This is a genomic window from Paraburkholderia sp. BR10872, from assembly GCF_040965835.1.
In the GTDB taxonomy this organism is placed as follows: Bacteria; Pseudomonadota; Gammaproteobacteria; order Burkholderiales; family Burkholderiaceae; genus Paraburkholderia; species Paraburkholderia nodosa_A.
The window spans coordinates 57021-172363 of sequence record NZ_JBFRCN010000004.1; the positions used below are offsets into that span (position 1 = coordinate 57021).

General features: G+C 66.0%; 98 protein-coding genes, 1 tRNA gene, 2 pseudogenes and 3 riboswitches (2 of these 104 cut by a window edge). Of the genes and pseudogenes, 60 read left to right on the forward strand and 41 right to left on the reverse strand.

Features of this window, described 5'->3' with window-relative positions:
* The 4 genes from atpG to AB4Y43_RS04965 all read left to right on the forward strand — a co-directional run.
* Window positions 1–36: the final stretch of a F0F1 ATP synthase subunit gamma gene (atpG, locus tag AB4Y43_RS04950; RefSeq protein ID WP_069264446.1), read on the forward strand. The gene continues 846 nt to the left of window position 1, outside the view; 36 of the gene's 882 nt are visible here — the last part of the coding sequence; its start codon lies off the left edge, out of view; it ends in the stop codon at window positions 34–36.
* A gap of 87 nt (window positions 37–123) precedes the next feature.
* A complete protein-coding gene (gene atpD / locus AB4Y43_RS04955) occupies window positions 124–1518 on the forward strand; it encodes a F0F1 ATP synthase subunit beta (RefSeq protein WP_069264444.1) in 1395 nt (464 codons plus the stop codon).
* A gap of 79 nt (window positions 1519–1597) precedes the next feature.
* Window positions 1598–2023 (forward strand): F0F1 ATP synthase subunit epsilon, encoded by a 426-nt coding sequence (locus tag AB4Y43_RS04960; RefSeq protein WP_028203314.1) that lies wholly within the window; start codon window positions 1598–1600, stop codon window positions 2021–2023.
* Between the two features lie 333 nt (window positions 2024–2356).
* Window positions 2357–4117, forward strand: a complete 1761-nt coding sequence (locus AB4Y43_RS04965; protein WP_368727149.1) for an AMP-binding protein — start codon at window positions 2357–2359, stop codon at window positions 4115–4117.
* 744 nt (window positions 4118–4861) lie between these two features.
* On the opposite strand, the gene AB4Y43_RS04970 is transcribed toward AB4Y43_RS04965, so the two are convergent.
* The gene (locus tag AB4Y43_RS04970) at window positions 4862–5674 is read right to left on the reverse strand and encodes a transporter substrate-binding domain-containing protein (protein ID WP_368727150.1); all 813 of its coding nucleotides are present in this window, start codon (window positions 5672–5674) and stop codon (window positions 4862–4864) included.
* Between the two features lie 224 nt (window positions 5675–5898).
* Between AB4Y43_RS04970 and hemE the strand changes: the two genes are divergently transcribed.
* A complete protein-coding gene (gene hemE, locus AB4Y43_RS04975; protein WP_368727151.1) occupies window positions 5899–6990 on the forward strand; it encodes a uroporphyrinogen decarboxylase in 1092 nt (363 codons plus the stop codon).
* A 417-nt stretch (window positions 6991–7407) separates the two neighbouring features.
* Window positions 7408–9663 carry a primosomal protein N' gene (locus AB4Y43_RS04980; protein ID WP_368727152.1) on the forward strand — a complete coding sequence of 752 codons (2256 nt, stop codon included), beginning with the start codon at window positions 7408–7410 and terminating at the stop codon, window positions 9661–9663.
* Window positions 9664–9736: 73 nt separating this feature from the next.
* On the opposite strand, the gene AB4Y43_RS04985 is transcribed toward AB4Y43_RS04980, so the two are convergent.
* On the reverse strand, window positions 9737–10177 hold the full coding sequence (locus AB4Y43_RS04985; RefSeq protein WP_368727153.1) for a hypothetical protein: 441 nt from the start codon (window positions 10175–10177) through the stop codon (window positions 9737–9739).
* Here AB4Y43_RS04985 and putA point away from each other — a divergent pair.
* Window positions 10176–14120 carry a trifunctional transcriptional regulator/proline dehydrogenase/L-glutamate gamma-semialdehyde dehydrogenase gene (putA, locus tag AB4Y43_RS04990; protein ID WP_368727154.1) on the forward strand — a complete coding sequence of 1315 codons (3945 nt, stop codon included), beginning with the start codon at window positions 10176–10178 and terminating at the stop codon, window positions 14118–14120. The two genes, AB4Y43_RS04985 and putA, sit on opposite strands and share 2 nt — an antisense overlap.
* 97 nt (window positions 14121–14217) lie before the next feature.
* Window positions 14218–15366, forward strand: coding sequence for a branched-chain amino acid ABC transporter substrate-binding protein (locus tag AB4Y43_RS04995; RefSeq protein WP_069264433.1), 1149 nt, complete (start codon window positions 14218–14220; stop codon window positions 15364–15366).
* Between the two features lie 123 nt (window positions 15367–15489).
* Here the strand turns inward: AB4Y43_RS04995 and AB4Y43_RS05000 are convergent, their stop codons facing one another.
* The 8 genes from AB4Y43_RS05000 to AB4Y43_RS05035 all read right to left on the reverse strand — a co-directional run bounded on the left by AB4Y43_RS05000 (window position 15490) and on the right by AB4Y43_RS05035 (window position 26918).
* Window positions 15490–17208 carry a thiamine pyrophosphate-binding protein gene (locus AB4Y43_RS05000; RefSeq protein WP_368727155.1) on the reverse strand — a complete coding sequence of 573 codons (1719 nt, stop codon included), beginning with the start codon at window positions 17206–17208 and terminating at the stop codon, window positions 15490–15492.
* A 74-nt stretch (window positions 17209–17282) separates the two neighbouring features.
* Window positions 17283–18671, reverse strand: a complete 1389-nt coding sequence (locus AB4Y43_RS05005; protein ID WP_368727156.1) for an L-serine ammonia-lyase — start codon at window positions 18669–18671, stop codon at window positions 17283–17285.
* Window positions 18672–18768: 97 nt separating this feature from the next.
* On the reverse strand, window positions 18769–19770 hold the full coding sequence (locus AB4Y43_RS05010) for an alginate lyase family protein (RefSeq protein WP_368727196.1): 1002 nt from the start codon (window positions 19768–19770) through the stop codon (window positions 18769–18771).
* A 313-nt stretch (window positions 19771–20083) separates the two neighbouring features.
* Window positions 20084–23056 carry an aminomethyl-transferring glycine dehydrogenase gene (gene gcvP, locus AB4Y43_RS05015; protein WP_368727157.1) on the reverse strand — a complete coding sequence of 991 codons (2973 nt, stop codon included), beginning with the start codon at window positions 23054–23056 and terminating at the stop codon, window positions 20084–20086.
* 72 nt (window positions 23057–23128) lie between these two features.
* Window positions 23129–23509 carry a glycine cleavage system protein GcvH gene (gcvH, locus tag AB4Y43_RS05020; protein ID WP_028203325.1) on the reverse strand — a complete coding sequence of 127 codons (381 nt, stop codon included), beginning with the start codon at window positions 23507–23509 and terminating at the stop codon, window positions 23129–23131.
* Between the two features lie 74 nt (window positions 23510–23583).
* Window positions 23584–24702, reverse strand: a complete 1119-nt coding sequence (gene gcvT / locus AB4Y43_RS05025) for a glycine cleavage system aminomethyltransferase GcvT (RefSeq protein ID WP_368727158.1) — start codon at window positions 24700–24702, stop codon at window positions 23584–23586.
* Window positions 24703–24791: 89 nt separating this feature from the next.
* Window positions 24792–24929, reverse strand: a riboswitch (glycine riboswitch).
* Between the two features lie 57 nt (window positions 24930–24986).
* Window positions 24987–25097: riboswitch (glycine riboswitch) on the reverse strand.
* 214 nt (window positions 25098–25311) lie between these two features.
* Window positions 25312–25686, reverse strand: a complete 375-nt coding sequence (locus tag AB4Y43_RS05030; RefSeq protein ID WP_368618545.1) for a hypothetical protein — start codon at window positions 25684–25686, stop codon at window positions 25312–25314.
* A gap of 176 nt (window positions 25687–25862) precedes the next feature.
* A complete protein-coding gene (locus AB4Y43_RS05035; RefSeq protein WP_368727159.1) occupies window positions 25863–26918 on the reverse strand; it encodes an oxidoreductase in 1056 nt (351 codons plus the stop codon).
* Between the two features lie 277 nt (window positions 26919–27195).
* Here AB4Y43_RS05035 and AB4Y43_RS05040 point away from each other — a divergent pair, with 277 nt between their 5' ends.
* Together AB4Y43_RS05040 and AB4Y43_RS05045 are read left to right on the forward strand one after the other, a co-directional pair.
* Window positions 27196–29286 carry a UvrD-helicase domain-containing protein gene (locus tag AB4Y43_RS05040; RefSeq protein WP_069264414.1) on the forward strand — a complete coding sequence of 697 codons (2091 nt, stop codon included), beginning with the start codon at window positions 27196–27198 and terminating at the stop codon, window positions 29284–29286.
* 84 nt (window positions 29287–29370) lie between these two features.
* Window positions 29371–29952, forward strand: a complete 582-nt coding sequence (locus AB4Y43_RS05045; protein ID WP_368727160.1) for a hypothetical protein — start codon at window positions 29371–29373, stop codon at window positions 29950–29952.
* A 94-nt stretch (window positions 29953–30046) separates the two neighbouring features.
* On the opposite strand, the gene AB4Y43_RS05050 is transcribed toward AB4Y43_RS05045, so the two are convergent.
* The gene (locus AB4Y43_RS05050; protein ID WP_342949179.1) at window positions 30047–30970 is read right to left on the reverse strand and encodes a c-type cytochrome; all 924 of its coding nucleotides are present in this window, start codon (window positions 30968–30970) and stop codon (window positions 30047–30049) included.
* Between the two features lie 326 nt (window positions 30971–31296).
* On the opposite strand from AB4Y43_RS05050, the gene AB4Y43_RS05055 reads away from it, so the two are divergent.
* Window positions 31297–31372, forward strand: a tRNA-Arg gene (locus AB4Y43_RS05055).
* Window positions 31373–31661: 289 nt separating this feature from the next.
* On the opposite strand, the gene AB4Y43_RS05060 is transcribed toward AB4Y43_RS05055, so the two are convergent.
* From AB4Y43_RS05060 to AB4Y43_RS05085, 6 genes are all read right to left on the reverse strand, one after another.
* Window positions 31662–32342 carry a CmcI family methyltransferase gene (locus AB4Y43_RS05060; protein ID WP_342949191.1) on the reverse strand — a complete coding sequence of 227 codons (681 nt, stop codon included), beginning with the start codon at window positions 32340–32342 and terminating at the stop codon, window positions 31662–31664.
* A 29-nt stretch (window positions 32343–32371) separates the two neighbouring features.
* The gene (locus AB4Y43_RS05065) at window positions 32372–33049 is read right to left on the reverse strand and encodes a class I SAM-dependent methyltransferase (RefSeq protein ID WP_368603709.1); all 678 of its coding nucleotides are present in this window, start codon (window positions 33047–33049) and stop codon (window positions 32372–32374) included.
* Window positions 33050–33142: 93 nt separating this feature from the next.
* Entirely contained in the window at window positions 33143–36253 is a 3111-nt protein-coding gene (locus AB4Y43_RS05070; protein ID WP_368727161.1) for a tetratricopeptide repeat protein, read from the reverse strand.
* A 279-nt stretch (window positions 36254–36532) separates the two neighbouring features.
* Window positions 36533–36832, reverse strand: coding sequence for a flagellar protein FliT (gene fliT / locus AB4Y43_RS05075; protein ID WP_342949194.1), 300 nt, complete (start codon window positions 36830–36832; stop codon window positions 36533–36535).
* Window positions 36833–36855: 23 nt separating this feature from the next.
* On the reverse strand, window positions 36856–38433 hold the full coding sequence (gene fliD, locus AB4Y43_RS05080; RefSeq protein WP_342949195.1) for a flagellar filament capping protein FliD: 1578 nt from the start codon (window positions 38431–38433) through the stop codon (window positions 36856–36858).
* Between the two features lie 145 nt (window positions 38434–38578).
* On the reverse strand, window positions 38579–39775 hold the full coding sequence (locus AB4Y43_RS05085; RefSeq protein WP_368727162.1) for a flagellin: 1197 nt from the start codon (window positions 39773–39775) through the stop codon (window positions 38579–38581).
* 370 nt (window positions 39776–40145) lie between these two features.
* On the opposite strand from AB4Y43_RS05085, the gene AB4Y43_RS05090 reads away from it, so the two are divergent.
* Entirely contained in the window at window positions 40146–41087 is a 942-nt protein-coding gene (locus AB4Y43_RS05090; protein WP_069264394.1) for an aldo/keto reductase, read from the forward strand.
* A 381-nt stretch (window positions 41088–41468) separates the two neighbouring features.
* The gene (gene rpsU / locus AB4Y43_RS05095) at window positions 41469–41681 is read left to right on the forward strand and encodes a 30S ribosomal protein S21 (protein WP_004198205.1); all 213 of its coding nucleotides are present in this window, start codon (window positions 41469–41471) and stop codon (window positions 41679–41681) included.
* A 137-nt stretch (window positions 41682–41818) separates the two neighbouring features.
* On the opposite strand, the gene AB4Y43_RS05100 is transcribed toward rpsU, so the two are convergent.
* Together AB4Y43_RS05100 and AB4Y43_RS05105 are read right to left on the reverse strand one after the other, a co-directional pair.
* Complete coding sequence (locus AB4Y43_RS05100) at window positions 41819–42277, reverse strand: hypothetical protein (protein ID WP_368727163.1); 459 nt, start codon at window positions 42275–42277, stop codon at window positions 41819–41821.
* A 294-nt stretch (window positions 42278–42571) separates the two neighbouring features.
* A complete protein-coding gene (locus AB4Y43_RS05105) occupies window positions 42572–43168 on the reverse strand; it encodes a DNA-3-methyladenine glycosylase I (RefSeq protein WP_368727164.1) in 597 nt (198 codons plus the stop codon).
* Window positions 43169–43347: 179 nt separating this feature from the next.
* On the opposite strand from AB4Y43_RS05105, the gene AB4Y43_RS05110 reads away from it, so the two are divergent.
* Both AB4Y43_RS05110 and AB4Y43_RS05115 read left to right on the forward strand, forming a co-directional pair.
* Window positions 43348–44244 (forward strand): BadF/BadG/BcrA/BcrD ATPase family protein, encoded by an 897-nt coding sequence (locus AB4Y43_RS05110; RefSeq protein WP_368727165.1) that lies wholly within the window; start codon window positions 43348–43350, stop codon window positions 44242–44244.
* Window positions 44245–44337: 93 nt separating this feature from the next.
* Window positions 44338–45159: a Cof-type HAD-IIB family hydrolase gene (locus tag AB4Y43_RS05115; protein ID WP_368618537.1), complete on the forward strand. Its 822-nt coding sequence runs from the start codon at window positions 44338–44340 to the stop codon at window positions 45157–45159.
* A 67-nt stretch (window positions 45160–45226) separates the two neighbouring features.
* On the opposite strand, the gene AB4Y43_RS05120 is transcribed toward AB4Y43_RS05115, so the two are convergent.
* Both AB4Y43_RS05120 and aqpZ read right to left on the reverse strand, forming a co-directional pair.
* Window positions 45227–45943 (reverse strand): histidine phosphatase family protein, encoded by a 717-nt coding sequence (locus AB4Y43_RS05120; protein WP_368618536.1) that lies wholly within the window; start codon window positions 45941–45943, stop codon window positions 45227–45229.
* A gap of 213 nt (window positions 45944–46156) precedes the next feature.
* On the reverse strand, window positions 46157–46903 hold the full coding sequence (gene aqpZ, locus AB4Y43_RS05125) for an aquaporin Z (RefSeq protein WP_069264385.1): 747 nt from the start codon (window positions 46901–46903) through the stop codon (window positions 46157–46159).
* 300 nt (window positions 46904–47203) lie between these two features.
* Here aqpZ and AB4Y43_RS05130 point away from each other — a divergent pair, with 300 nt between their 5' ends.
* The gene (locus AB4Y43_RS05130) at window positions 47204–47500 is read left to right on the forward strand and encodes an H-NS family nucleoid-associated regulatory protein (RefSeq protein WP_028203342.1); all 297 of its coding nucleotides are present in this window, start codon (window positions 47204–47206) and stop codon (window positions 47498–47500) included.
* A gap of 191 nt (window positions 47501–47691) precedes the next feature.
* Here the strand turns inward: AB4Y43_RS05130 and AB4Y43_RS05135 are convergent, their stop codons facing one another.
* On the reverse strand, window positions 47692–48756 hold the full coding sequence (locus tag AB4Y43_RS05135; RefSeq protein ID WP_368727166.1) for a glycosyltransferase family 4 protein: 1065 nt from the start codon (window positions 48754–48756) through the stop codon (window positions 47692–47694).
* 596 nt (window positions 48757–49352) lie between these two features.
* Between AB4Y43_RS05135 and flhD the strand changes: the two genes are divergently transcribed.
* The 20 genes and pseudogenes from flhD to AB4Y43_RS05235 all read left to right on the forward strand — a co-directional run bounded on the left by flhD (window position 49353) and on the right by AB4Y43_RS05235 (window position 72467).
* Window positions 49353–49670, forward strand: coding sequence for a flagellar transcriptional regulator FlhD (gene flhD, locus AB4Y43_RS05140; RefSeq protein WP_069264381.1), 318 nt, complete (start codon window positions 49353–49355; stop codon window positions 49668–49670).
* Between the two features lie 106 nt (window positions 49671–49776).
* Entirely contained in the window at window positions 49777–50319 is a 543-nt protein-coding gene (flhC, locus tag AB4Y43_RS05145; RefSeq protein ID WP_069264379.1) for a flagellar transcriptional regulator FlhC, read from the forward strand.
* A gap of 362 nt (window positions 50320–50681) precedes the next feature.
* Window positions 50682–51542: a flagellar motor stator protein MotA gene (gene motA / locus AB4Y43_RS05150; RefSeq protein ID WP_042265911.1), complete on the forward strand. Its 861-nt coding sequence runs from the start codon at window positions 50682–50684 to the stop codon at window positions 51540–51542.
* Between the two features lie 10 nt (window positions 51543–51552).
* Window positions 51553–52629, forward strand: coding sequence for a flagellar motor protein MotB (gene motB, locus AB4Y43_RS05155; RefSeq protein WP_069264376.1), 1077 nt, complete (start codon window positions 51553–51555; stop codon window positions 52627–52629).
* Between the two features lie 13 nt (window positions 52630–52642).
* On the forward strand, window positions 52643–53017 hold the full coding sequence (locus AB4Y43_RS05160; protein WP_069264375.1) for a response regulator: 375 nt from the start codon (window positions 52643–52645) through the stop codon (window positions 53015–53017).
* Window positions 53018–53074: 57 nt separating this feature from the next.
* Complete coding sequence (cheA, locus tag AB4Y43_RS05165; RefSeq protein WP_069264374.1) at window positions 53075–55351, forward strand: chemotaxis protein CheA; 2277 nt, start codon at window positions 53075–53077, stop codon at window positions 55349–55351.
* 57 nt (window positions 55352–55408) lie between these two features.
* On the forward strand, window positions 55409–55945 hold the full coding sequence (cheW, locus tag AB4Y43_RS05170) for a chemotaxis protein CheW (protein WP_028203349.1): 537 nt from the start codon (window positions 55409–55411) through the stop codon (window positions 55943–55945).
* 189 nt (window positions 55946–56134) lie between these two features.
* Window positions 56135–57997: a methyl-accepting chemotaxis protein gene (locus AB4Y43_RS05175; RefSeq protein ID WP_342949203.1), complete on the forward strand. Its 1863-nt coding sequence runs from the start codon at window positions 56135–56137 to the stop codon at window positions 57995–57997.
* A 228-nt stretch (window positions 57998–58225) separates the two neighbouring features.
* Window positions 58226–59173: a CheR family methyltransferase gene (locus AB4Y43_RS05180; RefSeq protein WP_069264370.1), complete on the forward strand. Its 948-nt coding sequence runs from the start codon at window positions 58226–58228 to the stop codon at window positions 59171–59173.
* Window positions 59170–59988: a chemoreceptor glutamine deamidase CheD gene (gene cheD, locus AB4Y43_RS05185; protein ID WP_069264368.1), complete on the forward strand. Its 819-nt coding sequence runs from the start codon at window positions 59170–59172 to the stop codon at window positions 59986–59988. The genes AB4Y43_RS05180 and cheD overlap by 4 nt, the downstream gene beginning before the upstream one ends.
* Window positions 59985–61106, forward strand: a complete 1122-nt coding sequence (locus AB4Y43_RS05190) for a chemotaxis response regulator protein-glutamate methylesterase (protein WP_141710660.1) — start codon at window positions 59985–59987, stop codon at window positions 61104–61106. Before cheD ends, AB4Y43_RS05190 begins: the two co-directional genes overlap by 4 nt.
* A 130-nt stretch (window positions 61107–61236) precedes the next feature.
* Window positions 61237–61632, forward strand: a complete 396-nt coding sequence (cheY, locus tag AB4Y43_RS05195; RefSeq protein ID WP_028203354.1) for a chemotaxis response regulator CheY — start codon at window positions 61237–61239, stop codon at window positions 61630–61632.
* Between the two features lie 130 nt (window positions 61633–61762).
* Window positions 61763–62419 (forward strand): protein phosphatase CheZ, encoded by a 657-nt coding sequence (gene cheZ, locus AB4Y43_RS05200; RefSeq protein WP_069264724.1) that lies wholly within the window; start codon window positions 61763–61765, stop codon window positions 62417–62419.
* A 312-nt stretch (window positions 62420–62731) separates the two neighbouring features.
* Window positions 62732–63232, forward strand: a complete 501-nt coding sequence (locus tag AB4Y43_RS05205) for a DUF2844 domain-containing protein (RefSeq protein ID WP_368727197.1) — start codon at window positions 62732–62734, stop codon at window positions 63230–63232.
* Between the two features lie 55 nt (window positions 63233–63287).
* Complete coding sequence (locus tag AB4Y43_RS05210) at window positions 63288–64535, forward strand: DUF3443 domain-containing protein (protein ID WP_368727198.1); 1248 nt, start codon at window positions 63288–63290, stop codon at window positions 64533–64535.
* Window positions 64536–64775: 240 nt separating this feature from the next.
* Window positions 64776–65948: pseudogene (gene flhB, locus AB4Y43_RS05215) on the forward strand (flagellar biosynthesis protein FlhB); the annotation flags it as partial.
* Window positions 65949–66103: 155 nt separating this feature from the next.
* Window positions 66104–68203, forward strand: coding sequence for a flagellar biosynthesis protein FlhA (gene flhA / locus AB4Y43_RS05220; RefSeq protein WP_368727167.1), 2100 nt, complete (start codon window positions 66104–66106; stop codon window positions 68201–68203).
* A 296-nt stretch (window positions 68204–68499) separates the two neighbouring features.
* Entirely contained in the window at window positions 68500–70605 is a 2106-nt protein-coding gene (flhF, locus tag AB4Y43_RS05225; protein ID WP_342949206.1) for a flagellar biosynthesis protein FlhF, read from the forward strand.
* A pseudogene (locus tag AB4Y43_RS05230) lies at window positions 70598–71380 on the forward strand (MinD/ParA family protein); the annotation flags it as partial. The gene flhF and the pseudogene AB4Y43_RS05230, both read left to right, overlap by 8 nt.
* Before the next feature lie 355 nt (window positions 71381–71735).
* The gene (locus AB4Y43_RS05235) at window positions 71736–72467 is read left to right on the forward strand and encodes an RNA polymerase sigma factor FliA (RefSeq protein ID WP_069264361.1); all 732 of its coding nucleotides are present in this window, start codon (window positions 71736–71738) and stop codon (window positions 72465–72467) included.
* Window positions 72468–72639: 172 nt separating this feature from the next.
* Here AB4Y43_RS05235 and AB4Y43_RS05240 read toward each other — a convergent pair whose 3' ends face one another.
* From AB4Y43_RS05240 to flgA, 3 genes are all read right to left on the reverse strand, one after another.
* Window positions 72640–73083, reverse strand: a complete 444-nt coding sequence (locus AB4Y43_RS05240) for a flagella synthesis protein FlgN (RefSeq protein WP_069264359.1) — start codon at window positions 73081–73083, stop codon at window positions 72640–72642.
* 50 nt (window positions 73084–73133) lie between these two features.
* Complete coding sequence (flgM, locus tag AB4Y43_RS05245) at window positions 73134–73478, reverse strand: flagellar biosynthesis anti-sigma factor FlgM (protein ID WP_342949207.1); 345 nt, start codon at window positions 73476–73478, stop codon at window positions 73134–73136.
* 181 nt (window positions 73479–73659) lie between these two features.
* Window positions 73660–74961 (reverse strand): flagellar basal body P-ring formation chaperone FlgA, encoded by a 1302-nt coding sequence (gene flgA, locus AB4Y43_RS05250; RefSeq protein WP_368727168.1) that lies wholly within the window; start codon window positions 74959–74961, stop codon window positions 73660–73662.
* Window positions 74962–75207: 246 nt separating this feature from the next.
* Between flgA and AB4Y43_RS05255 the strand changes: the two genes are divergently transcribed.
* The 12 genes from AB4Y43_RS05255 to flgL all read left to right on the forward strand — a co-directional run bounded on the left by AB4Y43_RS05255 (window position 75208) and on the right by flgL (window position 87445).
* Window positions 75208–75723, forward strand: coding sequence for a flagellar basal body protein (locus tag AB4Y43_RS05255; protein ID WP_069264353.1), 516 nt, complete (start codon window positions 75208–75210; stop codon window positions 75721–75723).
* Between the two features lie 93 nt (window positions 75724–75816).
* Window positions 75817–76242 (forward strand): flagellar basal body rod protein FlgC, encoded by a 426-nt coding sequence (gene flgC / locus AB4Y43_RS05260; protein ID WP_028203363.1) that lies wholly within the window; start codon window positions 75817–75819, stop codon window positions 76240–76242.
* A gap of 201 nt (window positions 76243–76443) precedes the next feature.
* Window positions 76444–77091: a flagellar hook assembly protein FlgD gene (locus AB4Y43_RS05265; protein ID WP_083245249.1), complete on the forward strand. Its 648-nt coding sequence runs from the start codon at window positions 76444–76446 to the stop codon at window positions 77089–77091.
* Between the two features lie 26 nt (window positions 77092–77117).
* Window positions 77118–78356, forward strand: coding sequence for a flagellar hook protein FlgE (gene flgE, locus AB4Y43_RS05270; protein ID WP_368618529.1), 1239 nt, complete (start codon window positions 77118–77120; stop codon window positions 78354–78356).
* 27 nt (window positions 78357–78383) lie between these two features.
* Window positions 78384–79142 carry a flagellar basal-body rod protein FlgF gene (flgF, locus tag AB4Y43_RS05275; RefSeq protein WP_069264348.1) on the forward strand — a complete coding sequence of 253 codons (759 nt, stop codon included), beginning with the start codon at window positions 78384–78386 and terminating at the stop codon, window positions 79140–79142.
* Between the two features lie 63 nt (window positions 79143–79205).
* Window positions 79206–79994 (forward strand): flagellar basal-body rod protein FlgG, encoded by a 789-nt coding sequence (gene flgG / locus AB4Y43_RS05280; protein WP_069264346.1) that lies wholly within the window; start codon window positions 79206–79208, stop codon window positions 79992–79994.
* A gap of 32 nt (window positions 79995–80026) precedes the next feature.
* A complete protein-coding gene (locus tag AB4Y43_RS05285; RefSeq protein WP_342949211.1) occupies window positions 80027–80740 on the forward strand; it encodes a flagellar basal body L-ring protein FlgH in 714 nt (237 codons plus the stop codon).
* Window positions 80734–81933, forward strand: a complete 1200-nt coding sequence (locus AB4Y43_RS05290) for a flagellar basal body P-ring protein FlgI (RefSeq protein WP_083245231.1) — start codon at window positions 80734–80736, stop codon at window positions 81931–81933. Before AB4Y43_RS05285 ends, AB4Y43_RS05290 begins: the two co-directional genes overlap by 7 nt.
* A gap of 10 nt (window positions 81934–81943) precedes the next feature.
* On the forward strand, window positions 81944–82945 hold the full coding sequence (flgJ, locus tag AB4Y43_RS05295; protein WP_069264342.1) for a flagellar assembly peptidoglycan hydrolase FlgJ: 1002 nt from the start codon (window positions 81944–81946) through the stop codon (window positions 82943–82945).
* Window positions 82946–83213: 268 nt separating this feature from the next.
* The gene (locus AB4Y43_RS05300; protein ID WP_368727169.1) at window positions 83214–83972 is read left to right on the forward strand and encodes a flagellar brake protein; all 759 of its coding nucleotides are present in this window, start codon (window positions 83214–83216) and stop codon (window positions 83970–83972) included.
* 210 nt (window positions 83973–84182) lie between these two features.
* A complete protein-coding gene (flgK, locus tag AB4Y43_RS05305) occupies window positions 84183–86189 on the forward strand; it encodes a flagellar hook-associated protein FlgK (RefSeq protein ID WP_368727170.1) in 2007 nt (668 codons plus the stop codon).
* Window positions 86190–86200: 11 nt separating this feature from the next.
* On the forward strand, window positions 86201–87445 hold the full coding sequence (gene flgL, locus AB4Y43_RS05310; protein ID WP_368727171.1) for a flagellar hook-associated protein FlgL: 1245 nt from the start codon (window positions 86201–86203) through the stop codon (window positions 87443–87445).
* Window positions 87446–87529: 84 nt separating this feature from the next.
* Here flgL and fliR read toward each other — a convergent pair whose 3' ends face one another.
* From fliR to fliF, 13 genes are all read right to left on the reverse strand, one after another.
* Window positions 87530–88321 carry a flagellar biosynthetic protein FliR gene (gene fliR / locus AB4Y43_RS05315; RefSeq protein WP_368727172.1) on the reverse strand — a complete coding sequence of 264 codons (792 nt, stop codon included), beginning with the start codon at window positions 88319–88321 and terminating at the stop codon, window positions 87530–87532.
* 52 nt (window positions 88322–88373) lie between these two features.
* The gene (fliQ, locus tag AB4Y43_RS05320) at window positions 88374–88643 is read right to left on the reverse strand and encodes a flagellar biosynthesis protein FliQ (protein ID WP_069264333.1); all 270 of its coding nucleotides are present in this window, start codon (window positions 88641–88643) and stop codon (window positions 88374–88376) included.
* 10 nt (window positions 88644–88653) lie between these two features.
* A complete protein-coding gene (gene fliP, locus AB4Y43_RS05325) occupies window positions 88654–89397 on the reverse strand; it encodes a flagellar type III secretion system pore protein FliP (protein ID WP_324155045.1) in 744 nt (247 codons plus the stop codon).
* Between the two features lie 102 nt (window positions 89398–89499).
* A complete protein-coding gene (gene fliO / locus AB4Y43_RS05330) occupies window positions 89500–90000 on the reverse strand; it encodes a flagellar biosynthetic protein FliO (protein ID WP_368610347.1) in 501 nt (166 codons plus the stop codon).
* 125 nt (window positions 90001–90125) lie between these two features.
* Window positions 90126–90584: a flagellar motor switch protein FliN gene (fliN, locus tag AB4Y43_RS05335; RefSeq protein WP_069264329.1), complete on the reverse strand. Its 459-nt coding sequence runs from the start codon at window positions 90582–90584 to the stop codon at window positions 90126–90128.
* Window positions 90577–91575, reverse strand: a complete 999-nt coding sequence (gene fliM, locus AB4Y43_RS05340; protein ID WP_069264713.1) for a flagellar motor switch protein FliM — start codon at window positions 91573–91575, stop codon at window positions 90577–90579. The genes fliN and fliM overlap by 8 nt, the downstream gene beginning before the upstream one ends.
* A gap of 46 nt (window positions 91576–91621) precedes the next feature.
* A complete protein-coding gene (fliL, locus tag AB4Y43_RS05345; protein WP_069264327.1) occupies window positions 91622–92125 on the reverse strand; it encodes a flagellar basal body-associated protein FliL in 504 nt (167 codons plus the stop codon).
* 221 nt (window positions 92126–92346) lie between these two features.
* Window positions 92347–93909 carry a flagellar hook-length control protein FliK gene (locus tag AB4Y43_RS05350; protein WP_368727173.1) on the reverse strand — a complete coding sequence of 521 codons (1563 nt, stop codon included), beginning with the start codon at window positions 93907–93909 and terminating at the stop codon, window positions 92347–92349.
* A 21-nt stretch (window positions 93910–93930) separates the two neighbouring features.
* On the reverse strand, window positions 93931–94383 hold the full coding sequence (gene fliJ / locus AB4Y43_RS05355; RefSeq protein WP_069264319.1) for a flagellar export protein FliJ: 453 nt from the start codon (window positions 94381–94383) through the stop codon (window positions 93931–93933).
* Entirely contained in the window at window positions 94380–96083 is a 1704-nt protein-coding gene (gene fliI / locus AB4Y43_RS05360; protein WP_069264317.1) for a flagellar protein export ATPase FliI, read from the reverse strand. Before fliI ends, fliJ begins: the two co-directional genes overlap by 4 nt.
* Entirely contained in the window at window positions 96077–96754 is a 678-nt protein-coding gene (gene fliH / locus AB4Y43_RS05365) for a flagellar assembly protein FliH (RefSeq protein ID WP_069264316.1), read from the reverse strand. The genes fliI and fliH overlap by 7 nt, the downstream gene beginning before the upstream one ends.
* On the reverse strand, window positions 96747–97742 hold the full coding sequence (fliG, locus tag AB4Y43_RS05370; RefSeq protein ID WP_069264314.1) for a flagellar motor switch protein FliG: 996 nt from the start codon (window positions 97740–97742) through the stop codon (window positions 96747–96749). The genes fliH and fliG overlap by 8 nt, the downstream gene beginning before the upstream one ends.
* Window positions 97732–99540 (reverse strand): flagellar basal-body MS-ring/collar protein FliF, encoded by a 1809-nt coding sequence (gene fliF, locus AB4Y43_RS05375; RefSeq protein ID WP_069264310.1) that lies wholly within the window; start codon window positions 99538–99540, stop codon window positions 97732–97734. Before fliF ends, fliG begins: the two co-directional genes overlap by 11 nt.
* 306 nt (window positions 99541–99846) lie before the next feature.
* Between fliF and fliE the strand changes: the two genes are divergently transcribed.
* The 5 genes from fliE to AB4Y43_RS05400 all read left to right on the forward strand — a co-directional run bounded on the left by fliE (window position 99847) and on the right by AB4Y43_RS05400 (window position 103129).
* The gene (gene fliE / locus AB4Y43_RS05380) at window positions 99847–100182 is read left to right on the forward strand and encodes a flagellar hook-basal body complex protein FliE (protein WP_069264308.1); all 336 of its coding nucleotides are present in this window, start codon (window positions 99847–99849) and stop codon (window positions 100180–100182) included.
* A 144-nt stretch (window positions 100183–100326) separates the two neighbouring features.
* Window positions 100327–100773, forward strand: a complete 447-nt coding sequence (fliS, locus tag AB4Y43_RS05385) for a flagellar export chaperone FliS (protein WP_069264306.1) — start codon at window positions 100327–100329, stop codon at window positions 100771–100773.
* The gene (locus tag AB4Y43_RS05390; RefSeq protein ID WP_069264304.1) at window positions 100770–101102 is read left to right on the forward strand and encodes a flagellar protein FliT; all 333 of its coding nucleotides are present in this window, start codon (window positions 100770–100772) and stop codon (window positions 101100–101102) included. The genes fliS and AB4Y43_RS05390 overlap by 4 nt, the downstream gene beginning before the upstream one ends.
* A gap of 84 nt (window positions 101103–101186) precedes the next feature.
* Complete coding sequence (locus tag AB4Y43_RS05395; RefSeq protein ID WP_368727174.1) at window positions 101187–102725, forward strand: flagellar hook-length control protein FliK; 1539 nt, start codon at window positions 101187–101189, stop codon at window positions 102723–102725.
* On the forward strand, window positions 102725–103129 hold the full coding sequence (locus AB4Y43_RS05400) for an EscU/YscU/HrcU family type III secretion system export apparatus switch protein (protein WP_368606140.1): 405 nt from the start codon (window positions 102725–102727) through the stop codon (window positions 103127–103129). Before AB4Y43_RS05395 ends, AB4Y43_RS05400 begins: the two co-directional genes overlap by 1 nt.
* Here AB4Y43_RS05400 and AB4Y43_RS05405 read toward each other — a convergent pair.
* Both AB4Y43_RS05405 and AB4Y43_RS05410 read right to left on the reverse strand, forming a co-directional pair.
* On the reverse strand, window positions 103107–104558 hold the full coding sequence (locus tag AB4Y43_RS05405; protein ID WP_368727175.1) for a coniferyl aldehyde dehydrogenase: 1452 nt from the start codon (window positions 104556–104558) through the stop codon (window positions 103107–103109). The genes AB4Y43_RS05400 and AB4Y43_RS05405 overlap by 23 nt on opposite strands.
* Window positions 104559–104640: 82 nt before the next feature.
* A complete protein-coding gene (locus tag AB4Y43_RS05410) occupies window positions 104641–106362 on the reverse strand; it encodes an isovaleryl-CoA dehydrogenase (protein WP_368727176.1) in 1722 nt (573 codons plus the stop codon).
* 378 nt (window positions 106363–106740) lie between these two features.
* Between AB4Y43_RS05410 and AB4Y43_RS05415 the strand changes: the two genes are divergently transcribed.
* Entirely contained in the window at window positions 106741–108369 is a 1629-nt protein-coding gene (locus AB4Y43_RS05415) for a GMC family oxidoreductase (RefSeq protein WP_368606137.1), read from the forward strand.
* Window positions 108370–108395: 26 nt separating this feature from the next.
* On the opposite strand, the gene AB4Y43_RS05420 is transcribed toward AB4Y43_RS05415, so the two are convergent.
* Window positions 108396–109343 (reverse strand): LysR family transcriptional regulator, encoded by a 948-nt coding sequence (locus AB4Y43_RS05420; protein ID WP_069264295.1) that lies wholly within the window; start codon window positions 109341–109343, stop codon window positions 108396–108398.
* 223 nt (window positions 109344–109566) lie between these two features.
* Here AB4Y43_RS05420 and AB4Y43_RS05425 point away from each other — a divergent pair, with 223 nt between their 5' ends.
* From AB4Y43_RS05425 to AB4Y43_RS05450, 6 genes are all read left to right on the forward strand, one after another.
* Window positions 109567–109995: a CidA/LrgA family protein gene (locus AB4Y43_RS05425; protein ID WP_035512721.1), complete on the forward strand. Its 429-nt coding sequence runs from the start codon at window positions 109567–109569 to the stop codon at window positions 109993–109995.
* A 38-nt stretch (window positions 109996–110033) separates the two neighbouring features.
* Window positions 110034–110756 carry an LrgB family protein gene (locus AB4Y43_RS05430; protein WP_368606135.1) on the forward strand — a complete coding sequence of 241 codons (723 nt, stop codon included), beginning with the start codon at window positions 110034–110036 and terminating at the stop codon, window positions 110754–110756.
* 84 nt (window positions 110757–110840) lie between these two features.
* Window positions 110841–110948: riboswitch (S-adenosyl-L-homocysteine riboswitch) on the forward strand.
* Between the two features lie 33 nt (window positions 110949–110981).
* Window positions 110982–112400: an adenosylhomocysteinase gene (gene ahcY / locus AB4Y43_RS05435; RefSeq protein WP_069264292.1), complete on the forward strand. Its 1419-nt coding sequence runs from the start codon at window positions 110982–110984 to the stop codon at window positions 112398–112400.
* A 162-nt stretch (window positions 112401–112562) separates the two neighbouring features.
* Window positions 112563–112916, forward strand: coding sequence for a phage holin family protein (locus tag AB4Y43_RS05440; protein ID WP_028203399.1), 354 nt, complete (start codon window positions 112563–112565; stop codon window positions 112914–112916).
* Between the two features lie 51 nt (window positions 112917–112967).
* Window positions 112968–113798 (forward strand): methylenetetrahydrofolate reductase [NAD(P)H], encoded by an 831-nt coding sequence (gene metF / locus AB4Y43_RS05445; protein WP_368727177.1) that lies wholly within the window; start codon window positions 112968–112970, stop codon window positions 113796–113798.
* Window positions 113799–114128: 330 nt separating this feature from the next.
* A protein-coding gene (locus AB4Y43_RS05450; protein WP_368727178.1) for an ABC transporter substrate-binding protein crosses the window boundary here: on the forward strand, window positions 114129–115343 show its 5' portion. It continues 420 nt past the right edge of the window; only the first 1215 of its 1635 coding nucleotides appear in the window; the start codon lies at window positions 114129–114131; its stop codon lies off the right edge, out of view.

The window sequence follows — 115343 nt, forward strand, 5'->3', positions numbered from 1 at the left end:
CTTTCGGAAATCGTCGGCGGCGCAGCAGCCGTTTGATCAAGCGACGAGCGCGAACCGATTGCGAAACCGCGCCGGTGTATGCCGGTGAGCGAGTGAAGAATTCAGGTATCTAAAGGAAAATCGATGAGTACAACTGCTTTGGTAGAAGGCAAGATCGTACAGTGCATCGGCGCGGTGATCGACGTGGAATTCCCGCGCGAGAGCATGCCGAAGATCTACGACGCGCTGATTCTCGAAGGGTCGGAACTGACCCTGGAAGTGCAGCAGCAGCTGGGCGACGGCGTTGTCCGCACCATCTGTCTGGGTTCTGCTGACGGCCTGCGCCGCGGCACCGTGGTCAAGAACACGGGCAACCCCATCCGCGTGCCGGTCGGCAAGCCGACCCTCGGCCGCATCATGGACGTGCTCGGCCGTCCGATCGACGAAGCTGGCCCGATCGTGAGCGAAACGACGCGCTCGATCCACCAGAAGGCTCCGGCGTTCGACGAGCTGTCGCCGTCGGCGGAACTGCTCGAAACCGGCATCAAGGTTATCGACCTGATCTGCCCGTTCGCAAAGGGCGGCAAGGTCGGTCTGTTCGGTGGTGCTGGCGTGGGCAAGACCGTCAACATGATGGAGCTCATCAACAACATCGCCAAGGAACACGGTGGTTTCTCCGTGTTTGCGGGCGTGGGCGAGCGTACCCGTGAGGGCAACGACTTCTACCACGAAATGAAGGACTCGAACGTTCTCGACAAGGTCGCGCTGGTGTACGGCCAGATGAACGAGCCGCCGGGCAACCGTCTGCGCGTCGCGCTGACCGGTCTGACGATGGCCGAGCACTTCCGCGACGAAGGCCTCGACGTGCTGTTCTTCGTCGACAACATCTACCGTTTCACGCTGGCTGGCACCGAAGTATCGGCACTGCTCGGCCGTATGCCGTCGGCAGTGGGCTATCAGCCGACGCTGGCTGAAGAAATGGGCAAGCTGCAAGAGCGCATCACGTCGACCAAGAAGGGCTCGATTACGTCGGTTCAGGCCGTGTACGTCCCTGCGGACGACTTGACCGACCCGTCGCCGGCTACGACCTTCGGCCACCTGGACGCAACCGTCGTGCTGTCGCGTGACATCGCCTCGCTGGGTATCTACCCGGCAGTCGACCCGCTCGACTCGACCTCGCGCCAGATCGACCCGAACGTGATCGGCGAAGAGCACTACTCGATCACGCGCGGCGTGCAGCAAACGCTGCAGCGCTACAAGGAACTGCGCGACATCATCGCGATTCTGGGCATGGACGAACTGTCGCCGGAAGACAAGCTGACGGTGGCCCGCGCTCGCAAGATCCAGCGTTTCCTGTCGCAGCCGTTCCACGTCGCGGAAGTCTTCACGGGCTCGCCGGGCAAGTACGTGCCGCTGAAGGAAACGATTCGCGGCTTCAAGATGATCGTTGACGGCGAATGCGATCACCTGCCGGAGCAGGCGTTCTACATGGTCGGCACGATCGACGAAGCCTTCGAAAAGGCCAAGAAGATCCAGTAAGGGTTAGTTGCCGAAGTGCGGATAAGTCGCGCGACTTATCCGCCACAGCAGCCAATTAATCCCCAAGGAGTCGACACATATGGCAGCAACCATCAAGGTAGACGTCGTCAGCGCCGAAGAGAGCATCTTCGACGGCCAGGCGAAGTTCGTCGCGCTTCCGGGCGAGGCGGGCGAGCTGGGCATTCTGCCGGGGCACACGCCGCTCATCACGCGTATTCGTCCGGGCGCAGTGCGCATCGTGGCGGAAGACGGCGGTGAAGAGTTCGTGTTCGTCGCCGGCGGCATTCTCGAAGTGCAGCCGGGCGCCGTCACGGTGCTCGCCGACACCGCGATCCGCGGCAAGGATCTCGACGAGGCAAAGGCTACGGAAGCGCGCAAGCGCGCTGAAGAGACGCTGCAGAACGCCGGCTCGAACCTCGAGTACGCCACCGCCCAGGCCGAACTGGCCTACGCGGTCGCGCAGCTCGCGGCGATCCAGCGCCTGCGCAAGATGAACCAGCACTAATGGGTTCTCGTACGCGCCCCCTCGTGGGGCCGCGTTCGAAGCAAAAAAGGGCTCCCCGGTTGGGGAGCCCTTTTTGCATGTGCGCGCCGGTGGGCGGGCACGGCCCAATGGCACCGCGATGAAAAACGCGGCATAAATGCCGTGAGCCACGGAGGTCGACCAAAACGCTCCGGCATACTTGACGTTTACGGAAAGGTAATGCCAAATCATTCGTTCGCAGCCGGCCCAGACCCTGCGGGTAAGACTTGATGCCGCCCCCAGTCAAGCCGGTGGCACAATGGTTTTCAAATTCATTTCAAACGCGGGAGTGACGCTCCCCAGGAGACAGCCATCATGGCAATCGACGCAGCAGGCGCGCGCGCCGCGCCCGGTGTACATGAGCCGCTCATCGCGCCGAAAGAAGGGCTTTCCTACGTGCGAGGCACGTCCGACGTGCCGCTCAGCGACGCGACTCTCGGCACGTTCCTGCAGGAGACCGCCAACCGCTTCCCCGAGCGGCCTGCCGTGGTGTTCCGCGAGCAGGGCATCCGCTGGAACTGGCGCGAGTTCGCCGCGGAAGTGGACGTGCTCGCGGCCGGTTTTGCCGAGCTAGGCATCGTCAAGGGAGACCGCGTCGGCATCTGGTCGCCCAATCGCGTCGAATGGCTGCTCACCCAGTTTGCGACCGCGCGTATCGGTGCGGTGCTCGTCAACATCAATCCCGCCTATCGTCTTGCCGAACTCGAATACGCGCTGAACAAGGTCGGCTGCAAGGCGATCGTCTCGGCGGAGAGCTTCAAGACCTCGAAGTATCTGGAAATGCTGCAGACGCTCGCGCCCGAGCTTGCGAGCGCCACGCCCGGCCAGCTGCAGGCCGCGCGCCTGCCCGAACTGCGCGCGGTCGTGCGCATGTGCGACACGGCCACGCCCGGCATGCTCTGCTTCAGCGAACTCGTGGAGATGGGCCGCGAGCGCATCGCGCGCGACGGCACGGCGTGGCTCGACGCGATCAACGCGACGCTATCGCCCGACGAGGCCATCAACATCCAGTTCACGAGTGGCACGACCGGTAATCCGAAGGGCGCGACGCTCACGCACCGCAACGTGCTCAACAACGGACGTTTCATCGCCCAGGCGATGCGCCTCACCGAAGAAGATTCGCTTTGCATTCCGGTGCCGCTCTATCACTGCTTTGGCATGGTGCTCGCGGTGCTCGCGTGCGTATCCGTTAGCGCGAACATGGTGTTCCCGGGTGAGGCGTTCGATCCGCGCGCGACGCTCGAAGCCGTCTCGGAAGAGGGCTGCACGGCCTTGCACGGCGTGCCCACGATGTTCATCGCGGAGCTCGATCATCCGGAGTTCGCACGCTTCGATCTTTCGAAGCTGCGCACGGGCATCATGGCCGGCTCGCCGTGCCCGATCGAGACGATGAAGCGCGTGGTCTCCAGGATGCATCTCGCCGAAATCACGATCGCCTACGGCATGACGGAAACGAGCCCGGTGTCGTTCCAGAGCTCGACCACCGACCCGCTCGACAAGCGCACGACCACCGTGGGCCGCATTCAGCCGCATCTCGAAGTGAAGATCGTCGACGCGCTCGGCAATATCGTGCCGGTGGGCGAAACGGGCGAGCTGTGCACGAAGGGCTATTCGGTGATGCAGGGCTACTGGGGCGACGCGGAGAAGACGGCCGAGTCGATCGTCGATGGCTGGATGCATACGGGCGATCTCGCGACGATCGATGCCGAAGGCTACTGCAACATCGTCGGTCGCCTCAAGGACATGCTGATCCGCGGCGGCGAGAACATCTATCCGCGAGAGATCGAAGAGTTTCTGTTCCGCCACCCGAAGGTGCAGTCCGCGCAGGTGTTCGGCGTGCCCGATGCGAAGTACGGCGAGGAAGTGTGCGCGTGGATCGTGCTCCGCCCGGGCGAAGCGGCAACGGCCGAGGAGATTCAGGCGTTCTGCCAGGGGCAGATTGCCCACTACAAGATCCCGAAGTACATCCGCTTCGTCGACGAACTGCCGATGACCGTGACAGGCAAGGTGCAGAAGTTCGTGATGCGCGCGCGCATGATCGACGAGCTCAAGATCAACGAGCAGAAGACGGCTTGATACGAGGTTCGATGCAATGCCGCGGCGGACGATTCAAGGCGTCGCTGCGGCATTGCAGAACGCGCAAAAATAGTCGGGAAACCGAACGACTATTTGACGCTGGAGGGAGTGGGGGCAGAGCGATGCCTGTTGAATAACGAAACGTACAGGCGAAAAAAAAGCGGGCCTGGAGCCCGCTAAAAACCACACGCTACGGGGTTAGCGCGAGGAGACCAAAGGAGGAGCCGGGTCATGAAACGTCTTCGACGCCGGTCACGGCTCCAACAAGGATGCCCCTCGAGAGGGCTTCGGCGTAGGGCCGACCGGCTGGTGTTTTGTGTCCGCTCACACTGGCACCGCGCCACATCCGTGTTGAAACCGTTGAAGGCATTGTGGGCGAATTAAGATAGGTTCGCGGTAACAAAGTGTTTCAGGTTGTAACGCCCGTCAGATAAGGCTCTGCGGCGCTTTTTGCCATCCTGAGCGTTTCGCGGAAGTCATTTTTACCGCTATTTTTCGAGGCTGCCTGACAGCCTTAATCGCAACTCGCGCGCGAGGATTCGAATCGCATGAAGGAAGGCCCACCGCATGGGCCTTTTTACGCATGACGCGTACGGTACAGATTTACCGGGTGCGCACATGCGCAGTGCGTCGGCATTGCGCTCGCGCGTGGAATGCAAACTTTGCGTGCCTCGTGTGACCCCATGTTCTGCAACTCATCGTAGCAATTCCAAGGGCCATAACAATGCGGCGCGATTCAACACTTCACTTCAGCCACTGGTCGGAGATTGCCTGATATTCGCCGCTCGCGCGCGCAAGGTGCAGCCACTGATCGACATACTGCTGGAACACCACGTCGCCGCGCGGCACCATCCACGCTTTTTCGCCGTACTGAAACGGCTTGTCGGGATGCACCGAACACAGCCCCGGGTTGAGCTTCTGCTGCAACATGGTCTCGGAGGCGTCGGTCACCATTACGTCGGCCTTGCTCGCGAGAATCTGTTTGAAGATCGTCACGTTGTCCGGGTACATGATGAGATTCGCATTCGGCAGGAACTGCTTCGCGAAGCGCTCGTTCGTGCCGCCCGGATTCACGATCACGCGCACCGAAGGCTGGTTGATCTGCTCAACGGTCTGATACTTCTTGACGTCCGCGCATCGCACGATCGGCGTCTTGCCGTCGACTTGATAGGCCTCGGTGAAGAACGCGCGCTTCTGGCGCTCGAGCGTCGTGGAGACGCCGCCCACTGCAACGTCGCACTTCGCGAGGAAGTCGTTCATGAGGTTCGACCACGACGTCTTCACGAACTCGGCCTTCACGCCCAGCGACTTCGCAAGCGACTGGGTCATGTCGATGTCGATGCCTTCGAACGTGCCGTCCTGCCTGTAGAACGAGTAGGGCTTGTAGTCGCCGGTCGTGCAGGCGCGCAGCGTGCCGCGCGCGATGATTTCGTCGAGGCGCGACGGGGCCGTGGCGCTCTGCGCACCGTTGGCGGGGGTACCGGCGGACTGGCCCGTGGCGCACGCGCTCAGCAAAGCGGCGCTAACGATCGTCAGGCCGAGGGCGGCTTTATTCATCGTGTCTCCAGATCTGGTTTTGGTTGATGTAATGTTTTGGAAAGCCGTCTGATGATAGTCCTCGCGTACGCGGCCGTTAAGCGCGGACTTACCTGGGTAGGCAGGCCTATACTTCAGTGGCATTGCGCTTTCTGATCCCGCCCATCAGGGGCATGACGCGACGGCCGCTCCGGTAAAATGGCCGCTTGCTTCCGAACCTTGGCGCGACTTCGCGCATCCAGCACGTGGCCCACACTCTCCTGAACGACACCTTCCTGCGCGCGCTGCTGCGCCAGCCGACCGAGTACACGCCGATCTGGCTGATGCGCCAGGCAGGCCGCTATCTGCCGGAGTACAACGCCACGCGCAGCCGCGCGGGCAGCTTCCTCGGCCTCGCGAAGAATCCCGATTACGCGACGGAGGTCACGCTCCAGCCGCTCGAGCGCTATCCGCTCGACGCCGCGATCCTGTTCTCCGACATTCTCACGATTCCGGACGCGATGGGCCTTGGCCTCTCGTTCCAGGCGGGTGAAGGGCCGAAGTTCGCGCACCCCGTGCGTACCGAAGAAGACGTGGCGCGGCTCGCCGTGCCGGATATCGGCGCGACGCTCGGCTACGTGACCGACGCCGTACGCGAAATTCGCCGCGCGCTCACCAATGCAGAAGGGCACCAGCGTGTGCCGCTGATCGGCTTCTCGGGCAGCCCTTGGACGCTCGCCTGCTACATGGTCGAAGGTGGCGGCTCGGACGACTTCCGCACGGTGAAGTCGATGCTGTACGCGCGCCCCGACCTCATGCAACGCATTCTCGAAGTGAACGCGCAGGCGGTGGCGGCCTATCTGAACGCGCAGATCGAAGCCGGCGCGCAGGCCGTGATGATCTTCGACACCTGGGGCGGCGCGCTCGCGGACGGCGCGTACCAGCGCTTCTCGCTGGCGTACATCGCGCAGGTCGTGGCGCAGCTCAAGCGCGAGCACGCCGGCGAGCGCGTGCCCGTGATCACCTTCACGAAGGGCGGCGGCCTCTGGCTCGACGAAATCGCCAATACGGGCGTGGACGCCGTTGGCCTCGACTGGACCGTCAACCTCGGGCGCGCGCGCGAGCGCGTGGGCGAGCGCGTGGCGCTGCAGGGCAACCTCGACCCCACAGTGCTGTTCGCTTCGCCGGCCGCGATTCGCGAGCAGGCGCGCGCGGTACTGGACAGCTTTGGCGCGCACCCGGGCCACGTGTTCAACCTCGGCCACGGCATTTCGCAGTTCACGCCGCCCGAAAGCGTGGCCGAACTCGTGGACGAAGTGCATCGCCACAGCCGCGCGATCCGCGCGATCGGTGCGTGACGTTTTTGATGCGCCGCACCAAGCTGGGCTCCGGGCGTCAGGGTATGACCGGGCTCAAGAGGCCATCCAGACGCCATCGCGGTCCTGTCAAGACTTGACTTATACACACTTGCCTCGTTGCGGCGCGCAAGAGGGAAAGGTTGTCGCAGGCGCCCGTTCAGGTCTGCGCAGAATCAATCAGACCCTTGACAGACAAGGCTTTCGGCGCTCCACGGCGCTGTGTGCGGTATCCCACATAACGACGACACGCGGGCGCGCTGCGGCGGCGCCCGAGAAGTTCTCAACAAAGTTATCCACAGGCGCAGATTCGGGGGCGCGATTGTTCTGCGGAATCCAAAACTTAGCGCGAAATCTCAAGTATTACTTGAGGTTTGCATGTCTGTGCGGTGGCGTACGGAACTTCCCTGGGAGTGAGGCATGACAGGGCAGTACGTGCGCGTGGCGCTGGACCATCCACTGGATGCGCTCTACGACTATCGCTATGGCTTCGACAGCGCGCCGGAGCCCGGCATGCTCGTGCGCGTGCCGTTCGGACGTCGCGACGTCGTCGGCCTGATCTGCGAAGTGACCACTCACAGCGACGTGCCCGCGAACAAACTGCGCGACGTAAGCGCGGTGTGCGCCGCCTGTCCGCCGCTTTCGGCGCAATGGCTCGCGCTGGCTGGCTTTGCCGCCGACTACTATCAGCGGGGCCTGGGCGAGGTCGCGTTGCCGGCGCTGCCCCAGGCGCTGCGCGATTCGTCGCGCTGGGCGCGCCTGCTCGCCCCCGAGGAGCGCTACCGTCTGTCGCCGCAAGGGCGCGCCGAGTTGCCCGACGCGTTGCCGGCGCGCGCCCAGGCGCTGCGCCGTCTCGCGCAGGCGCTCGTTGATGCCGGCGAACTCGACGCCGCCGCGGCCCGCGCGCTGCATCCGAAGGCGATTGCGGCGCTCGAAGCCTGGTGCGAAGCGGGCTGGGTCGAGCATGAGTCCATCGAGGTCGGCGCGGCCGCAAGTGCAGCCCACAGCGCACCGCAGACTGCGGCCATGGTGGACGTCCCGCGCCTGAGCGACGAACAGGCCGAAGCCGTGGAGGCCATCGGCGAGGCGAGCGGGTTCGCGCCCTTCCTGTTGCACGGCGTGACGGGCAGCGGCAAGACCGAGGTCTATCTGCGCGCGCTCGCGGCGCTGCTCGAGCGCGACCCCGGCGCGCAGGCGCTCGTGCTGGTCCCGGAAATCAATCTCACGCCGCAGTTCGAGGCGGCGTTTCGCACGCGCTTCGCGGCCACGCTCGCCGACGAGGCCATCGTCACGCTTCACAGCGGCCTCGCGGAAGGCGAGCGCGCCCGCAACTGGCTCGCGGCACACACGGGCCGCGCGCGCATCGTGCTCGGCACGCGGCTCGCGGTGCTGGCCTCGCTGCCGCGTCTCTCGATGCTCGTGATCGACGAGGAGCACGACCCCGCCTACAAGCAGCAGGAAGGGCTGCGCTACTCGGCGCGCGACCTCGCGGTATGGCGTGCGAAGCAGCTGGGCGTGCCGGTCGTGCTCGGCTCGGCCACGCCGTCGCTCGAAAGCTGGTGGCAGGCCGAGCAGGGCCGCTACACGCGCCTCACGCTCTCGCGCCGCGCAATTGCCGACGCGGTGCTGCCTACCGTCAAGCTGATCGATCTCGAAGAGGAGCGCCGGCGGGGCCGCGCTTCCTTCGAAGGGCTCTCCGGGCCCCTGGTCGCGGCGATGAAGGCGCGCCTCGAGCGCGGCGAGCAGAGCCTCGTGTTCCTGAACCGTCGCGGTTATGCGCCTACGCTCGCTTGCGACGCCTGCGGCTGGGTGGCGGGCTGCCCGCGCTGCAGCGCGTACGTCGTGCTGCACAAGCCCGAGCGCGCGCTGCGCTGCCATCACTGCGGCTGGGAATCGCGCATTCCGCATTCGTGCCCGGAGTGCGGCAACGTCGACATCGCGCCGATGGGGCGCGGCACACAGCGCATCGAGGAGGCGCTCGCGAGCGCGGTGCCGGGCGCGCGGGTGCTGCGCATCGACGCCGACAGCACGCGCCGCAAGGGCAGCGCGCAGGCGCTCTTTTCCGACGTGCACGCGGGCGAGGTCGACATCCTGGTGGGCACGCAGATGATCGCGAAGGGGCACGACTTCCAGCGCGTGTCGCTCGTCGGCGTGCTGAACGCCGACAATGCGCTCTTTTCGCACGATTTCCGGGCGAGCGAGCGCCTGTTCGCGCAGTTGATGCAGGTGAGCGGACGGGCGGGGCGCGCCGGCCTGGCTGGCGAGGTGCTCGTGCAGACGCGCTATCCGCGCCACGCGCTCTATCACGCGCTGGCGCGCCAGGACTACGTGGGGTTTGCGAATACGCAGGTCGCGGAGCGGCGCGACGCGCACCTGCCGCCGTTCGTCTATCAGGCGTTATTGCGCGCCGAAGGGCGCACGCTGGAAGCGGCGCTGGCGTTTCTCGCCCAGGCCGCGGAGGCGCTCACCGCGATTCCGGGCGCCGAGCGTGTCATGGCCTACGACGCGGTGCCGCTCACCATCGTGAAGGTGATGAACGTGCATCGCGCGCAACTGCTCGTGGAAAGCCAGTCGCGTGCCGCGCTGCAGGCAACGCTGCGCGCATGGCAGCCCGCGCTGCGCGCGTTGCGCGGCGTGTTGCGCTGGAATCTCGAAGTCGATCCGCTCGATATCTAGCCGCGGACAGCCGCCGCCATGGCCCCGTTGCCGCAACAGCGGGGCCACCCGGTATCAACTTCCCGTTTCTTCCTTACTGGCCGACCGTATCGGCCGCATCCCTGCGCGCCGCGCGCTTCAAACTCATGCGGCGTTCATCCGGCGCCGTCGCGCCGCGCATGAACAGCACGGCGCACGTGGCGCACAACGTCCAGATCCCTGCAATTACCAGCAGCTTTTCCATTTTTTGGTCCCTACGCATTTTCTTGTGATCAACAACCCCGCTCTGTTTGTATAACGGCACGGCCGCGGAATCGATTAGGGTTGTCCAGCGTGTTGCTGGGCCAGGGAAAATACCGAGCGCGACCCGCGCGGCCCGGTGGGCGGTCATCGGCCGCAAACCCAGGCTGCACAAGGCCTCAACCGTGGTGCAACCATTTTGCGAGAGTGGTTGCACCTTTTTATTGGTAGGGTTACGATTCGCCAACTTTTTGGTCACCGCCGGTGCGGGTCTGCCGGCATATGAAGGAAACATGGCTAGCACCACACTTGGCGTCAAAGTCGACGATCTCCTCCGCTCGCGCCTCAAGGACGCCGCCACGCGGCTCGAGCGCACGCCGCACTGGCTCATCAAGCAAGCCATCTTTGCCTACCTCGAGAAGATCGAGCACGGCCAGTTGCCTCCCGAACTCAATGGTCATGTCGGTGCGACCGATCTCGCGGAAGGTGCTACCGCTGACGACGACGAAGCGGCGTCGCACCCGTTCCTTGAATTCGCGCAAAACGTGCAACCGCAGTCGGTGCTGCGCGCGGCCATCACGGCCGCGTACCGCCGCCCTGAGCCGGAGTGCGTGCCATTCCTGATCGGTGAAGCGCGCCTGCCGGCCAACCTCACGGGCGACGTGACGAAGCTCGCCACGAAGCTCGTCGAAACGCTGCGTGCGAAGGGTACCGGCGGCGGCGTGGAAGGCCTGATCCACGAGTTTTCGCTGTCGAGCCAGGAAGGCGTGGCGCTGATGTGCCTCGCCGAAGCGCTGCTGCGCATTCCCGATCGCGCGACGCGCGACGCGCTCATTCGCGACAAGATCAGCAAGGGCGACTGGAAATCGCACGTGGGCCACGCGCCGTCGCTGTTCGTGAACGCCGCCACCTGGGGCCTCATGATCACCGGCAAGCTCGTCACGACGAACAGCGAAACCGGTCTGTCGTCGGCGCTCACGCGCATGATCGGCAAGGGCGGCGAGCCGCTGATCCGCAAGGGCGTGGATATGGCCATGCGCCTGATGGGCGAGCAGTTCGTCACGGGCGAGAACATCTCCGAGGCGCTGGCCAACAGCCGCAAGTTCGAAGCGCGCGGTTTCCGCTACTCGTACGACATGCTCGGCGAAGCCGCGACGACGGAAGCCGATGCCCAGCGCTACTACGCATCGTACGAGCAGGCGATCCACGCGATCGGCAAGGCCGCGGGCGGCCGCGGCATCTACGAGGGCCCCGGCATCTCGATCAAGCTCTCCGCGCTGCACCCGCGCTACTCGCGCGCGCAGCAGGAACGCACGATGGGCGAGCTGCTGCCGCGCGTGCGCGCACTCGCCGTGCTCGCTCGCCGCTATGACATCGGCCTCAATATCGACGCCGAAGAAGCCGACCGCCTCGAACTCTCGCTCGACCTGCTCGAAGCGCTGTGCTTCGATCCGGAACTCGCGGGCTGGAACGGCATCGGCTTCGTGGTCCAGGCTTACCAGAAGCGCTGCCCGTTCGTGATCGACTACATCGTCGATCTCGCGCGGCGCAGCCGTCACCGCATCATGGTGCGCCTCGTGAAGGGCGCGTACTGGGATACGGAAATCAAGCGCGCCCAGGTGGACGGCCTCGAAGGCTATCCCGTGTACACGCGCAAGATCTACACGGATGTCTCCTACCTCGCCTGCGCGAAGAAGCTGCTCGGCGCGCCGGATGCCGTGTATCCGCAGTTCGCCACGCACAACGCGTACACGCTCTCGGCGATCTATCACCTCGCGGGCCAGAACTACTATCCCGGCCAGTACGAATTCCAGTGCCTGCACGGCATGGGCGAGCCGCTGTACGAAGAAGTCACGGGCCCGCTCTCGCAGGGCAAGCTCAACCGTCCGTGCCGCGTCTACGCGCCGGTCGGAACGCATGAAACGCTGCTCGCGTATCTCGTGCGCCGTCTGCTCGAAAACGGCGCGAACACGTCGTTCGTGAACCGCATCGCCGATGCCTCCGTGCCGGTCGCCGAACTGGTCACGAACCCCATCGACGACGCCGCCAAGGTCGTGCCGCTCGGCGCGCCGCACGCGAAGATTCCGCTGCCGCGCGAGCTGTATGGCAACGAGCGTTTCAATTCGATGGGCCTCGATCTGTCGAACGAGCATCGTCTCGCGTCGCTCTCGTCGGCGCTGCTGGCGAGCGCGCATCATCCGTGGCGCGCCGCGCCGATGCTCGCGGACAGCGAGATCGCAGACAGCGCCGCACGCGACGTGCGCAATCCCGCCGATCATCGCGATCTCGTCGGCACCGTAGCGGAAGCGACGAGCGAGCACGTGAGCGCCGCGCTCTCGCACGCCGTGGCCGCCGCGCCGATCTGGCAGGCCACGCCCGTCGAAGCGCGCGCGGATTGCCTCGCACGCGCCGCCGATCTGCTCGAAGCGCAAATGCATACGCTGATGGGCCTGATCGTGCGTGAAGCGGGCAAGTCGCTGCCGAACGCCGTGGCCGAAATCCGCGAAGCGATCGACTTCCTGCGCTACTACTCCACGCAGATCCGCGAAGAGTTCTCGAACGACACGCATCGCCCGCTCGGCCCGGTGGTGTGTATCAGCCCGTGGAACTTCCCGCTCGCGATCTTCATGGGGCAGGTGGCCGCCGCGCTCGCAGCCGGCAACACGGTGCTCGCGAAGCCCGCGGAACAAACGCCGCTGATCGCCGCGCAAGCCGTGCGCATCCTGCGCGAAGCCGGCGTGCCGGCGGGCGCGGTGCAACTGCTGCCGGGCAACGGCGAAACCGTGGGCGCGGCGCTCGTCGCCGATCACCGCACGCGTGCCGTGATGTTCACGGGCTCGACCGAAGTCGCGCGCCTCATCAACAAGACGCTGTCCGAGCGCCTCGATTCCGAAGGCCGCCCGATTCCGCTGATCGCCGAAACCGGCGGCCAGAACGCGATGATCGTCGATTCGTCGGCACTCGCGGAGCAGGTCGTGGCCGACGTGCTGCAAAGCGCCTTCGACTCGGCCGGCCAGCGTTGTTCCGCGCTGCGCGTGCTGTGCCTGCAGGACGACGTGGCCGACCGCACGCTCGAAATGCTCACGGGCGCGATGAAGGAACTCGCGGTGGGCAATCCCGACCGCCTCTCGACCGACGTCGGCCCCGTGATCGACATCGACGCGAAGCGCGGTATCGATACGCACGTGGCAGGCATGCGCGAAAAGGGCCGCAAGGTCCAGCAGATGCCGACGCCCGACTCCTGCGCGCAAGGCACATTCGTGCCGCCTACGCTCATCGAGCTCGACAGCCTCGACGAACTCAAGCGCGAAGTGTTCGGCCCGGTGCTGCACGTGGTGCGCTATCGCCGCAGCCAGCTCGACAAGCTGCTCGAGCAGATCCGCGCGACGGGCTACGGCCTCACGCTCGGCATTCACACGCGTATCGACGAAACGATCGCGCACGTGATCGGCCGCGCGCACGTGGGCAACATCTACGTGAACCGCAACGTGATCGGCGCGGTGGTGGGGGTGCAGCCGTTCGGCGGCGAAGGTCTCTCGGGCACGGGTCCGAAGGCGGGTGGCGCACTGTATCTGTCGCGTCTGCTCGCGAAGCGTCCGGCCGGTTTGCCGAAGTCGCTCGCCAATGTGCTCGTCGTCGACGCGCCGCAAGCGGCTGACGGCAACGGCGCGCCGCAATCGGCACAGGCTGCTCTCACGACGCTGCGCGACTGGCTCATCGCCGAGCGCGAGCCCGCGCTCGCGGCACGCTGCGACGGCTACCTCGAATACGTGCTCGCGGGCGCCACGGCGGTTCTGCCGGGCCCGACGGGCGAGCGCAACACCTACACGCTTTCGGCGCGCGGCACGGTGCTGTGCGTGCCGTCGACGGCCACGGGCGCCCGCGCACAACTCGCCGTTGCGCTCGCAACGGGCAACCGCGCGCTGTTCCAGGGCGCGGCAGGCGAAGCGCTGGTGAGCGCGTTGCCGGCGGCACTGAAGGCGCACGTAGCGATCAAGAAGACGGCGGATGCCGACTTCGATGCGGTCCTCTTCGAAGGCGACAGCGACGAGCTGCTCGCACTCGTGAAGGAAGTGGCCAAACGTCCTGGCCCGATCGTCTCGGTGCAGGGCGTGGCAGCGCACGCGCTCGCCAACGGCGATGAAGATTACGCTCTCGAACGACTGCTCGCGGAACGTTCGGTCAGCGTGAATACGGCAGCAGCGGGCGGTAATGCAAACTTGATGACGATCGGTTAAGCACCAGCCATACTGTCGGTCGTCTCAAGACAAGGAAGCGGCAAGGTCCATTGAAATCCGAAGCCGCTCGTTCGATACCTGGTACCAAGGAGAAGCAATGCAACACACGATGAAGCAGCTGGCAGGCGCAACGCTTGTTGCCGCCCTGTCGCTGGCGGGGACTGCGCAGGCACAACAAGCCGAAGACGTGAAGATCGGTTTCGCCGGTCCGATGACGGGCGCGCAGGCGCACTATGGCAAGGACTTCCAGAACGGCATCACGCTCGCAGTCGAAGACATGAACGCGACGAAGCCCGTGATCGGCGGCAAGCCGGTTCACTTCGTGCTCGACTCGGCCGACGATCAGGCCGACCCGCGCACGGGCACGACGGTCGCGCAGAAGCTCGTCGACGACGGCATCAAGGGCATGCTCGGTCACTTCAACTCGGGCACGACGATCCCGGCTTCGCGCATCTACGCGAACGCAGGCATCCCGCAGATCGCCATGGCGACGGCGCCTGAGTACACGCAACAAGGCTTCAAGACGACGTTCCGCATGATGACCTCGGACACGCAGCAGGGTTCGGTCGCCGGCACGTTCGCCGTGAAGAACCTCGGCTTGAAGAAGATCGTCGTGATCGACGACCGCACGGCCTACGGCCAGGGTCTCGCCGACGAATTCTCGAAGGCTGCAAAGGCTGCCGGCGGCAACATCATCGACCGTGAATACACCAACGACAAGGCCGTCGACTTCAAGTCGGTCTTGACGAAGGCAAAGGCGATGAACCCCGACCTGGTCTACTTCGGCGGCGCGGATTCGCAAGCGGCACCGATGGTCAAGCAGATGAAGTCGCTGGGCATCAAGGCTCCGCTGATGGGCGGCGAAATGGTGCACACGCCGACCTTCCTGCAGATCGCGGGTGACGCGGCGAACGGCACGGTGGCGTCGCTCGCCGGCCTGCCGCTCGACCAGATGCCGGGTGGCAAGGACTACGTCACGAAGTACAAGAAGCGCTTCGGTGAAGACGTGCAGACGTACTCGCCGTACGCCTACGACGGCGCCATGGCGATGTTCGACGCGATGAAGAAGGCCAACTCGACGGATCCGGCGAAGTACCTGCCGTTCCTCGCGAAGACCAGCATGCCGGCAGTCACGACGTCGGACCTCGCGTACGACACGCGCGGCGACCTGAAGAACGGCGGCATCACGCTGTACAAGGTCGTCGACGGCAAGTGGACGACGCTGCAAAGCGTGGGCGGCAAGTAAGCGCCTGAGCTTTAGCTGAAGTCAAAAGCCCCGCAGAATCGAAAGATCTGCGGGGCTTTTGTTTGTGCGCTCACTGCTGCTCGTCCAGCGCGACAGGTGAGCTTGTTCAGGATTCCTTTTCAGTCATTCTCCGCGCATTTTCTTGCCCGCTTCGCGAATCTGTTCGAGCGTGGCCGCAGGCGTGCTCGCTTCCTTCGTCACACGGATCTCGATCAGCGCGGGCTTGCCTGCCGTGAGCGCACGCTCGAGCGCGGGGGCGAATTGCGCCGTGGTCGTGACGACTTCGCCGTGCGCGCCGAACGACTGCGCAAACGCCGCGAAGTCGGGGTTCGTGAGTTGCGTGCCGTGCACGCGGTTCGGATAGTGGCGCTCCTGATGCATGCGGATCGTGCCGTAGTGCGCGTTGTTCACGACGATGAACACGACATTCAGGCCGTACTGCACCGCCGTGGCGAGTTCCGAAGAGGCCATCATGAAGCAGCCGTCGCCCGCGAGCGCAACCACGGTGCGCGAGGGGTATTGCGACTTCGCGGCGATCGCGGCGGGCACGCCGTAGCCCATCGCGCCGCTCGTGGGTGCAAGTTGCGAGCGGAAGTGGCGATACGCGAAATGGCGATGCAGCCACGTTGCGTAATTGCCCGCGCCGTTCGTGACGATCGCATCGTCGGGCAGCCGTGCGCGCAGTTGCTGCATGACTTCGCCGAGCTGCACGTCGCCGGGCATCGGCAGCGGCTTGCGCCATGCGTGCCACGCCTCGTGTGCTTCTGCGGCGCTGCCGGCCCACGCGGGTTGAGCGGGTGCCGGGAGGGCTGCGAGCAGCGCCGCGAATTCCGCGAGGCCCGAAACGATTGGCAGATCGGCTGCGTAGACGCGGCCGAGCTCCTCCGCGCCCTGATGCACGTGAATGAGCGTTTGCTTCGTTTTGGGAATGTCGAAGAGCGTGTAGCCGCCCGTCGTCGATTCGCCCAGACGCGGACCGAGTGCGAGCAGCACGTCGGCTTCGCGGATGCGCTTCGCGAGTGCCGGATTGATGCCGAGGCCCACGTCGCCCGCGTAGTTCGGGTGATCGTTGTTGAGCGTGTCCTGAAAGCGGAACGCGAGGCCGACGGGCAATTGCCAGTTCTCGACGAAGCGCTGGAAGTCCGCACAAGCCTGCGGGTTCCAGCCATGGCCGCCCGCGATCACGAACGGCTTTTTCGCGCCCGCGAGCAGTTCGCGCACGCGCTCCATCTGCGCGGCGGAAGGCGACGCCTGCACGCGCTGCGCGCTCGGCGCGATGGGCTGCGCTTCGGACGCGGGAATCGCGCCGCTCAGCATGTCTTCGGGCAGCGCGAGCACGACCGGACCCGGCCGTCCCGACATCGCCACATGGAACGCGTGGCTCAGGTATTCGGGCACGCGGCGCGCGTCGTCGATCTGCGCGACCCACTTCGCCATCTGGCCGAACATGCGTCGATAGTCGATTTCCTGGAACGCCTCGCGGTCCATCTGCTCGCGGGCGACCTGGCCGATCAGGAGGATCATCGGCGTGGAGTCCTGAAACGCCGTGTGCACGCCAATCGAGGCGTGCGTGGCGCCCGGCCCGCGCGTGACGAGCGCGATGCCGGGCCTGCCCGTGAGCTTGCCGATCGCTTCCGCCATGTTCGCCGCCGCTGCCTCGTGACGGCACACCACGGTTTCGATCTTTGCGGTTTCGTCGGACAAGGAATCGAGCACCGCAAGATAGCTCTCGCCCGGTACGCAAAACACGCGCTCGACGCCATTGGCGACGAGCGCATCGACGACGAGGCGAGCTCCGGTGGTAGTGGCTTCGGTGGTGGCGGATGCGTTCGGCTGCTGCATGACGGTCAAGTCTCCTTCAATCGTTACGTGATTACGTTCGGATGCTTCAGGCAAGGCGACAGCGCTTCAACGAATCAGCACTCGACGATGTTCACGGCGAGGCCGCCGCGCGAGGTCTCCTTGTACTTCGTCTTCATGTCGGCGCCGGTCTCGCGCATCGTCTTGATCACCGAGTCGAGCGAGACGTAATGCGCGCCGTCGCCGCGCAGCGCCATGCGCGCGGCGTTCACGGCTTTCACCGAGGCCATGGCGTTGCGTTCGATGCAGGGAATCTGCACCATGCCGCCCACGGGGTCGCAGGTGAGGCCGAGGTTGTGCTCCATGCCGATTTCGGCGGCGTTTTCGACCTGCAGCGGCGTGCCGCCCAGCACCGCAGCGAGCGCGCCGGCGGCCATCGAGCAGGCCACGCCCACTTCGCCCTGGCAGCCCACTTCGGCGCCCGAAATCGACGCGTTGAGCTTGTAGAGAATGCCGATGGCGGCCGCGGTGAGCAGGAAGTCGATCACGCCCTGTTCGTTCGCGCCCGGCGTGAAGCGCACGTAGTAGTGCAGCACGGCGGGGATGATGCCCGCTGCGCCGTTGGTCGGCGCAGTCACGACGCGTCCGCCCGCGGCGTTTTCCTCGTTCACGGCGATCGCGTACAGGTTTATCCAGTCGATCATCGAGAGCGGATCTTGCAGCGCGCGCTCGGGGTTGCTGGTCAGTGCGCGATAAAGCTGCGGCGCACGGCGCTTCACCGCGAAGGGGCCGGGCAGCGTGCCGTCGGCGTCGGGATTGTTGATGCCGCAACCGCGCGATACGCACGACTGCATCACGTTCCAGATGTGCAGGAGACCTGAGCGGATCTGCTCGTCGCTGTGCCAGACGCGCTCGTTTTCGAGCATCAACTGCGCGATGCTCTTGCCCGTCGAGGCGCACAGCGCGAGCATCTCCGCGCCCGTGGTGAACGGATTCGGCCATTGCTGGGCCGCCGCGAGCACCTTCGTGTTCGGCGCGCCGGCCGTGACGACGAAGCCCCCGCCTACCGACAGATAGGTGCTTTCGCGCAGCGTGTCGCCGTTCGCATCGAGCGCGCGCAGCTTCATGCCGTTCGGGTGTTCGGGCAGCGCCTGGCGATAGAACGCCACGTGCTCCTTGGGAACGAACGCGATGGGATGGCGGCCGAGCAGCGCGAGCTGGCGCGAGGTGCGCACGGCTTCGAGACGCTCGCTGATGGTGTCGGGATCGACGGTGTCGGGCGCGTCGCCCATGAGGCCCAGCATGACGCCGCGGTCGGTGCCGTGGCCCTTGCCGGTGGCGCCGAGCGAGCCGTACAGCTCGACCTTCACGGCGGCGGTGCTCGCAAGCAGACCGTCGCGCTCGAGTCCTTCGGCGAACATCAGCGCTGCGCGCATCGGCCCGACCGTGTGCGAGCTGGAGGGCCCGATGCCGACTTTGAAGAGATCGAAAACGCTTACTGCCATGGGTACTGCTCCTGCTTGTCTGACGTTGGTTTGTAGGGATGCGGCGCGTTCGGCGGCATCGTTATTTCCCGTGCCGCCGCCGCATCCCGCGCGCGTTTTACCGCGCCGGCAACGGCAGACAGACGGCGAGCCACGCGGGCGGCGTGGGCGCGAGTTTCAGCGCGACTGGTGCAAAGCGGCCGTCGAGTCGCGCCGCGAGGTGAAACAGTTCGGCGGCGTTTTTGGGGTCCCACTGGCCGGTGTAGCCCGGCAGGCCCGCTTCGCGCCGCTTCGCGTCGAACGGTACGTTCGAATGCACGAATTCGTCGTGCGTCTTCTGGCCGAGCGCATACGGCGTGAGCCAGTCGAGCGCGCCCGCGAGCGTCGCGCCGTTGGCCGCGCGTTCGGTCAGCCAGTTGCGGTTGTGGCGGCGCGCGGCGAGCGCGGCGGTCACGAGCGGCTGCAAATCGTAGGTCACGTAGTGCAGTGCATCGCGCTCGGAGAAGTCGAGTGTCGAGCCGTCGGGCGCGACGTTGTCGCCGAGATGCTCGACGAAGAGCCGCTGCGCCGTCGCGATCATCTTGCGGTTGTCGAGCGTGAACGCGATCATCGCTATCAGTTTGACCCGATGGCTCTGCCAGTTGTTCGCAAAATTTCCCTTGAGCGGGCGCGGCTGCGCGTCGATCTGCGCGATATAGCCGGTCGCGAAGCTGTTCAGGAACTGCATGGTCGCGTTGCGCGTTTTCACGGGCAGCGCGCTCGCGGTCATGTCGTAGGCGAGTATCAGCCCCTCGAAACGCGTTTCGTCGATGGGATTGAAGCTCGGCTTGTACGTGGTGACCCAGGCGAGCAGAAAGCGGTCCACGAGCTTCAGGAAGCGCTCGTCGCTCGTCGCGCGCCACGCGAGCGCGGCGTTGCGCATGAGGTCGAGTTCCTTCGCCGCCTCGACGCTCTGGTCGTAGATGCCCTCGTGCGGCAGCGTGCCCTCGGTGTGCAGGCGCGGCAGCGGACGCGGCGTGTCGTTCACGTGCGTCAGCACCTCGGCCACGAGCGCCCTCACGCCCGGATCGGAGTTGGTGCGCTCGCTCGATTGCAGCGCGGGGGCCGCGCAGAAGTTCATGGCCGCATGGGCCGTACCGGCGAAGGTCGCGGTGAAGGTGGCGCAGGCAAGCGCCAGCGCAGCGGCAAGGCGCTGCGGGCGGCGTAACAGCGCACCGCGCGCGTGCCGGGCCTGCCGGACCGAATTCCGCGTTGCGGCATGCGGCAAGTCCCGCACCGAGTTCCGCAATGGAACCATTCGCACCTTCCGCGCCATGCGCGACTCCCTGATTCAAGGCTGACAGGTGTGTGATGTTAGCGGTTTGCGGCGGCAAATGTGAGAGGGATGACCGCCGCCGCGTGAGCCGAAGGTCACGCGGCGGCTTCACAAGGGCTTATTCGCCGGCGGTTTCGTCTGCATGTTCGCCCGCATATTCGCTAAGCGGCACGCACGAGCAGAACAGGTTGCGGTCGCCGTAAGCGTTGTCGGCGCGGCCGACCGGCGGCCAGTACTTGCGCGCGACGAGCGATGCGACCGGGTAGGCGGCCTGCTCGCGCGAGTAGGCGTGCTTCCAGTCGTCGGCGACCACCACGGCGGCCGTGTGCGGCGCGTGACGCAGCGGATTGTCTTCCTTGTCCGCGCGGCCGTCTTCCACGGCGCGGATTTCCTCGCGGATGGCAACCATCGCGTCGATGAAGCGGTCGAGCTCCTCCTTCGACTCCGACTCGGTCGGCTCGACCATCAGCGTGCCCGGCACCGGGAAGCTCATGGTCGGGGCGTGGAAGCCGTAGTCCATCAGGCGCTTGGCCACGTCGTCCACGGTGATGCCGCTTGCATCCTTGATGGGGCGCAGGTCGAGAATGCACTCGTGCGCGACGAGCCCGCCCGGGCCGCTGTAGAGCACCGGGAAGTGCGGCGCGAGCTTGTTCGCCACGTAGTTGGCGTTGAGGATCGCGTTTTCGGTCGCAGCGGTCAGGTTGGCCGCGCCCATCATGGCGATGTACATCCACGAGATCGGCAGGATCGAGGCCGAGCCGTAAGGCGCTGCGCTCACCGCGCCGATGCCGTGACCCTTATCGGTCGAGCGCTTGTAGCCCGACGAAAGCTGGTTCGGCAGGAACTGCGCGAGGTGCGCGCCCACTGCGACCGGACCGACGCCCGGGCCGCCGCCGCCGTGCGGAATGCAGAAGGTCTTGTGCAGGTTCAGGTGCGAGACGTCGCCGCCGAACTGGCCCGGCGCCGCCAGACCCACCATCGCGTTCATGTTCGCGCCGTCCACGTACACCTGGCCGCCCGCCGCGTGCACGATCTCGCAGACTTCCCGCACGTTCTCTTCGAACACGCCGTGCGTGGACGGGTACGTGATCATGATCGCCGCGAGCTTGGCCGCGTGCTGTTCGGCCTTGGCCTTGAGGTCGGCGAGATCGATGTTGCCTTGCGCGTCGCACGCGACCACGACCACCTGCATGCCGGCCATCTGCGCCGATGCGGGGTTCGTGCCGTGCGCCGAAGCGGGAATCAGGCAGACGTTGCGATGCGCTTCGCCGCGCGAGGCGTGGTACGCCTGGATGATGAGCAGACCCGCATATTCGCCCTGCGAGCCCGCGTTCGGCTGCAGCGAGACGGCGGCGTAGCCCGTTGCGGCCACGAGCATCTGTTCGAGCTGATCGACCATCTCGCGATAGCCAACCGTTTGCTCCGCAGGCGCGAACGGGTGGATGCGGCCGAACTCGGGCCACGTCACCGGCAGCATTTCCGAGGTCGCATTGAGCTTCATCGTGCACGAGCCGAGCGGGATCATCGAGCGGTCGAGCGCGAGGTCCTTGTCGGAGAGGCTGCGCAGGTAACGCAGCATTTCCGTTTCCGAATGGTGACGATTGAACACCGGATGCGTGAGGTACGCGCTTTCGCGCACCAGCGCGGCCGGGAACGTCAACGCGGCGGCTTGCGTGAGTTCGGCGTCGAGCTTGTCGACCGAAGGCGCTTCGCCGGCGAACGCGGCTTGCGCGAACACGGCGAGCAGGTCGGCCAGATCGGCGCGCGAAGTCGTTTCGTCGACGGACACGCCCACACGCGTCTCACTCACGTGGCGCAGGTTCATGCCGCGCGCAAGGGCCGCGTCGTGCAGCGCCTGGGTGCGCGGGCCGGCTTCGAACGTGAGCGTGTCGAAGAACGCTTCGTTCACGAGCGTGTAGCCCAGTTGCTTCGCGCCCGCGGCGAGGATCGCGGCGACGCGGTTCACGCGTTGCGCGATGCGCTTCAAGCCTTGCGGGCCGTGGTAGACGGCGTACATGCTCGCCATGATCGCGAGCAGCGCCTGTGCCGTGCAGACGTTCGACGTCGCTTTTTCGCGGCGGATGTGCTGTTCGCGTGTTTGCAGCGCGAGGCGCAGCGCCGGGTTGCCTTGCGCGTCGATGGTCACGCCGACGAGACGGCCCGGCATCTGGCGCTTGAATTCGTCCTTCACCGCGAGGTAGGCGGCGTGCGGGCCGCCGAAGCCCATCGGCACGCCAAAGCGCTGCGAGTTGCCCACGGCCACGTCCGCGCCCCATTCGCCCGGCGGCGTGAGGACGGTGAGTGCAAGCAGATCGGCGGCGGCGATCACCGCGCCGCCGGCTGCGTGCACGGCTTGTGCGAGCGCGCGGTAGTCGCGCACGTCGCCGTTCACGCCCGGATATTGCAGCAGCACGCCGAAGGCACCTGCATTGACTGCTTCAGCGGCCGGACCGACCTTTACCTCGATGCCGATCGGCTTGGCGCGCGTTTTCACGACTTCGATGGTCTGCGCCAGCACGTCGTCGGCGACGAAGAACACGTTCGACTTCGACTTGCCCACGCGCTGCACGAGCGTCATGGCTTCGGCGGCGGCAGTGGCTTCGTCGAGCAGCGACGCGTTCGAGATCGCGAGGCCGGTCAGGTCGGTGATCATCTGCTGGAAGTTCAAGAGGGCTTCGAGGCGGCCCTGCGAGATTTCCGGCTGGTACGGCGTGTACGCGGTGTACCACGCCGGGTTTTCGAGCACGTTGCGCAGGATGACGGCCGGCGTGTGCGTGTCGTAGTAGCCCTGCCCGATATACGAGCGGAACACCTGGTTCTTGTCCGCGAGCGCGCGCAGGGCGGCGAGCGCCTCGGCTTCCGAGCGCGGCTGCGAGAACGGCCCGAGCGGCAGCGTCTCGTTGCGGCGGATCTTCGCCGGAATCACCGCATCGATCAGCGCGTCGCGCGAGGCGAAGCCGAGCGCGTCGAGCATCGCCTGCTGGTCGGCCGTGTCGGGGCCGATGTGGCGGGCGGCGAAAGCGTCGTGCGCTTCAAGTGCAGCAAGCGAGAGCGGGGAGTTCATCAGACGATCCGGGTGTTCGAGCTTCATAGGGATTCCTGCGGGCGCGGGCGGCGTTCTGAGCGCGCCGCCGCGCCATGGCGGTTAAGGCAAGGTTGCGATTTACGCGCCGATCGCCTTTTCGTAGGCGGCGGCGTCGATCAGCGAGTCGAGCTTGGCGTCGGCGGCGGGCTTGATCTTGAAGAGCCACGACTCGTACGGCGCGCCGTTCACCTGGTCGGGCGTGTCGACGAGCGACGTGTTCGCTTCGATGATTTCGCCTGCGACCGGCGCGTAGATGTCCGAGGCGGCCTTGACCGACTCGATCACGGCAACGGCGTCGCCGGCCGTGACGGCGCGGCCCGCTTCAGGCAGTTCGAGGAAGACGATGTCGCCGAGCGCTTCCTGCGCGTGGTCGGTGATGCCGATGGTCAGCGTGCCGTCGGCTTCGGTGCGGATCCACTCGTGCGATTCGGTGTATTTCAGATCGGCCGGGATGCTCATGGTTGCTCCAGTGCGTGGTGCGGTTTTTGTTGCTCGAAAAGGGGAGGGCGTGCGCGCTGGCAGGATCTCGCGGATCAGGCGGCGAGCACCTTGCCGTTGCGCACGAACGGCAGTTTTACCACGCTTGCGGGAAGGGCTTTGTCACGGATCTGCACCTGCACGACATCGCCCGGCTGCACGCCCTGCGGCACGCGCGCGAAGGCGATGGATTCCTGCATGCTCGGCGAAAATGTGCCGCTCGTGATCTCGCCCTCGCCGTGCGGCGTGAGCACTTTCTGGTGCGCGCGCAGCACGCCGCCGGCCTTGCCGTTTTCCTTCTGCAGGATCAGGCCGACGAAGGCCGAACGCGAACCGTTCGCCTCCAGCGCGCCGCGGCCGACGAAGTCGCGCGGCTCCTTCATGTCGACGGTCCAGGCGAGGCCGGCGTCGAGCGGCGAGACGCCGTCGTCCATGTCCGGGCCGTAGAGGTTCATGCCCGCTTCGAGGCGCAGCGTGTCACGCGCGCCGAGGCCGCAGGGTTTCACGCCCTGGCGCTGCAGGGCGTCCCAAAGTTCGCAAACGGCGGCGGCGGGCACCACGATTTCGAAGCCGTCTTCGCCGGTGTAGCCCGTGCGCGCGATCATCAGCTCGCCGAACGGCGTGGCTTCGATCTTCGCGGCGTTGAAGGGTTTGAGAACTTCGGTGGCGCTGCGCGACGAGGGCGCGACCTGCCAGACCTTTTCGCGCGCGTTCGGGCCCTGCACGGCGACGATCGCGAGATCGCGGCGCGGCGTGATGGTGAGGCCGAAGCCGCCTTCGGCGTTGAGCTTCTCGAACCAGGCGATGTCTTTTTCGGCTGTGCCGGCGTTGACGACGGTGCGGAACTGGTCGTCGGCGAAGAAGTAGACGATCAAGTCGTCGATCACGCCGCCTTCGGGGTTCAGCATGCACGAATAGAGCGCCTTGCCCGGCGTGGTGAGCTTGGCGACGTTGTTGGCGAGCGCGCGGGAGAAGAACTCGCGCGCCTTCGGGCCCGAAAAGTCGACGACGCACATGTGCGAGACGTCGAACATGCCGGCGTCGGTGCGCACGGCGCGATGCTCGTCGATCTGCGAGCCGTAGTTGACGGGCATGTCCCAGCCGCCGAAGTCGACCATGCGGGCATTCAGCGCGCGGTGCGTGTCATTCAGCGGGGTGCGTTTGAGTTCGGTCATGGGGCCTCAGGCGGTCGCGAAAATTCGCGCGAAAACGAAAAAGGCCATGCAGGAAGCGCCGCAGGCACGATGCCCGTGGTCGGTTCTTGCATGGCCCCTCTGTCCTCGGTACCTGAGAGATTGCGCCCTGTTGCAGTTGGCGCGCGCCCCTTCGGTGGGCAGCCTGAACGCGTGGGGGTTACGATCCGCCGCCGCCCGTTCTACTGCCGCTCTCCAGAGTTGCGGACTGTGTGCCGCTTCGCGTCATCTCGCGCAAAAAGCGCAAAGGCAGCGAATCAGCGGTCCGGCGCGCACGGTCCTTTTGCCTGAGAGTTTGTGGGTTGCCCCTTCGGCGGCGCCGGTTGCACTTGCGAAAGCAAGCAAAGGCAAACGGCGCGCTCTCCCGGCGCGCGCAGCGATTGTGCGCGACGCCTCGGGGCTATGTCAATGCGGAAAAATTCTGCGCGCGGCGCCAGCAAAGGGGCGTGAGCCTTGCTGGCATTGGCTTGCGCAGATGCATAGCGCGCCATGCATCGCGCCGGAGAAAAACGGGGGCGATTCGGGTGGGCAGATGGATCGGCACGAGCCGCGAGCGCGCGGTCCGTGCCGACAGGCCAATGCGTGTGGCGCTTACTCGCCGATGGCGCGAGCGGCCGTGTCGAGTTCCTCGTTCAGCACGTGTTGCTCGTCGGGCGAGATGCCGCCGCCGTGCTGCGCGGCCATGTCGTGAGCTTCGCCGCGGATCGTATCGAGGCGGTGATGGAGCGCGCCGCCTTGGGGCGGCGGGTAGTAGCCCTGGCTCACGCGCATATCGATGCGATGGCCCAGGTTGTCGATGCGGCTGTCGACCTGATGCAGGCGATCGACGGCGACTTCGTGGGGATTCGGGCCGGGCGGCGGCGGTGCAGCGGCGTGGTGCGCCGGCTGGTTGACCACGCACGCGGCGAGGGTCGAAACGAGCGCGCCGGCGGCGATCAGGCGTAGAGCGTGGATGTAGCGGGTCATTCAGACTCTCCTTGGTCTTGTCGTTGCTTTTTTGGGCTTGCATGTCCACAAACGTCTGGCGATTGCAGCGTGATGACCCCACCGCGGCAACCAGATGTAACCATTTGTATGGTCCTTTCAGCGGCGTCGGCGCAATGCAAGGTCGACGCCGCAGCCGAAAGCGCGCGCCGGTGTGCTCAGGACTGGCGCACGAACCCCAGCGTGCGGCCGTCCTGCGCGCTTTGCATGGCGAGTTCGATGAGCGTCATGACGTCGATGGCGTCCTGCGGGCTTACCGGGAACGGCTTGCCTTCGCGGATCGCCGCCGCAAGCGCGCGATACAGATCGGCGTAATTGCCCGCAGCGTTGGGCACTTCGAGATCGGCTTCCTGGCCGTCGTCGCGCAGCACGTGGAGGCGGCCCGTATCGTTGCCCGCGCCGAAACCGGGCTGGCCCGGGCGCAGGCCGTCCTTGAGCTGATCTTCCTGAGTGTCGAGCCCGTTCTTCAGATAGCTGCCGCGCGTGCCATGAATCGCGAAGCGCGGCGCGTACGCGGCGAGCGCGCTGGCGTGCAGCACCGCGTCGTGGTGCGGGTAGCGCAGCACGAGGTGCGCGTAATCCGGCGCGCTCGCGTTTTCGCGGCGCGTGTGAACGAATGCGGTGATCGACTCGGGTGCGCCGAAGAGCGCGAGCGTCTGGTCGATCAGATGCGGGCCGAGATCGTAGAGCAGGCCGCCGCCGCGCGTGGCGTCTTCGCGCCAGCGCTGCTTCACTTGCGGGCGGAAGCGGTCAAAGTGCGATTCGTAGTGCGTGATGCGCCCGAGTTCGCCGCGCTCGATCAGCTCGCGCACGGTGAGGAAATCGCCGTCCCAGCGGCGGTTGTGGAACGGTGCGAACACGAGGCCGCGCTGCTTCGCGATGGCCGCGAGCGTGCGCGCTTCCTCGGAAGTGAGCGTGACCGGCTTGTCGACCAGCACGTGTTTGCCGCGCTCGAGCGTGCGGCGCGCGAGGTCGTAGTGCGTGTCGTTGGGCGTGGCGATCACGACGCATTCGATGGCATCGATCGAGAGCAGCGCGTCCAGGTCGGGCACGATCGCGGCGTCGGGATAGTCGGCCTGGGCGCGTCCGGCCTGGCTCGTGGCGATGGCGGCGAGCTGCGCGGCGCCGCTATGCGCGATCACGGGGGCGTGGAAAGTCTGGCCGGCGAAGCCGTAGCCCATCAGGCCGATTTGCAGCGGTTGCGGTGCAGTCATTTGGCGCTTCCTCTTTCCAGCGAGTGCGGGTGGCGGGAGCCCGTTATTGTGGCACGGCGCGTAGAGCGTGCGGAACGCGGCGAGGGACCGATGGGCCGTGGAACGAGGAACATCGGGGGCGCCATCGGCGTATCGCTGCATCGTGTTAACATCGCACCTCCCGCGTGAGAGGCCGCTGCGACGTACGCACGCCGCGCGCCGTGCGGCGTCACGAAAGGCTACGCGCCCCGTTCGCACGCCTCCCAGCCGTACCACCCGTTTTTCCAATCCAGCAACGATGTCCGCAGGCCTCAATTCCGCCCAAAACGAAGCGGTGCGCTATCTCGACGGTCCCTGTCTCGTGCTCGCCGGCGCGGGCAGCGGCAAGACGCGTGTCATCACGCAGAAGATCGCGCACCTCATCGAAGCGAAAGGCTTCGAGCCGCGCCATATCGCCGCCGTCACCTTCACCAACAAGGCCGCCGCCGAAATGCGCGAGCGCGTGGGCAAGCTGCTCGAAGGCAAGACGCTCACCACGCCCGGCAAGGAAGGCCGCAAGGTGCCGACCAACCAGCTGACGGTCTGCACGTTCCACTCGCTGGGGGTCCAGATCCTGCGCCAGGAGGCGGAACATCTGGGCCTGAAGCCCCAGTTCTCGATCATGGACGCCGACGACTGCTTCGCCATGATCCAGGAGCAGGTGGGCTCGACGGACAAGGGCTTCATCCGCAAGATCCAGTCGATCGTCTCGCTCTGGAAGAACGGACTCGTGATGCCCGAGCAGGCGCTGTCCACGGCCTCGAACGAGGACGAGCACCAGGCGGCCATCGTCTATCGCAATTACATGGCGACGTTGCACGCGTATCAGGCGGTGGACTTCGACGACCTGATCCGCCTGCCTGCCGAGCTGTTCGCGAAGAACGAGCAGGTGCGCGACCGCTGGCAGAACAAGCTGCGCTACCTGCTGGTCGACGAATACCAGGACACCAACGCCTGCCAGTACGAACTGCTGAAACTGCTGGCGGGCCCGCGCGCGGCGTTTACGGCCGTGGGCGACGACGATCAGGCCATCTACGGCTGGCGCGGCGCCACGCTCGAAAATCTCGCGCAGCTCGGCAAGGACTTTCCGAAGCTGCACGTCATCAAGCTCGAGCAGAACTACCGCTCGACGGTGCGCATTCTCACGGCCGCGAACAACGTCATCGCGAACAATCCGAAGCTGTTCGAGAAGAAGTTGTGGTCCGAGCACGGCATGGGCGACACCATCACCGTCACGCCCTGCAACGACGAAGAGCACGAGGCGGAGTCGGTCGTGTTCCGGCTTTCGGCGCACAAGTTCGAACGCCGCGCGCAGTTTCGCGACTACGCGATTCTGTATCGCGGCAACTTCCAGGCGCGCATCTTCGAACAGGTGCTGCGCCGCGAGCGCATCCCCTATGTGCTCTCGGGCGGCCAGTCGTTCTTCGACAAGGCCGAGATCAAGGACATCTGCGCCTATCTGCGCCTGATCGCCAATCACGACGACGATCCCGCGTTCATCCGCGCGATCACCACGCCGCGCCGCGGCGTGGGCAACACGACGCTCGAGGCGCTCGGCTCGTTCGCAGGGCAGGCGAAGGTGTCGCTGTTCGAGGCCGTGTACATGGGCGGTATCGAGGCGCGGCTTTCGGCGCGCCAGGTCGAGCCGATGCGCGTGTTCTGCGACTTCATGCAGCGCCTCGCCGAGCGCGCGCAGAAGGACCCGGCGACGGTCGTGCTCGACGACCTCATGGATGCGATTCACTACGAGGCGTATCTCTATGACGCCTTCGACGAGCGCCAGGCGCAGTCGAAGTGGCAGAACGTGCTCGAATTCCTCGAGTGGCTCAAGCGCAAGGGCACCAAGCCCGAGCAGGAGATCGGCGAAGACAGCGAAGCCACCGGATATGACAATGCCGACGGTCTCGCCGACACCGGCAAGAATCTCATGGGCCTCATTCAAACCGTCGCGCTGATGTCGATGCTCGAAGGCAAGGAAGAGGACCCGGACGCCGTGCGGCTTTCGACCGTGCATGCGTCGAAGGGACTGGAGTATCCGCACGTGTTCCTGGTTGGCGTGGAAGAGGGGATCATGCCGCACCGCGGCGGCTCGGAAGACGATGTGATCGACGAAGGACGCATCGAGGAAGAGCGGCGCCTCATGTACGTGGCGATCACGCGGGCGCAGCGCAGCCTGCATCTGAACTGGTGCAAGAAGCGCAAGCGGGCGCGCGAGACGGTGGTGTGCGAGGCGTCGCGCTTCATTCCGGAAATGGGCCTCGACGACGCGCCGCCGCCGACCGCCGAAGAAGCGCCGATGACGCCGAAGGACCGGCTGGCGAGTTTGAAGGCGTTGTTGCAGAAGGGGTGATGACCCTGGCATGCAGCGGGTGTTTGCTTTTTTGGGACGCGGGCGGCTGTAGAGTGAACGCCTCTGACCCGCTCGCTGCCGCAGATGGAAGATCCATTACTCCAGCATTACCGTCACGCGCTTGAAACGTATATCGACGCGAAGGACAACACGAAGCCCGCACGGATTCACGAAGCATTCGCGCAGGATGCGGAACTGACGTTCTCGCTGGCGACACCGAACATCGCGTTTCCGGCGCGCAGCGTCGGCGCCGAAGCGATCGCGAAGACGCTGGTCAGCGATTTTGGTGAGCGCTATTCGCGCTGCCGCACCTACTACCTTTGCGAGGCCACTGCGCTCGTTGCGCGCGAGCGCACGATCGAAGCGCTGCCCTGGCTCGTCGTGATGCGCGAGGACGCGGCGGGCGCGCTGCGCATCGGTCACGGCACGTATCGCTGGACTTTCGATGCGAACGACATCGCGCCGCGCGTATCGGCATTCCACATTCACATTGCCCGGATGGACGTGATCGACGACCCGGACGGTGCGAGGCTCGAGCGCCTGCAAGAGGGCTTGAGCTATCCCTGGCTCGCTCCCGCCGAACTGGCAGCGCGTTACGGAGCGCTGGCCGGGGATGCTTCCGGTGCGTTCGCATTTGCCCGCGAATTCGCGCGTCCCGTGCGCTGACGCGCGACCGCTGTTTCATCGACGCATATAAAAATCCCCGCCCCGTATCGTTGCGGGCAGGGATCGTTTTGCGCTTTGGCGCGCGTGTGACGGCTTACTTCGCCGCGCTGACCATGTAATCGACGGCGGCCTTCACGTCGGCGTCGGAGGCAGTCGAGCCACCCTTGGGAGGCATCTGGCCCTTGCCGTGCAGCGCGTAGTTGTAGACAGTGTCCATCGGGTCCTTCAGGCGCGGCGCCCAGTCGGCCTTGTTGCCGAATTTCGGTGCGCCCAGTACGCCCGCGGCGTGACACGCCTGGCAAACCTGCTGATAGAGTGCCTTGCCCGCCTGCGAGGCGTCGGCGCTTTGCGAGCCGCCACCTGCTGCGGGAGCGGACGAAGCCTGCGGGATGGCCGCGATCGCCGCTGCGGCGGCTTGCGCCTGGGCGGCGTTCGCATCGGCACCCGATGCGCCGGAGGCCGGTGCAGCGCCCGCCGCGCCCGAGGCCGCATTGGCTGCATTGGCAGCGCCTGGCGCGGGCTTGGGCGGATCCTGGAAGTTCGCGCCCGCGTGGTTCGCCATATAGGCGACGGCGAGGCCGATTTCGTAGTCGCTGTAGTCGTCGGGGCTCGTGCCGCCGCGCGGGGGCATCGCGCCCTTGCCGGAGAGCGCCGTTTTCCACAGCGTGTCGAAGCCCTGCGCGATGCGCGGCGCCCAGTCGCCCGAGTTGCCGAACTTCGGCGCGCCGGCGGCGCCCGAGGCGTGACACGCCGAGCAGACAGCCTGGAAGACCTGTTCGCCGGTCTTGTAGACGTGCGGCGCGTTGGCGTCGCGCACGTTGACCTGCGCGACCGGCGCGATGCGCGCGGCGACCTGCTGGGTAGAGAGCTCGTCGGTGCCCGCGCCGGTGCGCGTCGTGTTGTCGACGTAATAGACGAGCAAAATGATGATGACGATGGGGACGGCAAACCCGGCGATGACAGCGGCGATCAGCTGGCCGGGCGTTTTGATCGGGGCTCCGTGGGGTGCTTCGCTCATGCTTGTCTCGACTCCCGTTGGTTTTATGGTGAGCGGTACAGCAGGACGGCAATGGCCATGCGGCAGATCAAACACCGACGATTATAGACGGAAGGTTTTCCGGCTGGTGGCTGGGCGCGGAGGGAGTTCAGCGGGCGTTTACCCGGAGCGGGCGGGCGGTGGGACGTTGTTGCGTCTGAGTTGTGCTCGAATTGTGCCTGATGGGGATGTGACCCTTAATAATCCGCGCGGTGGACGGTTTAACCGAAACCGGTTATTCTCTCGGTCTCTCTTCGGCGCTGCCTTTCCCGTATTCTTCGGTCAATCGGCGGCGCCAGCAAGTCAACGCGCCCGTAGCTCAATGGATAGAGTACTGCCCTCCGAAGGCAGGGGTTGCTGGTTCGATCCCAGCCGGGCGCGCCAAAGTCTGTCGAAGATTTCAGCGATTTTCTACTCCGCGCGCATACGCCGTGCGGGAGTTCTCCAGCGAATTTATCCGTCCGGCTTCGGGTCGGTAGCGACCTTGCGCGACGTTGCGTAAAGCCCCCGGCAGTTCGCCGACTCTCACCGGCGGCGTGCTGCGACCGAGCCCGCCGATCAACTGCGCGCGGGCACCAGGCAATAGAACCGAGCCCAACGCCAAAGGTGCAGCGGATGGCGCTTGGCGACCCGCAAACAGTCGCATTGAGCGCCATAGCAAGGGATGTCGAAATTACATAGTCGCCGGGTTTTCAACCATGGCGCAAGTGATCGGTGCTTGCCGCTGTCCTTGCGGACGACGTTCGAACGCAACGATGCTGTCGTAGCAGGCGATGTAATCGGTACTCTTCGTGAAGGTTGAAATTGGGATTTTGCCTCTCGAATGAACCGCATTCAGTTCGTCGATCTTGTTCTTGGCAAATTCGATAAAACTCCCAGGCCTCCCCACGCCGCCCTGATATTCAGGCCAGTAGCAGGTGTGAGTGTCCTCCACCATATAAATTCCGTTCTTGTGAAGCCGGTCATACATCAGCTCGAAGGAAGAGATCATGTGATTCATGACATGGCTTCCGTCATCGAGAACGATGTCGACTTCCGGATATTTGCGGAATATCTGATCGATCAGGGCAGGGTCGTCCTGGCTGCCGATGAAAATCTCGATACCCTCTGCTTCATGGGCCTTGCACTGAGGATTGATATCGACCCCTATGATTCTGGATCCGGCTCCGAAGAACTCCTTCCACATTGCCAGTGATCCACCGCCAAATACGCCGATTTCGATCATCACGGGCGCTTTATTTCTGAAGCGCGTGAAGTGACGCTCATAAATGTCAAAGTAATGAATCCACTTATGCAGTCGCTTGTCAGGGTTATTAAGAAAATACTTGTGCAGAAAGCCGTCCGTCATTTCCATGCCTTGGTCGGTGCAACGAATGGGAATATTTAAAGCTGAGGAGGTACGACCGCCCGAAACACGAACTGGAACGCCTTCGCGTCCTCGACCGCTGCGTTTGCATCGGCACCCGCTGCGCTCGCCATAGCACGAATGACGGGCAAAAAGGCCTCGCGTTGCGGCTCGTGGAAGATCCGCGCCTTGCCAGCATCGACGACAAACCCCGCGTCGCGAAACATCTCCAGCATCGTGACGCGCGTGAACCAGCGGATATGTGTGCGGTCGAACAAGCCGGAGTCCTGATACCGGAAATCGCCAAAGCTCAGACGAGCCTGCACGCTCCAGTGCTGCGCATTGGGAATGCACGCAACAACGCACCCGCCGCGATCCATCGTCCCGCGGATTTTCCTCAGTAGTGCCCAGGGATCGTGAAGGTGTTCGAGCACGTCCCCGAAGACCCAGCAATCGGCATTGAGGTCCGAACGAATTTGCTCGACAGTTACCCGCTCGACGTCTACATCGATTACGCGGTCGCAGTGTTCGCGTGCCATCTCGGCATAAGCCGGGACAATCTCGATCCCGGTGTAGTGCACACCCGGATTTGTTTTTTTGTATTCGCGCGCCAGCGCTCCGGAACTGCAGCCGACTTCCAGCACGCGGCGTGCGCCTTGCGGCATGAGGTTAAGTAAGTCCGGATTGTGATGCTGATGGACAGGAGTTTGATCCAATATAGGCTCCGGTGGATATCGCTGTGAGAGGCAGTGAAGGCGTTTCGACGAGGGCGGTATCTCGACAATTACGACTACCGCCCGCCGCGCGCCTCACTCTCCATATTTGTCCAAATAAGACGCGTACCCTTCCCGCCAGGTGGGTGTCCCAAAGGCTCCGCCACTCTCGTGAACCACGCTCAGTGGCCAGGTTCCCATGCGGAGCCCCTTTAATTCAGCCTGGCGGCAGAAGTCCATATCGTAAAAGTGGAACTTGAACTGCTCGTCGAAGCGCAGGCCGCTCTTTACCAGCGTATCGCTATCCGCGATCAGCAACAGGCCGTCGAGGAGCTTGCATTCCTGTCCGGAAGGCCCGAACGTCGACGCGATGTTGCACGGAAAACCCGTGCCGTGACCCACGGTTCCGCTCAGATATTTGCGCTCGTCCCACTGCAGATCGGGCGTGGCGAAGGCCCATGCAGGCTGGCGCGGCACGCGGCGCAGGTTGCCGGCGAGCCCCACCACCTCGAAACGGGCGAGGGATTCGCGGATGCGCTCGGTCCAGAAGAAGTCGTTGAGCCAGACGTCGTCGTGAATGAAGACGAGGATGGCCGGGCGCTGCTTAGCCTCTTCGATCGCCGTGTTGTAGATGCTGGACAGTCCGCGCGTGTTGTTGTCGAACAGTTGGAGTTCGACGTTTGGCAGGTGCGCATAGAGCTTTAGCGAGCGGCCAAGCGCCGTTTCATTCGAGAACTGCTCACGGGTGCTACGGGTGCCGCAGACGATACGGATGGGTTTCGCTGCGGGGATGTCGGTCACCGCGTCGATCGACGTGATCGATCCAGCTGTCGGCGCAATGTCCGGTTGCTGCTGCTCGCGCGCCGGTTCCACAACTGGCTCCGCCGATGCATCTTGCGGCTGCGCCAGGACCTCGAAATGCTCGGGTGCAAGCCCGTCGCACCAGCGCCGCCACATGGTGCGCAGTGCACGCGATACGGCGTTGGCGATCGTGCTCGCGCTGATGATGGGCGACTGCATGCAGTGCTGGCGCAACTCGCGGCGTACCGTTGCGAGCGCGTCGAGATCGTCAGCCAGCGCGATGCACTTGCTCACAAAGTCGTCCTTGTCGCGCGCGACGAACGCCTCGTTGAGCCCGAGGTGCGAGAGCCATCCCGTGCTGCCACGGCTCGCCATCGAAACGCCGGGCAGCGTCACAGTGGGAACGCCCATCCACAGGGCGTGCATGGTCGTGGTCGAGCCGGCGAAGGGGAACGCGTCGAGACAGACATCGACCTGCTGGTGCTGTTGCAGGTAGACCTCGGTATTCTTGCGCTGCATAAAGCTGATGCGGCTCACGTCGATGCCTTCGCTTGCGAACAGCTTGGCCAGTTTGTTCATTTGTTCGACCGACGTGATCGCGCCAATGAGCATGCGCGAAGTCGGTATCTCGCGCAGCACGCGCGCCCAGAGCGCCACGACTTCCGGCCCGATCTTGACCAGACGGCTGAAGCTGCCGAACGTCACGAAGCCATTTTTCAAGGCGGGCAACTCGTTCACGTCCGGCGCTTGTTTGTACGGCTTGAATGGCGCGAGAGCAGGCAGAAACACGAGCTTTTCCGTGAAGCAGCTGGCGAACTGTTCGAGCGGCGTGACGAACCGGTCCGACATGTAATAGTCGATGGACGTCAGGCCGGTCGTGGCCGGATTGCCGATCCAGCTCACCTGAATGGGCGCGGGCTTATGCGCGAAGGCCACGAGGCGGTTGCGACCTGTATGGCCGGACAGATCGATCAGGATGTCGATACCGTCTTCGCGAATCTTTTCCGCGACCGCGGCGTCGGTCATGCCGAAGACTTCATGCCATTCTTGCGCGTGCTCCCGGATCGTATTCGTGAACGCGTCGGTGATCACGTAATTCGAATAGACGTGCAGTGACAGGCTTGTATCGCGGGCCAGATGCTCTACGATCGACTGGAAAAAATAGGCGACCGGGTGATTGATCAGGTCGCCCGAAACGAAGCCGATTCGCAGTCGCCGCGCCGGGTCACGAACATTGGTGTGCTCCGAACGCTGCGCACGCAGGGGGGCTTCCTGGCGCTTCCCGAATTCGCTGAATTCGGCGAATGCGCTTTTTGCATCGAGATCGGTCTTGTGCATCAGGCAGAACAGCAGGTTGCTGTGCGTTGCAGCCTGCATCGGCGCGAGTTCGAGTGCCTTGCGGAAGGCGCTTTCCGCTTCATCGTACTGGCCATCCTCGTTCAGCGCGTTAGCCAGCGCGTCGAGTTCGATAGCGTCACGAGGTGCCAGTTCCACGGCGTGGCGCATCTGGGCGATGCCCTCGCCTGTTCGGCCCGTTGCCTGCAGGGCGGCGCCCAGTGTGCGATGCAGCTGTGGACTCTCGGGATGCTTTTCGAGCGCTTTGCGGCAGTGCGATACGGCTCGCTGGGACTGCCGCGTGATATGCAGCGCGTCGGCCAGCATGATCTGAGCGGGGAGACTATTGGGCAGCAGGCTGGTGGCACGCTCGGCCGACGTCACGGATTCCGCATACTGGCCTGCGCGCTGCAGGGCGTGCGTGAGCATAATCCAGCATTCGCCATGCGAGGGGTTTTGTTTCGTCAAGCGACGGGCAAGCGTCAGCGCAGCCTCGGTCTCTTTGCTGTTGAAGAGATCTGCAAACTTGCGCAACTCCGTCGCGCTTGCGCGGCGTGGATCGATTTTCGCTGCGGGCGTGTCCGCCGTCTGCTGTTTCGGCATAGCTTCGATCGCTTCGGCCGTGTGCGAAGGTTCACGCGCGGGCGCCGACGCGGCGTCAAGCTGGGGCAGGCGAGCCTTCAACGCATCGATGGCGTCCGCAGGAACGCCGCATTTCTGCGCCACGTCGAGCGCCATCCGCGCGGCTTCGAACTGGTTGCTGGCGGTCAGGGCGTTGAAGTAGTAGACCCACAGTTGCGCGAAGTTCGGCGTGTGGCCGAGCACTGCTTCGAAGTGCGGCACGGCCTCGGCTGGCCGGTCCGTTTGCATGTACAGCACGCCCATGTGGTAGTTGGCGTCGACATGATCGCTATCCGCTTCCAGCACAATGGCGTAGAGCGCTTCAGCTTCGTCGTATTCCTGCTTGCGATGGTGCTCGATCCCGGCTTCCATGACGAGCTGAATGTCGCTCCCCATTTGCGATTGGGGGACGAGCGCGGTGAGGTCGGTCGGAGTATGGAAAGCGGTCATGACGAAGGCGTGCTTGCGCCGCAGGTAGCAGAAGTAGGGCAATTATCCAGGGCGCCCCGTCGGAACGAATTGCCGAGTTGACGTCAAAACGCCCGCCAATTCGGTTGGCGCGAGCAACGGGCGGAAATGAAGCTGGGTAGTCGGCCGTGGCGGCCCGAGCCGTGTGTAATGAGGGCGCGTAAAAGAAAAGCCCGCACGAGGCGGGCCGAGGTACGCAAATGCGCCCCGAAAGGCGCAATGGTTGGTTGTTATTTCTGGACGCTGTGCGAGGTCCGGACTTCAGAACTGCGCAACGCGCTGATACAGATTCACGTTCCGCGTTGCCTGCATGGCGCAACGATACTCGGCGCTAAGCGTGCTTTGTGCCGACTCCGCCGCCGCGGCGACAAGTGTATCGACCGCGTGAACCTGCTTGAGCACCTCGAGCGCGGCGCCCGTTTGCTTCGCGGAGAGCGACATGAGAAGGGGTGAGCGCTCGTTCGCAAGCTCGGCCGCCTTTTCCCATTCGCCGACGGCTGCCGCCTGCTCGATGTCTTTCGTGATCTGCCAGATGCGATCGATGGGCGCCCCGAATTCCATGTCGTCTCTCCTGCTGGATGCGCTCAGCTCTTGTTGGTGGCCAGCGCGCCTGCGCTGTTGGTGCCGCCGAAGAGCTGCGTGAGGTATTGCTGGTTGTTGTTCATCGTCGCCATCAGCGTGTTGAGCGCGGTGAATTGCGCAGTGTACATGCTGGTGAGCTGCGACTGGTATTCCGCGAGATTGGACTGCTGCGTCGAAAGGTTCGTCAGGTCAGTCTGGATCGCGTTCGTACGCGTCGTGATGACGCCCGTGCTCGACTGATAGCTCGTGATGTTGTTATTCAACTGGGCGGCGACGCCGTTGGTCGAATTGAACAGCGCCGCCACGGTCGACTGATTGTTTTGCAGTGCCGTATTCAGCGTGTCGCTGTCGACCGAGAGCGAGCCGTCCGAATTCAGGGTGACGCCAATCGATGCCAGGCTGGTCGTCGTATTGCCGCTCTTCACGCCCGTCGCCACGATCGTTGCGAGCTGGTTCTGGATCATGTTCAGCGTCGAGTCGCCAAGCAGCACGCCCTGCGACGTCGAGGTCGAACTGAATGACGTGAGCGTCGACATCGTCGTCACGAGCGTGTTGTACAGCGTGACGAAATTGTTGATCGCGCTGGATTCCGCGCTCGTGTTCTGCGCAACCGTAAGCGTTTGTGCGCCGCTGCCCGTGCTCGACGTGTCGACCGCCGCTGCGGTGAGGGTCAGCGTCACGCCAGACAGCGCGGTCTTTACGGTGTTCGTCGTGCTGGTCGCGCCCGTGCCGTCGATCGTGAAATAGGCGTCCTGTGCGGCCGTGGACTGTGTCCAGTTGGTCGTGTTGGAGATCGTCGACTGGTTAGCGGTGAGGTTGGCGGAAGTCGCGCTCGAGCTCGTGATCGCCGTACCTGCCGTGGTCGTCACGGCGAGGTTCTTCAGTGCGTCGCTGGAATTTGAATCGCTGATCGCGATGCTGATGCCGTTCTGCGAACCGGTCGACGTCGAATGCAGCACAAGGTGCGCGCCGTCGGCGCCGTTGACGACCGTTGCCGTCACGCCCGGATTGTTGGTGGCCGAGTTGATCGCCGATGCAATACCCGCAACGGTGCTGTTGGTGCTGTCGAGCGAGATCGTGGTGCTGGCGCCGTTGACCGTCAGCGTCATCGTGGACGAGCCCGACGCGAGCGCCGTTGTTGCACCGTAGCCGGTCGAGGTGAGCACCTGGGCTTGTGCCACCTGCTTGACATCGAGCGAGTATGACCCTGCTGCCGCGCCGCTGCCTGCTGTGGCGGTGATGCCGGTGCCGCTGAGCGTCGTGCTGAATGCGCTGAGGGTCGTGCCATCCGAGAGCGGCGAGAGGCCCGCCTGAAGTGCGGAAAGCGCGGCGGAAAGCGCGCCGTACGCGGAGATTTCGGTGTTGTCCTGCGTCTGCTCGGCGCTGATCGTGGCGGCCTGGCCGGCGATCTTGGAGTTGACGAGCGCCGTAACGAGCGAATTCACGTCCATCGACGAGTTGCCGGTCGAGCCGCTGACGATCGACTGGGCTGCTTGCTGCAGAGCGGCGTTGCTCGCTGCGGTCGTGGCGGCGACGCTACTTGCGATCGTGCTGGCTGTCGAGCTGGTTACGGTGGACATGAAGGGGCTCCGTGCGTCGGCGTTGCAGTGTGAATCGGTTCAGGTCTGGAAAATGCCAATCGGGAGGTGATCCTCCCGATTGGCTTGCGTTGCGCTCACGGGTATGGCGGCCGGGCGCGCAACGCTTGGGCTACAGAAGCTCGTATTACTGGAGGAGCTTCAGGATCTGCTGCGGCTGCGAGTTCGCTTGTGCCAGCACCGAGATACCAGCTTGCTGCAGCACTTGCGCCTTGCTCAGGTTTGCCGTTTCTTCCGCGAAGTTGGCGTCCTGGATCGACGACTGGGCGGTCGACAGGTCGGTCGACTGAGCTTGCTGCGTCGTGCCGATTGCCGTGAAGCGGTTTTGCGCTGCGCCGAGCGTTGCTTGCAGGTTGTTCAGCGTGTTCAGCGCGTTGTCGATCGACTCCATGGCCATGCTTGCGCCGCTTGCCGTGCTGATGTTGACGTTAGCAACGTCCGTCGGTGCGTTGTACGCGCCGATCTGCGTTTCCATGGCGACACCAGCGGCGGCGGCCGCTGCGGAACCCGCCGAGCCGGCTGCTGCAGCCATAGCCGCCGACATGCCGCCGTCGGTGAGCGTGACCGCCGTACCCGAGCCCTGGAAGCCGCCGCCGGTGCTGCTGGCTTCGTTGGAGGCCGTGAACAGAGCGCCGACCGCCGTCTGGCTCAGTGCCTGGTTGTTCTGGTCCGTGAACGTGAAGCCGCCGCTGCCGTCGGAGACCACATTGACGGAGGTGACGGTTGCAGCCGAGGCGGCGACCGTAGCGCCGGCCGAGTTCAGGCTCAGGCCCGAGAACGTGCCGAGCGTTTGGCCAGCTTGCGGCACGCCGCTGCCGATCGAAGCCGCCGACATGTTTTGCGTCAGGCTCAGGCTGATCGTCTGGCCGACGTTCGCGCCAACCTGGAACGACACGTTACCGAGCGAACCGTTCAGCACGTTCATGCCGTTGTACGTCGTTTGCGACGCGATACGGTTGATTTCCGAAACTTGCTGGTTCACTTCCTTTTGCAGTGCTGCGCGGTCGTCGGAGGTCATCGAGCCGTTGGCCGCTTGCGTAGCCAGCTGGCGGATACGTTGCAGGCTGCTCGTCAGCGACGACAGACCGCTCGATGCCGTTTGAACCAGCGAAACGCCGTCGTTCGAGTTCGACACGCCTTGATTCAGACCGTTGATCTGGGTCTGCATGATGTTCGAGATCGCGAGGCCTGCTGCATCGTCAGCTGCGCTGTTGATGCGCTTACCCGACGACAGGCGCGTGATCGCTTGCGACAGCGCGCTGCCCGAGCCCGTCAGGTTCTGTTGCGCGACGAGCGAGTTGATGTTGCTGTTAATTCCGAGCATGGAAATTCTCCTAAGCGGGCTGAAAGCCCGTTACAAGCCACTATGGCCGCGGCGGGTGCAATCTTTCATTGCTGGCCGCCTCAGTGAAGGTTGTCGGCGTGGGTAAAAAAAACTTGAGGGGAAGCACCGACAATCGAGACCTCATTTGCGCGGTGCATAAAAAATCCGCTTGCGCCGCGCTTCGTGCTTCCCGCTTCCCTCACGCATTTCTGCGTCTTGCAGTTTGCAAGCGTGTTTACGGCAGGTATCGCGCGTGGTTTAGTGCAGGGCGCCAAGGCACTCCCGCGGCTGCGCGCCCTTGCCCGCTGCAGCGCGCCGCGAGGCGGCGTATCCTCAGCGATTCCCGTCCGCCCTTTTTTCTGGAGGCCCCATGGAACTACGCAGGATCGGCAATTCCTCGTTGCAGGTCGCCCCGCTCATGTTCGGCGGCAACGTCTTCGGCTGGACCGCAGACGAAGCCACCTCGTTTTCGATACTCGACGCCTTCACCGACGCCGGCCTCAACTTCATCGACACCGCCGATGTGTATTCCGCGTGGGTGCCCGGCAACCAGGGCGGCGAATCGGAGACGATCATCGGCAAGTGGATCGCCAAAAGCGGCAAGCGCGACAAGGTGGTGATCGCAACGAAGGTCGCAAAAGATGCACGCCGCCCGGGACTTTCCGCCGCCAACATCGCGGCTGCCGTGGAGGATTCGCTGCGTCGTCTGCAGACTGACTACATCGACGTATACTTCTCGCACGAGGACGACCAGAAAGTCCCGCTCGAGGAAACGCTCGGTGCGTACCAACGGCTGATCGAGGCCGGCAAGGTGCGGGTGATCGGCGCGTCGAACTACACGGGCGCGCGCGTCGAGGAGGCGCTCGCGGTTGCGACGAAATCCGGCCTGCCCGCGTACCAGATCATTCAGCCCGAATACAACCTGTACGACCGCGCCCATTACGAGGCCGATCTCGAACCGGTGGCCATGGCGCAGAAGCTCGCGGTCGTGCCCTATTACAGCCTCGCGAGCGGCTTTCTCTCGGGCAAGTACCGTTCGCGCGAGGATCTCGCGAAGAGCACGCGCGGCTCGCGCGTCGAAAAGTACCTCGACCACCGCGGCATCCGGATCCTCGCGGCGCTCGACTATGTGGCCGAGCGTCACGGCAGCACGCTCGCGGCAGTTGCGCTGGCGTGGCTGATCGCGCGCCCGAGCATTACCGCGCCGATCGCGAGCGCGACCTCGCTGGATCAGCTGGAGAGCCTTGCAGCAGCGGTACGGCTGAAGCTCGATCCGGCCGACATCCAGGCGCTCAACGACGCGAGCGCCTGACGGCAAAGGCATTAACCCAGGTGTCCTAATCGACAGGGCGGGCGCGGCGGCCGCGGCAAGCCGCGCAAGTCCCTGAGTAGACTCAAGAAACCCTGGTCAGGCGGATCTTTTCCTGATATCATTGGGAGTGAATTGAGATCTTTGCCTGTTTTGTTGCCGTGTTCGTTACTGTTGGCGGCCGCAAACCGGCGGTCAGGTGTGTTGCAGCAAGGTCGACCTGATCGCGTTCCGCTGTGAACCCCCTACTTCTCTTTTCCGGCCTCCGTGGCCGCCTTGCCTCTCGTTCGGCCCCAGCGTGGCGAACGACCGGAGGGCCGGCGCGTGAGCGGCTTTGACGCTCGCGCCTTTGAACCGTATTAAGCGATTTGAGTTAGGAAATACATGACGACGATTCTTCTGAAGGAAAACGAGCCGTTCGAAGTGGCGATTCGCCGCTTCCGCCGTGCAATCGAAAAGAACGGCCTGATCGCCGAGCTGCGTGAGCGTCAAGCTTACGAAAAGCCGACGGCAGTTCGCAAGCGCAAGAAGGCAGCTGCTGTTAAGCGCCTGCACAAGCGCCTGCGCAGCCAGATGCTGCCGAAGAAGCTCCACTAAGCTTTTTCGCTTTTCGGTGTTCCGCCAGACGGCGGCGCATGCTTCGCAAGAAGCTGCGCCGCCGTTTGCGTTTGTGCGTATTTGCGCTTAGAAACTCCGCGCCGATGCGCAGCGCGTGTTGCGCGTGCCGGCCGATTTCAGGCAGCGTTCTTCAGCTGCGCGGGCGACAAGCTGAACTGCGCGGCAATCGAGCAAAGGCGTTCGCGCCATTCCCACACGCCAAACACGTCGTGCACGTTCTGCAGGCAACTCAGCAGAGTGATCGTGGCGGGGTCGTATATGTTGATATGGGCGCGCAGCAGCGCCTTCTTCAGCGCGGCGACGCCCACATCCATATAGAGCGGCACGTCGTTCGTCTCACGGCCGAGGTAGCGCACGGGTATGCCTTCCATGGCGCTCATATAGTCGCGTGGCCGGATGAAGCTGCCGACCGGGCAACCGCCATAGCTGTGCGCGCTGCCGGAGCCGCCGCCACAGCCACCGCCCCGGTAGGCGCCGCCTCCGCGTGGGAGAAGTGCCGCGCGCCCCTGGCCAAAGAGATGGGCCACCGCGCGGTCGAAGATTTCCTGATGACTCAGGAAGTGGACGTTTTTCATTTCAACCCCCTGTTGCCCAGCTGCCGGGCACAGGTTAATTCCCTTCTAATGCGGCGCCGCCGGCCTTCCAGCCGACATCACTCACGGTTCCCCTGACGCGTCTGCATTCACTTCCCGTTATAACGGCACGCCAGCGGAAAACCGTGGGGTGGCGCACCGTAGCGATCAAAAATTGGGTTGGCCAGTGCCGCGCGCAGTCGCGCCGGCGTGCCACAAAGCCATGCGGGACGAGGGCTTGCAAGGCGCGTCCTGCCTCGCTCGGGAGTTACCCGAGTCGCGCAAGTGTCACTGCGCTCAGGCGCGGCGCTTCTTTTTGCCAAGCGCAGCGCAGGCCTTGCGGCACATGCAGTCGCGCTCATGGTCGTTGACCATGCCGACAGCCTGCATGAACGCGTAGCAGATCGTCGTACCAACGAATTTGCAGCCGTATTTCTTGAGCGCCTTGCTAAGGGCGTCCGAGACTTCGGTAGACGCTGGTGCGTCGCGATACGAGGCGAGGTCGTTCTGGATGGGCGTGTCGTTCACGAACGACCAGACAAACTTCGCGAGCGAGCCGTGCTCCGTCTGGATTTGCTGCACGGCGCGGGCGTTGGCGATGGCGGCCTCGATCTTGGCCCGGTTGCGCACGATCAAGGCGTCCTGCATGAGCGTTTCGACGTGTTTGGGCGTAAAGCGCGCAACCTTCTCGATGTCGAAGTCGGCGAAGGCGCGGCGATAGCCTTCGCGCTTGTTGAGTATCGTGGACCACGAGAGCCCTGCCTGCGCGCCTTCGAGCACGATCATTTCGAACAGATGCTGGTCGTCCCGCGACGGCACGCCCCACTCCTCGTCGTGGTATTGCACATACTGCGGCGACGCGCCGGCCGATACCCAGTTGCAGCGGTGTGTCACGGTAAGTTCTCCTTGCGAGACATCGTTCGAGCCACGCAAGCATAGCGGATCGGTGCAGCGCCGCCACCCTGGCCGGATGGCCGATTGTGCGAACCCGGGGAAGCCGTTAGTCTCTGCGGCACGACAAGAATTTTGGCTTTCGAACCGGACTCACAGGCGCGCGAGGCGCGGCGGACACCATGCAGAAATACACCTGGTTGATTGGCGTGGACGGCGGCGGCACGGGCACGCGCATCGCGCTTGGCGACGCGAACGGCGTCGAACTCGCGCGCGCGGCTACGGGGCCGTCGGGGCTCGGGCTCGGTATCGCGCGGGCCTGGCAATCGATCGAGGAGGGCTGCCGCGCGGCGTTTGCGCACGCGGGGCTTGCGTTCGACTGGTCGCAATGCGTGCTTGGCTGCGGGCTCGCGGGCGTGAACAACCCCGACTGGCTGGCGCCGTTTCTCGCTGCCGCTCCTCCCGTGGCCGGACTGGCGGTGGAAAGCGACGCCTACACGACGCTGCTGGGCGCGCACGGCGGCGCGCCGGGCGTGGTGGTCGCCCTCGGCACGGGCAGCATCGCAGCGGTGCTTGGTGAGGACGGTCAGTGCCGCATTGCGGGCGGTTTCGGCTTTCCCTCGGGCGACGAAGCGAGTGGCGCGTGGTTCGGCCTGCGCGCGATCGTCTGGGCGCAGCAGGCGCTCGATGCACGCGTGCCCATGGACGACTTCGCACGGGCCCTCCTCGCACACGCGCGGGCCACCGATCGCGACAGTCTCATCGTATGGCAGTGCGCGGCCAACCAGACAGCTTACGCCAGCCTCGCACCGGTCGTCCTCGCGCATCGCGAACATCCGTTCGTCGCTAAGCTGCTCGCCGAAGCCGGCGTGGAAATCGCGAAACTCATCACCGCGCTCGATCCTTCGGGCGAGCTGCCGGCGGCGCTCTCGGGCGGCCTTGGGCAACCGCTGCGCGAGTGGGTGCCGCAAGCGGTGCGCGATCGCCTGCGCGCGCCGCTCGCCGATTCCACGTCCGGCGCGCTTCGCCTCGCGCAGATGGAGGCCCAGCGGCTGGCGCGCGCTGCTGCGGACAACTGAGCGGCAAGTGAGAAAGGGCGCGAACGTAGGTCAAGGGCATAGCCGTGCCGCAGATGCTACGATTCAACGTTTCCCGCTAGCTGTCTAATCACCATGTACAAGGTCATTGCAACCGATCTCGACGGAACGCTGCTCAATAGCGACCATCAGGTCGATCCGTTCACGGTTGCCACGCTGGGCGCACTCGATGCGCAGGGGCTGCCGTTCGTAATCGCGACCGGCCGCCACTATTGCGACGTGGCCGGTATTCGCGACGTGCTCGGCATCCGGCCATATCTCATCACCGCGAACGGCGCGCGCGTGCACGCACCCGACGACACACTGATCCACGCGAGCAATCTGAGCGCGCCCATGGTCGAGCGTCTGGTCGCCGCCGACACCGTGGGCGAGCACGGCCGCGTGATCGTGAGCATCTATACCGACGACGCCTGGCTCATCGACCGCGACGCGCCCGAACTGCTCGCGTATCACCAGGACTCGGGCTTCGAGTACCGCGTGGCGGATCTGCGCGATTACGCGGGCGCAGGCATCGCCAAGGCGCTCTATATCGGCGATCCGGCAGATCTCGCGCACGTCGCGCAGAATCTCGCGCGCGAGTTCGGCGACGCGCTCTACGTCACCTATTCCCTGCCCGATTGCCTCGAAGTGATGGTGGCCGGCGTTTCGAAGGGCCGCGCGCTGCGCGTCGTACTCGACCGGCTCGGCGTGGACGCCGCGGGTTGCGTCGCGTTCGGCGACAACATGAACGATATCGACCTGCTCGAAACGGCGGGTCATCCGTTCATGATGAACAACGCCAATCCCGATCTCATCAAGCGACTGCCTCGGGTGCCGCGCATCGGCAACAACTTCGAAGCCGGTGTCGCGCATCATCTTCGCAAGCTGTTCGCGCTCAGCGACGAACTCGCGTCGTAATTCACGCGGGCGCGGTCGCTAGCGCCGCCACCACCTCGATTCCATTCGAACGATAACCGCGGGACGATTACTGCGCGGCGGGCAGTTGCGCGCACGGGCAGTCGTCCGCGCGACCGTCGAGCCCTTCGCGCTCGTGCGAGAAACGCGCGCGCGCGGCGCCGCCGCTCCAGTCGATACGCACCACGTAAATGCTGTCGAAGTCCGCGCTCTCCCAGCGCGGTACGTCGTTCGCGCTGCCGCCGTGCGCGGTGACGACGCGGCGTACGAGCGTCTCGATTTCCCGATGCTCCCATGCAACGAGCACGGTGCGGCCGCGCCACTGCGGATCGACGAGTGCGCTTTGCAGCGCGTCGATCTTCGAATAGCCATACGGCGTCTGGACCGGCATGCCGAACTGGATCGCGGTCGGCTCGATCGTCGCGAGCGGGCGCACGTAGTTGTAGGCATGGCCGTTGTCTTCCTTTTGCTCGCCGGGGTCGGGCGCGTAGATCGCATCGGGCTTGCCGTACTTGGCCGCGATCACGGCCGGCAGCGCAAGCGCTCGGTTCAGCCCCTTGCAGTTAAGTTGGCCGAATCCCTCTGGCGGCTTTTCACCGTGCCTCACGAAGATGAGCGTTTCGACGTTGCGCGTGGCTGGCGCGCTGCTCGCATTCGTCTGCGCTGTCTCGCCGGCGTTAGCGGCTCCGTTGGCGTGTGGCAGCGGCGCGCAGGCGCATAGCAGTGCGCTCAGCGCGGCGGCGAGCGTCGAGGCGATCCGGCCTGGCCGGGGGCGTGAGCGCTTCATGCTGGGCGTGATGCTCCAGGTCGCAAGACAATGGGAAGGTCGCCCGATTCTAGCAGCGCAGCCGTCACGGGCCCGGCCAGCAGCGCACCCGGAGCGCCCCGCGCTCAGCAAGACAAACGGGCGCCGAAGCGCCCGTTTGCAACTGCACGGAGAACGTGTCGCAATGCGGCGCGGCTCGGGCCGCGCGGACGTGTCAGCGCGCGTCAGAGGCCGTCAAGCCGTCTCGCGCGCGCCGACCGCCGCCACCGCTTCGCCCCGCCCCGCCACCGCCGGGTACACGATGCCTGCGATCACTGCGCCGACGATCGGCGCGACCCAGAACAGCCACAGCTGCGAGATCGCCTCGCCGCCCACGAACAGCGCGGGGCCGGTCGAGCGTGCCGGATTCACCGAGGTATTGGTGACGGGAATCGAGATCAGATGAATCAGCGTGAGGCACAGGCCGATGGCGATCGGCGCGAAGCCTGCGGGTGCGCGCTTGTCGGTTGCGCCGAGAATGACGAACAGGAAGACCGCGGTCATGACCGCTTCGCACACGAACGCGGCGCCCATGGCGTAGTGTCCCGGCGACTGCTCGCCGTAACCGTTGGTCGCGAAGCCGCTCGCGACGAGGTCGAAGCCGGGCTTGCCCGTCGCGATGAGCGCAAGCACGAAAGCGCCGATCACCGCGCCCACCACCTGCGCGGCGATATAGGGCACGAGGTCGCGCGCCGGGAAGCGGCCCGCCACGGTCAGGCCCACGCTCACGGCGGGATTCAGATGGCAGCCGGAAATGTGGCCGATGGCGTAGGCCATGGTGAGCACGGTCAGGCCAAAGGCGAGCGACACGCCCACGAACCCGATCCCGAGTCCGTGAACCGGCCCGGCGAAGTTGGCCGCGAGCACCGCGCTGCCGCAGCCGCCCAGAACGAGCCAGAAAGTGCCGATCAGTTCGGCGATGAGCCGCCTGGATAAGTGCATTGCGTGACACCTCGAAAAGTCGATTTTTGAAGGGGCCGCGTAAAGCACCGGCACCGGGAAATGCCAGATTCTAGGCAGTCGCCCTTTTCGATGCTGTCAAGGATTGTCAATTTCGACGTAATTGATCGAATTATTACGATCGATGTGTACGCAATTGCGCTGGAGCCGGTCGATCGTTAAATTGAAGAATAGCGTAAAAAGGCAGTATTAATAGCGATTGCGAATTCCGTTATTTACGTCTAATCTCCGATCGAGCCGGTTTCAAGAGCAGGTTTCAAGAGCAATGAAGGGGGAATAGAAATGTCGCAATATACAGAGATCAAGGCGCAGATCGCAAAACTCCAGGCTCAGGCCGAAGAGGCGCGGCGCACGGAGATCGCGGACGTCATCGCCACGATCCGGGAAAAGATCGCCGAATACGGCCTTTCCGCCCAGGACCTGGGCTTTGCCGAGGCCGCGCGCCGCGGGCGTCCGCCGAAAAAGGCGCCGCTGCCTGCGCGCTATCAGGACCCCAAGTCCGGCGCGACCTGGAGCGGCCGCGGCAAGCCGCCCAAGTGGATCGCGGGCAAGAACCGCGAACGCTACCTGATCGCCTGACGCATGCCGCCGGGGAACAGCCCGGCCGTCATAGCGGTGTAGCCGAAAATGCAAAAAGAGCCGCATGTTTCATGCGGCTCTTTTTTGTGAGTCTTCTGTAATCAACGCGTAATGGCGCTATTCAGCGACTCGCAAACGATTCACATCGCGCATTCGTCTGGATTTATCGCGAAATCTGGAATGCTTCGCACTCAACCGGCGGCGACGCGACGCAGTACCGGACGCTGCGCGGCTTCGATCAGCGCCGTATAAGTGTCGACATAATTGCCGGCCATGATGTGCGACGTAAAGCGGTGTTCGAACTGGTTGCGAATCGCCACGCGCGAAAGCGAATCGACACTCTGGAGCGCGGCCACGGCGCCTTGCACGTCCTCGACGACATAGCCCGTCACGCCCGGGTCGATCACTTCCGGCACCGAACCGCGATTGAAGGCGATCACCGGCGTGCCGCACGCCATCGCCTCGATCATCACGAGGCCGAACGGCTCGGACCAGTCGATCGGGAACAGCAGCGCTTTCGCACCCGAAAGGAACGCGGGCTTCTGCTCTTCGTTGATCTCGCCGACGAACTCCACGTGGGCCTGCGAAAGCAGCGGCTCGATCTCGGTCTTGAAGTAGTCCTGGTCGACCTTGTCGACCTTGGCGGCGATCTTCAGCGGCAGGCCGGAGAGCGCGGCGATCTTGATCGCCGTGTCCACACGCTTTTCCGGGCAGATCCGGCCGAGGAACGCCAGGTACTCGGGCTTGCGATCAGCTTGCGGCGTGAGCAGGTTCTTTGGCAGTCCGTGATAGATCGTGTTCTGCCACGCGGCCTGCGGCAACGGCTGGCGCTGCGAGTCCGAAATCGAGATGACCGGTGCGTTCGGGAACTGCTCGAATACCGGTTGCAGCTCCGGCAGGTCGAGGCGGCCGTGGAGCGTCGTCACGAACGGCGTGTCCATGGTCGTGAAAAGCGGGAACGGCAGATAGTCGAGGTGGAAGTGCAGCACGTCGAATTCGTGCGCGACGCGGCGCACGCGCTCGAGCAGCACCATGTGCGGCGCCAGCGCGTCGCGGATCGTGGGGTCCAGACGCAGTGCGCGCGGCCAGGCGGCTTCGAGGTTTGCCGAGGTGACCGAATCGCCGCTGGCGAACAGCGTCACGTCGTGGCCGAGGTCGACCAGCGCTTCGGTCAGGTAGGACACGACGCGCTCGGTGCCGCCATAAAGCTTGGGCGGAACGGCTTCATAAAGTGGCGCAATTTGTGCGATTCGCATTGTTCGATCTCCTGGCAAAAAAGCCGCGTGTGCAACGAACTCTGTGATGCGGCACTGCGGCGGTACAACGGTATCGGGTTATCCCTGAGACCGATTATGGCCATTTCGCGGCCCGACACACGCGGTTTTGCAAACGCTTAAAGTTGTTACAGCGGGATACAGCAGGTGTAAGAGGCCATTGCAAAGCGTGACGCGGCTTGGGCGCGCATTGCGCAAGCCGCGTGCCCGCTGCGCCGAAACAAGGGTCAAAAGGCAGGGCGCGAGTGACGCGCGCGCAGCGAATACCACCCACGCGTGACGCATCCATGAAAAAGCCTATAATCAACCGATAAATCCGCGGCCTATGCGCACGACATGACGCGCCCCGCCTCCCGCCGCTGCTCCCGCCTCTTTGTCAGAAAAATTCCTACACGTTTGCGAAACTTTTTCTCGCAACGCGTCGCGGCATCCGTCCGATTTCCATTTGTTCCCGCCCCAGCCACAATGGACCCACGACCATAAACAGGCCGTTCGGATGCACTTGGGTTGTATCTGGGCGAGCAAACGTTTTCCGCGGGCGGTCTGACCAGCCGCCGCGATTTGATTCGGGGGAATCCATGAGCGCGACGACGCACAGCGACATGCTCAATGAGATCAAGGAAGTGAACCTGTCGTATCTGTTGCTCGCGCAACGTCTTTTGCGCGAGGACAAGCCGACGGGCATGTTCCGTATGGGCATCTCCGAGCAGTCTGCCGAGGTGCTCGCTAATCTCACTTTCGCGCAGACCGTACGCCTTGCCGCATCGAACCAGCTGCTTTGCCGCTTCCGGTTCGACGACCACGCCATCCTGAGCGCGCTTGCCGACAAGGGCAAAACCGCGCTGACGCACTCGGCGATCATCATGGCGGGCCAGGACGTCGAACAGATCGGCTGAACCGCTTCGCCCAGCGCCGCAGCGCGCTGCGGCGCATTGCACCCTTGCTGCCCGCGAACGGCGGCAGGGGCCAGGCGCATTCCATTGCGGCTTCCAACGGGTGTCTATGGCGACAAAGAGTGTGGTGCAGGAGGTAAAAGAGATCGCGCTCGCAATCGAGCTGATCGAACTGGGCGCGCGTTTGCAACTGCTCGAAGCGGAGACCTCGCTCTCGCGCGACCGGCTCATCCGGCTTTACAAGGAAGTGAAGGGCGAGTCGCCGCCCAAGGGCATGCTGCCGTTTTCGACCGACTGGTTCATGACCTGGCAGCCCAACGTCCATTCCTCGCTGTTCTACAACACGTTCATGTTCATGAGCCGCCACGCGCGCTGCGAGCCGATCCACGCGATCGTGAAGAGCTACCGGCTCTATCTCGAGCACCTGCGGCTGCATGACGAAACGCCCGCGCTGAGCCTCACGCGCGCCTGGACGCTCGTGCGCTATTTCACCTCGGGCCTCCTGCAGATGACGCCATGCAGCCGTTGCGGCGGCCGCTACGTCGCTCACGCGCACGACCCGCAGCGTGGCTTCGTCTGCGGGCTGTGCCAGCCGCCCTCGCGGGCGGGGCGCACACGGCGCAACGCGCTTGCGTCGCAGATCGCCGCTTGAGGCAGATCAACGCCGCTTGACCCTGATCGATGCGGTTTGCCGCACTCCATGCAGGCCGGGACTCCGGATAAACCCGGCCCGTCCCGGCGCAGAGGCCCTGCGGCTTCGCCGGAAGGCGCGTGCCGCAAGCGCGCCGCGTCGTCGCACGCAGTCATAGACACGAATTGCAATCCCTTCCCGCGCGGCTTTGCGAACCGGCCCCAGATTCATCCGGCATGTCGACGTCGAGCAGACGGCAGACGCCCGGCCGGCTTACGATCCGCGCCCATTCAAACCCAAAGTTTTTCGCGCCGTTGCCGTAAACCCAGCTAAGGGCGCGGGCCGACGGCGGTTCGCGGCGCATTTCTAGTGAGGACCCGGCAGTGCTGATTATCGTTGGAACCCTCTTGACGATCCTTTGCGTCTTCGGCGGCTACGCACTCGAGGGCGGCCATCTCGCTGCACTCATGCAGCCGATGGAACTGCTCATGATCGGTGGTGCTGGCGTCGGCGCGTTCATCCTCGGCAACGGCATCAAGACCATCAAGGCCACCTTGCGCGTGCTTCCCACGCTGTTCAAGGGCGCCAAATACAACAAGGACGTGTACATGGAGCTGCTCGCGCTGCTCTATGTCCTGCTCGCGAAGGCGCGAAAGGAAGGCACGCTCACGCTCGAAGCGGATATCGACGATCCGCAGAAGAGCCCGATCTTCACGCAGTATCCGAAGATCCTGGCCGACCACCACATCGTCGAATTCCTCACCGACTACCTGCGTCTCATGGTGGGCGGCAACATGAACGCCTTCGAGATCGAAAGCCTCATGGACGAGGAAATCGAAACGCACCACGCCGAAGGCGAGGCGCCTGCCCACGCGCTCGCGAAGGTGGGCGACGCGATGCCGGCGTTCGGTATCGTCGCGGCGGTGATGGGCGTGGTTCACACCATGGCGTCCGCCGACAAGCCGCCCGCAGTGCTCGGCGAGATGATCGCCCAGGCGCTGGTCGGCACCTTCCTCGGCATTCTGCTTTCGTACGGCCTGATCGGCCCGCTCTCGAGCCTCGCGGAGCAGCGCGTGACCGAGTCGACCAAGATGTTCCAGTGCATCAAGGTCACGATCCTCGCGAGCCTGAACGGCTACGCGCCGGCGATTGCCGTGGAGTTCGGCCGCAAGGTGCTGTTCTCGACCGAGCGTCCGTCGTTCACGGAACTCGAAGAGCACGTGCGCCGCGTGAAGGCGAAGTAAGGGACGGCCCATGAGCAACAACAAGGACCGCGCAATCGTCGTCAAGCGCGCCGCGCCGAAGAAGGCCGGCCATCATGGCGGCGCGTGGAAGCTCGCCTACGCGGACTTCATGACCGCGATGATGGCGTTCTTTCTGCTGATGTGGCTGCTTTCGTCGGCTTCGACGGTGCAGTTGAAGGGCATCGCCGACTACTTCAACCAGCCGATGAAGATCACGCTCTGGGGCGGCGACCGCAGCGCGGAAGACTCGAGCATCCTGAAGGGCGGCGGCCGTGACATCTCGTCGCAGGACCAGGGCGTCACGCGCCGCAGCGACGGCGCGACCGAGCGCTCCGAGCGCAACCAGTCGAAGCACAACGACGACGACGCCACGAAGCAGCTCGAAGGCTCGCTCGAACGCAAGGAGCAGGTGCGCCTGCACGACCTGCAAGTCAAGCTGATGGCGGCGATCGAGGCGAATCCGGTGCTGCGCCAGTTCAAGCAGCAGATCCGCATCGACTCCACGCTGCAGGGCCTGCGCATCGAGATCGTCGACTCGCAGAAGCGCCCGATGTTCGCCACCGCGCGCGACGTGGTCGAGCCGTACATGCGCGACATCCTGCAGGCGATCGGCAAGACGCTCAACGACGTGCCCAACCGCATCGTCGTGCAGGGCCACACCGACGCCGTGCCCTACGCCGGCGGCGACAAGGGCTATAGCAACTGGGAGCTTTCCGCCGACCGCGCGAACGCATCGCGCCGCGAGCTGATCGCGGGCGGCATGGACGAATCGAAGGTGTTGCGCGTGCTCGGTCTCGCTTCCACGCAGAACCTGAACAAGGCCGATCCGCTCGACCCGGAGAACCGCCGCATCAGCATCATCGTATTGAACAAGAAGTCCGAAGACGCGCTCATGCACGACGACTCGACCACCACCACGCTCTCCGACGACGCAGCGGGCTCGGGCAAGAGCCTGCCCGCGCTCACGCCGGACGCCGGCATGGGCCGGGCGGCGCCGGCGCCGGTCGCGATCGCGCCGAAGGTGGCGACCACGGTGGCGCCGGTGGGGCCGGCGGTCGCCCCGGCCGTCGCGCCGGCAGCGCAATGACAACGAGGAACGGATGATCAGGAACATTCTGGCGATCGACGATTCGGTGTCCATGCGGGAGATCCTGCAGGCGGCGCTCGGCTCGGCAGGCTACGAGGTGACGGTGGCGAGCGACGGCGAAGAAGGGCTCGAGCATGCGCTCGCCCAGCGCTTCGATCTCGTGCTTACCGACCTTTACATGCCGCGCATGGGCGGGCTCGACCTGATCAAGCAGTTGAGGGCGAATCCTTCGTACTTCGAAACGCCCATCCTCGTGTTGACCACGGAATCGGACGAAGGCTTCAAGGCAGCCGTACGCGACGCAGGCGCGACCGGCTGGATCGAAAAACCGGTGGACCCCGAGCTGCTCGTCGATCTGGCGAGCGCACTCGGCGAGGCCCACCCTTGAGGTGCCGCGCGGCGAGCGACCAGGCACCCCCCAGGCAATTAACGCGGTGAAAGAGCAATGACTCTCGACATCACTCAGTTCTATCAGACGTTTTTCGACGAGGCGGACGAGCTGCTCGCTCAGATGGAGCAGCTTCTCCTGAACCTGAACGTCGGTCGCCCGGATCCCGAGGATCTGGCGGCGATCTTCCGCGCGGCGCACTCGATCAAGGGTGGCGCGGCGACGTTCGGCTTCACGGCCTTGACCGAGACGACCCACATTCTCGAATCGCTGCTCGACCGCGCTCGCAACAACGAGCTCGTGCTGCGCAAGGACATGATCGACACGTTCCTCGAAACGAAGGACGTGCTTTCCGACCAGCTCGGCGCCTACCGCGCGAGCGCCGAGCCCGATGCGCAGGCAGCGGCCGCCGTGCGCACCAAGCTCGAGCGCCTCTACGCGGAAAGCCGCGGCGTACCCGCGCCTGAACCCGCACCGGCGCCGGCCCCCGCGCCCGCACCGGCTGCGCAGGCGAGCGCCGGCGATTCGGAAGAAGATCTCGAAGCCGCTTTCGAAATGCACAGCACGCTGGCCTCGGCAGGTTCGGGCGCGCCCGAGCACGTCGTGAGCGAGGCGATCGATGCGGCAGCGTCGGCGCCCGCAGCCGGCGCCGACGCTGCGGTGGAAGGTCCGCACCTGCGCGTCACGCTGCGTGCCGTCGACGCGAAGGACCAGGAGCTGCTCGTCGAAGAGCTCGGCAACCTCGGCCGCATTCTCGGCCAGGTGAAGACCGGCGACGACCTCACGCTGTGGCTCGAAACCGATGTGACCTCCGATGACATCATCGCGGTGTGCTGCTTCGTGATCGACGAGAAACAGATTTCGATCGGCCGTGGCGCCGCGCCGCAGGGCGACGCGCAACCGGCTGCGGCCGCACCCGCCGCCGCGCCCGCGGCAACACCGGCCGCGCCTCCCGCGGCACCGATGGCTGCGGCCCCTGCTGCGAGCGCCGTGATCCCGGCCCCGCCGCCCGCCGCGCATGCCGAACAAGACATGCCGCGCCCGCCCGCGAGCGCCCCGGCGCCCGCGCAAGCCGAAGGCGAGCGCAAGGCGCGACCGGCCGCCGCCGCCGCATCGGCGGAAGGCAGTTCGATTCGCGTGGGCGTCGAAAAGGTCGACCAGCTGATCAACCTCGTGGGCGAACTCGTCATCACGCAGGCCATGCTCGCGGAAACCACCAGCACGTTCGACCCGGCGCTGCACGACCGTCTCTACAACGGCATGGCGCAGCTCGAGCGCAACGCCCGCGATCTGCAGGAAGCGGTGATGTCGATCCGCATGATGCCGATGGATTACGTCTTCAGCCGCTTCCCGCGTCTCGTGCGCGATCTCGCGGCGAAGCTCGGAAAGGAAGTCGAGCTTGTCACCTTCGGTCAGGCGACCGAACTCGACAAGAGCCTGATCGAGCGCATCATCGACCCGCTCACGCACCTCGTGCGCAACTCGCTCGACCACGGCATCGAAACCGTGGAAGCGCGCCGCGCCGCGGGCAAGGACGCCACGGGCCAGCTCGTGCTGTCCGCCGCGCACCACGGCGGCAACATCGTGATCGAGGTGAGCGACGACGGCGCGGGCCTGCGCCGCGACAAGATTCTCGCCAAGGCGATCAAGCAGGGCATGCAGGTGAGCGACAGCATGTCCGACGACGAGGTCTGGAACCTCATCTTCCTGCCCGGCTTCTCGACCGCCGAGCAGGTGACGGACGTTTCGGGCCGCGGCGTGGGCATGGACGTGGTGAAGCGCAACATCCAGGCGATGGGCGGCCACGTGGAAATCACCTCGCACGCGGGCAAGGGCAGCACCACGCGCATCGTGCTGCCGCTCACGCTGGCGATTCTCGACGGCATGTCGGTGAAGGTCGGCAGTGAGATCTTCATCCTGCCGCTGAACTTCGTGATGGAGTCGCTGCAGCCGCGCCACGAAGACATCTACACGGTCACCAACGGCGACCGCGTGGTGCGCGTGCGCGGCGAGTATCTCCCGCTCGTGGCGCTGCATCAGGCGTTCAACGTCGAAGGCGCGCGCACGGACCCGACGCAGGGCATCGTCACGATCATGGAAACCGAAGGTCGTCGCTTCGCCATGCTGATCGACGAACTGGTCGGCCAGCAACAGGTCGTGGTGAAGAACCTGGAAACGAACTACCGCAAGGTGCACGGCATTTCGGCGGCGACCATTCTCGGCGACGGCAGCGTCGCGCTGATCGTCGACGTGGCCGCGCTCAATCGCGAGACGCGCGCCACGCATGGCGTAAGCGCCAGCGCAAATTCGGGTGCGTTCGCCGAATTCGCGTAATCGCGATGAAGTCCGGACGCACTCAATCCATCATCTCCCAACCGTTCAGGGGCTAACGTGGCAGAAGTCCAATCGATTCAAGGCAACGGCGCGCACGGCGCGATTGCCGGCGCGCAACGCCGCGACGCGCTGCAGGCCGACGCAGGCGGCCAGGAATTCCTCGTCTTCACCCTCGGCGCGGAAGAGTACGGCATCGACATCCTGAAGGTGCAGGAAATCCGCGGCTACGACAGCGTGACGCGCATCGCGAACGCGCCCGACTTCATCAAGGGCGTGATCAACCTGCGCGGCATCATCGTGCCGATCGTCGACATGCGCATCAAGTTCCATCTGGGCCGCGTCGAGTACGACCACCAGACGGTCGTCATCATCCTGAACGTCGCGCATCGCGTGGTCGGCATGGTGGTGGACGGCGTCTCGGACGTGCTCACGCTGCAGATGGAGCAGATCATGCCGGCGCCCGAATTCGGCGCGACGCTCACGACCGAGTACCTTACGGGCCTCGGCACTGTGGAAGGCCGCATGCTGATCCTGATGGACATCGAAAAACTGATGACGAGCCGCGAAATGGCTCTGATCGAGGCGCTGGTCTAACGCGCCGAGAGTTAAACCGGGGGGCCGCGAGGCCAGCGTGAGAGAGAGCGGAAAGCCGCCGCCAAAGAGCGGCAAGCCGCCTTCGTTTTCGCGCGCGCTTCGTGCAGGGGCCCGGGCGTCGCCGTGCCTATGCCGGCCGCGCTTGACCGCACAGCCCGCCCCGATTCGTACAGGACAGGAGCAAACGAGATGCTGCAAAGATGGTCGATCCGCACGACGCTCACGGGCGTCGGGGTCATTCTGGTTGCGCTGACCGTGCTGGTCGGCACACTCGGGCTCGTCGCGCTCGGGCGTGCGAGCGATGCGTTCACCGAAATCGTGCGAGGCGATCTCGTGGCGATGCATGCGCTGAACGACGCGTCGTCGTATCTGCTGCGCACGCGTGTCGCGATCGACCGCGCCAGCGCGCTCACGGCAGCAGGCCAGGCCGACGATGCGAAGAAGGTGATCGATCGCGCCCAGGAATTGCTCGGCAAATCCAACGAAGCCTGGCAAGCGTTCCAGAACGCGCCGAAGGGCGGTCTCGACGCCGCCGCGCTCGACGCGCTCGCGGCAAAGCGCGCCACGCTCATGCAAGACGGCGTGCAGCCCGAATTCGCGGCCCTGCGCGCAAACGATCAACCGGCCTATCACGCCATCGCCGACACGAAGATCAGTCCGATGTTCGTCGATTACGACAACGTCGCCGGTCCGCTCGCGCAGGCCCTGGAACAAAGCGCGCAGGCTCGCGAGGCTGGCGCGCACGACAAGATCGCCGTCATGCGCATCGCGATTGGCGCGGCGATCGCCGTGGCGCTCGTGCTCGTCGTGGTGATCCGCTTCGCCATGCGCGGCCTCATCGTGCAGCCGCTCGAGGACGCAGTGACGTGCTTCGAGCGCATCGCCCACGGCGATCTCACGCAGCCGGTCACGGTCTACAGCGACAACGAGATCGGGCGTCTGTTCAGCGGCATCAAGCGCATGCAGGAAAGCCTCGTCACGCTCGTGAGCGCGGTGCATACGGGCGCAAGCTCGATCGACGTGGGCGCGCGCGAGATCGCCATGGGCAACACCGATCTCTCGCAGCGCACCGAGCAGCAGGCCGCTTCGCTGCAGGAAACGGCGTCGAGCATGGAGCAGCTCACCGGCACCGTGCGCCAGAACGCGGAGAACGCGCGTCAGGCGAGCCAGCTGGCCGTCAACGCCTCCGACATCGCGACGCGCGGCGGCGAGGTGGTGGGTGAAGTCGTGAACACGATGCAGGGCATCGCGGCGAGTTCGGCGAAGGTCGTGGACATCATCAGCGTGATCGAAGGCATCGCGTTCCAGACCAACATTCTTGCGCTCAACGCGGCCGTGGAAGCGGCGCGCGCGGGCGAGCAGGGCCGCGGCTTCGCCGTGGTGGCCGGTGAAGTGCGCAGCCTCGCGCAGCGCAGCGCCAGCGCGGCGAAGGAAATCAAGGAACTCATCAACGACTCGGCCGAGAAAGTGCAAAGCGGCTCGCAGCTCGTGGGCCGCGCAGGCGCGACGATGGAAGAAATCCTTCAGGCCGTGCGTCGCGTGACCGACATCATGGGTGAGATCAGCGCGGCGTCCGAGGAGCAGTCGGGCGGCATCGAGCAGGTCAACCGCGCCGTCACACAGATGGACACCGTCACGCAGCAGAACGCGGCGCTCGTGGAGCAGGCGGCCGCTGCGGCCGCGTCGCTCGAAGAGCAGACGCGCCAACTGCAGAACGTGCTCGGCACGTGGACGACGGGCGGCGCGTCGGCGCGCAGCGTGGGTGCAGGTCCGGCTCGCGTCACGCCGGCCGCGCCGGTTGCCGCGAAACGCGCGACGCCGTCTTCGGCTGCGGCGGGGGCGAAGCCCGCGGCGGCAACGTCGTCGTCGGCGTCGGTCGCAACGTCGGCGGCACCGGCGGACACCGCGAAGCCTGCGACAAAGCCCGCTGCGCAACCGGCAAACAAGGCGGTGGCAAAGCCTGCAGCGAAACCGGCCGCGCCTGCGCGCGGCGAGACGTACGTGAGCACGGCAGCATCCGCTTCGGACGATTCGGACTGGGAAACGTTCTGATCGAACGCGGCATGGAAGAGTAGTGAAGTACTGAACACGACGAGCAACTGCAATGCACATGAGCGCTACACAACGGCAAGACCTGCCGCGCCGGGCCCCACGGCCCGCGCGTGCTGCGCAGGCCGCCCATGCGCCGCACGCATTGCAACCGGGCAGGCGCGGCGCGCAGCAGTCCTGCGCCGCGGTATCCCATGCAGTGGGCGGCGCGCAATGCGAAGGAGCATCAGCATGAAAGCGCTGCGAAATACGCGCCAGGACGCCGGCGAGACGGGCGGTTCGGGCGTCGAGAGCAACCGCGATTTCGATTTCACCTCGGCGGACTTCGAGCGCATTCGCGCGCTCATTCACCGCCGCGCGGGCATCTCGCTCTCGGACCACAAGCGTGACATGGCATACAGCCGCCTTGCGCGGCGCCTGCGTACGCTCGGCCTCGACAGTTTTCGCGAGTACCTCGACCAGCTCGAAGCGCGCAACGACGCGACCGAGTGGGAAGCGTTCACGAACGCGCTCACCACGAACCTCACCGCGTTTTTCCGCGAGGCGCATCACTTCCCGATCCTCGCGGATTTCGTGAAGCGCAGGGCGGGGGTGGCAGGTGCGCAGCCGGTTTCGGTGTGGTGTTCGGCGGCTTCGACGGGCGAAGAGCCGTATTCGATCGCGATGACGCTCGTCGAAGCGCTCGGCGACCGCGCCGCGCGCGAGGCGCGCGTGCTCGCCACCGACCTCGACACCCAGGTGCTCGCCAAGGCCGACGCGGGCGTCTACTCGTTCGACCAGGTGAAGCATCTGTCGCCGGAGCGTCTGAAGCGCTTCTTCTTCAAGGGCACCGGCTCGCACTCGGGACTCGTGAAGGTGCGCCCGGAGCTGCGCGCGATGGTCAAGTTCGAGCAGCTCAATCTCACCGACGCGGACTACGGCTTGCGCACGACGTTCGACGCGATCTTCTGCCGCAACGTGATGATCTATTTCGACAAGCCGACCCAGGCACAGGTGCTCACGCGCTTCGAGCCGCTCATGAAGCCGGACGGCCTGCTGTTCGCGGGCCACTCGGAGAACTTCACCTACGTCACGCAGGCGTTCCGTCTGCGCGGCCAGACGGTGTACGAACTCACGCGCGGCGCCGCTGCCAGTGCCGCGCCGCGCCGCGCGAACGACGCGCTCGGAGTGCCCGCATGAGCGCCCGCCTTCCGATCGCGACGAACCGCTATTTCGACGCGCATTTCCAGCGCCCCGGCGTCAAGCTGCTGCCCAACGAGTTCTACACGACGGGCGAGGACATGGTGCTCGTCACGGTGCTTGGCTCGTGCGTGGCGGCCTGCATTCAGGACCGCACCGCCGGCATCGGCGGCATGAACCACTTCATGCTCCCCGACGACGGCGCGGACTCCGCCCACGCCCTCACCGGCGCCTCCGACGCCATGCGCTACGGCGCCTACGCGATGGAAGTGCTCATCAACGAGTTGATCAAGGCGGGTGGCCGCCGTGAGCGTTTCGAGGCCAAGGTGTTCGGCGGCGCGGCGGTGCTCGCGGGCATGACGACGATGAACATCGGCGACCGCAACGCCGTGTTCGTGCGCCGCTATCTCGCGACCGAGAACATCCGCATCGTGGCCGAGGACCTGCAAGGTTCGCATCCGCGCAAGGTGGCCTTCCTGCCGCGCACGGGCCAGGTGATGGTCAAGAAGCTGCGTCTCTCGCAGGACACGAGCGTGGCCGAGCGCGAGCAGCAGCTCGCCGCGCAAACCGCCGAAGCGCGCGCCGAGCGGCTCGCGCGGGCGCGGGCGCGCGTCGAGCTGTTCGGCGTCGGCGGCGCGGGGCGCGCGGGCCCGGGCGCCACGTCGCCGGCAGCAAACTCGGCAGCTCATACGCCCCAGATTTCCCAATCCCAGCCGCAGGGCGCGCGCCCTCGCATCGAGCTGTTCGGCTCGAGCGTGTCGTCCGCGCTGCGCGCATCCGGTCAAGACAACGCCAGGACAGTAGAGGAGGCGTGAACGCTGTGCAAAAAATCAAGGTTCTCTGCGTCGACGATTCGGCGCTGATCCGCAGTTTGATGACGGAAATCATCAACAGTCAGCCCGATATGACGGTCGTCGCCACCGCGCCCGATCCGCTCGTCGCGCGCGAGCTGATCAAGCAACACAACCCCGACGTGCTCACGCTCGACGTGGAAATGCCGCGCATGGACGGCCTCGACTTCCTCGAGAAGTTGATGCGTCTGCGGCCCATGCCGGTCGTGATGGTGTCGTCGCTCACCGAGCGCGGCAACGAAATCACGCTGCGCGCGCTCGAACTGGGCGCCGTCGACTTCGTGACGAAGCCGAAGGTCGGCATTCGCGACGGCATGCTCGAATACTCGGAAAAGCTCGCCGACAAGGTGCGCGCCGCCGCGCGCGCCCGCGTGCGTGCGCACCATGCGCCCGCCGCCGCATCGGCGGGCGCGGCAGCGCACGCGCACGGCCACGCCGCTGCGCACCCCGCAGGCCCGGCGCCGATGATCAACAACCCGCTCGTCTCGACCGAAAAGCTCGTGATCGTCGGCGCGTCGACGGGCGGCACCGAGGCAATCCGCGAAGTGCTGCAACCGCTGCCGCCCGACGCGCCCGCGGTGCTGATCGCGCAGCACATGCCGCCCGGTTTCACGAAGTCGTTCGCACAGCGCCTGAACGGGCTGTGCCGCATCACCGTCAAGGAAGCGGAGCACGGCGAACGGGTGCTGCCCGGCCACGCCTACATCGCGCCGGGCCACGCACACCTCTTGCTCGCACGCAGTGGCGCGAACTACATCGCGCATCTGTCCGACGACCCGCCGGTCAACCGGCACCGTCCGTCGGTCGACGTGCTGTTTCGCTCCGCGGCGCTGCACGCGGGCAAGAACGCCATCGGCGTGATTCTCACGGGCATGGGCCGCGACGGCGCAGCCGGGCTGCTCGAAATGCGCCAGGCCGGTGCGTACACGCTCGCGCAGGACGAGGCGAGCTGCATCGTGTTCGGCATGCCGCGCGAAGCCATCGCCATGGGTGGCGCCGACGAGATCGCCTCGCTCTCCGACATGAGCCGGCGCGTGATGACCCGACTCGCGTCGATGGGCGACAGGGTTCAGCGCGTCTAAGAAAATGCCGATATAGAGAGATCATGCAGGCCGCAAACGCTTGCTCGATCGCTCGCGATTAATTTATCTGGATAGGCACTGCGCTTCTCTGGATAATTGCCCGGGTTTTCGCCTGGAGGAATGGAACGTGATGGATAAGGGAATGAAGATTCTGGTGGTGGACGATTTTCCGACGATGCGCCGGATTGTCCGCAACCTGCTCAAGGAACTGGGCTACTCGAACGTCGACGAAGCCGAAGACGGTGCAGCGGGCCTCGCCCGTCTGCGCGGCGGCAACTACGAGTTCGTGATCTCGGACTGGAACATGCCGAACCTCGACGGTCTCGCCATGCTCAAGGAGATCCGCGCCGACGCCAACCTGACGCATCTGCCGGTGCTGATGGTGACGGCCGAGTCGAAGAAGGAGAACATCATCGCTGCGGCGCAGGCTGGCGCGAGCGGCTACGTGGTGAAGCCGTTCACGGCCGCCACGCTCGACGAGAAGCTCAACAAGATTCTCGAGAAGATGGCCAAGACGGGGAGCTGACGTGAACGAGCCCATCAGTGAGCAGTCCGGCGCTCATTCCGGTGAGTGGCCGGAAGCCGATGGCATCGAGCCGCTCCCGCAGCCGCCCGAGTTCGACTTCGAGCCGTCCGCCGCGGGCGAAGCCGGCGAGCTGGCGACGGACCGCATCCTCGCGCGCATCGGACACTTGACGCGCAGCCTGCGCGACTCGATGCGCGAACTCGGCCTCGACAAGCATGTGGAGCGCGCCGCCGAGGCGGTGCCCGACGCGCGCGACCGGCTGCGCTATGTCGCGAACATGACCGAGCAGGCCGCCGAGCGTGTGCTGACCGCGATCGACATCGCCAAGCCGCTGCAGGAAACGCTCGAACGCGACGCGAAGGAACTGACGAGCCGCTGGGCGACCTGGTACGACGCGCCGATCGGCCGCGAGGAAGTGCGCCAGCTGATGGACGACACGCGCGCCTTCGTGGATGGCGTGCCGCAAGCCACCGCGGCGACCAACGAGCAACTCCTCGCGATCATGCTCGCTCAGGATTTCCAGGACCTGACGGGCCAGGTGATCAAGAAGATCATGGACGTGGTCTATCTGATCGAGCAGCAGTTGCTCACCGTGCTGGTCGAGAACATCGCGCCGGAGCGGCGCGAGCAGTTCGCGGCGACGGCGGCGGCGCTCGCGGAGACCCAGAGCAGCACGGGCAGCCCCGAAGGCCTGCTCAACGGCCCGCAGATCAATCCGGAAGGCAAGACCGACGTCGTGCAGGACCAGGCGCAGGTCGACGATCTGCTCGCAAGTCTCGGGTTCTGACCCCTAACGTGCAGCTAATCGTTCGGTTAGCTGCCGCATGTAGTCCAAGGCGGGCATACTAGTGCTCATGTCTTCGTGCCCTGCGGCGGCGAACGTCGCGGTGGGGCAACGAAGCATAGCCAGCCGTTGCCCGTCCTGCTGCGTCCCGCCGCGACCTTCCCGCGCGGCCCCGCCAGCGTATGGTGCAACGCGCCATCGCAACAGGGAGGGGACGCCTTGTATCCATACACATCGTTCTGTGGCAAGGCGGCGCGCTCGTTTGCGCGCCGCGTCAAACGCGGCCGCGCACCCGGCGCGGCGCTTCTCGGTTCCCTGCTTGGTGTGCTGCTCGCGGCGCCGGCGGCTCACGCCGCGCTCGGCGGTGCGCCCATGCCCACGCCGGCGGGCGCGAACGTCAGCACCCTGAGCGCCGCTTCGGCGGCAGCCGCGGCCGGCAACGCCTCGGCCGTTGCGCGCGCAGCGGCGCAAGGCGCGGCGTCTGGCGCTTCCACGACTCCCGCCTATACCGTTCAGCAGACGACGCTCGCCAACGGCACCGTCGTGCGCGAGTATCTCTCGCAGGCCGGCACCGTATTCGGCGTGGCCTGGGACGGCCCGCAGATGCCCAATCTCGCCACGCTGCTGGGCGGCTATTTTTCCCAGTACACGGCCGGCGTGAAGGCGAGCCACGCCGCCGGTCACGTGCGCGGGCCGGGCGTGGTCGAAAACTCGAACGTCGTGGTGCATTCGGGCGGCCACATGGGCGCCTTCTCCGGGCAGGCATGGCTGCCGCAGGCGCTGCCTGCGGGCGTCAGCGCCTCCGATATCCAGTGACGAGCGGAGGCCGAACGTGCTGACTTCAGTGCTGACTTCACGCTATTCGCGCAACGTGTGGCTGCGCCCTTTCCGGTTCCTTTCGGGCGCCGCGCTCGTTGCCCTGGTTTCGCTCGTCGCCGCCTGCGGGGGCGGGGGCGGCAGCAGCGGTAGCAGTAGCAGCAGCTCGAGCGGCAGCAGTGGCGGCAGCGGCTCCGCGGTTCCCAGTCCCACACAGCAGCCCACCGCGGCTACCGCCGCGAATACCGTGGGCGTCGTCGTCAATCGCGGACTGACCGGCACGCTGCCCAACATTCCCACTGTCAGCGTGACGATCTGCGTGGCCGGCACGAGCACCTGCGAGACCGTCGACAACATTCAGGTCGATACGGCGTCGTTCGGGCTGCGCCTGCTCGCGTCGGCGCTGCCGAACCTGTTGGGCTCGCTGCCCAAGGCGACGGCCAACGGCGGCACCCTCGCCGAATGCACGGCCTTCGCCGACGGCTACACGTGGGGCACGGTGCGTCCCGCCGACGTGAAGATCGGCGGCGAAACGGCGTCCAATATTCCGATCCAGATCATCGGCGACCTGAACTCGAACACGGTGCCGTCGGCGTGCGCGAGCTTCGGCAGCGCGCAGGACACGGTGCAGGACCTGGGCGCGAACGGCATTCTCGGTATCGGCGTTGCGCCTTATGACAACCTCGGCACTTATTACTCCTGCCCCGGCGACACGAACTGCGTCACGGCAACGGTCACGCAAACCCAGCTGGTGGCCAATCCGGTGCCCAGATTCGGCACGGACGGCAACGGCGTGATCCTCGAGATGGCCCCCGTATCCGATAACGGCGCGCCCAGTGCGACGGGCACGCTCGTGTTCGGCATCGGTACGCAGTCGAACAACGCGATGACCGCCGCGCAAAGCTACAACACGGACTCGTGGGGCAGGCTCAGCTCCACGTTCAACGGGCGCACGCTCCAGACCTTCCTCGACTCGGGTTCGAACGCGATCTTCTTCGTCGACAGCGCCCTGCCGCAGTGTGGCGGCAATCTCGGCACGTTCTATTGCCCTACGTCCACCCAGTCCTTCAGCGCTGCACTCGCGTCCAATAACGGCGCAACGACGGGCACCGCGACCTTCAATGTCGCGAACGCGAACGCATTGCTCGGCAGCGGCGCTAACTATGCGGCCAACAACCTGGCAGGGCAGTTCGGGTCGGCCGCGGCGCTCGACCTGGGGTTGTCGTTCTTCTATGGCCGCTACGTGTACTACGGCATGGACATGAGCGCGTCCGGCGGCAAGGCGCCGTTCGTCGCGTTCTGAAATCGCGGGCGCTGAGGGTGCGTAGGCCGTGAAAGTTGGCGGCCCGCGAGCGCGCGCGCATCGTGTGCCGGCGTTCGCCGATGATGCCGCCCGGTTCCATCGGCCGAAATACCCTGATTTCCCCGTCCTACTCCGTCAATCGCCGCTTGGCTTGCGCGGCAATAATCGCTGTCACTGAAAAAGGGCGCGCGCCAGCCGCGCAGCCGCGACGAGCGGCGCGTGCCCGCGACCGGAGCATGCGTGGCTGAGGACAGCGACCTCGAGAAAACCGAATCCGCCACTCCCAAGCGCCTCGAAAAGGCGCGGGAGGAGGGGCAGGTTCCGCGTTCCCGGGAGCTGGCGACATTCGCGCTGCTCTCGGCGGGCTTCTATGGCACGTGGATGCTCTCCGGCACGATCGGCGAGCATCTGCAAGCCATGATGCGCGGCGCGTTCTCGTTCAATCACGCGGGGGCGTTCGAAACCAGCCGCATGCTGATCGGCGCCGGCGTCGCGGCGCGCGAAGGTCTCATGGCGCTCATGCCGGTGCTCGCGCTCACGGGGCTCGCCGCGCTGCTCGCGCCGATGGCGCTCGGCGGCTGGCTCATCTCGACGAAGGCGCTGCAGCCGAACTTCGGCCGCCTCAATCCGATGTCGGGGCTCGGGCGGATCTTCTCCGTGAACGGGCCGATCCAGCTCGGCATGTCGCTCGCCAAGACGCTCGTGGTGGGCGTGATCGGCGGCTGGGCGCTGTGGAGCCGGCGCGACGAGATTCTCGGGCTCGCCATGCAGCCCGCGCCGCGCGCGTTCGCCGACGCGATGCATCTGATCGGCGTGTGCTGCGGCATGACGGTCGCCGGCATGTTCGTGGTCGCCGCGCTCGACGTGCCGTACCAGCTCTGGTCGTACTACCGCAAGCTGCGCATGACCAAGGAAGAAGTGAAGCGCGAGCACAAGGAAAACGAAGGCGATCCGCACGTGAAGGGGCGCATTCGCCAGCAGCAGCGCGCCGCCGCGCGCCGCCGCATGATGACTCAGGTGCCCAAGGCCGACGTGGTCGTGACCAACCCGACGCACTTCGCCGTCGCGCTCAAGTACGCCGATGGCGAGATGCGCGCGCCGAAGGTCGTCGCCAAGGGCGTGAACCTCGTGGCCGCGCGCATCCGCGAGATCGCGACCGAGAACAACGTGCCGCTGCTCGAAGCGCCGCCGCTCGCCCGCGCGCTCTATTACAACGTCGACATCAACCGGGAAATTCCGGGTCCGCTCTACGGCGCGGTCGCCCAGGTGCTGGCGTGGGTCTATCAGCTCAAGCGCTTTCGCGAGCATGGCGGCGACGTGCCGATGGAGCCGACCGACCTCGACGTGCCACCCGAAATGGACAAGGGCGCGATGAGTGACGAAGACGAAGCCAGCGAAGCCGAAGAAGCCCTCACCCCCGAGGAGCGCGCGGCCGCCGAGGCCGCCAGTCGCGCGAACGCGGCAAATTCCACGAACGCAGCGAACGCGGCGAACGCAAACAACGCATCGAATACCGCTGGCCGCGCCGATGACAATCCGGCGCGCGACGGCACTGAAGGAGCAACAGAATGAACGCCCGCACCGGTTTCCTCGCGCGGCGCCCGGAGATGCTGCAAGGCACGAATCTGCGCGCGCTGGCGGGACCGATCCTGATCTGCATGATCCTCGGCATGATGATCCTGCCGTTGCCGCCGTTCCTGCTGGATCTGCTGTTCACTTTCAACATCGCGCTTTCGGTGATGGTGCTGCTCGTCAGCATGTACACCATGAAGCCGCTCGACTTCGCGGCGTTCCCGAGCGTGCTGCTGTTCTCCACGCTCCTGCGGCTCTCGCTGAACGTGGCCTCCACGCGGATCGTGCTGCTCGAAGGCCACACCGGCCCGGGCGCCGCGGGCCAGGTGATCGAGTCGTTCGGCCACTTCCTCGTGGGCGGCAACTTCGCCGTAGGTATCGTGGTGTTCGTGATCCTCATGGTCATCAACTTCATGGTGATCACGAAGGGCGCGGGTCGTATCGCCGAAGTGTCCGCGCGCTTCACGCTCGACGCGATGCCCGGCAAGCAGATGGCGATCGACGCCGACCTGAACGCGGGCCTCATCAACGAAGAAGCGGCCCGCAAGCGCCGCAGCGAGATTGCCCAGGAAGCCGAGTTCTACGGCTCGATGGACGGTGCGAGCAAGTTCGTGCGCGGCGACGCCATCGCCGGCCTGCTGATCATGGTGATCAACATCGTGGGCGGCCTGATCGTGGGCGTCGTGCAGCACGGCATGCCGCTCGCCTCGGCGGGCGAGACCTACACGCTGCTGACCATCGGTGACGGCCTCGTCGCACAGATTCCGTCGCTCGTGATCTCGACGGCGGCCGGCGTGATCGTCTCGCGCGTGGCGACCAACGAAGACATCGGCACGCAGCTCACCGGCCAGCTCTTCACGAACCCGCGCGTGCTGATGATCACGGGCGCGATCATCGTCATGATGGGCCTGATTCCGGGCATGCCGCACTTTGCGTTTCTGCTGCTCGGCGGCGGTGCGATCCAGCTCGGCCGCACGCTGAAGAAGAACGCCGCAGCGAAGAAGGCGAGCGCCGTGATCGCCGACGCCGCGCCCGCCACGCTTGCGCCCGTAGAAAACGCCGAGGCGACGTGGGACGACGTGGCGCTCATCGACACGCTCGGCCTCGAAGTGGGCTACCGCATCATTCCGCTCGTCGACAAGAACACCGACGGCGAGCTGCTCAAGCGCATCAAGAGCATCCGCAAGAAGTTCGCGCAGGAAATCGGCTTCTTGCCGCCCGTCATCCATATTCGCGACAACCTGGAGCTGCGCCCGAACGCCTACCGGATTGCATTGAAGGGCGTGGAAGTGGGCACGGGCGAGGCCTACCCGGGCCAGTGGCTCGCGATCAACCCGGGCCAGGTGAGCGCAGTGCTGCCCGGCACGCCGACCACGGACCCGGCGTTCGGCCTGCCCGCCGTGTGGATCGATTCGAACGTGCGCGAGCAGGCGCAGGTGTTCGGCTACACGGTGGTGGATTCGAGCACGGTGGTGGCGACGCACCTGAATCACCTCGTCGTCATGCACGCGGCCGAACTGCTCGGGCGCCGCGAAGTCCAGGCGCTGCTCGAGCGCGTGCAGAAGGACACGCCTTCGCTCGTGGACGACCTCGTGCCGAAGGTGCTGCCGGTCACGACGCTGCAGAAGGTGCTGCAGAACCTGCTGGAAGAAGGCGTGCCGATCCGCGACATGCGCACGATCATGGAATCGCTCGCGGAGCACACGCCGCGCATCACCGACGCCCACGAGCTGACGGCGGCGGTGCGCATCGCGCTCGGCCGCGCGATCACGCAGCAATGGTTTCCCGGCAACGCCGACATGCAGGTGATGGGCCTCGACGCGAACCTCGAGCGCGTGCTGTCGCAGACGCTCACCTCGGGCCCGAACCCAGGCCTCGAACCGGGTCTCGCGCACACGCTGCTCACGCAGACCGAGCAGGCGATGGGGCGTCAGCAGGCGCTGGGTCTCGCGCCGGTGATGCTGGTGCAGCACGCGCTGCGGCCCATGCTGTCGCGCTTCCTGCGCCGCAGTCTGCCGCAGCTCAAGGTGCTGTCGTATGCCGAGGTGCCCGATACGCGCAACGTGAAGGTGGTGAACGTGATCGGGGCGCACTGATCGCGCTGCCGTATCTGGACGAGAAAAAGCCCGCTTCTTGCGGGCTTTTTCGTTAGCCGCGCCGCGTGCGAGCCTTTCTGCACGTAATTTTTGCCTGTGCGCAGCTCCGCCACCGATTCCGCGAATTGCCCGCATTTCTCCGCCCTGATCCATCGATCATGGGGGGCTCACCTTCGAAATAATTCCAACATCGGAAAAGGCCTTGCACAGGACGCCAGGCCGGCAGCAATCCAGCGCCATTCCAGCAACAGACGACCGGCGGCGGCATTGGCCGCTCACCTCATCAGGGGCTTAGCTTGAACATTCGCAAATTCATCGGTGGCACCAGCCGCGACGCGTTACGGCTCGTACGCGAAGCGTTGGGTGCGGACGCCGTCGTTCTGTCGAACCGTACGCTCGACGACGGCAGCGTCGAAATCGTCGCGCTCGCGGACCGCGATCTCGCGGCGATCGCGCCGGCCGATGCTGCCGCCGCGCAAAGCCTGGGTGGCCTCGTGGCGCAAGGTGGTCAAGGCGCCCCGTTCGCGCAGCCCTCCGCCGCCATGACGCAGATGTCGCGCACGCCGCGCAGCGCGCCTGGCGCCGCTCCCGCGGCGCTCGCCGCCCCGGTGGGCGGTGCGAACCCCTACGCGAGCGGCATGCCGGACGTGTTCTCGTCGGTGTTCGGCGCGAGCCCGGAAGTGGGCGCCGAAAACGGCGGCGCGAGTGCCGACGCCGATGCCGATGGCGACCAGGCCGCCGACACCGCCGTCTCGCTCGGCAAGGAAGCGGCGGCCGCGTCGGCCGCCATTGCGCCGCTTTCGGCTTCGTCGCCTTCTTCGCGCGCCGCGGCAGGCCAGCAGGCCGCGCAATCCGCGATGCCGCCGACGCTGCAATCCGCGATGCAGGCCGCGCAATCGCAGCAAGCTGTCCCGCATGCGCATTCGCCGCTGCAAATGGCGCTGCAGGCCGCGACCGACTCGCTCGCCTCGCCGGCCTTTGCACCATCGTTTGCGTCCACGGCGCCGGCCGCCAACGCCAACGCCCAGGCCGCCGCACGTGAAGCCGCAGCGCGGCTCGAACAGGCCGCCGCCGCGCAGACGAGCGACGCGCCGCGCACGATGGCCGAATCGAACCCCTGGCTGATCGACCACGCCCGCCGTATCGCGAACCAGCAGAACGCGCCGCGCGTGCCGGGCATGACGCCTGCCACCGCCGCCGCGCGCGGCCTTGGCAGCGTCGCCGATCCGGTGCTGCCGCCCGACGTTGACGCCAGCACGCCCGACTGGGCGCTCGAGGCCGCTCATGTCGCCGCGCGCCGCGCCGCGCAGCGCCTCGGCCACGGTCCGGAAGCGGCGGGCCCCGCACCCGGCAGCCGCAATGCGCAGGGCGCCGATGCGGCGCAAAGCGTGAGCGAAGCGATCCGCGCGCGCATCGAGCAGGTCGTCAACGAAACCGTGATGAACGAGCTCGCCTCCATGCGCGGCATGATGGAAGAGCAGTTTGCGGGCCTCCTGTGGGGCGAGCGCCAGCGCCGCAGCCCGGTGCAGGGCGCGCTCACCAAGCAGCTGTTCGCCGCGGGCTTCTCGGCGCAACTGGTGAAGATGATGATCGACCGGCTGCCCGACGTGCAGACCGAAGAGGCCGGCATGGAGTGGCTCCAGTCGGTGCTCGAATCGAACCTGCCCGTGCTCGAAGACGAACAGGCGCTGATGGAGCGCGGCGGTGTGTTCGCGCTGATGGGCCCGACGGGCGTGGGCAAGACCACGACCACCGCGAAGCTCGCCGCGCGCTGCGTGATGCGCTTCGGCGCGAGCAAGGTGGCGCTGCTCACCACCGACAGCTACCGTATCGGCGGCCACGAGCAACTGCGCATCTTCGGCAAGATCCTCGGCGTTTCGGTGCACGCGGTGCGCGACGGCGCGGACCTCCAGCTCGCGCTCACCGAACTCAAGAACAAGCACATCGTGCTGATCGACACGATCGGCATGAGCCAGCGCGACCGCGCCGTGGCCGACCAGATCGCCATGTTGTGCGGCGCGGGCCGCCCGGTGCAGCGCCTTCTGCTGCTCTCGGCGACCAACCACGGCGACACGCTCAACGAAGTCGTGCAGGCCTACCAGAGCGGCCCGGACAACGCGCCGCTCACGGGCTGCATCCTCACCAAGCTCGACGAGGCGACCAACCTCGGCAGCGCGCTCGACACCGTGCTGCGCTACAAGCTGCCGGTGCATTACGTCTCGACGGGCCAGAAGGTCCCCGAGAACCTTTACGTGGCGACGCGCCGCTTCCTGATCCGCAGCGCTTTCTGCATTCCGCGAGAGAGTTCGCCGTTCGTGCCGCACGAAGACGATATCCCGGCGCTGCTGTCGGCACTCTCGACGCGTACGAATTCGCAGGCTCCCGAGGTCAGGTTTGGATAAGTTCGTAATCGATCAAGCTGAAGGGCTGCGGCGGCTTCTCGCGCGTGAAGGCTCGCGCGTGGTCGCAGTGACGGGCGGTGCAGGTTCGCCCGGACGCACGACCACGGTGGTCAATCTCGCGGCGGCGCTCACCGCGCAGGGCAAGGACGTGCTCGTGATCGACGAGTGTCTGGGACCCCGCTCGGTTTGTGCGCTGGTGGGCGGTGTGCGGGGCGCAGGCAACTTCGCCGCCGTCGTGCGCGGCGAGCGCACGCTTGACGAAGCCGTGGGCCGCCATGCGCTCGGCTTCGGCGTGCTGGCCGCCTCGCGCGACAATCGCGCGCAGTACACGTCCGCCCAGCTGCAGAAGGTCATTTCGGGCCCCGCGGACATCGTACTGATCGACGCGCAGCTCGACGCCGATGGCGCGCTTTCGCCGCTCGCCATGCATGCGCACGATGTGCTGATCGTGATGCGCATCGGTGCGCAGTCGATCACGGACGCCTACGCGTGCATGAAACGGCTGCACTTCGCGCATGCGATCGCGCAGTTTCGCGTGCTCGCGAATCATGTGGCGAACGCGAGCGACGCGCAGGCCGCGATCGAGAATCTCGCAGGGGTGGCGAGCCGCTACCTGAGCGTGTCGCTCGACAGCGCCGGAAGCGTCGCCGCCGATCAGCACATGGCGCAGGCGCTCAGGCTTGCGCGCTGCATCGTCGATGCGTTTCCGTCGACGGCCGCCGCGCGCGATTTCCGCCACGTGGCCGCCGAGCTGCCGCACTGGCCGATGCGACCCGCGGTCTCGGCGTGCTCGCCGGCCACGGCACGCGCCAATGCACTGTTCGGCGCGAAGGACGAAGAACATGAAGCGGCGGGCCATGCACCCGCCGACGATCCGGACGGCGCGCCGCAAGCCGGCGTCCAGCCCCACGCTACCCATGCAACAAACGCCGCACACAGCACGCTCGCCGCGAACGCCGATTCGTTCGTAGCGGCCGTGACGGGTGTGCATCCCGCACCCAACGCAACATCCGCGTCCGCTCCGGCCCATGTGGGCTGGCGGACCGATACGCCCGCGCAGCGGACGTCGCCGCAGCACGTCTGACGTGCGCACGACGACGCCAACAGGGAGATGAGAAGTGGAGAGCACGATGTATAACGCTCAAGGAAAAATTTCGCAGGCCGACGTGCTCGCGAAATACGCGCCGCTCGTCAGACGGCTCGGCTTGCAGCTCGTCGCCAAGATGCCGGCGAGCGTGGACCTCGACGACCTGATCCAGGCCGGCATGATCGGCCTGCTCGACGCGGCCAACCGCTACAAGGAAGATCAGGGCGCGCAGTTCGAGACCTACGCGAGCCAGCGCATTCGCGGCGCAATGCTCGACGAGCTGCGCAGCAACGACTGGCTGCCGCGCAGCCTGCGCCGCACCTCGCGTGAAGTGGAAAGCGCGGTGCACAAGGTGGAGCAGCGGCTCGGGCGCTCGGCGAGCGAGACGGAGATCGCCGAGCATCTGAGCATGCCGCTCGACGAGTATCAGAGCATGCTGCAGGAACTGCATGGCAGCCAGCTCATCTACTACGAAGACTTCGACCGCTCCGCCGAGGACGAACCGTTCCTCGACCGCTACTGCGTCGATCATTCGGACCCGCTTTCGGCGCTGCTCGACGACAGCCTGCGCGGCGCGCTCATCGAGGCGATCGACCGGCTGCCCGAGCGCGAGAAGCTGCTCATGTCGCTCTATTACGAGCGCGGCATGAACCTGCGCGAAATCGGCGCGGTGATGGAGGTGAGCGAGTCGCGCGTGTGCCAGCTGCACAGCCAGGCGGTGGCGCGCCTGCGCACGCGGCTGCGCGAGATGTCGTGGGCCGGCCAGGAGAATTGAGGCGGTAGACGGCGCGCGCGGCGGCCAGCGCGAGCGGGACTGAAGTTGCAATGAAAGAGCCGGGGTGCGAGAGCGCCCCGGCTTTTTTGTTGGCGGACTGGACTCGCGCGAAACAAAAAAGCCGAAGCATCACTGCTTCGGCTTTTGTCTTTGGCGGACGATCTACGCGCGCTTACAGCCCGAACGCCGGCAACCGCCCATCGGGACCGTACAGCATCGAGCCGTTGCCCGTTTCGCCGCGCAGGATCGAGAGCGCGCGACGGTTATGCTCCATGCGCGTGCGGATCATCATGCCAATGGTGAGATTCTTGCGGCGCGCGCGCTCGGTCGACCCCTTGAGCAGCGCCCACTGACTTGCCAGACGCGCGTCGCCGTCGCAGGCCATTTCGATGCCCTTGCGGCCGCCCGGCAGGCCGAGGCCGGCCAGTTGCGCGTCGCGCGCTTTTTCGAGGCCCGCGAGACGCTGCGTGAGCGTCGTCTTCTGCTCGACGATTTGCGGGAGCGCCTCCATGCCATCGGCCGACACGAGCGCCTTTTCTTCATAGGCGAGCAGCGACGCGAACGCCTCGACCGTGGCGTGTTCGTCGATCAGTGTGGCCAACAGGGCATCTTTCATTGCAAGGCACCAAAAAAAGCGAGGTTTGCGCGGCGCTCGCGCATCGGGCGTCAGTTGCCCGACGTCGGCTTCATGAGGTCGCGCGCGGTCTGGATCACGCCGTCGGCGATCTTGCCGGAGTCGATCTGCAACGTGCCGTTGCGGATCGCGTCCTTGATCGACTGCACGTGCGCCGTGTCGATGTCGGCGGAACCGCTCGCCGCGAGCGAGCGCATCGTCGACGAGAGCGACGACAGGCTCACGTTCGCGCCGCCTTGGGCGGCGGCGGTCGTGCCGCCTGCCGCGCCGGAGGTGGTAGCGGTGTCGGTGCTTACGCCGGTCGAATCGGCTTGCGAGCGCGCGAGGCCATCCTGCAGCGTGCGCGGATCATTGCGGGTGGAGGAGTCAACTTTCACGATGGGCGTTCCTGATCGATTTGACCTTGATAACGGCACAGGTCGGGCCGAACTTTAGCCGAAAAATCCCACCGTTACATGCTGTTACGTGTGCTGGCGCACAAAGCCGGAGACGGCCGGATCGGGCCGCCGGACGGGGCTCGGCGCGCCCTGATCCGGCCCTTGCCAGCGCTTACCGGCCCTAGATCTGCACCTGCACGGTACCCGCGTCCTTGACCACGCCCGAGATGATCTGGCCGCCGCTCGTGCGCACGCGCACCTGCTGGCCCGGCTCGGCGTTGTTGAGCGCGCTGCCCTCGGCGGAGATCGTGAAGTTGCTGCCCACGGCAATCACCTTGACCGTCTGGCCGATGACCACCGAGGCGGCGCTGCGCAACATGTCGGTGCGCAGCGGCAGTCCCGCGGAAATCCGGGCGAGCGCGACGGCGCCGGTCGCCTGGTTGGGATCGGTGATGATGGTCTGCGGCAGGTTCGCGAGGTCGCCCGCGCGCGGCATGAAATCGGCGGCCGAAAGCGCTTCGCCCGCGCCGATCTGGCGCGAGGCCACGTAGTAGGTCACGTCCACCGCAATGCGCGCGCTCACATAGAGCGTCCACGGCTTCGCGCCGATGCAGCGCACGCCCACGGTCGTGTGGCCATAGGTGCGCGCGCCCGGCGGCATGAACGGCTCGAGTGACGTGCAGGCTGCGAGGCCACGCGGAAACACCGGCGCGACCGTGATGCTCACGTGGCCCGGCAAGCCAGCCGACTGCTGCTGCAGGAAGGCGAGCGCGGCGGCGCGGATCGATTCGCCGTCCTGCTGGCCCGGCGGCGTGGCCTGCACGTTCGTGGCGACGGCGCTGGTATTGGGATTCGGCGGCGCGCCGGCGCTTGCGCTGGCAACCGGCTTCGCGAGCGTCGCCGCGCCGGCGTCCACGACCACCGGGGCGACGCGGTTCGCGGCGGTAGACAGGTTCACGCGCTGCAGCGTGCCCGAATTGTTCGCGTTGGCCGCCGGCACGCGCATGGGCTGGGCGCTCGCGCCCGGCGCGGGAACCGTGACGATGCGCGGCGCGTCGCCTTGGGTTGCGCGCTCGCCGGGACCCGGTATCGTGATCATGCCGTTCGACTCGACGCCCGCGCGTGCATCCTCCGGCACGCCGCGCGAATTCAGATCGGCGTAGCTGGCCGCGCGCAGCGGTGCGGCCTCATTGGCGGGAGCAACGCTGGCCACAGCCGCGGCGGGCTTCTTCGCATTGCTCGCGAGCATCGCGTTCATCTGCGCGGCGTCGGCGCCCGAGCGGTCGCCGGGGCCCGCAATGAAGATCTGGCCGCCGGCGGCTTCAGATTGCGCCGGAGTTTGTGCATGAGCGAGCGTGCCGCCAAAGAGCGCGCTGCCAAGGGCGCAGGCCAGCACGCACGTCCAGGACGCGCGCCACGACAGCGCGCGCGCACGCCGCTCCAGGCCGTCGTGCGGCCTACGGAAAGGGGCAGTCTGCGGCATTGTCGTTCTCCATCGATTGCATTGACACGCCTCGCATTCTAGGCGGCGCCCCCCGCGCGCTTGCGTCGAATAGAGGGGCGCTTTACCGGCTATTCGTCCGATTGGTTCTTGCCACCCCCGCCTAATATTCCACTCCATGCGCAAAGGCCTTCGGACCACGCGCCTAACGTTTGCGCCGGTTTCCCCGCCGCCTGGCGAGCCCGCCGCGCTCACGCCGAATCCTTTTCGTTTCACGGAGAACGCCCGATGCTGGACAAACTCGATGCCGAATTCGCCTTTGGGCGCGAAGCGCTCGATGTGCGCGCCACGCGGCAGGCATTGATCTCTTCGAACATCGCGAACGCCGACACGCCGGGTTACCAGGCGCGCGACGTGGACTTCGCGGCGTCGCTCGCCGGCGCGCTGCGCCAGCAGGGCGCCGGCGGCACGGTGGGCATGAAGGCCACCTCGGGCGGCAACGCCCAGCCGCTCGCCATGGCGCAGCCCGCGGGCGTGACGAGCGGCATGCAGATGGCGTCGACCAAGTCGGGCCACATGGCCGGCGACGCGAAGCTGATTCCGACGGGCGGCCCCGCCGACACCTACAAGAGCCAGCTCATGTACCGCACGCCGGTGCAGCCCGCGCTCGACGGCAACACGGTCGATCTCGACACCGAGCGCGTGCAGTTCGCCGACAACGCGCTGCACTTCGAGTCGGGCATGACGGTGGTCTCGCAGCAGATCAAGACGATGCTCTCCGCGATCACCTCGGGTTCGAGCTGATCGCCGCTGGTAGCGCAGCCGGAAAACGCAGTAACGAAGCCATGAACGACCAACGCGCGCGTGACGCGCACCTGATGTGAGGTCTACGAAACCATGCCATCCCTGATGAACATCTTCAGCGTTGCGGGCTCCGCCATGACGGCGGAATCGCAGCGCCTGAACGTGACGGCGTCCAACCTCGCCAACGCCGACAGCACGACCGGCCCCGACGGCCAGCCGTACAAGGCGAAGCAGGTCGTGTTCGCAGTGAACCCGCTCGGCGGCGCGCGCACGGCCTCGGGCCAGCAGGTGGGCGGCGTCAGGGTGACCGGCGTGGTGGACGATCCCACGCCCATGAAAGAGACCTACGATCCCGACAATCCCTCCGCCAACGCGGACGGCTACGTGACGATGCCGAACGTCGATCCGGTGCAGGAGATGGTGAACATGATCTCGGCGTCACGCTCGTACCAGGCCAACGTCGAAACGCTGAACACGGCCAAGACGCTGATGCTCAAGACGCTCACGATCGGAACGTAAAGCGGCAACCTGAAGCACGGCAAGCCGCAGTCAGTACGGACACTGCAGTACATACAGAGACCAGCGGGCGCGAAATGAAGCAGCGCCTGCCACCACCACACGCCAAAGCACGAAGCGCAATCGAGGGAGAACGCGTTGAGTTCCAGCAACACAACCATCGGCGGCAGCACCGCCACCGTGTCGCAGCAACTGCTCGACACCATGAACGGCACGAGCTCGAGTTCGTCGTCGGCGTCGTCGAGCGGCACGAGCGCGAGCGACCTGCAGTCCACGTTCCTGCGGATGCTCGTCGCGCAGTTGCAGAACCAGGACCCGACCAATCCGATGGACAGCTCGCAGATGACCTCGCAGCTCGCCCAGATCAACACGGTGTCGGGCATCCAGCAGCTCAATACGTCGCTGTCGTCGCTCTCCACGCAGCTTTCGGCGGGCCAGAACGCGCAGGCCGCGCTGCTGATCGGCTCGACCGTGCTCGCCCCGGGCAGCAGCGCCGCCGTGTCGAGCGGCAGCGCGCCGCAGCTCGGCGTGACGCTGCCTTCGGCGGTCTCGGACGTGAAGCTCACGATCACCAATTCGGCAGGCCAGGTCGTCAACACGCTCGACCTCGGCGCGCAGTCGGCCGGCACCGTGCCGGTCACCTGGAACGGCAAGGACAGCTCGGGCAATACGGTCGCCGACGGCACCTACACGATCAGCGCCAGCGCGACGACCAACGGCCAGTCAGCCACGGCAACCGCGCTCGTCGCGAGCCAGGTGCAAGGCGTGGTCCAGAAGTCGGACGGCACCCCGAGCCTCTCGCTCGCCAACGGCAAGACCGTCGCGCTTACGAGCGTCGGCGCCATTCTCTGAACACGATAAACGCGGAGTAGACAACCATGGGCTACCAGCAAGGATTGAGCGGCCTCGCCGCGTCGTCGAACGACCTCGACGTGATCGGCAACAACATCGCCAATGCGAACACCGTCGGCTTCAAGCAGAGCACGGCGCAGTTCGCCGACGTCTACGCGAACACCATCGCGACGTCGGTGGGCAACCAGATCGGCCTCGGCGCCTCGCTCCAGACCGTGCAGCAGGACTTCGCGCAAGGCACGATCAGCACGACGGGCCAGGCGCTGAACGTCGCCATCAACGGCAACGGCTTCTACCAGATGTCGCACAACGGCACGATCACGTATTCGCGTAACGGCGTGTTCCAGCTCGACAAGAACGGCTTTATCACCGACGCGTCGGGCAACGACCTGATGGGCTATGCCGCCAGTTCGACGGGCGTGATCAATACGGCGCAGACCGTGCCGCTGCAGGTGCCGACCACCAACATCGCGCCGGTTGCGACCAAGAACATCACGGCGCAGCTGAACCTGAACGCGCAGGCCACGACGCCTACCACGACGACCTTCAGCGAAACCGACTCGACGAGCTACACGTATTCGACGTCGGTCACGGCTTACGACACGCTCGGCGGCGCACAGACGGTCAACATGTATTTCGCGAAAGACGCGACGAGCGGCCAATGGGACGTGTATGCCGGTCAGCCGGGCTCGGTGACGAAGCTCGGCACCGCACAGTTCAGCTCGTCCGGCGCGCTCCAGAGCATCACGGCCAGCGCCCCGGCAACGACCAACGGCACCACGTCGTTCAGCTTCAACATCAACCCGACGGACGGCTCGACGAAGCCCCAGTCGCTGACGCTCGACCTCGCGGGCACGACGCAGTACGGCTCGGCCAACGGCGTGAACAACCTCGCCCAGGACGGCTACGCGAGCGGCACGCTGTCGAACTTCTCGATCGCCGCGGACGGCACCATCACCGGCAACTACTCGAACGGCCAGACCATGTCGCTCGGCCAGATCGTGCTCGCCAACTTCAACAACCCGAACGGCCTTTTGAACCTGGGCGGCAACCAGTTCCAGCAAACGGCGGCCTCGGGCGTCGCGCAGGTCTCCACGCCGGGCAGCACGAACCACGGCACGCTCACGGGCGGCGCGCTCGAAGCGTCGAACGTCGACCTGACGAACCAGCTCGTCGACCTGATCACGGCCCAGCGCAACTATCAGGCGAACGCGCAGACCATCAAAACGCAGCAGACCGTCGACCAGACGCTGCTGCAGATGTAACGCGGCTAACCACGTACCGGGCACATCATGGACCGACTGATCTATACCGCGATGACGGGCGCGAGCCAGGCGCTCGAGCAGCAGGCCGTCGTCGCGAACAACCTCGCGAACGTCTCGACCACGGGCTTTCGCGCGCAGCTCGCCAACTTTCGCGCCGTGCCGATGTCGTTCGGCGACGGCTCGACGGTGAACGACCAGACCACGCGCACCTACGTGCTCTCGGCAACGCCTGGCTCGGACATGACGCCCGGTGCGATCTCGCATACCGGCAACCCGCTCGACATCGCGATTCAAGGCCAGGGTTTCATGGCCGTGCAGACGGCCGACGGCAACGAGGCCTATACGCGTGCGGGCAATCTGCACGTCGATGAAAACGGCCAGCTCGTCACGGCCAACAACCTGCAGGTGATCGGCGGCGGCGGCCCGATCGCGGTGCCGCCGGGCTCGGCGATCACGATCGGCAAGGACGGCACGGTATCGGCCATCGCGCCGGGCAGCCCCGCCAACGCGATCGCCATGATCGACCAGATCAAGTTCGTCAACCCGCCGGCAGGCGCGATTACGCGCGGTGACGACGGCCTGTTCCACACGTCGGACGGCAACCCCGCCGACGCGGACCAGACCGTCCAGGTCGCAACCGAGTCGCTCGAGGGCAGCAACGTGAACCCGGTGGCGGCGATGGTCTCGATGATCACCAACGCGCGCCAGTTCCAGATGCAGACCAAGCTGCTCCAGAACGCGGACCAGAACGAGCAGAGCGCGAACCAGCTGCTCAACTTCAGCTAAGCCATTTCAAGTTAAATGAAGGCCGCCTCGCGCAGCGCGAGGCCGGACCGGGAGAAAGACACCGTGAACCGATCGCTCTACATCGCCGCCACCGGCATGAACGCCCAGCAGGCGCAGATGGACGTGATCTCGAACAACCTCGCGAACGTGAGCACCAATGGCTTCAAGGGCTCGCGCGCGGTGTTCGAGGACCTCATGTACCAGACGCTGCGCCAGCCGGGTGCGAACTCGACCCAGCAAACCGAACTGCCTTCGGGCAGCCAGGTGGGCACGGGCGTGCAGCAGGTGGCGACCGAGCGTCTCTATACGCAGGGCAACCTGCAGCAGACCGGCAACTCGAAGGACGTGGCGATCAACGGCGCCGGCTTCCTCCAGGTGCAGATGCCCGACGGCACGACGGCCTACACGCGCGACGGCTCGTTCCAGACCAACGCGCAAGGCCAGCTCGTGACGGCGAGCGGCTACCAGGTGATGCCGGCGATCACGGTGCCCGCCAACGCCACCTCGCTCACCATCGGCAGCGACGGCGTGGTCACGGTCACCACGCCGGGCTCGAGCAACAACACGACCATCGGCACGCTGCAGCTCGCCATGTTCATCAACCCGGCCGGCCTGCAGTCGAACGGGCAGAACCTGTTGTCGGAAACGGCATCGTCGGGCGCGCCCACGGTTTCCACGCCGGGCCAGAACGGTTCGGGCACGCTCAACCAGGGCTACGTGGAATCGTCGAACGTGAACGTCGTGCAGGAACTCGTGAACATGATCGAGACGCAGCGCGCCTACGAAATCAACAGCAAGGCGGTCACCACTTCTGACCAGATGCTGCAAACCCTCAGCCAGATGCAGGTCTGAGGTTTCCCTGGTTAATCAAGTCGGTGAAGAATATGTCGCAGTCCGTTCGAAACCATCCTCGCATCCGCGCGCGGCATCCGGGCACCCCCCGGGCGTTCGTGGCGGCTGTGGCGCTCGCGATGCTGGCGGGCTGCGCCTACCTACCCAACCGGCAGCCGATCACGCAGCAGCCCATGACGGCCGTGCCGCCCCCGCCGCCCGCGAACACCTCGCCGGGCGCGATCTACAACCCCGGCTACGCGGGACGGCCGCTCTTCGAGGACCAGCGTCCGCGCAATACCGGCGACATCCTCACGATCGTCATCTCCGAAAACATCAATGCGACCAAGTCGTCGGGCGCGGCCACCAAGCGCGGCACCAGCGCCAGCTTCTCGGGCACCGCGAACTTCCTGCCGGGCTTCTTCAACCGCGCGAACCTGAATACGACGGGCGCGAACCAGTTCGACGCCACGGGCGGCGCGAACGCTTCGAACACGTTCACGGGCGTCATTACCGTGACCGTGACGAACGTGCTGCCCAACGGCAATCTCGTCGTGTCCGGCGAGAAGCAGATGCTCATCAACCAGGGCAATGAATACGTGCGCTTTTCCGGCGTCGTCAATCCGAACACCGTTGCCGGAGACAACTCCGTGCTATCGACCGACGTCGCCGACGCGAAGATCGAATACTCCGCGAAAGGCGTGATCGACGAGGCCGAGACGATGGGCTGGCTGCAACGCTTTTTCCTGAACATCGCGCCATGGTGAAGATCCGCTTCCATCGTTCGCGCCGCTCGCGCATGAAGGACGTGCTCGCCGCGCTCGGCGTGGCATTCGGCTTCGTGGTGGCCTGCGGTGCGCTCGTCGCCTACGCGACGCCGGCGCGCGCCGAGCGAGTGAAAGACCTCGCGACCTTCCAGGGCGTGCGTGACAACCCGCTCATCGGCTACGGCCTCGTGGTGGGTCTCGACGGCACCGGCGACCAGACGACCCAGGCGCCGTTCACGACGCAGACGCTCGCGAACATGCTCGCGAACCTCGGCATCTCGATCAACAACACGTCGAGCTCGTCGGGTTCCTCGTCGACGCTCAACAACATGCAGCTGAAGAACGTCGCCGCCGTGATGGTGACGGCCGTGCTGCCGCCGTTCGCGCGGCCGGGCGAGCAGATCGACATCACGGTGTCGTCGCTCGCCAACGCGAAGAGCATTCGCGGCGGTACGCTGCTGCTCACGCCGCTCAAGGGCGCCGACGGCCAGGTCTACGCGCTCGCGCAGGGCAACGTGGCCGTGGGCGGCGCGGGCGCCTCGGCCAACGGCAGCAAGGTGCAGGTGAACCAGCTCGCCGCGGGGCGCATTGCAGGCGGTGCGATCGTCGAGCGCGCGGTGATTTCGCCGGTTTCGCAGCAAGGCGGTCTGCTCACGCTGACCGTCAACGACATGGACTACGACACGACGCAGCGCATCGTCTCGGCCGTCAACAACATGTTCGGCCCGGGCACGGCCTCGCCGCTCGACGGCCGCACGATCCAGGTGCACGGGCCGGCCGATCCGGGGTCGCAGGTGGGCTTCATCGCGCAGATCCAGGACCTCAACGTGAATCCGGCCACGCCGGCCGCGAAGGTGATCCTGAACGCGCGCACCGGCTCGATCGTCATGAACCAGATGGTGACGCTGGAGAGCTGCGCGGTCGCGCACGGCAATCTCTCGGTCGTCGTGAACACGCAGACGGCGGTGAGCCAGCCCGGCGCGTTTTCCAACGGCCAGACGGTGGCGACGCGGCAGTCGCAGATCCAGCTGAAGCAGGACAACGGGTCGCTCAAGCTCGTAACGGCGGGTGCCAATCTCGCCGAGGTCGTGAAAGCGCTCAACGCGCTGGGCGCCACGCCGGCGGATCTGATGTCGATCCTGCAGGCGATGAAGGCGGCGGGCGCACTGCGCGCCGACCTCGAGATCATCTAAGGGGTGCAACTTGGATAATACGAAGAACATCGGCGGCGGCAGCCTCGACCTCACCAACCGCTTCGCGCTCGACGTGCAGGGTTTCGACTCGATGCGCGCCGCGGCGAACGCCTCGCCCCAGCAGGGCGTGAAGATGGCCGCGAAGCAGTTCGACGCGGTCTTCACGCAGATGATGCTCAAGAGCATGCGCGACGCGACGCCCGACGACGGCCCGCTCGACTCGCACGACGGCGCGCAGTTCACCTCGATGATGGATCAGCAGCTCGCCCAGCAGATGTCGAACAAGGGCATCGGCGTGGCGAACGCGATGCTCAAGCAACTCATGCGCAGCATGGGGGGCGCTGCCGGTGCCGATGGCGCGGGTGGTGCCGGTGGTGCGGGCGGCGTGGCGGGCGCGATCTCGGGGCTTTCGGGCAAGGACGCGAGCGAGGGCAACCTCGCCATGCTCAATGCGCTCGGCCGCGCCTACGGCAACACTGCCGCCAATGGCGCGCTCGCCAACGGCTCGGGCTACAGCGGCAACAGCGCGCTCACGCCGCCGGTCAAGGGCAACGGCGACGCTTCGGTGGACGCCTTCGTCGACAAGCTCGCCAACGCCGCGCAGCAGGCCAGCTCGACCACGGGCATCCCGGCGCGCTTCATTCTCGGCCAGGCTGCGCTCGAATCGGGCTGGGGCAAGCGCGAGATCAAGAACGCCGACGGCTCGGCGAGCCACAACGTGTTCGGCATCAAGGCGAGCAAGGACTGGACCGGCAAGACCGTCTCGACGGTCACGACCGAGTACGTGAACGGCCAGCCGCATCGTGTGGTGGAGAAGTTCCGCGCCTACGACTCGTACGAAGACGCGATGACCGACTACGCCACGCTGCTCAAGAACAATCCGCGCTACGCGTCGGTGATCAACGGCTCGAAGAGCGCCGAAGGCTTCGCGCACGGCATGCAGCGCGCGGGCTACGCCACCGACCCGCACTATGCGAAAAAGCTGCTGACCATCATGCAGCGGATGGCCTGACGATCGATTCGACGCCCGGCGCCGCGGTTGACGTCAATTAGGCAACCGCAAACGTTGGCTCGGCGCAGTTGCCGGAAGAAGCTGCGCACGCGTGTTTCATGCAGGGAAAAGGCACATTTTTTTTACGCCCAATCCCTAAATTTTTCGTCATGTCTGCCGCTAATGCAGGCGAGATGGAAAAGCAATCCGGGCGGTCGGACCGCCCGAACGGCGCGGGCGGAAAGGGTCCGCTCTCGCGCCGGCACGTTCACGAATTTCCGGCAGGCCGATGAATACCGTTCAGTCGAATCCACAGGAAGCAGGCGAGGGCGCCGAGGGTGCCGACGGCTCCCACGATTTTGGGCGCCGCAATCCGCTCGAGATCGGCGTTCAGCTACGCAATCTCGTCAATCGCGGCGACTTCCTGACCCTCCAGTATCGCGGCGGACAGCTCGTCACGCGCATTCTGGCCGTCAACGGGCGCGAGCGCACTTTCGTGTTCGACTGGGGCGCGATGCCCGAGCAGAACACGGGCGTGCTCGCGGCGCCCGAGTGCCTGTTCCACGCCTCGCCCGACGGCGTACGCGTGGAGTTCAAGACGGCTACGCCGCGGCGCACCGAGTTCGAAGGGCACCCCGCGTTCGAAGCCGATTTCCCCGAAGTGCTGTTCTACGTGCAGCGGCGCGAGTACTTCCGCGTCGACACGCCCGTGCTCGAGCCGTGCATCTGCCGCGGCGAGCTGCCGAGCGGCGGCCCGCGCTTTGCGTACGAGGTGCATGACCTCTCGCTCGGCGGCCTCGGACTGCGTACGACCGAGGAGCGCGTCGCGGACCTCGCCATGGGGCTCGTGCTGCCCGACGTCGAACTCGACCTGCGGGCGCACGGCAAGCTGCGCGTGGATCTCGCGCTCGTCGTGCTGCGCTTCATCGATCTGCCCAACGGCGACCGCCGCTATCACTTCGACGCGCTGCCCGGCGCCTCCGAGAACACGCTGCAGCGCTATATCACGCAGCTCGAGATGAAGCGCCGCGCGCTCGCGCGTGCCTGAGCGGCACGCGCCTCGCCCGCACGATCCGCCACACCCCGGACGGCGCAGCGCATGCTGCGCCGGCGCGCCCGCCGCGCGGCAGCCGCGCACGCGCCCACTCGCTAACGTTTTCGTCCCCATCGGGCGCTCAATTTTTGCAGTGCGTTGCCGTTATACCGTGAGTACACCACGCGGTTTGCCAGGGGGGCAGGCCGCTTTCGAGGATTACGCATGTCCAACATTTTCTCGATCGGTCTGAGCGGCCTGCAGGCGGCGCAGATTGGTATCTCGACCACCGGCGAGAACATCAGCAACTCGACGACCGCGGGCTACACCGTCGAGAAGCCGGTGTACCAGGAATCGGCAGGCCAGTACACGTCGAACGGCTATCTCGGCAGCGGCGTCACCACCGCGACCGTGCAGCGCGCGTACAGCCAGTACCTCACGACGGCCGTCAACAATGCGCAGACGGCCAGCAGCTCGTACACGGCTTCGTACAACCTCGCCACGCAGCTCTCGAATCTCGTGGGCAGCCCGACCTCGGGCATCGCCACCGCGATCACGAACTTCTTCACGGGCCTGCAGAACGTCTCGAATTCGCCTTCGGATACCGCAGCGCGGCAAACCGTGCTCTCCGACGCGCAGACGCTCGCCACCCAGATCAACGCCGCGAGCCAGCAGTACGACGCGATGCGCCAGAGCGTGAACACGCAGCTCACGAGCGCTGTCTCGCAAATCAACACCTACACGCAGCAGATCGCGAACCTCAACGCGCAGATCACGTCCGCGAGCTCGAGCGGCCAACAGCCGAACCAGCTGCTCGATCAACGCGATCAAGCGGTCGCGAACCTCTCGCAGCTCGTGGGCGTCCAGGTCGTGCAGGGCAGCACCGGCTACAGCGTGTTCCTCGGCAACGGCCAGCCGCTCGTGGTCAGCAGCCAGAGCTACAATCTCGGCACGCAGCCTTCGAGCACCAACCCGCAGGAACTGGCCGTGACCTGGCAGGGCCTGAACGGCGCGAGCGCCGCATCGCAAGGCGCGCCGCAGGTGCTGTCGTCGGCCGCGCTGCAAGGCGGCACCGTGGGCGGCCTCGTTTCGTTCGTCTCGTCCACGCTCGATCCGGCGGAGTCGCAACTGGGCGCGATCGTGACGAGTTTCGCCGCGCAGGTGAACTCGCAGAACGCACTCGGTCTCACGCTCTCGGGCGGTGCGGGCGGCAATCTGTTCACGGTGGGCAACCCGCTCGTCACGGCCAGCTCGACGAATCCCGACACGCAGACCACGGTCAGCGCGACGCTCACGAACAGCACGCAGCCGCTCACCGACAACTACAAGCTGAGCTACGACGGCACGAACTGGAACCTCACCGACACGACGACGAACTCGCTGGTCGCGACCCAGCCGAACGGCACTGCGCCGATCAAGATCGGCGGCTTTTCGATTACGCCTTCGGGCACGGTGAGCGCGGGCGACTCGTTCATGATCCAGCCGACGGCCGGCGCACTCGCGAGCTTCTCGGTCGCGACCAGCGACCCCGCGGCGATCGCGGCGGCCACGCCGGTCGTCGTGTCGGCGTCCACGAAGAACGCAGGCACGGCCACGGTTTCGCAGGGCACGGTCGGCGCAGGTTACTCGACCAGCGCGCTGCCTGTCACGCTCTCATACGCCTCGACGAGCACCACGACCGGCACGCTGAGCGGTTTCCCCGTCGGTTCGAAGGTGCAGGTCACCGTGGCCGGCTCGAGCACGCCGACGACGTACACGATCACGAGCAACACGACGCCGGTGAGCTACGACGCCACCACGGGCGCGACGATCGCCATCATGGATTCCACGGGCACCGTCACGAACGCAAGCTTCACGATGACGGGCACGCCCTCGAACAACGACACGTTCACGGTGGCGGGCAACAAGAGCGGCACGCAGGACGGCCGCAACGCGCTCGCGATCGCGAACCTCACGTCGAGCACGGCGTACACGGGATCGACCACGCTCACCACGGCGTATGCGAACTACGTGAACTCGATCGGCGACACGGCAAGCCAGCTCAAGGCGTCGAACACGTCGCAGCAGTCGCTCGTGACGCAGCTCACTTCGCAGCAGCAGTCGGTGCAGGGCGTGAACCTCGACGAGGAAGCGGCGAGCCTGCTGCAGTATCAACAGCTCTATCAGGCCAACAGCAAGGTGATCCAGACGGCGGCATCGCTGTTCCAGACCCTGCTCGGCATTTTCCAGTGAGGCGCTGACCCATGCGTATCGCGACTTCCCAGATTTTTTCCTCCAGTCTGTCGACGATGGAGAACCAGCAGTCCCAGCTCCTTCAGGTCCAGCAGCAGATCTCGACCGGCGTGGCGATTTCGAACCCGGGCGACAATCCGCTCGGCGCCGCGCAGGCCGTGACGCTTTCCGCCACGAGCGCGACGCTCACGCAGTACACGTCGAACCAGACCACGGCGCTCACTGCGCTGCAGCTCGAGGACACGACGCTCTCGAGCGTGACGAGCACGATGCAGAGCATTCACTCGCTCATCATCGAAGCGCAGAACGGCTCGCTCACGGACCAGGCGCGCCAGGCGATCGCCCAGCAGATGCAAGGCGACCGCAACCAGCTGCTCACGCTCGCCAATACCACGGACGGCGCGGGCAACTACATCTTCTCGGGCTTCCAGAGCACCTCGCAGGTGTTTTCGAACAAGTCGGGCGGCGGCGTGACTTACAACGGCGACGCGGGCCAGCGCGTGATGCAGGTGGCTGGCACGCGCAACATCGCGGTCGGCGACACGGGCACGACGGTGTTCCAGAGCGTGCAGGCCGTGGGTTCGGCCAACGTGGCCTCGGGCAGTTCGTCGAACAAGGGCACGGGCGTGATCAGCGGCGTGACGGTGACGGACCCGACCCAGGCGACCAACAACGACCACTACTCGATCGCGTTCGCCACCGACGCGACCACGGGCGCGCTCACCTACACGGTGACCGACAACAGCGTCAGCCCGGCGACGACCACGACGCCGGCCAATTACACCGAAGGCAATCCAATCTCGCTCGGCTCGGGCATGAGCGTGACGATGTCGGGTACGCCCAGTGCGGGCGACTCGTTCTCGGTCACGCCGGCCACGGCGTCGCAGAACACGGACGTGTTCGCGAGCATCGACAGCATCATCGCTGCGCTGAACACGCCCACGAGCGGCTCCACCGCCGCGGTCGCGAACCTCAACAACGCGCTGAACACGGGCCTCACGCAGATCGGCAACTCGCTGTCGAACGTGATCACGGTGCAGGCTTCCGTGGGCGGCCGCGAGCAGGAAGTGAAGGCGCTGCAAACGGTCACGTCGACCAACTCGCTGCAGGTCACGTCGAACCTCACCGACCTCACGAGCACCAACACAGTGGCCGCGATCAGCCAGTTCGAGCAACTGTCGAACGCGCTCACGGCTTCGCAAAAGAGCTTCGCGGCAACGCAAAATCTCTCGCTGTTCCAGTACATCAATCCTTGATCGTGAGGCATTGAGCGGTCGATAAAAAAGCGGACTCCGATCCGCTTTTTTATTGCGCTGCGCGCGCGTCGTGCGAGGCGCGTTTTAACCGTGCGGCCGCAGCGCGCCGGCCACGCGGCCCATCTGGTCGATACCGCTGTCGAACAGTCGCGCGAAGTAGGGAATCAGGTTCGGCATCATCAGCTGAATGAGCAGCAGGCCCACTAGCATCGTGAGCGCGAAGCCGATCTGGAAGATACCGATTTGCGGGGCCGCGCGGTTCAGAATGCCGAGCGACAGATTGGTGATGAGAAGCGCGACCACCACCGGCAGCGAAAGCAGCAGGCCCGAGGTGAGGATCGTCGCGCCATAGCTGGCGATCAGCTGCCAGCCCGAGGCGCCGAGCACGCTCGCCGTGACGGGCAGCGTCTGGAACGTGGCGACGAGCGCCGCGATCATCTGCAGATGGCCGTCGAACACGAGGAAGGCCAGCATCGCCATCATGTTCAGCCAGGAGGAAAGCGCTGGCGAACTGGTGTTGGCCTGCGGGTCGAAGAAGCTCGCGAAGCCCAGACCCATGCCGAGGCTCATCATGTCGCCCGCCGCGGTGACGACCGCGAACACGAGCTGCATCGTGAAGCCGAGCGCCACGCCGATCAGGAACTGGTTGACGAGGATCCACACGCCCTCGGCGGAAAACACCGTGACTTGCGGCATCGCGCCGAGCGTAGGCGCGACGATCAGCGTGATGAAGCCCGCGAGGCCGATCTTCACGCGCGTCGGCACGGAGCGGTTGCCCACCACGGGCGCGACCGCCACGAGCGCCAGAATGCGCGTGAACGGCCAGAGGAAGGCCGTGAGCCAGGCGTTGAGCTGCGCGTAGGTGACCGTAAACATCGTGTGCCGGAAGACGAGCGCCGAAAGCGCAGAGGGGCGGCCGGGGCTGCGCTTAGCCCGCGAGCTGCGGAATGCTCGTGAAGATGCGGTGCATGTAGTCGAGCATCGTCGTGAGCATCCACGGGCCGGCGATCACGAGCGTGACCGCGATGGCGACCAGCTTCGGGATGAATGCGAGCGTGGATTCGTTGATCTGCGTGGCCGCCTGGAAAAGGCTCACCACCAGGCCCACCACGAGCGCGACGAGCAGGAGCGGCGCAGCAAGCAGGAGCGCCACATACATCGCCTCGTGAGAGAGCGTCATGACCATTTCGGGCGTCATGTCTGTGTCCTCAGGTAAAGCTCTGCGCGAGCGAGCCGATCAGCAGTTGCCAGCCGTCCACCAGCACGAACAGCATCAGTTTGAACGGCAGCGAAATCGTCGCGGGCGACACCATCATCATACCCATCGACATCAGCACGCTCGCCACCACCAGGTCGATGATGAGAAACGGGATGAAGATCGTGAAGCCGATCTGGAAGCCCGTCTTCAGTTCGCTCGTGACGAACGAGGGCACGAGCAGCGTGAGCGGCACGTCCTCGGGTCCCTGCATGGGCGCCGCGTGCGAGATGCGCGCAAAGAGCGCGAGATCGGACTCGCGGGTCTGGCGCAGCATGAAGGTCTTGAAGGGCGCGACACCCCGCGTCACGGCGTCGTCCATCGAAATCGTGCCGGCCGAGAACGGCTTGTAGCCGTCGTTGTAGGCCTTGTCGAGCACCGGCGACATCACGAACAGCGTGAGAAAGAGCGCCAGGCCCACGAGCACCTGGTTGGGCGGCGTGGTCGTCGTGCCGAGCGCCTGGCGCAGCAGCGAGAGCACGATGATGATGCGCGTGAAGCTCGTCATCATCAGCACCATCGCCGGCAGGAACGACAGCATCGTGAGCAGCAGCATCGTCTGCACGCTCAGCGAGTACGTCGTTCCGCCGTTGGGGCCGGGGCTCGTGTTGAAGGCGGGGAGGCCTTGCGGGCCGCCCGCGCTCTGCGCGTGCGCCAGGTGCGGCAGCGCGAGGGCGAAGGCGCCCGCGCCGAGCATCAGCGCGAACGGAAGCGCCGTTCTGGCGATCTTCGCGAGGGTAGCCGCGCGCGCGCGGACATCGCCGCCTGCGCCCGGCGCATGAAGGGAACTGCCGTGCATTTACTGCGCTCCGCCGTCGTGACGCATGAAACGCGCGTTGATGCGTTTGTTCGCCTCGCTTTTCAGCGCGTCACGAAAGCGCTGTGCGAAGGTGCCCGAGAGGGCGGGGGCGTTGGGAGCGGCCGCTGCGACGCCTGCGGGAAGCTCGCCCGCGGGCAGCGTGTGGAGCAGGCGCACGTTGCCGGGCGCGGCGCCCAGCACGAGCCAGGTGTCGCCGATCTCGACGACGGCCACGCGCTCCTTGCCGCCGAGCGATGCGCCGCCCACGGTCTTCACGAGCGCGTTCTTCGGGCCGCCCTGGAGGCCGAGACGCCGCGCGAGCCAGGCGCAGCCGAATACCACGGCAATCACGAGCGCCAGACCCAGCACCGTCTGCACCACCGCGCCGAACCCGAGCGCGGGGACCGCGCTGCCGGCGATCACGGCGGAGGCGCCCGAAGCAGTCGATGCCGCGCGCGTGGCTTCGTTGAGCGCCTGAAGGTCGGCGGCTCGCGCGCTCATGACCGCGAAGACGGCCGCGCCGGCGAGCGAGAGGTGTACAGCGAGGCGCCACGAGAATCGCAGCACGCGCGCGCCGCGGGACTTCTGCGTGCGTCGCGCGTTGGCGCCGGGAACAGCCTGGGGTTTCATCGGTTCAGCTTCCGGATCCGCTCGGACGGCGTGATGATGTCGGTGAGACGAATGCCGAACTTGTCGTTCACGACCACCACTTCGCCCTGGGCGATGAGGCAGCCGTTCACGAGCACGTCCATCGGCTCGCCGGCCATGCCGTCGAGTTCCACGACCGAGCCCTGCGCGAGTTGCAGCAGGTTGCGGATGGCGATCTTGGTGCGGCCCAGCTCCACGGTCATCTGGACGGGAATGTCCAGAATCATGTCGATGTCGTTGGCCGTCCTGGTCGAATCGACCTTCGAAAGCGGCTGGAACACGGCCGCCGGTTGCGCGGCGGGCGCTTCGTTGCTGTTCTGCTCGGCAAGCGCGCTCGCCCAGTCGTCCATCGAGTCGCTGCCCGCTTCCGGCGCCGCAGCCTCGAAACCCGGGTCGAGCACCGGCTCGTCTGCGCTCGTGCCGTTGATGTCACTCATATCCACCTTCCTTCATCGTGTCGGCTGCGCTGATCATCTTCTGGACCCGCAACGCGTATTGACCATTGAAAATTCCGTAGCCGCACTCCATCACGGGCACGCCGTCCACCTTGGCGGTGATGTGCTCTGCGATGTTCATGGGCAGCACGTCGCCCTTCTTCATGTTCAGGATCTGCTCGAACGTCACGGGCACCTGCGCGAGGTCGGCCGTGAGCTCGACTTCGGCGGCCTGCACCTGCTTCGAGAGCACGCGCACCCAGCGGCGATCCACGTCGAGCACTTCGCCTTGCAGCGGCGAGGCGAGCACGTCGCGGATCGGCTCGATCATCGAGTACGGCATGCAGATGTGCAGCGTGCCGCCCGTCGGCCCGAATTCGATCGAGAACTGCGTGACGATCACGATCTCGTTGGGCGTGGCAACGTTTGCGAACTGCGTATGCATTTCAGAACGCACGTATTCGAACTGGAGCGGCCGCACGCTTTTCCACGCGGTCGTGTAGTGGTCGAACACGAGATTGAGCAGCTTGCCGATGATGCGCTGTTCGGTCTGCGTGAAGTCGCGGCCTTCCACTCGCGTGTGAAAACGGCCGTCGCCGCCGAACAGGTTGTCCACGACGAAGAACACGAGGTTCGGGTCGAACACGAACAGCGACGTGCCGCGCAGCGGCTTCACGTGCACGAGGTTCAGGTTCGTCGGGATCGGCAGGTTGCGGGTGAACTCGCTGTACTTCTGCACGCGCACCGGACCGACCGAGATTTCGGCGGTGCGGCGCATGAAATTGAAGATGCCGACGCGCAACAGGCGCGCAAAGCGCTCGTTGATGATTTCGAGGCCTGGCATCCGGCCGCGAACGATACGTTCCTGCGTCGCGATGTTGTAGGGCCGTACGCCCTGCTTCTCCGAGCCGCTCGAATCGGAATCGACTTCGCCGGTGACGCCTTTGAGGAGGGCATCGACCTCCTCCTGGGACATGAACTCGTCGTGACCCATCGTCATGATGACTGGCCCTCCATCGCGGGAATCATGTCAGTCACGCTCACTGGACGACGAATTCGGTGAACAGCACGTCGTCGACGTGCATCGGCTTCTCGTTCGCGCCGGCAGGCTGCGAGATCAGCACGGCGAGTTCCGTGGCGAGCGCACGCTTGCCGTCGAGCGGTGCGAGGTCGGACGGATGCTTGTTCGAGAGCGCGAGCAACAGGCGGCTGCGGATCTCGGGCATGCGCGCGACGAGCGCGTCCTGGGTGGCCTGGTTGTCGAGCTTGAGCGTGAGGCCGATGCGCAGGTAGTGCGACTCGCCGTCGTCGGCCTGCAGATTGACGGTCATCGGCTCGAGCGCGTAGTACACGGGCATTGCCGGCGGCGCGGCGGTCGGCGTGACCGGCGCGCTCGCCGTGTGGCGCGACATGAAGAACCACGTCGCGCCGCCCGCCGCGGCGGCGGCGAGGATCGCAATGAGCGCGATGACGATAATGCGCTTCATCGGTCCGGGTTTCGCGCCCTGGGGCGCGGCTTGCTGGGATGCGGTGGTGGTCGCCATGTCGAAAGTCAGCCTGGATGCTTGCAAGGGTCCGGGGCACCGACCTGGTGGTCAGTCCGGGCATGCTGCATTGTTCCGGCTTTTGCCTTTCAGCGATGGGAGGAATAGACGGGGGAATTCCGGCTATCTCGTGGTTTTGTTGCGCGCCGCGGCAAGCCGGGCGCGCAAGGACGAGAGGTCAGGGCGCGCCGCCGCTGGGCGCGGGTGCGTTCAGCAGGGTGTCAGGCGAAGGTGTCGATCAGGCCGACGGAGCGCTGCGTGACGCTCGCGGCGCTGCTCGTATCGTCCACGGCATCCGTTGCGGCGAGCGTGCTGCCCGAGCCGGAACCGGAACGGCCGGAGCGGCCCGAACCGCTGCCGTCCTGCTGCGCCTGCTGGTTCATCTGGCGCGAGAAGCCGTCGCTCACGCTCGCGCTGCCAAGGCCGATGCCGTTTTGCTCCATGGCCTCGCGCAGCTTCGGCAGGGCCGCCTCGACGGCCTCGCGCACCTGCTGGTGCTGCGAGACGAAGAGGGCGTGCGCGTGGGTGTCCGAGACCTGCAGCACGACCTGGAGCGGTCCGAGATCCTTCGGATTGAGCGTGAGTTCCGCCGACTGCTGGTGTGCGTTCGAGAGGAACACGACCTTCTGGCTGAGCGCGTCTTCCCAGTCGTTCGTGCCGACCTGCGGCGCGATCGACGCGGAGGCGGCCGCCGCCGCCGGATTCGCGCTTGCGCTGGCCGCCTGGGCGGCCTGGGCCTGCGCGGCCGTCGCGGCGGCGACCGCCGCGGCCTGGGTCGCGGCGAGCGCGTCGGTCGTCGCGGTGCTCGCCGTGGCGTCGGTCTGCGTGGCGGCGCCTGCCTGCTGCTGTGCCGCTGCCGTGAGCGCGTCGGTGGCGGCCTTCGCGGCGTCGGTCGCGGCCGTCGTGGCGCCCTTGGCCGCGTCGGCGCTCGCGCCGCTGCTTGCGGCCGTGCTGAACGCCTTGCTCTGGGCGGTCGCGCTCAAATGCGAGGCGAAGCTGCTGACGATGTTCGAACCCGAGCCCGTGCTGGCCGTGGTTGCGCCATTCGCAGCCGATCCGGCCGTGCTCACCGCATGCGTGGCGAGCGTAGCCGCGCCGCCGCGCAGCTGCGCGAGCGCGGCTTGCAGGGCGTCGTGCACCGACGTCGAGGCGCTGCTCGCGGCGCTGCCCGTGGCCGTGCCGTCGCCTGCCGCGCCGGCAACTGCTGTGGCTGCCGTGGCGGCCGCTGCTGCCGCCGCGGAGGCGACGCCGGCGAGCGTGCTGTCGCTGCTCGCCTGGCTGCCGTCGGCGTTCGTGTCGGTGCTCGTGTTGTCCTGGGTCTGCTGGCCCTGCTGCGCTTGCTGCGTTTGCTGCGCCTGCTGGGCTTGAGCCGCGGCGGCCTGCGCGCCTGCGTCAGTGGCCTGCTTTTGCTGGGTGCGCGCGGCGGCGGCGCGGTGATCGGCGCTCGAGGTGCCCTGCGAGGCCTGGCTCGAGCTCGAGCTGGGCGTCTGCGAAGCACTGCTGTTGCTGCTGCTGCTTTGCGAGGCGCTGCTGCTCGACGTGTTCGAATTGGACTGCGCCGACGCATTCGACTGCGCGCTTTGCGCCGCCTGGGCGTTCTGGTTCGCCTGCGCGCTTTGTGCGTTCATCTGCTGCTGCAGCGTCTGCGCGAAACCCTGGCTGGCGGCATCGGCCTGGCTGATGGCGTTCGCTGCCGTGTTCGACACGGCGTTCGAGGTGGAATTGCCCGTCACGGCGTCCGTGGCGGCGCCGAACAGCGAAGAAAGGGAAGAGAGGAGCGACATACTGGCGGCCTCGAAAACGTGTTACGGATGTTGCGACGTGCGCATACGCAGCACGCGGGCGGCGTGCTCGTCGGCGTCGCGCTGTTCGCGGCGGGCGTCCTTGCGGGCCTGCACATCGTCATGGCGGGTTTGCAGCACCTCGTACGAGCCGAGCTTCTGCTTGCTGCGCTGCCACTCGGGCTTGGCGGCCTCCACGCGCGCGGTGGCCTGCTCGAGCAGGCGCCGCTGCTGTTCGATCGCCGCGTCGAGCGTGTCGATGAACGCCTGGAAGTTGCGCACGTTGCCTGCAGCCATGCCGCTGCGCGCCGATTCGGTGAAACGCGTGTGGTACTCGTCACGGTAGGTGATGAGCGCCTGGAGCTGCTTTTCGACCTCGACGCGCTCGCGCTGCACGCGCCCGAGCTTTTGCGTGGCGGCGTCGACGTCGTCTTGCGCGAGGCCGATCAAGGTTTGCAGCGCGGTTTGTTTCGTCATGTCCTGGCTCCAATCAGCTGGCCGAGCATCTCGACGCTCTGATCATAGTTCGCGGTTTCGCGAAAACCCTGCTGAAGAAAGGCCTCGATGCGCGGATACAGCGCGATCGCGCGGTCGAGCACGGCGTCGCGCCCGCTCACGTACGCACCCACGTTGATGAGGTCGCGGTTGCGCTGATAGCGCGAAAGCATCTGTTTGAGCGCGCGCGTCTGGTTCAGATGCTGGTCGTCGATCAGCGCGGTCATCGCGCGGCTGATCGAGGCCTCGATGTCGATGGCCGGATAATGCCCCGCTTCGGCGAGCGCGCGCGAGAGCACGATATGGCCGTCGAGAATCGCGCGCGCCGAGTCGGCGATCGGGTCCTGCTGATCGTCGCCTTCGGTGAGCACGGTGTAGAACGCCGTGATCGAGCCGCCGCCCTCGGGGCCGTTGCCGGTGCGCTCGACGAGCGCCGGCAGCTTGGCGAACACCGAAGGCGGATAGCCCTTGGTCGCGGGCGGCTCGCCGATGGCGAGCGCGATCTCGCGCTGGGCCATCGCGTAACGCGTGAGCGAGTCCATGAGCAGCAGCACGTGCTTGCCCTGGTCGCGAAAATATTCGGCCAGCGACGTCGTGTACGCGGCGGCCTGCAAGCGCAGGAGCGGCGAAACGTCGGCCGGCGCGGCCACGACGACCGAGCGCGCAAGGCCATCCTCGCCCAGGATCTGCTCGATGAATTCCTTCACTTCGCGGCCCCGCTCGCCAATCAGGCCGATCACGATGACTTCCGCGCTGGTTGCGCGCGCCATCGTGCCGAGCAGCACCGATTTACCGACGCCCGAGCCCGCGAAGAGGCCCATGCGCTGGCCGCGCCCGACCGTGAGCAGCGAGTTGATCGCGCGCACGCCCACGTCGAGCACCTTGTGGATCGGCTCGCGGTTCAGCGGATTGATGACGGGCGAGGTGAGCGGCGCATCGGCCTCGGTGTTCAAGGGGCCCAGGCCGTCGAGCGGGCGGCCCGAGGCATCGACCACGCGGCCGAGCATGCCCCAGCCCACCGGCAGGCGTTTCGCACCGGCCTTCGGGTCGGCGATCGGCGCGGTTTCCAGCGGCCAGACGCGCGCGCCGGGCAACAGGCCCGCGACTTCGGTCGTCGGCATCAGAAAGAGCTTGTCGCCGCCGAAGCCGACCACTTCCGCTTCGGCCATCGGCAGCGAGCTGCCCGGCGGCAGCTCGATCATCACCTCGGCGCCCACGGAGAGGCGCAACCCCACGGCTTCGAGCACGAGGCCCGCCGCGCGCGTGAGGCGCCCGCAGCCGCGCAGCGGCAGGGCGAGCGCATTGCGCTCGCGCACGCCGCGCAGTTGCGCGTTCCACGAGGTCAGGAACGGGTTGGCCGGGTCGTAGTTCGCCGGCGGTACGTAGGGTGCGCTCGGGGTTTCGGCCGCCACGACCGGCGCGCCGTGATCCGTCATGCCTGGCGGCGCATCGGCGGCGTCCGCGGCGAGCGCGGCGTCGATCGCATCGATGGCGCCTTGCTCGCGTGCCTCGCGTTTGGCCGGAATGCCCGGAATGTCGAGGTCGCCCACGAGCAACGCGCCAAGCTGTGCCGGGTCGCTCGCGAGCGGGCCGAACGAGGCGAGCGCGAGTTCCTGCTCGAGCGGCGTGAGACCGCCCGTGTGGATGGTCTGATGGCTCGGCGGTTGCGGGTGGTTCACCATGGCCGTGCCTTGCCGAGCGCGGCCGTGACGCGCTCCCAGCGCGTGCGGATGCTGGCGTCGGTTTCGCCCGTCGCGGCCTGCGCGCGGCAGCCGCCGCGCTCGATGGTCGGGTCGGTGCGCACGCTCCAGCCGCGCGTCTGAAGGTCGTCCAGCAGATAAGCCTCGACGATCGGCAGATCGGCGGGGCTCACCACGAGCTGCGGGGAACCGGCGAGCTGCGGCTCGGCCACGAGCACTTCGCGCGCGACCGCGACGAGCGCCGTCGGGTCGTGCTGGACGTGCTGGCGCACGACCTGCTGCGCGATGTCGAGCGCGAGTTCCACGAGCGTCTCGGCCACGCCGGCCTGCGCCGTTTCGAGCGCGTCGCTAAAGCGGCTGGCGAGCGCCGCGAGCTGTGCCGCCTGTGCGCGCGCTTCGGCCTGGCCCTGCTCGAAGCCCTGCTGGCGGCCCTGTTCGTGCCCGGCCTGATAGCCGAGCGCCTGGCCCGCCACGTGCCCGGATCGCAGCCCTTCCTGGTGGGCCGCGTCGCGCAGCGCATGGAGCTGGGCCTCGAACGCCGCGGTTTCGTCGGGCGTGGGCGGCGGCGGCGGGGGAGGCGGCGGGTCGAACGAGGCCATCTCCCAGCGCTGGTACGCCGAGCGATGGCTGTTCGCGGAGCTCGTGTCAGACATAAGCGTCTTCTGCCTTGCCGCCTAGAACGATCTGGCCGCTCTCGGCGAGGTTGCGCACGATCTGCAGGATGCGGCGCTGCTGTGCCTCGACTTCCGACACGCGCACCGGACCGCGCGCGTCGAGGTCTTCGGCGAGCAGTTCGGCCGCACGCTGCGACATGTTCGAGAGGAACTTGGTGCGCAGCGCGGGCGGCGCACCCTTGAGCGAAATGATGAGCGACTCCGACTCGACTTCCTTGAGCAGCAGCTGGATCGCGCGGTCCTCGAGGTCGAGCAGGTTCTCGAACACGAACATCTGATCGATGATCTTCTGTGCGAGTTCCGCGTCGTACTGGCGGACGTTCTCGATCACCCCTTCTTCGTGCTGGCTCGTCATGAAGTTGAGGATTTCGGCCGCCGTGCGGATGCCGCCCATCGGGCTGCGCTTGAGGTTGTCGCTGCCCGAGAGGAGGTTCGTGAGCACGTCGTCGAGTTCGCGCAGCGCCTGCGGCTGGATGCCGTCGAGCGTCGCGATACGCAGCAGCACGTCGTTGCGCAGGCGCTCGGTGAAGCACGAAGCGATTTCCGATGCCTGGTCGCGGTCGAGGTGCACGAGGATCGTCGCGATGATCTGCGGGTGCTCGTTCTTGATGAGTTCGGCCACCGACCCCGAGTCCATCCACTTGAGGCCTTCGATGCCGCTCGTGTCGCCGCCTTGCAGAATGCGGTCGATGATCGCGCCGGCCTTGTCCTCGCCCAGCGCCTTGTTGAGCACGTTGCGGATGTAGTCGTTCGAGTCGAGCGAGAAGGCGGTGTGCTGCTCGGCTTCCTTGACGAATTCCTGCAGCACGACTTCGATCTCTTCGCGCTTGACGTTCCTGAGCGCCGCCATGGCGGCGCCGATTTTCTGCACTTCGCGCGGACCGAGGAACTTGAAGACCTCGGAGGCCTCTTGCTCGCCGATCGACATGAGCAGCAGCGCGCTCTTGGTTGCGCCTTCAGCGTTCATCGTTCACCCAGCTTTTCACGACGGTTGCGACGATCTTCGGATCCTGGCGCGCGATGTTGCGCGCGTATTCCAGGTTGCGTTCGAACTTGTTCTTCTCGTTTTCGAAGGCGAGCAGGGCGGCTTCGCTTTCCGCGCTGTCTTCGCCTTCCGCGCCGGTGCCGCCGATGCGCACCGCTTCGGGGAGACCGTCGAGCATCAGCGGCTCGCCGTCGCCCATGCCGGGCAGCGCGGGCGCAACCGGCTCGGGCGGCGGGAACGCGCGGCGCAGCGCCGGCTTCACCATCACGAAATAGAGGAAGAGAGCCACCGCGCCAATGCCGAGCCACGTCGCAATCTGCTTCGCAAGGGCGAGGATGTCCGGTTGACGCCACCACGGCAGGTTCGCGTTCGGGTCGACTTCGGTCTGGAACGCGGCGTTCACCACGTTCACCGAGTCGCCGCGCTTGGCGTCGTAGCCCATGGCGTCCTTCACGAGCTGCTCGACCTGCGCGAGCTTCTGCGCGTCGAGCGGCTGCATGGTGGCGTGGCCCTTGGCGTCCATCTTCGGCTGATAGTTCACGATCACGGCGACCGACAGGCGCTTCACGTCGCCCGGCGCTTGTTGATAGTGGCGCACGGTCTTGTCGAGCTCGTAGTTCGTGGTGGTGTCGCGATGATCGGAGACCGGCACCGGAGCCGACGCGCCGTTGGCACCCGCCGGCGCGCTGATGGGCGCCGAAGCCGGCTGCGGCGGCTGGTTCGTGAGCGCGCCGGGCACGCCGCCCGCGCCGCTTTGCTGCATTTCCGTCGAAATGTTCTGCTGCTGGCTGCGGATGGCGGCGGCCTGCGGATTGGCGTTCGGACCGTAGGCTTCGGAGGTCTGCTCGAGCTTCGAGAAGTCGAGGTCGGCGCTCACCTGCGAGCGTGCGTTGCCGGCGCCGAACAGGGGCGCGAGGATCGCATCGATGCGCGCCTGGGTGTCGTGCTCGACCTGGCGCACGTACTTGAGCTGCGAGGCATCGAGGCCTACGCCCGTGGCGCTCTGCGTGAGCAGGTTGCCGTCCTGGTCGACCACCGTCACGTTGCGCACCGGCAGGTCCGGCACGGCCGAAGCCACCATGTGCGTGATCGCGGCGACCTGGCCGTCGTCGAGGATGCGGCCCGGATACAGGTTCACGAGCACCGAGGCGGAGGGCGCTTCGCGCTCGCGCACGAACACCGAGGGCTTCGGAATGGCCAGATGCACGCGCGCCGACTTCACGCTCGCGATCGACTGAATCGTTTGTTCGAGCTCGCCTTCGAGCGCGCGCTGGTAGTTCACCTGCTCGGCGAACTGGCTGATGCCGAACTTCTGGTTGTCCATCAGCTCGAAGCCGACCGAACCGTTCTTCGGCAGGCCCTGGGAGGCGAGGCGCAGGCGCATTTCGTTGACCTGCTCGGCGGGCACGAGGATGGCGCCGCCGGCGTCCGAGAACTTGTAGGGAACGTTTGCGGCCTGGAGCGCAGTAATGATGGCGCCGCCGTCGCGGTCCGAAAGGTTGCTGTACAGCACCTTGTAGTCGGGCGCGCGCGACCACAGCACGAGACCCGCGACCACGGCCACGAGCACCGCCACGGCAAAAATGAGCGGCGCGCGCGGGTTGCCGCGCACGTTGCGCAGCGACGAGAGCGAGCCGAGGCGTTGCGCGAAGCCGCCGCCGAGGTCATCCGCGCCGCCCAGGCCTGCGCCCGCGCCAGCGCCGGGCGCGGCGCCCGCGCCAGAGGTGGCGAGGCCCATGCGGGCGTCGGGGTTGATCAAAGAATTGGCAGTCGAATCCATGCGACGGGTATCTCCGGAGGCTTCCAGGTCTCGCCTTGCATGGCGGAGACTTTCACGAGACGCATTATCCGGGGCCACTGGCAAGCCGATTGCGCGAATAGAGCCGGGTTTTCCCCCTAGTTTCGGGGCTGCCGAAACGGACCCGCTGCTATGCTCTCCTCCAGATTCGGCATCTGTCGGCGCGCCGTCTCGGCCGGGCCCGCAGGATCGCTGTGCAATCGCTGAAGATTGCGGCGCAATCGCTGAAACTCCGGCATTGGGGCTCGTCCCCGGAATACCTTGCCGTCCCCTTTTCGTGGAGCAAACATGACCGTGCCAGTATCCCCGCTCACGTCCGCCTTGGCCCAAATGCAGTCGATGGCGACCCAGGCGGCCGGCGGCCCCACCGCAGCCGACGAAAAATCGGGCGCGGCCACGGCCGGCGGGTTCGCGGCGGCGCTCAAGTCGTCGCTCGACCAGATCAGCGACGCCCAGCAGAAGGCCGTTGGCGAGTCGCAGGCGTTCGAACTGGGCGCGAACAACGTGTCGCTCAACGACGTGATGGTCGACATGCAGAAAGCCAACATCGGCTTCCAGTTCGGCTTGCAGGTGCGCAACAAGCTCGTGGCCGCCTACACCGACATCATGCAGATTCAGGTGTGACGGTGCCCGAAGCCTTTGCCCGCGCAACGCGCTAAAGCTTCTCCCCCTACGTTCCGATAACCCGGCTAGAAGAGTCCGTCGCTCGTGCTTGCACAGCGCGTCGGACGACCGCATTCAAGCCAAACGTATCAAGGAGAAGCGCCGATGTTTTCCCCTGCCCAATCTGGAGCTAACGCCTATGCACGCGTGGGCGTCGAAACGGGGGTCATGGGTGCGAGCCCGCACAAGCTGATCGTTCTCCTGTACCAGGGAGCGCGCCAGGCCATTGCGCAGGCACGTATGCATTTGCAGGCCGGCAACGTCGGGCCGCGTTGCGAGGCGATCGCCAAGGCGATCCGGATTATCGAGAGCGGACTTCAGCTCGCGTTGAACGTCGAGGCGGGCGGCGAGATCGCTCAACGCCTGAATGCGCTGTACAGCTATATGACGAAGCGCCTGCTGGAAGCCAATATTAAACAGAGCGAGACCATGCTGGTCGAGGTCGATCGACTGCTGGCTACGCTCGAAGAAGCCTGGTTGGGGATAGCGCCGGAAGTGGCGAGGATGGCCGAACAGGCATCCGCGTCAGCGTCCGGCTCATTGATGAGATGAGTTCAAAAGCAGACTACTTCGCCCGCTACGAAGCGATAGCGGCCGTGTCGGAGCAGATGCTCCATGCGGCGCGCGATGCGCACTGGAACGATCTGATCGGCTTGCAGGAGGAGTACCGGATCCTCGTCGATGCCTTGAAGGACGCCGAAGCCGCGGTGCGGCTCACGGTTACCGAACGGGCTCGCAAGTACGAGCTGATCCGCCAGATCCTCGCCGACGACGCCGCCATTCGCGATCTCGCAAGCCCTTGCATGGCACGGCTTTCGGCGCTCTTTTACGGCACCGTGCAGCCCGCGCGGGTCTTGCAGGAAATCTACGGCGCCCGCTAGCGCGGCGCGTGGCGCCTCGCGAGGCAACGGCGCGCAACGCCCCATGAACCGGCAGGTCAGCGCCGTGCGCAGATCCGGAACACCATGAACGGAATCGACACCGGAGCCGCCGCGCTCCTCGCGAGCCGCATTGCGGCGCTCACGCCGGTCGGGCCGCAGAGCGCCTCCGGCGCGGCGCAGACGGGCGTCTCCGCGCTCGCAACGGGCACTGCCGCACTCGCCGACACCGCGACCAACACCAGCAGTACGCAGGACTCGACCGAGACCGTCCTTTCGGCGGTTGCGCTGGCGCTCGACGCCATCATCCGCTCGGGCGGCGAAGCGACGCCCGCCGTAGTGGGCCGCGCGCCGCTCTGGGCCAGCCCCGCTGCCGACGCGGCGCCCGGCGGCGCGGCCACGTTGCCGCTGCCGGGTCTTGGCGGCGAGCAGGCGCAGGCGGCGCAAGCCGCGCTGCTCGCGGACGTGGCGCTCGCGGCCCAGGGTCTGGCCGGCGAGGCGCTGGCCGCGGCGGCCGACGCCGGGTCCGATGCTTCCGCGCAGACGGCGTCCTCGCAAAACCCGCAGGCCGGACAAACCACCCAAACCGCTCAAACCGCGCAAACCGCCGCCGCACAGGCCGGCCCGGTCGCCGCGCTCGCGGCGTCGCTCGCGCAGACGGTCAGCTCGAGCGGACTCTTCTACGAAGCCCACCTCGCGCAATGGTTGCGCGGCCAGCTCTCGCCCGCCGACCTTGCCGACGAGCCGCAAAATCGTCTGCTCGGCGCGCACTCGCAACTGCCGCTCGACTGGAGCCCGGCCGACGACGAGATCGACGACGTGCAATGGACCGAGACGTTCGCCGACGCGCCGGGCGCCGCGCGCGGCGAAACGGGCAATGCCCAGAACGCGGCAAACGCGCTCGATGCCGCACTGGCGCGGGCCTTTCCCGGGCTGGCCGATCTGCACGGCGACGCGGCCGCGAACCAGGCCCAGGCGCGCGCGACGCTCGCCGACACCCTGTTGCCCGCGATGCATGAGGCCGCCGCGCAGGGCGCCGGGCCGACGGTCCATCCGGCTGTGATTCCGCTCGTGCGCCAGCAACTCGATCTGCTTGCCACCGGTGAGTTTCGCTGGAACGGCGAGGCCTGGCCGGGCGTGCGGGTGGACTGGAGCATCCAGCAGGACGACTACGATGCCCGCGACCCGCACTCGGGCGCAGGCGGTGTGGATGCCGACGACATCCCATGGCGCACGCGGCTCACGCTTGCGCTGCCGAAGCTCGGCACCGTCGACGCGGAACTGACGCTCACAGGCTCGACGCTCGCCGTGCGCGTGCAGGCGAATGCGGGCGGCGCCGCGCGCCTGACCGCAGAAAGCGAATCGCTGCGCGGTCGGCTCGAAGCGCTCGGGCTCACGCTCGCGGGGCTCTCGATCCGCGAGATCGGCAGCGGCCCCGCGGCAAGTCCCGCCGAGGCGGCCAGGGCAGCGAGCGCTGCGAGCGCCTACGCCGCACAAACCACTTCCGCCGCATCCACCACGCAGACCGCGCAGGCTGGCGCCGCGGCGGAGGCGTCCGCCGCGCGACCGGGCGCCGACGCGACCGATCAGCGGAGCCACCGCCTCGACCACGACTGGGAGTTGTGATGAGCCGCACGCACCGCAAGAGCGCCGCCGCGCTCGCCTACGACGCCCCCGACGGCGACGGCGCGCCCCGCGTGGTCGCGAAGGGCTACGGCCTCGTCGCGGAGATGATCGTGCAACGCGCGAAGGAAGCGGGCCTCTACGTGCACGAAGCGCCGGAGATGGTCTCGCTGCTCATGCGCGTGGACCTCGACGCCAAGATCCCGCCGCAGCTCTATCAGGCGGTGGCCGAACTGCTGGCGTGGCTGCACCGCCTCGAAGCGGATAACGACGCGAAGGTCAAAGCCGCCGCGCAAACGCAAGCCGCCGGAGCGACAGCCGGCGGCGCCCCACGCGATATCAGCGACATCCGCAGGATCGCCGGCACCCGCCCCGCGCTGCCCTTCAATCCCTCAACATCAACTTGATCAGCCAGCCGACGCGCTTGCCGTAGGGCGGCGCGATGAGCCCGCGCGCATTCAGCCGCACCTGGGTGAAGACCGGCTTCATCTTCGAGAACGTGACGAAGCCCTCGTAGCCGTGATACGCGCCCATGCCGCTCGGGCCGACGCCGCCGAACGGCAGCCCCTCGGCGGCGATATGCATGAGCGTCTCGTTCACCGACATCCCGCCCGCCACCGTTTCGTGCGTCACGCGCTCGACCGTGCGCGGGTCGTCGGCATAGAGATAGAGCGAGAGCGGGCGAGGGCGCGCATTCACGTAGCGCAACGCTTCGTCGAGCGTGTCGTAGGGCACGAGCGGCAAGAGCGGCCCGAAGATTTCCTCCTGCATGAGCGCCGTCTGCGCGCCGGCGTTCGTCACGATGACGGGCGCGAAGCGCCGCGTGGCCGCGTCGTGCGTGCCCAGCGCGTGCAGTTGCGCGCCGCACGCCTGAGCTTCGTCGGCGAGGCGTTGCAGGCGCTCGAAGTGGCGCGCCGAGATGATCGACGTGTAGTCGCGGTTGTTCGCGAAGTCCGGATAGAGCTGCGCGAAGCGCGTGCGCGCGCGAGCGATGAACGCCGCCTCCTGGCCGCGCGGCAGCAGCACGTAGTCGGGCGCGATGCAGGTTTGCCCCGCGTTCAGCGTCTTGCCGAGCAGCAGGCTGTCCACGGCGTAGTTCAGGCGCGCGTCTTCACCGATGATCACTGGCGACTTGCCGCCCAGTTCGAGCGTGACCGGCGTGAGGTTTGCGGCAGCTGCGCGCATGACCTCGTGCCCCACGCGCGTCGAGCCGGTGAATAGCAAATGGTCGAACGGCAGCGCGCTGAAGGCGGCGCCGACCGACGCGTCGCCGTTTACGACCGCCACGTGGTCGCGCGCGAAGGTCTTGCCGATCAGCTCCGCGAACAGCGCGGACGTGCGCGGCGTCAGCTCCGACATCTTGATCATGGCGCGGTTGCCCGCCGCGAGCGTGCACACGAGCGGGCTCGCGGCCAGCTGCAGCGGATAGTTCCACGGCACCACGATCCCCGCCACGCCAAGCGGCTGCGGCACCAGCTTCGCACGTCCGGGCAGCAGCCATTTACCGACCGGTCTGCGGCGCGGCTTCATCCAGCGCGCGCCGTGCCTGAGCGCCGCGTCGATCTCCTGCTTGAGGACGACGAATTCCGCGAGCGCGACCTCCGCCTTCGAACGCTGGCCGAAGTCGGCGTTCATCGCCTCGGCGAGCGCGTCGCGGTTCGAGAACAGCACGTCGCGCAGCGCCCTGAGATGGCGCGCGCGTGCGTCCCACGACGGGAACGGGTCGCGCAGGAAGGCGTCGCGCTGCGCGGCGAGTAGCGTGTCGAGCGCGGCGCGCGGGTCGTCGGGGGCGTCGTGTGCGTTGATCGCGAAGTCTTCGGGCAGGTCCTGCTTCATGGTCGGTCCTCTCGCGTTCGCCCACGCTTTGGCGCGGACGAACGGAAAAATCGGTTCGTGCTATCGGTTCGTGCTGAGGAGGTCACACCGGGCGCAACGGAAACGCCCGTTCGATGATCGCGGCGTGATCGAAGCGCGCGGGCAGCGTGCCGAATACGCGGTCGCAGTCGGCGTCGTGCTCGTCGAGGCGCGTGGCGATGAACGCTTCGGCGATCTCCGGCGGACCGTCGCGCAGCAGCATGGCCTGCGCGATCAGCACGATCTGCTGCGCGATGCGCCGCGCGCTCGTCTCGCGCGTGCCCGGCGCGCCATTGAGCAGCACCGAGAGGCGGTCGAGCGCGGCGTTCAGAACAGGGTGAGTCTGCGCGTCGCGCCGCCACGCGAGAAAGAGCGCCTGGGCGGCGTCGGCCTCGCGCTCCAGCGCGCGCAGCACGTCGAGGCACATCACGTTGCCCGAGCCTTCCCAGATCGAGTTGACGGGCGCTTCGCGATAGAAGCGCGCCATCGGCCCTTCCTCGACGTAACCGTTGCCGCCCCAGACTTCCATGGCCTCGCCCGTGAACGCGAGCGCGCGCTTGCAGACCCAGAACTTCGCCCCCGGCGTGACGATGCGCCGCCAGGCGCGTGCTTCGAGCAACGTGTCGTCGGTATCGCCGGGTTTCGCTTCGGCGCTGTCTTCGAAGGCGCGCGCAAGCCGCATGAAGAGCGCCGTCGCCGCTTCCGATTCGAGCGCGAGATCGGCGAGCACGTTTTGCATGAGCGGCTGCTCGGCGAGCACGCGGCCGAACGCGCTGCGGTGGCGCGCGTGGTGGATCGCCTGCACGAGCGCCGCGCGCATGAGCGCCGCGCTGCCGATCACGCAGTCGAGCCGCGTGTAGTTCGCCATCTCGATGATGGTCGGCACGCCGCGGCCTTCGTCGCCGATCATCACGCCGTACGCATCGAAGAACTCCACTTCGCTGCTCGCGTTCGAGCGGTTGCCGAGCTTGTTCTTCAGGCGCTGCACATTGACCGCGTTTTTCGTGCCGTCCGGCCGGTAGCGCGGCACGAAGAAGCAGGAAAGTCCGTCGTGCTCCGTGGTGCGCGCGAGCACGAGATGCGCGTCGCACTGCGGCGCCGAGAAAAACCACTTGTGGCCGGTGAGCAGATACGCCGCGCCGCGGCCGGCTTCGATGCCCGCGGGGCGCGCCTCGGTGCGGTTGCTGCGCACGTCCGAGCCGCCTTGCTTCTCCGTCATGCCCATGCCGATCATCATCGAACGCTTCTGCGCGAGCGGCAGGTCGCGCGCGTCGTGCTCGCGCGTGTAGAGCGGCGCGCGCAGCGTTTCGAACAGCGCCGGTTCGCGCTGCAGCACGGCGATGCTCGCGAACGTCATGGTCAGCGGGCACAACGACCCCGATTCGAGCTGCGCGTGCAGGAAGTAGCCTGCGCAGCGCGCGGCCATCGCGCCAGGCTGCGGGTCCGAATAGGGCAGCGCGTGCAAGCCCTGCTCGCGCAGCAGCGTGAGCAGCTCGTGCCAGGCGGGGTGGAATTCGATCGCGTCGATACGCTCGCCGCGCGGGCTATGCGTGTGCAGTTCGGGCTCATGGCGATTGGCGAGATCCGCGAGCGCGAGCGTTTGCGCCTTGCCGAGCGTCTCGCCATGGCGCGCTAGCGTTTCGCGGTGCCAGTTCGCGCCAGCGCGCGCGAGGGCCTCGCCGAGCGCCGCGTCGGTGGTGAAGAGGTTGTAGTCGACGAGCGGCGGCGCCTGGTTCGTCACTTCGTGGGTCGTGCCGGGGCGATGCGTGACTTCCGTCGGGTTCATCTGCCTGTCTCCGATGCAAGGCTGCTGCGTGCGGCGTGCTTCACGCGCGGCCGTTCGTGTTGTATTCGCTCTCGTGACGGGGGAGGCGTGCGCAGCGGCCGCTCCATGGGAAGCGTCCGTGAGGTGAGTGATTCTTGTGCGCTCCAGCGCTCCCTTTGCCGCTTGCTGGAATCTCGCGGGTTTCAGCTCTCGCGGCTGAACCGCCTTCCATCATAGGCGTCGATCCGCTGTCAGGTTTAGAGGAGATGCTCTGACATAAAAGCTGACCTCCGAATCAGACGCTTCCTACAATGCGCCATTGAAGCCGAAAACGAACGAGCGTGCAATTAGCGCGCCGGGGCCTCGCAAGAGGCAGGCATGGCGCAGGAGACGGAGACGATGCAATACGACTACATCATCGTAGGCGGCGGCTCGGGTGGCGCGTCGCTGGCGGGCCGGCTGGCCGACCGTTGCCCGCAGGCGAGCATCGCGCTCGTCGAAGCCGGGCCGCATACGGCGCGCAACCCGTTCGTCAACATGCCGCTCGGCGTCGCCGCGCTCGTCCCGTTTCGCACGAAAAACAACTACGCCTATGAAACCGTGCCGCAGCCGGGACTCGCCGGACGGCGCGGTTACCAGCCACGCGGCCGCGGCTTCGGCGGGTCGAGCACCATCAACGCGATGATCTACACGCGCGGCCATCCGCTCGATTACGACGAATGGGCGCAGCTCGGCTGCACGGGCTGGGCGTGGCGCGATGTGCTGCCGTACTTTCTGCGCGCCGAGGACAACGAGCGCGGCGCGAGCGCCTGGCACGGCGCGGGCGGCCCGCTGTGCGTGGCCGACCTGCGCGAGCGCAATCCGGTGGCCGCGCGCTTCGTCGAGGCCGCGCGCGAGGCGGGCTTTCGTATGAACGACGACTTCAACGGCGAGGAACAGGAGGGCGTCGGCTTCTATCAGGTGACGCAGCGCGGCGGCGAACGCTGCACGGTGGCGCGCGCGTATCTGTATGGGCGCGAGCGGCCGAACCTGCATCTGATCGCCGATGCGACGGTCCTGCGCGTGCGCTTCGACGGCGCGCGCGCGAGCGGCGTGGAGCTTGCGCGCGGCGGTGCGATCGAGACCCTGCGGGCGCGTGCCGAGGTGATCCTCGCGGCGGGCGCGTTCAACTCGCCGCAGTTGCTGATGTGCTCGGGCATCGGCCCCGCCGACGAACTGCGCGCGCTCGGCATTGCGGTGCGCCACGACGCGCCCGAGGTCGGCCGCAACCTGATCGACCATATCGATTTCACCTTCAACAAGCGCGTGCGTTCGAGCGACACCGTGGGCTACTCGCTGCGCGGCGCGGCGCGCATGACGGCGGGCTTCGTGCGCTATCTGCAGGGCCGGCGCGGCATGCTCACGACCAACGTGGCGGAGGCGGGCGGCTTTCTGAAGAGCCGCCCGGAACTCGACCGGCCCGACCTGCAGCTGCACTTCTGCACGGCACTCGTCGACGATCACAGCCGCCGCCTGCATTGGGGCCACGGCTATTCGCTGCACGTGTGCGTGCTGCGCCCGGCGAGCCGCGGCACGGTCACGCTCGCGAGCGCCGACGCGCGCGTGGCGCCCACGATCGACCCGCGCTTTCTCTGCGATCCGCGCGACCTCGACGCGCTCGTGCAGGGCGCACGGCTCGCGCGGCGCATACTCGACGCGCCCGCGCTCGCGCAGCTGGGCGGCCGCGAACTCTACACGCATGGCGAGCAGAGCGACGCGCACTTGCGCGAGACGATCGCCCGCCATGCCGACACGATCTATCACCCCGTCGCGACCTGCCGCATGGGCGGCGACGCGCGTTCCGTCGTCGATCCGCAGTTGCGCGTGCGCGGCGTGACGGGGCTGCGCATCGCCGATGCCTCGGTCATGCCGACACTCATCGGCGGCAACACGAATGCGCCTTGCGTGATGATCGGCGAGCGGGCGGCCGACTTCATCGCACAAACGAGATGCGAGCGCGATACGGCGCTTCAGCACGTCGACGCCTGAGGGTTCGCCCTCGCTCGTCGCAGGTTTCAGCCAGGCTTGCCCGGCTGCTTTTCCATCCCCGGCGGGTGCACGAAGTCGTCGAGAAACGTGAAGGGCTTGCCGTATTCCGAGCGCGCGACGTCGAGCCACGCGCGCGCCGCGTGCGAGAGATAGCCGCTGCGTTTCCAGCCGATCGCCATGTCCCAGGTGATCTGCGGCTCGCTCACGGGCAGGCAGGTGAAGCGCTCGGCGTCGAGCCGGCGCACGTACGGCGCGGGCAGCAGCGCAATGCCCACGCCCGCGAGCACGAGTGCGGCCATCAGGTCCCAGTGGCCGCTGCGTCCCACCACCTGCGGCACGAAGCCGGCCGTGCGGCACGCGTTCAGCACGACGTCGTTGAGCGCGAGGCTTTCGCCGTAGAACACGAACGGCTCGCCGGCCAGCTCCGCGAGCGGCACGGCGAGCTTGTTGTCCCAGCGCGAGCCGCGCCGCGCGACGAGCCACAGCACCTCGTGCGAAATCGGCAGGACGTCGATCAGTGCGGGATCGACGGGCAGCAGCACGCCGCCCAGTTCCAGCTCGCCTGAGATCAGCGCGGCTTCGATGGCACGCGACCCCTGCTCGAAAAGCTTCAGCTCGATCTTCGGATAGCGCTGGCGAAACGTGGCGATGGCGGGCGTGAAGAGCGAGCCGCCCATCGGCGGGATACCGATGGTGAGTTCGCCGCGCCCGAGGGTGCCGAGATCGGCGAGTTCGGCCTGGAGCTGCGCCTGCGCGGCGAGCACGTCCTGGCCGCGCTGGTAGACGATGCGCCCGGCGTCGGTGAGCACCATCTGGCGCGCGTCGCGCAGCAGGAGCTGGGTGCCGGTCTCGTCTTCGAGCGCCTTCACCATCTTGCTGATGGTCGGCTGGGTGACATGCAGTTTTTCGGCCGCGGCGGTGAAGCTCTGTTGCCGCACCACCTCGATGAAATAGCGAAGCGCGCGCAGTTCCACGATCGGGACTCCACAAATGTGCAGAAAACACGCTCAGCCGGGTGCTGAGTTGGTGCATTCCAATATGGAATGTAGCAGATGATCTTAAGTCATTATGTTTATGCTGCGCTGCACCCTATACTGACTTCCATTCCAGTGTCACTTAGGGTTTGCCATGACTACCTCCAACGCGACCGCGAAAGTCTCAGAAAGCGCTGAACGCAACGTCGGCAACATGGGCGGCATGGCGAGCTTCGGGCGCCGTATCGGCCGCATTACCGTGCAATCGGCGCTGCTCGCAGGCGTCTGGTACGCCGCCGACGCCCTCACGCGCTTCACGCACCTGCCGGTGCCGGGTGGCGTGGTGGGCCTCGTGCTGCTGCTCGCACTGCTCTTTTGCGGCGGCGTCACGCCGCGCTGGGTCAAGGCGGGCGCCGACTGGCTGCTTTCCGACATGCTGCTGTTCTTCATTCCGGCTGCCGTCGCAGCCGTGAAGTATGGCGGCCTCTTTCGCGCCGATGGCTGGCGACTCGCGCTCGTCGTGGTCGGCGGCACGCTGATGGTAATGGTGGCCGTGGCGTTTGCGGTCGAACAGGCCGCGAAGCTCGAGCGGCGCCTCGCGCTGCGCCGCGTGCGCGATTCGCGGCACTCGCGCCATCTGGCGCGGGCTTGAGGCTGCAACGTCCTGAATAGAGTGAGGATGATTCCGTCATGAACACGTTTTATTCGTCCCTGTTCGCCGACGACGCGGCGCGGCTCATCGCCGCCGGCTGCTTCATCCTCACCGTTGCGCTCTATTTCGCCTCGAAGGCGCTCTATGCGCGCTTTCGCTCGCCCTGGCTCACGCCGCTCGTTGCGGTGCCCGCCGTGCTCGGCGTGTTCGTGCTCGTGCTCCATATTCCGTACCCCGTGTACTTCCAGGACACGCGCTGGCTCATGTGGCTGCTCGGGCCGGCCACCGTGGCCTTCGCGGTGCCGATCTACGAGTACCGCGACCTGCTCAAACGCCACTGGATCTCGCTCACCGTGGGCGTGACGGTCGGCATCGTCGTGGCAGTGGGCGGCTCGCTCGCGCTGGCCAAGCTCCTGCACCTGTCGCCCGATCTGCAGCGCAGCCTGATGACGCGCTCGATCTCCACGCCGTTCGCGCTCGCGGTGTCGGACAAGATCCACGCGCCGCGTGACCTCACCGCGCTCTTTGTGATCGCCACGGGCGTGTGCGGCATGCTGTTCGGCGAACTGGTGCTGGGCCTCGTGCCGCTGCGCACGCGCCTCGCGCGCGGCGCGCTCTTCGGCGCGGCGGCGCACGGCGTGGGCACGGCGAAGGCGCGCGAGCTGGGCAGCGAAGAAGGCGTGGTGGCGAGCCTCACGATGATGATCGCGGGCGTGGTGATGGTGCTGCTCGCGCCGGCGCTCAGTTTCTTGCCGGTTTAAAGTCCTGCGGGCGCGTTCGCGCCCGCTTTTATCGGCAATGCGCACGCGCGCGGACGCCATCCCGATTTGCTACAATCTCGGCTCGCTTTCGAGGAGCGTTGCGACGGGTTTTCTGTAACCCGCCAGGCTCGAAAGTGCTTCAATCCGGTTGAATCCACTGAATCAACCGCACTGAAACGGCGCTCACGTCTTTAATTTCTAGTCACTTTTAGAAAGGAGGGCGTGATGAACGCCGCAGTTCCGCAAGATCAAGCCAAAGATTTCATCGTCGCCGATATGTCGCTTGCCGCTTGGGGCCGCAAGGAACTCAATATCGCCGAGACCGAAATGCCGGGCCTCGTGCAAACCCGCGAAGAGTACAAGGCGCAGCAGCCGCTCAAGGGCGCGCGCATCGCCGGTTCGCTGCACATGACGATCCAGACGGGCGTGCTGATCGAGACGCTCACCGCGCTCGGCGCCGATGTCCGCTGGGCCTCGTGCAACATCTTCTCGACGCAGGACCACGCCGCCGCCGCAATCGCGCAGGGCGGCGTGCCGGTGTTCGCGTTCAAGGGCGAATCGCTCGACGAGTACTGGGAGTTCTCGCACCGCATCTTCGAATGGCCGAACGGCGAGTTCGCCAACATGATCCTCGACGACGGCGGCGACGCCACGCTGCTGCTGATCCTCGGCTCGAAGGCTGAAAAGGACCGCTCGGTCATCGCCAAGCCGACGAACGAAGAGGAAGTCGCGCTCTACAAGTCGATCGCCGCGCACCTCGACGTCGATCCGCAGTGGTACTCGAAGCGCCTTTCGCACATCCAGGGCGTGACCGAAGAAACCACGACCGGCGTGCACCGCCTGTACCAGATGGAGAAGGAAGGCCGTCTGCCGTTCCCCGCCATCAACGTCAACGACTCGGTCACGAAGTCGAAGTTCGACAACCTGTACGGCTGCCGCGAGTCGCTCGTGGACGGCATCAAGCGCGCGACCGACGTGATGATCGCGGGCAAGATCGCGGTCGTGGCCGGTTACGGCGACGTGGGCAAGGGCTGCGCGCAGTCGCTGCGCGGTCTCGGCGCCACGGTGTGGGTCACGGAAATCGATCCGATCTGCGCGCTGCAGGCGGCGATGGAAGGCTACCGCGTCGTGACGATGGAATACGCCGCCGACAAGGCCGACATCTTCGTGACGGCCACGGGCAACTACCACGTGCTGAACCACGATCACCTGAAGGCGATGCGCCACAACGCCATCGTCTGCAACATCGGCCACTTCGACTCGGAAATCGACGTTGCGTCGACGCGCCAGTACCAGTGGGAAAACATCAAGCCGCAGGTCGACCACATCATTTTCCCGGACGGCAAGCGCGTGATCCTGCTGGCCGAAGGCCGCCTCGTGAACCTCGGTTGCGCCACGGGCCACCCGTCGTTCGTGATGTCGAACTCGTTCACGAACCAGACGCTCGCGCAGATCGAACTGTTCACGCAGGGCAAGAAGTACGAGAACAAGGTGTACGTGCTGCCGAAGCACCTCGACGAAAAGGTTGCACGCCTGCACCTCGCGCGCATCGGCGCGAACCTGACCGTGCTGTCGGATGACCAGGCTTCGTACATCGGCGTCGACAAGAACGGTCCGTTCAAGCCGAACCACTATCGCTATTAAGCCGATACAACGCGATACAAAGCGGGCTGCTGTTTTAAGCCCGCTTTAAGCGGTCAGGCGGATGCTGACCCCAATCCCTGCGCGCGCAACGCGTGGGGACTGCGGGCGGCATCCGCCGCCGGCACCTGGCGATACAAAAGCAACGACGCAAAAGGAGTCCTTATGACCGTGCTGCTGACCTGGCTGATCAACGCGCTCGCGCTCCTGATCATCACCTGGCTCGTTCCGTCGATCCATATTCGCAGTTTCGGCACCGCGCTCATCGTCGCGATCGTGCTCGGACTCATCAACGCCGTGCTGCGCCCGCTGCTGATCGTGCTCACGCTGCCCGTGACCATCCTCACGCTCGGCCTCTTCATCCTCGTGGTGAACGCGCTGTGCTTCTGGCTGGCGGCGTCGCTCCTCAAGGGCTTCGAGGTGTCGGGCTTCTGGTCGGCATTTTTCGGCTCGATCCTGTACAGCATCGTGTCGTGGCTGCTGTCGGCGCTGATTTTCGGCAACCGCAGCCTCGGCTGACGCGGGCCGGGCCGCCCACGTTCGCGGCCCGGCCTCACTGGCCTCATCAACATGAAACCGATCGAACTCTCATTCGAATTCTTCCCGCCGAAGACGCCGGACGGCCTGGAAAAGCTGCGCGCTACGCGGGCGGAACTTGCCACGCTCAAGCCGAAGTTTTTCTCGGTGACGTTCGGCGCGGGCGGCTCGACGCAACAGGGCACGCTCGACACCGTCGTCGACATCGCGAAGGCTGGCATCGAGGCGGCGCCGCATCTCTCGTGCATCGGCTCCTCGAAAGAGAGCCTGCGCGCGATTCTCGGCGAGTACCGCTCGCACGGCATCCGCCACATCGTGGCGCTGCGCGGCGACTTGCCCTCGGGCATGGGCGCGGTGGGCGAATTGCGCTACGCGTCGGAACTCGTCGCCTTCATCCGCGAGGAAACCGGCGACGCGTTCCACATCGAAGTGGCCGCGTATCCCGAGTACCACCCGCAGGCGCGTTCGCCGCGTCACGACCTCGAAGCGTTCGCGCAAAAGGTAAAAGCGGGCGCCAATTCGGCGATCACGCAGTACTTCTTCAACGCAGACGCGTATTTCCGCTTCGTCGACGACGCGAAGAAACTGGGCGTGGATATTCCCATCGTGCCCGGCATCATGCCGATCACGAACTACTCGCAGCTCATGCGCTTTTCGGAGATGTGCGGCGCCGAAGTGCCGCGCTGGGTCGCCAAGCGTCTGGAAAGCTTCGGCGACGATCGCGAGTCGATCCGCGCATTCGGGCTCGACGTGGTGACCGAGCTGTGCCGCCGTCTCGTCGAGGCGGGCGTGCCGGGCATCCACTTCTACACGCTCAACGCGGCGCCGGCCACCAAGGCCATTTGCGAGCGGCTGCGCTTCTAGGGCCCGCACGCTCGACCCGCCAAACGGCAACAAACCGCGCGGTTCCCGGACTCCCGGGCCGCGCGGTTTTTTATTGAGATGCGATTGCGCGATTTGCATCAGCAAGGCTGCGCGCCCCGGCTGCGCGCGTCATTTCGGCGCGCTATGTTCCTGATCGGCAAGAGAAAAAGAGGGGTGAAGCTACGTTGCACCGCAGCATGCTGCAACCGCAACGCCTGTCAACCCGGCGTTTTCCACAAGCGACGGGACTTTTGGCTTGCTTGTGACTGCGGCACCTGCTGTGTAAGATCGCGCTACGCTGGCGCAAGCCGGCACTGAACTGGAGGAAACATGAAAGAAAACAAACTGTTGCGTGCTGCACGAATGACGTCTCTCGTGGCGCTCGCAGCGGCATCGATTGCTGGAGCCCCGCTCGCGCACGCCGCGCAAAGCATTCCGAACAAGACGCTCGTCTACTGCTCGGAAGGCAGCCCCGCTGGCTTCGACCCGGCCCAATACACGACCGGCACCGACTTCACCGCGAACACGTTCACCGTCTACAACCGCCTCGTCGAGTTCGAGCGCGGCGGCACCAAGGTCGAACCGGGTCTCGCAGAATCGTGGGACGTTTCGCCGGACGGCAAGACCTACACGTTCCATCTGCGTCATGGCGTGAAGTTCCAGACCACCTCGTTCTTCAAGCCCACGCGCGAATTCAATGCGGACGACGTCGTGTTCTCGTTCGACCGCATGCTCGACGCGAACAATGCGTTCCGCAAGGCGTACCCGGTGTCGTTCCCGTACTTCACCGACATGGGCCTCGACAAGCTGATCGCCAAGGTCGAAAAGGTCGACCCGTACACGGTCAAGTTCACGCTGAACGAGCCGAACGCGCCGTTCATCCAGAACATGGCGATGGAATTCGCCTCGATCCTCTCGGCTGAATACGCGGATCAACTGATGAAGGCCGGCAAGGCCGCCGACATCAACCAGTTCCCGGTCGGCACGGGTCCGTTCATCTTCAAGAGCTACACGAAGGACGCGACGATCCGCTACGACGGCAACCCCGACTACTGGAAGCCGGGCGCTGTGAAGCTCTCGAAGCTGATCTTCTCGATCACGCCGGACGCCAGCGTGCGCGTGCAGAAGATCAAGCGCGACGAATGCCAGGTGATGAGCTATCCGCGTCCCGCCGACATCGCGCCGCTGAAGGCCGAGCCGAACATCGCGATGCCGTCGCAGCCGGGTTTCAACCTGGGCTACCTGTCGTACAACGTCACGCACAAGCCGCTCGATAACGCGGACGTGCGCCACGCGCTCGACATGGCGATCAACAAGAAGGCGATCATCGACTCGGTGTACCAGGGCGCGGGCCAGCTCGCAACCAACCCGATGCCGCCGACGCAGTGGTCGTACTACAAGAACCTGCCGGCCAATTCGTACGATCCGGAAAAGGCCAAGGCGCTGCTCGCGAAGGCGGGTCAGGGCAACGGCTTCGAGATCACGCTGTGGGCTATGCCCGTGCAGCGCGCCTACAACCCGAACGCACGCTTGATGGCCGAAATG

Coding starts and splice junctions, on each gene's coding strand:
- cheA (WP_069264374.1), top strand. CDS start 53,075: ATGACTCTCGACATCACTCAGTTCTATCAGACGTTTTTCGACGAGGCG.
- AB4Y43_RS05400 (WP_368606140.1), top strand. CDS start 102,725: ATGAGCCGCACGCACCGCAAGAGCGCCGCCGCGCTCGCCTACGACGCC.
- AB4Y43_RS05010 (WP_368727196.1), bottom strand. CDS start 19,770: ATGAACTTCTGCGCGGCCCCCGCGCTGCAATCGAGCGAGCGCACCAAC.
- rpsU (WP_004198205.1), top strand. CDS start 41,469: ATGACGACGATTCTTCTGAAGGAAAACGAGCCGTTCGAAGTGGCGATT.
- fliO (WP_368610347.1), bottom strand. CDS start 90,000: ATGAGCGCGCGAGCCGCCGACCTTCAGGCGCTCAACGAAGCCACGCGC.
- AB4Y43_RS05235 (WP_069264361.1), top strand. CDS start 71,736: ATGTATAACGCTCAAGGAAAAATTTCGCAGGCCGACGTGCTCGCGAAA.
- fliN (WP_069264329.1), bottom strand. CDS start 90,584: ATGAGTGACATCAACGGCACGAGCGCAGACGAGCCGGTGCTCGACCCG.
- AB4Y43_RS04985 (WP_368727153.1), bottom strand. CDS start 10,177: ATGTTTCCTTCATATGCCGGCAGACCCGCACCGGCGGTGACCAAAAAG.
- cheY (WP_028203354.1), top strand. CDS start 61,237: ATGGATAAGGGAATGAAGATTCTGGTGGTGGACGATTTTCCGACGATG.
- AB4Y43_RS05160 (WP_069264375.1), top strand. CDS start 52,643: ATGATCAGGAACATTCTGGCGATCGACGATTCGGTGTCCATGCGGGAG.
- AB4Y43_RS05285 (WP_342949211.1), top strand. CDS start 80,027: ATGTCGCAGTCCGTTCGAAACCATCCTCGCATCCGCGCGCGGCATCCG.
- flhD (WP_069264381.1), top strand. CDS start 49,353: ATGAGCGCGACGACGCACAGCGACATGCTCAATGAGATCAAGGAAGTG.
- AB4Y43_RS05405 (WP_368727175.1), bottom strand. CDS start 104,558: ATGAAGCAGGACCTGCCCGAAGACTTCGCGATCAACGCACACGACGCC.
- AB4Y43_RS05115 (WP_368618537.1), top strand. CDS start 44,338: ATGTACAAGGTCATTGCAACCGATCTCGACGGAACGCTGCTCAATAGC.
- flgF (WP_069264348.1), top strand. CDS start 78,384: ATGGACCGACTGATCTATACCGCGATGACGGGCGCGAGCCAGGCGCTC.
- AB4Y43_RS05130 (WP_028203342.1), top strand. CDS start 47,204: ATGTCGCAATATACAGAGATCAAGGCGCAGATCGCAAAACTCCAGGCT.
- putA (WP_368727154.1), top strand. CDS start 10,176: ATGGCTAGCACCACACTTGGCGTCAAAGTCGACGATCTCCTCCGCTCG.
- AB4Y43_RS05180 (WP_069264370.1), top strand. CDS start 58,226: ATGAAAGCGCTGCGAAATACGCGCCAGGACGCCGGCGAGACGGGCGGT.
- flgL (WP_368727171.1), top strand. CDS start 86,201: ATGCGTATCGCGACTTCCCAGATTTTTTCCTCCAGTCTGTCGACGATG.
- AB4Y43_RS05240 (WP_069264359.1), bottom strand. CDS start 73,083: ATGAAAGATGCCCTGTTGGCCACACTGATCGACGAACACGCCACGGTC.
- atpD (WP_069264444.1), top strand. CDS start 124: ATGAGTACAACTGCTTTGGTAGAAGGCAAGATCGTACAGTGCATCGGC.
- AB4Y43_RS05050 (WP_342949179.1), bottom strand. CDS start 30,970: ATGAGCGAAGCACCCCACGGAGCCCCGATCAAAACGCCCGGCCAGCTG.
- AB4Y43_RS04980 (WP_368727152.1), top strand. CDS start 7,408: ATGACAGGGCAGTACGTGCGCGTGGCGCTGGACCATCCACTGGATGCG.
- fliQ (WP_069264333.1), bottom strand. CDS start 88,643: ATGACGCCCGAAATGGTCATGACGCTCTCTCACGAGGCGATGTATGTG.
- AB4Y43_RS05430 (WP_368606135.1), top strand. CDS start 110,034: ATGAACACGTTTTATTCGTCCCTGTTCGCCGACGACGCGGCGCGGCTC.
- AB4Y43_RS05175 (WP_342949203.1), top strand. CDS start 56,135: ATGCTGCAAAGATGGTCGATCCGCACGACGCTCACGGGCGTCGGGGTC.
- cheD (WP_069264368.1), top strand. CDS start 59,170: ATGAGCGCCCGCCTTCCGATCGCGACGAACCGCTATTTCGACGCGCAT.
- fliM (WP_069264713.1), bottom strand. CDS start 91,575: ATGGGTCACGACGAGTTCATGTCCCAGGAGGAGGTCGATGCCCTCCTC.
- metF (WP_368727177.1), top strand. CDS start 112,968: ATGAAACCGATCGAACTCTCATTCGAATTCTTCCCGCCGAAGACGCCG.
- AB4Y43_RS05110 (WP_368727165.1), top strand. CDS start 43,348: ATGCAGAAATACACCTGGTTGATTGGCGTGGACGGCGGCGGCACGGGC.
- AB4Y43_RS05300 (WP_368727169.1), top strand. CDS start 83,214: ATGAATACCGTTCAGTCGAATCCACAGGAAGCAGGCGAGGGCGCCGAG.
- gcvP (WP_368727157.1), bottom strand. CDS start 23,056: ATGAAGCTCGAACACCCGGATCGTCTGATGAACTCCCCGCTCTCGCTT.
- AB4Y43_RS05035 (WP_368727159.1), bottom strand. CDS start 26,918: ATGACTGCACCGCAACCGCTGCAAATCGGCCTGATGGGCTACGGCTTC.
- AB4Y43_RS05000 (WP_368727155.1), bottom strand. CDS start 17,208: ATGCAGCAGCCGAACGCATCCGCCACCACCGAAGCCACTACCACCGGA.
- AB4Y43_RS05100 (WP_368727163.1), bottom strand. CDS start 42,277: ATGAAAAACGTCCACTTCCTGAGTCATCAGGAAATCTTCGACCGCGCG.
- AB4Y43_RS05060 (WP_342949191.1), bottom strand. CDS start 32,342: ATGGAAATGACGGACGGCTTTCTGCACAAGTATTTTCTTAATAACCCT.
- fliS (WP_069264306.1), top strand. CDS start 100,327: ATGTTTTCCCCTGCCCAATCTGGAGCTAACGCCTATGCACGCGTGGGC.
- fliF (WP_069264310.1), bottom strand. CDS start 99,540: ATGGATTCGACTGCCAATTCTTTGATCAACCCCGACGCCCGCATGGGC.
- AB4Y43_RS04960 (WP_028203314.1), top strand. CDS start 1,598: ATGGCAGCAACCATCAAGGTAGACGTCGTCAGCGCCGAAGAGAGCATC.
- fliL (WP_069264327.1), bottom strand. CDS start 92,125: ATGGCGACCACCACCGCATCCCAGCAAGCCGCGCCCCAGGGCGCGAAA.
- AB4Y43_RS05415 (WP_368606137.1), top strand. CDS start 106,741: ATGCAATACGACTACATCATCGTAGGCGGCGGCTCGGGTGGCGCGTCG.
- AB4Y43_RS05265 (WP_083245249.1), top strand. CDS start 76,444: ATGAACGGCACGAGCTCGAGTTCGTCGTCGGCGTCGTCGAGCGGCACG.
- flgA (WP_368727168.1), bottom strand. CDS start 74,961: ATGCCGCAGACTGCCCCTTTCCGTAGGCCGCACGACGGCCTGGAGCGG.
- AB4Y43_RS05120 (WP_368618536.1), bottom strand. CDS start 45,943: ATGAAGCGCTCACGCCCCCGGCCAGGCCGGATCGCCTCGACGCTCGCC.
- fliE (WP_069264308.1), top strand. CDS start 99,847: ATGACCGTGCCAGTATCCCCGCTCACGTCCGCCTTGGCCCAAATGCAG.
- fliG (WP_069264314.1), bottom strand. CDS start 97,742: ATGAACGCTGAAGGCGCAACCAAGAGCGCGCTGCTGCTCATGTCGATC.
- fliJ (WP_069264319.1), bottom strand. CDS start 94,383: ATGACGAAACAAACCGCGCTGCAAACCTTGATCGGCCTCGCGCAAGAC.
- AB4Y43_RS05255 (WP_069264353.1), top strand. CDS start 75,208: ATGCTGGACAAACTCGATGCCGAATTCGCCTTTGGGCGCGAAGCGCTC.
- fliP (WP_324155045.1), bottom strand. CDS start 89,397: ATGCTCGGCGCGGGCGCCTTCGCCCTCGCGCTGCCGCACCTGGCGCAC.
- AB4Y43_RS05070 (WP_368727161.1), bottom strand. CDS start 36,253: ATGACCGCTTTCCATACTCCGACCGACCTCACCGCGCTCGTCCCCCAA.
- AB4Y43_RS05290 (WP_083245231.1), top strand. CDS start 80,734: ATGGTGAAGATCCGCTTCCATCGTTCGCGCCGCTCGCGCATGAAGGAC.
- AB4Y43_RS05390 (WP_069264304.1), top strand. CDS start 100,770: ATGAGTTCAAAAGCAGACTACTTCGCCCGCTACGAAGCGATAGCGGCC.
- AB4Y43_RS05090 (WP_069264394.1), top strand. CDS start 40,146: ATGGAACTACGCAGGATCGGCAATTCCTCGTTGCAGGTCGCCCCGCTC.
- AB4Y43_RS04995 (WP_069264433.1), top strand. CDS start 14,218: ATGCAACACACGATGAAGCAGCTGGCAGGCGCAACGCTTGTTGCCGCC.
- AB4Y43_RS05005 (WP_368727156.1), bottom strand. CDS start 18,671: ATGGCAGTAAGCGTTTTCGATCTCTTCAAAGTCGGCATCGGGCCCTCC.
- AB4Y43_RS05440 (WP_028203399.1), top strand. CDS start 112,563: ATGACCGTGCTGCTGACCTGGCTGATCAACGCGCTCGCGCTCCTGATC.
- AB4Y43_RS05425 (WP_035512721.1), top strand. CDS start 109,567: ATGGCGAGCTTCGGGCGCCGTATCGGCCGCATTACCGTGCAATCGGCG.
- AB4Y43_RS04965 (WP_368727149.1), top strand. CDS start 2,357: ATGGCAATCGACGCAGCAGGCGCGCGCGCCGCGCCCGGTGTACATGAG.
- flgE (WP_368618529.1), top strand. CDS start 77,118: ATGGGCTACCAGCAAGGATTGAGCGGCCTCGCCGCGTCGTCGAACGAC.
- ahcY (WP_069264292.1), top strand. CDS start 110,982: ATGAACGCCGCAGTTCCGCAAGATCAAGCCAAAGATTTCATCGTCGCC.
- gcvT (WP_368727158.1), bottom strand. CDS start 24,702: ATGACCGAACTCAAACGCACCCCGCTGAATGACACGCACCGCGCGCTG.
- AB4Y43_RS05040 (WP_069264414.1), top strand. CDS start 27,196: ATGTCCGCAGGCCTCAATTCCGCCCAAAACGAAGCGGTGCGCTATCTC.
- flgC (WP_028203363.1), top strand. CDS start 75,817: ATGCCATCCCTGATGAACATCTTCAGCGTTGCGGGCTCCGCCATGACG.
- AB4Y43_RS05350 (WP_368727173.1), bottom strand. CDS start 93,909: ATGTCGCTCCTCTCTTCCCTTTCTTCGCTGTTCGGCGCCGCCACGGAC.
- AB4Y43_RS05030 (WP_368618545.1), bottom strand. CDS start 25,686: ATGACCCGCTACATCCACGCTCTACGCCTGATCGCCGCCGGCGCGCTC.
- flhA (WP_368727167.1), top strand. CDS start 66,104: ATGAACGCCCGCACCGGTTTCCTCGCGCGGCGCCCGGAGATGCTGCAA.
- fliI (WP_069264317.1), bottom strand. CDS start 96,083: ATGGTGAACCACCCGCAACCGCCGAGCCATCAGACCATCCACACGGGC.
- motB (WP_069264376.1), top strand. CDS start 51,553: ATGAGCAACAACAAGGACCGCGCAATCGTCGTCAAGCGCGCCGCGCCG.
- flhC (WP_069264379.1), top strand. CDS start 49,777: ATGGCGACAAAGAGTGTGGTGCAGGAGGTAAAAGAGATCGCGCTCGCA.
- fliT (WP_342949194.1), bottom strand. CDS start 36,832: ATGGAATTCGGGGCGCCCATCGATCGCATCTGGCAGATCACGAAAGAC.
- AB4Y43_RS05085 (WP_368727162.1), bottom strand. CDS start 39,775: ATGCTCGGAATTAACAGCAACATCAACTCGCTCGTCGCGCAACAGAAC.
- fliH (WP_069264316.1), bottom strand. CDS start 96,754: ATGTCTGACACGAGCTCCGCGAACAGCCATCGCTCGGCGTACCAGCGC.
- AB4Y43_RS05135 (WP_368727166.1), bottom strand. CDS start 48,756: ATGCGAATCGCACAAATTGCGCCACTTTATGAAGCCGTTCCGCCCAAG.
- AB4Y43_RS05045 (WP_368727160.1), top strand. CDS start 29,371: ATGGAAGATCCATTACTCCAGCATTACCGTCACGCGCTTGAAACGTAT.
- flgK (WP_368727170.1), top strand. CDS start 84,183: ATGTCCAACATTTTCTCGATCGGTCTGAGCGGCCTGCAGGCGGCGCAG.
- aqpZ (WP_069264385.1), bottom strand. CDS start 46,903: ATGCACTTATCCAGGCGGCTCATCGCCGAACTGATCGGCACTTTCTGG.
- AB4Y43_RS05395 (WP_368727174.1), top strand. CDS start 101,187: ATGAACGGAATCGACACCGGAGCCGCCGCGCTCCTCGCGAGCCGCATT.
- AB4Y43_RS05410 (WP_368727176.1), bottom strand. CDS start 106,362: ATGAACCCGACGGAAGTCACGCATCGCCCCGGCACGACCCACGAAGTG.
- gcvH (WP_028203325.1), bottom strand. CDS start 23,509: ATGAGCATCCCGGCCGATCTGAAATACACCGAATCGCACGAGTGGATC.
- AB4Y43_RS04970 (WP_368727150.1), bottom strand. CDS start 5,674: ATGAATAAAGCCGCCCTCGGCCTGACGATCGTTAGCGCCGCTTTGCTG.
- fliD (WP_342949195.1), bottom strand. CDS start 38,433: ATGTCCACCGTAACCAGCTCGACAGCCAGCACGATCGCAAGTAGCGTC.
- fliR (WP_368727172.1), bottom strand. CDS start 88,321: ATGTTTACGGTCACCTACGCGCAGCTCAACGCCTGGCTCACGGCCTTC.